Genomic DNA, 93,271 nt, shown 5'->3' on the forward strand with positions numbered 1-93,271 from the left:
ATCGATCCGATGATCGAGGCCGCCGCCAAGACCATCGCCTTCACCATCCTCGATCTCGTCGAACGGCCGGAGACCTTGCGGCAGGCCACGGCGGAGTTCGTGCAGCGCACGGGCGGCGGCGTCGGCGGTGAGGGATGGCTGGCGCCGCTTTGCGACTACCCGCCGCCGATCGACCTGCGCTGGCCGGAGTACGTGACCACGGCCCGCGGCACCGACTGGCACATTCCGGCAAGGCAGCGCTGACCTGCGGTCCCACCTACGGAGCGGCGGAGGCAAGAGCGGCGTCGGGGGACGATGAACGCGGCCCGATGTGCTACGCGCTGCGCAGCACGGTTTCCGAAAAGTGGCAGGCCGCACGGTGGTCCGGTGCCGCTTCGCGCAGCGGCGGCGCCGTCTCGCAGGCCGGTCCGGCGAAGGCGCAGCGCGGGGCGAAATGGCAGCCCGGCGGCGGCGAGAGGGGGGAGGGGATCTCGCCGCGGATCGGCTCGAAGCGGACCAGGGCGTCGTCGTCCAGGACCAGCTTGGGCACCGAGGCGAGGAGCGCCTTCGTATAGGGATGCGCCGGCGTGCGGAACAGGGTTTCGGTCGCGCCTTCTTCCACCACTCGGCCGAGATACATCACGGCCATGCGGTCGCTGACATGCCGCACCACCGAGAGATCGTGGCTGATGAAGAGGCAGGTCAGGTTCAACTCGCGGCGCAGGTCGAGGAAGAGGTTGATCACCTGCGCCTGGATCGAGACGTCCAGCGAGGCGACCGGCTCGTCGCAGATCAGCAGATCGGGCTGCATCGCCAGCGCCCGGGCGATGGCGATGCGCTGGCGCTGGCCGCCGGAAAACTGATGCGGATAGCGCCCGGCGAAAGACGGGTCGAGGCCGACCCGCGCGAACCACCGGGCGACGTAGTCGCGGGACGCGGCGCGCGTCGTCAGGCCATGGCTGATCGGCCCCTCGGCGACGGCGTCGCCCACCTTCATGCGCGGATCGAGCGAGGCGAAAGGATCCTGGAACACGGTCTGAATCCGGGTGGTCACCTTCTGCCCGTTGCGCGTGACAGGCTGACCGTCCAGCAGGACAGAGCCGGCCGTGGCCTGCAGGATACCGGCGGCGACACGGCCCAGTGTCGACTTGCCGCAGCCGGACTCGCCGACCAGGCCCAGGGTGCGGCCCCGCTCCAAGGAAAGGCTCACGTTATCCACGGCGCGCAGCACGCGCGTGTCGACACCGGCGCCGAGCGTCGCGGCGATGCGGCCGCCCAGGGTGACATGAGGACGAAAGTCGCGCGTCACCCCGTCGATCTGCAGCAAGGCCTTCATGCCGGCGCCCGCGGATCGGGGGTGTTTAGCGGATGATGGCAGCGCCAAAGGCGGTCGTCGGCGGTCTGCACGGGCGGCGGCTGTGTGCAGAGCTCATCCGCCTTGAAGCAGCGCGGGGCGAAGGGGCAGCCCGGCGGCAGGGAAAGCATCGACGGCGTGGTGCCGGGTACCTGCGCCAGCGCCTCGCCGGGCTTGCTGGTTGCCGGCAGGGACGCGATCAGCCCCTGTGTGTAAGGGTGCCGCGGCGCGCGCAGGACACGCGCGACGGGGCCTTCCTCGACAACGCGTCCGGCGTACATCACCAGCAGGCGGGTGGCGAGGCTGGATACCGTCGCCAGGTCGTGGCTGATCCAGATCATCGCCGTGCCGCTCTGCGCCGTCAGGCTGCGCATCTCGTGCAGGATCTGCGACTGGATCGAGACGTCGAGGGCGGTGGTCGGCTCGTCCGCCACGATCACGGCCGGATCGTGGAGCAGGGCGATGGCGATGGCGACGCGCTGGCGCATGCCGCCGGAGAATTCGTGGGGATAGGCGTGCAGCCGCGCGGCCGGTTCGGGGATACCGACCTTGTGCAGCACCTCGACGCAGCGCGCTTCCATGGCCTTGCCGGAGAGGCTCTGATGGGCCTGCAGCGCCATGAACATCTGCTGGCGGATGGTGAGCAGGGGATTGAGCGTCGCGATGGGGTCCTGGAACACCATCGCGATCTCGCGGCCGCGCCGGCGGCGCAGCTGCTTGTCCGGCAGCCCGACCAGTTCGGCGCCGTTCAAGCGCACGCTGCCGCCGACGATGCGGCCCGGCGGATCCACCAGCCCCAGCAGCGAAAAGCCGGTGACGGTCTTGCCGGAGCCGGATTCTCCGACCAGGCCGATGATCTCGCCCTGATTGAGGGTGAAGCTGACGCCGTCCACCGCTTTCACCACGCCCTCGCGGGTTTCGAAGTGGGTCTGCAGGTCGCGCACTTCGAGGACAGGGCGCGTCACGGGGCTCATCGCCGCAGCCTCGGATTGAACTGGTCGCGCACCTGGTCGCCGACGATGTTGATGGCGACGATCAGGATGATCAGGGCGATGCCGGGGTAGACGGAAATCCAATAGCGCCCGCTCATCATGTAGGGAAAGCCGTTGGAGATCAGCATCCCCAGGCTGGGTTCGGTGACGGGCAGGCCGAGCCCCAGGAAGCTGAGCGTCGCCTCCAGCGAGATCGCGTTGGCGATCTGCACGGTCGCCACCACGATGAGCGGCGGCAGGCAGTTCGGCAGCAGGTGGCGCAGGACGACCCGCGATCCGGACAGCGGCGTCGCCAGCGCAGCCTCGATGTATTCCTTGTGCCGCTCGCCGCGGGCGGCCCCGTAGGCCGTGCGCGCGAAGTAGGCGTATTGCGCGGCCACCAGGGCGGAGATCAGCTGGCCCTTGCCCTGGCCCAGCAGGGCGACCAGCACCAGGGCCAGCAGAATCGCCGGAAACGAGAGCTGCAGGTCGATGACCCGCATCAGCATCGCCTCCAGGCGCCCACCCGCATAGGCGGCGAAGATCCCGACTGCGGTGCCGAGCACCAGGGCGACGGAGCCGGCGGCCAGCCCGATCATGATGGAGATGCGCAGGCCGTAGAAGATCGCCGACAGCAGGTCGCGGCCCTGGGGATCGGTTCCCAGGTAGTGGATGTAGCCGCCCGAGCCGACGTAGCCGGGCGGCCGGCGGGCATCCAGCAGCGACAGGTGCGCCATGTCATAGGGGTTCTGCGGCACGATCAGCGGCGCCAGCAGCGCCAGCAAGCCCAGCGCGAGCACGATAACCAGGGCGACGATGGCGATGCGGTTGTCGCGGAAGTCGGCCCAGAAGCGGCCGAGGGGAGTCTGGCTGCCGGCCATCAGGCCCCCCGCGCGCGCATGCGCGGATCGATCACCGCATAGACCAGGTCGACGGTCAGATTGATCAGCACGAACAGCAGGGCGGTCAGGATGAGATAGGCCACCATGACCGGTCGGTCGAGCACCGTGATGCTGTCGATGATCAGCTTGCCGACGCCCGGCCAGGAGAAGATCGTCTCGGTCACCACGGCGAAGGCGAGGGTCGAGCCCAGTTCGAGGCCAAAGACGGTAATGATCGGAATGGCGATGAGCTTCAGGACGTGGCGGCGCAGGATGCGGCCCTCGGAGATGCCGGCGGCGCGCGCGAACTTGATGGTGTCGGTCAGCATGACCTCGCGCGTGCCGGCGCGCGCCAGGCGGATCATCATCGCCAGCTTGAAGAAGGCGAGGTTCAGGGCGGGTAGCAGGATGTGCGACAGGCCGTTGAGGGTCAGGAAGCTCCAGCCGACGCCGAAGACCGTGACCACCTCGCCGCGGCTGCCGGCCGGCAGCCAGCCGAGATTGACCGCGAAGGTGAGGATCAGGATGAGGCCGACCCAGAAGCTGGGAACCGAGAAGCCGAGAACCGAGAGCGCCATGATCAGCCGCGAGAGCCAGCTGTCGGGCCGGTATCCGGCATAGACGCCCAGACTGACGCCGCCCACGGTCGCGGTGAGGATGGAGATCATCACCAGTTCCAGCGTTGCCGGCAGGCGCCCGGCGATGAGGTCCAGCACAGGCATGTTATAGATGAAGGATCGTCCGAAATCTCCCTGCACCAGGTTCGACAGGAAGATGAAATACTGCTGCCACAGGGGCAGATCCAGGCCGAAGCGGCGGATGGTCTCGGCCCGGATGTCTTGCGGCGCATCGGGGGGAATGACGATCTCGATCGGGTTGCCGATCGCGTAGACGCCGACGAAGACGATGACCGACATCACGGCCATGACCACGCTCGCCTGCAGCAGACGCTGAATGATGAAACCGAGCATGCCCCTGACCTGCGCCGCGGAAGGAAGAGCCGGGACCGCGGGGGTCCCGGCTCGGCCCGATCAGCTCTTCGGTTTGATGAAGAACGCCAGGGTATCTTCGTCGAAGCGCGGCTGGAATGTCACGCTGTTAGCCTTGGAGCCCCAGACGGTCTGCAGCTGAACCACCGGGATGTAGGCGCGGTCGGCCATGGTCTCGACCATCGCTTGCTCGTAAAGCTTGCGGCGGGGCTCCGCTTCCAGGGTCTTGGCGCCGTCTTCCAGCAGCTGGTCGACCGTTTCGTTCTTGTACTCGATGCGGTTGAAGGCACCCAGCTTCACGTCGGGATCGTTCGAATGGGCGAGGGCGCCCAGCGTGTAGGAGGCTTCGCCGGTGAGGGTGCCCCAGCCATTCATGAAGACGGAGTATTCCAGGCGGGCCTGGGCCGGAAAGTAGACGGTCTTGGACACGGCGTTCACGTTGGTCTTGATGCCGACCTGCGTGAACATCTGCCCGAGGCCCTGGCAAATCGCACCATCGCCGGGCAGGCGGTCCGAAGTGCAGTAGAGGTCGATCTCGAAGCCGTCGGAGTAGCCGGCCTCCGCCAGCAGCTTGCGGGCCTGCTCCGGATCGTACTCACGGGCGGGAATCGCATCGCTGGAGCCGAAGAAACCCGGCGGCATCATCTGATTGGCCGGCTTGCCGAGGCCTTCCAGCACGATGTCGACCATGGACTGACGATCGATGGCGAGGTCGATGGCCTCTCGCACCTTGGGGTTGCGCAGCGGGTTCTTGTCCAGCTTTGAGCCGTCCTTGGCGCGCACCAGCGGCGTGTCGACCCGCTGGTCGAGCTGCAGGTTCATGATGTAGACGCTGTCGCCCACCACCGCGTCGATCGAGGGGTCGCGCTGCAGGGCCAGGTAGTCGATGGAGGAGACGTAGTTGATGAGGTCCACCTGACCGGCCTTCAGGGCCGCCAGGCGCGAGCTGTCATTGGGCATCTCCTTGCGGATGACCTTCGCCCAGGGGCCCTTGCCGCGCCAATAACCGTCGAAGCGCTCCAGCACTAGGTCGCCCTTGGGCTCCCAGCTCACCAGCTTGTAGGGGCCGGTGCCGACGGCAGCCGGGCCGCCGTTGAAGCCCGCCGCCGCGGTCTCCGGCGTTGAATAGTCCTTCGCCGCGTCGGAGCTCACGATGAAGAGGCGCACGAAGTCGTACGGCAGCGTCGCCGCCGGTCCGTCGGTCTTGATGTGGATGGTGTGGGGATCGACGATCTCCACCGTGGCGACACGGCGCACGTAGATGGTCGTTGTGGTCGGTCCGCTGACCAGCGGGATGCGCTCGATCGAGAACTTCACGTCTTCTGCGTCGAAGTCCGATCCGTCGTGAAACTTCACGCCCTCGCGCAGCTTGAATTCCCAGGTGGTATCGTCCAGCGGCTTCCACGACGTCGCCAGACCCGGTTCGATCTGCAGATCGTCGCCCGACCACACCAGCGTATCGTAGATGTGCTTTGCCGCTTCCGCGTGGCTGCCCAGCGCGGAGAAGTGCGGGTCAAGGGATTCCGGCCCGCCGCGCACACCGACCGTCAACGTCTGCGCCGAAGCCAGCGGGGCCGAAGCCAGTCCCGCCGACAGGGCGACACCCAGGGCAATGGCCGCGGATGCCAAGATTCGTCTTGTTGTCATCGTACCCCCTGTTCTTTTGTATAATCACAAACTAGTTCTAGATGGAACTTGTTTTGATAACGATGTTATGGAATATTTCTTCTGTCAAGTTCTATATGGAACTAAATTTGTCTGCGAACAACGAGCACGGGGCGGATGCCGACGCGAATTGATTTCTCTGCGCCTGAAAGCCAAGGCGGTGTATCGGGTCTGGACCGGATGACCGAAGCCAAGCTGTGGCGCAACCCCTGTCCCTTTGCCTTTCGCCTGAATTATCTGGCCTTGCGTTACAACTCGGTCTGCTACGACTGGGTGCAGCAGACCGAAGGCCTCAGCCGGATCGAGTACGTGGTGATCTATTCCCTGGCGCTTTGCGAGGGCGGACAGGCGCGCGATATCGCGCAGTCCTCGGGCTTTCCGAAGAACAGTCTCTCGCGCGCCATTTCCCGGCTGGAAAAGCTGGGCCTCGTGACGCGGCGCCGGGACCCCAACGACGGCCGCTCGCAGGCGCTGTATCTGACCAAAGAGGGCGGCGCGCTGTTCCGCCGCACACTGCCGGCCTTCGAGCTGCGCGAGAAGGAAATGCTGAACGGGCTCAGCGAGGACGAGCTGCGCAGCCTGTCCCATCTGCTGGCCAAGGTGGTGCTGAACTGCGCCCCGTTGCCGGGCGAACTGCCCAGCGAATTCTATTCGTCGAGTGACAAGCGTTCGAGAAAGGGAAAGCGCGCATGATGATCTCGGAAATGAACTGGATGGACGTCGAACGCCGGGTCGCGCTGGATACGCGCTGCGTCCTGCCGATCGGCTCGACCGAGCAGCATGCCCAGTTGTCGCTCTGCGTCGACATGATCCTCGCCGAGCGGGTTGCGCGCGAAGCGGCGGAGCCGCTGGGCGTGCCGGTCTACCCCGTCATCCCCTACGGCCTCACACCCTACTTCAGCGCTTTCCCGGGGACGGTCAGCCTGCGGGTCGAAACGTTGATGGCGCTGATGCGCGATGTGCTGACGTCGCTGCGCCGCACGGGGTTCCGCAAGATCCTCATCGTCAATGGCCACGGCGGCAACAACCCGATCGGTGCCCTGGGGCAGGAGATGATGGCCGAGTACGGCGATATTTCCGTGCGTCTGCACAACTGGTGGGCGGCACCGCGGACCATGGCGAAAGTGAAGGAGATCCATCCCGTCGGCAGCCACGCCAACTGGATGGAGAACTTTCCCTGGACCCGCCTTGTCCATGCCGCCGCGCCCGAAGGGGAAAAGCCGGCCCCCGACCTGGAGAAGATCCGCGCCCTGCCGCCGGAAGAACTGAAGACGCATCTGGGCGACGGCAATTTCGGCGGCCCCTGGCAGTTGCCCGACGACCAGGTGTTGGACCTGTGGCGGGTGGGCGTCGAGGAAACCCGCGACGCCCTCGAGGGGCCCTGGCCGGGCTGGAATCGCTGACGCCGGGCGGGAACCGCTGACGCCGGGCAGAGTGCCGGAAGAACACTAGCGAAAAGGGATGCGGGGCGTGTCGGAAGAGCCAATTCTCATTTGGGGGGCCGGAGCCATCGGCGGCATCCTCGGCGCCTACTGGGCGCGCGCCGGCCAGCCGGTGCTGATGGTCGACATCGTCGAGGATCATGCCCGCGCCTGCAGCGGCGGCGGCCTCGAGATCGAAGGGCCGGTCGAGAGCTTTCGCCAGACCGTGCCCTGTGTCACGCCGGACGCGGTCGAGGGGCGCTACCGCCGCATCGTCCTGGCGGTGAAGGCCCCGGCGACCGAGACGGCAATGGACCAGCTGCTGCCGCATCTGGCCGAAGACGGCTTCGTGCTGTCGGCGCAGAACGGCCTCAACGAACGCCGCATCGCCGCGCTGGCGGGGCCGGAGCGGACCATGGGCGCCTTTGTGAACTTCGGCGCCGACTGGCAGGGGCCGGGGCGCATCCTCTTCGGCAACCGCGGCGCCGTGGTGGTCGGCGAGATCGACGGCAGCGAGCGTCCGCGCACCCGCGAGATGCATGCGTTGCTGAGGCTGTTCGAACCCGAAGCGGTGCTGACGGAGAACATCTGGGGTTATCTGTGGGGCAAGCTCGCCTATGGCGCGATGCTGTTCGCCACCGCCCTGACGCCGGACAGCATGGCCGCTAACTTTGCCGATCCCGCGCGCATCCCGGCACTGATCGCGCTGGGGCGCGAGGTCATGGCCGTCGCGCGGGCCGAGGGCGTGACGCCGCACGGCTTCAACGGCTTCGATCCGGCAGCCTATATGCCGGGCGGCGGTGATGCGGCGGCGCGCGCCTCCATTGCCGCGCTCGCCGCGTTCAATTCCAAGACCGCGAAAACCCACTCCGGCATCTGGCGCGACTTGGCGGTGCGCAAGCGGCGCACCGAGGTCGATCCGCAGATCGGCGTCATCGTGGAGATCGCGGAAAGTCACGGCATCGCCGTGCCGGTGCTCGCCCGGCTGGTGGCGCTGATCCACGACATCGAGGACGGACGGCGTCCGCAGTCCGCGGAGACTTTCGCGGCGCTGGCCGAGACCCTGACTCCGGGAGTGGCGTGAATGACGGTCGCTCTGGTCACCGGCGTGGTCGGCGGCATCGGTGCCGCCATCGCCCGCCGTCTCGCCGCGGACGGATTCCGGGTCGCGGTCTGCGACCGCCCCGGCGCGGATTTCGACAAGGCCGCCGCCGCCCTGGGGATGCCGGCCTACGCCGCCGACCTCGGCCGGCGGGCCGAGGTGGAGCGCCTCGCCGCGGCCATCGCCAACGCTGAAGGCGCGCCCGAGGTGCTGGTGAACTGCGCCGGCGGCGTCTGCGGCCAGGTGCACCGCCCCGTCGATGAAGTGCCGGAAGAGGACTGGCGTGCCGTCTTCGCCGCCAATACCGACAGCGCCTTCTTCCTGGCGCAGGCCTTGGCGCCGGCCATGCGCGCGCGGCGGCGCGGCCGCATCGTCACCATCAGTTCGGGTGCCGGCCTGCGGCCCAGCCTCACCGGCATCCAGGCCTACACCGCCGCAAAGCACGCGCTGGTCGGCCTTACGAAGCAGCTGGCGCTGGAACTGGGGCCGCACGGCGTCACCGTGAATTCCGTCGCGCCCGGCTTCGTGCTGTCAAACGAGGCGACGCGGCGCCAGTGGGAAAGCTACGGCGAGGCGGGGCAGCGGGCCCTGGTCGAACGCATCCACCTGCGCCGCCTCGGACGCCCGGAGGACATCGCCAATGCGGTTGCCTTCCTGGTCGGCGCGGACGCCGCCTGGATCACGGGGCAGGTCTTATCAGTCGATGGAGGTCACGCTTGACGGATTCTGAAGCGGCGCAGCGCGCAGACGCCGTGGTCGGCCATTGCCGGCAGCAACGGGATGCCTTCCGCCATCGCCTCAAAAGTTATCTTGCCTGTCGCTCCGTCAGCACCGATCCGGCCTATCGCGACGGCATGGCGGCCGCGCGCGACTTTCTGAAGGGCCTGCTGGGCGACGCCGGCTTCGCCAACATCCGCGAACTGGACGGCGGCGTCGGCGGCCATCCCGCGCTGTTCTGCGAATGGCTCGGAGCGCCCGGCAAGCCGACCCTGCTGGTCTACGGCCACTACGACGTGCAGCCTCCCGATCCCTTGGAGCTGTGGGACAGCCCGCCCTTCGAGATGACGGAGCGCAATGGCAGGCTCTATGCCCGCGGCATCTCCGACGACAAGGGCCCCAGCATGATCGCGCTGGAGGCGCTGGGCGCGTTCCTCGCGGTGGAAGGGCAACTGCCGGTCAACGTGAAGATCCTGCTGGAGGGCGAAGAGGAGACCGGCTCGCCCTCGCTGCCGAATATTCTGGCGCAGAACGCGGCGCTGCTCGCGGCCGATGCGAACCTCTCGGCTGACGGCGCACGCTGGCGCGCGGACCTGCCGTCGGTCAACGTGGGCTCTCGCGGCAACGGCGGCTTCGAGATCACGCTGCGCACGGCATCGACTGACCTGCACTCCGGGCGTTACGGCGGCGCGGTGCCCAATGCGCTGCACGAGATGACGAAGCTGGTGGCCGCGCTGCACGATGCGGACGGCCGGGTGACCGCGCCGGGGTTCTACGACGGCATCGAGATGCCGGATGAGAAAACCCGTGCCGACCTGGCCGCCATTCCCTTCGACGGGCCGGCCTGGGCCGCGGCCGTAGGCGCCCGCGAGAAGGGCGAGGCCGGATACTCGACACTGGAGCGGCTGTGGGATCGCCCGACCCTGGAGGTCAACGGCCTGTGGGGCGGCTACCAGGGCACCGGCAGCAAGACGGTGATCCCGCGGGAGGCGCACGCAAAGTTCACTGCGCGCCTGGTGCCGGGGCAGGACCCGCAGCGCATCCTGAGCCTGCTGAAGGAGCATCTGCGCAGCCTCTGCCCGGCGGAAGCCGAGCTGATCTTTAGTGGCGACCGCGGCTGGACCAGGGCCTACCGCGTGCCGCCGCGCCACCCCTTGCTGGCGGCGGCCGAGGCGGCGCTGGAGGAAACCCTGGGACGCAAGCCGCTGCGCGTGCGCATCGGCGCCACTTTACCGCTGTCCGACCTGGTCCAGGAAGCGCTGGGCATCGACACGGTGATGTTCTCGTTCTCCACCGCGGACGAATGCTTTCACGCGCCCAATGAATTCCTGCGCCTGAGCGCCGTCGACGAGGGTATCGCCGCCTGGGTTGCCATCCTGCGCAAGGCCGGCCGGCAGGCGCCGGAGACCTATGCGCCCTTCCGCAGGCGGTGACGGACCTTGCAGAACGACAATAGCCGGGGGGCTCTGCTGCTGGCCCTGGCGGGCCTGGTGTTCACCGGCGAGGTCAGCATCGTGCGTCTGCTGGGCGAGGCGGCCAGCGACGGACAGATCGTCTTCGCGCGGGCCAGTGTGCAGCTCATCGCCGTGGCGGCCTGGATCCTCTTTCGGAACCCTCGGCTGCTGCGCACGGCCCGGCCGGGACTTCACCTGCTGCGCGGCGGCACCAGCCTGATCTGCTGGTTCTTCTACTATCGCAGCTTCCAGACCCTTGACCTCGCGCTTGCCACCACGCTCACCTTCACGACCTCGCTTTTCGTGGTCGCGCTGGCGGCGCCGATCCTCAAGGAGCAGGTTGGCGCGCGGCGGTGGATCCTCACGCTGGTCGGCTTCGGGGGCGTGGCGCTGGCCAGCGGCATCTCTGATGTCACGGCGTCCACGTTCAACTTCGGCATCGTCTACAGCCTGGTCGCCGCCCTGGCTGCCGCGGCCCTGGTGTTTCAGAACCGGGTCCTCGCGCGCACCGAGGCGACGCCGACGATCATGTTCTACATCGGCCTCGTCACGACGGCCGGAGCGGTGCCGGGGCTGCTCGACGGCTGGCACCCGCTGGCACCTTCGGCAGCCGGCATGCTGGTGCTGGCAGGCGGGCTCGGTACCCTGGGCATGGTCCTGACCGTCGAGGCCTACCGCGTCGGCGAGGTCTCGGCCCTGGCGCCCTTTCCCTATCTACGTCTGGTCTTTGCGATCTGCGCCGGGATCCTCGTCTTCGGGGAATATCCCTCTTTCGACGTGCTGTGCGGCGCCGCGGTGATTACGGGCTGCGCCCTGGCGGTACGCGGCAGCGAGCCGCGCCGCCGCGGCCTTTCCTCGCCGATGCGTTAGCCGGACGGTTGTGCAGGGAAGGCCTTGTGTGCCGTGCGGCAAGCAAGCCGGCTGTCTGAGCCGGCAGGCCTCAGAGGGACAGGGGAGCCGATCAGGACGTCAGAACGAGAAACGCAGGCGCGGCGGCTCGGGGCGGTCGGCCAACTGGTTGGCCGGCTGCACGCTGTCCGCCTGGATGCCGGGCTTCGGCAGGCTGCGCAGCATGGACGAGGTGCGCGCGCGCCACGCCATGTCGTTCACCACGTTGTCGAGGGTGAAGCCCCACTGGGGATTGTCGCCCTTGGGCGTGTACTTGGCCTGTTCCGCGGCCGAGTAGTGACGCTGCACACTCTGGCGCCAGTCCCGGGCATCGGCCGGCGCGGCGGCAAGCAGGGAGACGGTGACGGTGACCGCCGCGGCGATGAGGATCTTGGTGACCTTGGGTGACATGGCTGCCCCTTGTTTCCTTTTGTGCCGAAGCAGAAGGTATAAGGGGCAGTTTTCGTCATTTCTCCTGTTAAATGCTTAAGTCCGCAAAAAGACACCAATCAAAACCCATTAATGTCACAGAATTACAAATCAATGGAGTTTCTATACTTCATTAATACTTTGTTAACTTTTGGGCAAATGCGGCGCCATTGCGGCAGTCGGGCAGGGAGCCGCCCTCGGATCAAAGACTTATCTTGGCGGCCCGGTCCCCAAGATTTGCCGGAAGGCCCCAATTCCGCCGCGATCCGGTGAGCCCGGCCCCAGGCGGTGACCCGCGCCGACTCAGTCGTCGTTACGGCGGCGGGCGAAGAGATCGCGGGCCGTCTGGTGCATCAGTTGCTCGAAGCGCGGATCGTCGGAGCCGTTAGCGTCCACCACCCAGCCGTCGACGGCGGCCAGCAGGTCGTCGTCGCGGCAGAAGCCGGCGCGCAGATCTACGCGGGCGGTGTCCTGCGGCGGCCCGCCCGCGGGCTGCGCCGCGCAGAACGCCAGCAATTCGCCCTTATCCGGCGGGTTGAACACCACCACTAGGCGGAACTGCGGATCCTCGGCCTCCGCCTGCTCGGTGGTGAGGCGCAGGACCCGGGTCTGCAGGGCGCGCTCCATGGCGGCGATGAGGCGGGTTTCCAGGCCGTCGCCTTCCGCCGTGAAGGGCGTTCCGTTGATCTCCAGATAGAGCGGCCCTTCGTTGCGGGTCGCCGCCGCCAGGAAGTCGAGGGTGCCGGCCGCATGCATGTAGGGCGTCACCGTCGCCGGCCCCTCGTCGCAGGCGGCCAGCGCCGCCAGGGCGGCAAGGGGAAGAAGCGGGTGCGGCAGCCGGCGGGGGTGTGACATGAGGGGTGAAGCGCTCCGTCCTCCGCCGGACGAATCGCCGGCACGAATCGTCTTAAGGATGCGGCGCCGGCATGATAGAGACAACACCCCATGAACACGCTTCCCTTCACCCACCGTTTCATCGTCTTCGATGTCGACGGCACCCTGATCGACAGCCAGCACACGGTCGTCCACTGCATGACCCAGGCCTTCACGGCACGCGGCCTGCCGGCACCGGGCGCCGCGGCGATCCGCGCCACCATCGGCCTGAAGCTGGACATCGCACTGACCAGTCTGCTGCCTGACCCGCAGGCGGCCGATGCGCGCGCGCACGCCGAGGCCCTGGTCGAGGGCTACCGCACCGCTTTTTTCGTGCTGCAGGACAGCCCGGGTCACGACGAGCCGCTGTTTCCCGGCACCCTGGAACTCCTGGAGGCCCTGAGCCATCCCGACCTCTTCCTCGGCATCGCCACCGGCAAGAACCGACGCGGGCTCAGCCGGGTGTTGGCGCGCCACGACCTCGAGAGCCGCTTTCACAACCTGAAGACCGCCGACGACGGTCCCGGCAAGCCGCATCCCCATCTGCTGGAGGTGGCCATGGCGGAGGTTGGCGCCAGCCCGGCTGAAACCGTTATGATCGGCGATACGACCTACGACATCGAGATGGCCCGCGCGGCCGGCTGCGTGGCTGTCGGGGTCGCCTGGGGCAACCACCCGGAGGAGCGCCTGCATGCCGCTGGTGCCCACTGTGTCATCGGGCATTTTTCGGAGCTGGAGCAGGAGCTTGTCCGCCTGAGCGGAGAGCGCGTATGAAGAAGAGGCGCGGCCGGCTGCGGCGGCTGCTCACCGTTGTGACGGCCCTCGTCGTGGCGGTCCTGGTGGCCGCCTACGCGATGATCTCCTCCTTGGACGTGCAGCAGCTGGCCGGCCTGGCCAAGCGCGAGGTCAAGGCCGCCACGGGCCGGGACCTTGCCGTCGATGGTCCGGCGTCGCTGCGGGTTTCCCTGGTGCCTTCCATCGACCTGCAGGACCTGCGGCTCGCCAACGCGCCCTGGGGCAGCCGCCCCGACATGGCGACCCTCGACCGCCTGGAGGTCGAGGTCGCGTTGCTGCCGCTGTTGTGGGGCGAGGTCGTGGTGAAGCGCCTGGTGGCGGTGGAGCCGGACATCCTGCTGGAGACCGACGCGCAAGGCCGCGGCAACTGGGAGTTCGAGACGGCGGCGCCCATACCCGAAACCGCGCCGGCCGTGGACGAGCCGGACTCCGTGACCGTGCCGGACGTCCAGGCTTTCCGCATCGAGGGCGGACAGCTCACGGTGCGCGACGCCGCTTCCGGCGAGGTCCTGCAGCTTGCGGTCGGGCAGGTCGTGGGCTCGGTCCCTGCCGGTGGCGGCCAGCGCAACCTCCTCTTTGAGGCCGCCTACAACGGCAACCCCTTCAGCGTGGAAGGCAGCTATCCGGGCCTGGCGGCCCTGCTGTCGGGGGCCTCTGCGCCCCTCGACCTGACATTCATCGCCGGCGGCACGACCGTGACGGCCAAGGGGCAGGCGGGCGACCTCACGGGCGATTGGACGGCGGATCTGGCCGTCACGGCCGAAGGCGAGAGCCTGGCCGGGCTGTCTCCCTTCGTCGGCAGCGAGCTGCCGGCCTTGGGGCCCTTCGAACTCACTAGTGAGTTTAAGGGTGGTAATCAAATCATTGAATTAAATGGATTGCGACTTGTCGTTGGCGGCAGCGATCTGGCCGGAAACGCGACCCTGTCGCTGGCCGGCGAGCGTCCGGCGCTGAAGGCGGCGCTGGTCTCCAAGCTGCTCGATCTGGCCGATGTCACGGGCCGCACGGGCGATGGCGATGGCGCCTCCGGCGGCGGCAGCGCCGGCGGCCCGGCCCGGGTGTTTCCCGACACGCCACTGCCGCTGGAGGCGCTGCGCGCCGCCGACGCAGAGGTGAAGCTCAGCGTCGAGCGCCTGCGGATCGCCGGCATCATCCTGGAAGCGGTCGAGGCACCGCTGGTGCTGAAGGACGGCAACCTGACGGTCGATCCCTTGGCCGCCAGGCTGGCGGGCGGTCCCGTAGGCGGGCGCCTGGCGGTGGCGGCCGGCGAGGCAGAGCCGGGGGTCGCCCTGACCCTCAAGGGCCAGGACATCGACTTCGGCGACCTGCTGCGCCAGGCGGAGGTCAGCGACGAGGTCGGTGGCGCGCTGGCGCTCGACATCGACCTGAAGGGGCGCGGCGCCAGCCCGCACGCCATCGCTGCCGGGCTGGGCGGCCACGTTCAGGCGGTCTCCCAGGACGGCACCCTCGACAACAACCTGCTGCGCTTCTTCAGCGTGGGTCTGGGCGACATTACCGGGCCGCTGTTCGGCGGCAGCGACCGCACCCGGCTGGAGTGCTTCGTCACCCGCTTCGACATCGAGAAGGGGCAGGCCAAGAGCCGGGCCCTGGTGCTCGACAGCGGCGCCTTCGCGCTCGCCGGGCGGGGCGGCATCGACCTCGGCGCGGAGCGGGTGAGCCTCGCCTTCGACACCCAGACCAGCCAGCCGAGCCTCGCCAGCCTGGCGGTGCCGTTCCGCGTGACGGGACCGCTGGCCGCCCCTTCGGTGGTGCCCGATCCGATCGGCGCCGCGGTGGGCGTGGTCGGCACGGCGGGCGACGTGGCCAAGACCGGCGCCAACATCGTCGGCGGCGCGGTCGACGCTGTCGGTGGTCTCTTCGGCACCGGCCCGATCATCGGCCAGATCGGCAGCGACCAGACCCTCTGCGGCGAGGCGCTGGCGGTCCTCGGGCAGAATAGCGGCGCCGACAGCGGCACGGCCACCCAGCCGAAATCCTCCGGCGGTCTCGTCGATGATGTCGGCGACGCGGTGAAGGGGGCCGGCGAGGGCATCGAGAAAGGCTTGAAGAGCCTGTTCGGCAACTGATATTCAGCCGGACACCGATCCGCAGGCACCATGCAGCAGAAAATCAAACGCTTCTACAAGACGGCCAGCGCCGCGCCCGTTCCCGATTTGCCCGCGGGCGGCGGCTTCACGGTGCTGCTCGACGGCCGCCCGCTGCGCACCCCGAGCAAGGCGCCGCTGGTGCTGCCGGGCGAGGCGCTGGCGGCCGCGATCGCCGCGGAATGGCAGCGCCAGGAGGGCGAGGTCGTCCCCCAGGCCATGCCGCTGAACGCCCTGGCCTGCACGGCGATCGACGTGGTGCGTCCGCAGCGCGGTCAGATCGTTGAAGACCTGGTCGGCTTCGGCGGTCACGACCTGCTGTGCTACTGGACCGACGAAACCGGCGAACTGCTGCGCCGCCAGCAGCAGCAGTGGCAGCCGCTGCTCGACTGGACGGCGGGAGAACTCGGCGCGCCGCTGAGGAAGACCTGCGGGATCGTCTCCCAGGCACAGCCCGAAGAGAGCCTTCAGGCGTTGCGGCGCGCCATCCAGGCGCACGACGACCTCGCCTTGACGGGACTGGCCGCGGCGGCGAAGGCGGCCAGCTCGGTGATCCTCGGCCTGGCGCTGGCGCGGGGGCGTATCGATGCCGAGGAGGCCTTCCGGCTGTCGCAGCTGGACGAGCTCTATCAGGCCGAGCGCTGGGGCGAGGACGCGGAGGCGGCCGCGCGCCGCGAGGCCCTGCGCCAGGAGCTGGAAAGCGCCCGCGATTTCCTTGATCTACTCAGTTAGAAAACTGAACTAATTATCTGATTTTCAGGAGATTTCGCGAGTTGCGGGCGGCTCCTGGGCGCCCCGCATCATGACCTCGGCGATGGCGGCGTAGGTCTTGGCCCAGGCCTGCTCCATCGCCGGGGTGAAGGCCCCTTGCAGGCCTTCCTTCAGGGTCCACAGCAGGGCCTTGGCGACACTCTCGTAGTGACCGAAGCCGACGCCGTAATCGTTGTGGCGCTGGCCCATGATCTTCAGCGCCGGGACCAGCTTCTCGAAACGATCGAGGCCGGCGACCACGGTCTTCAGCACCGACATGAGCTTCTTGCCCTGGTCGGCACCAGGTTTGGTCGGGTCGCCCTTGAACAGCTTGCTGGTGATGGGGTCGATCTCGAAGAGCCGGGAGTAGAACAGGCCGGCGGCGTCGTCGGCGATGGGATCGACCAGCGCGAAGCTCTCCTGCACCAGGGCGATCTCCTTGGCTGTCAGGGGGGCCGTCAGGGCGGCCGTCGGGGCGGCCGTCACGGCGGCTGTCGGGGCCGCGCTCTTCAAGGCCCCGGCCGGCGTCTTGCCGGGTGCCGATGCGGAGATGGAGGCGGTGGCGGCAATAGCCGCCGGCTTGGGGGCGGGACCCGGCCGGACGCTACGGCCCGGCTGCGGTCTGGCTTCCGCCACCGACTCCACCTCAGCATCGGTGATCTTGGCGGATGTCGGCTGCTGGGCCGACGAACGAACGTCCTCTTCTGTGAGGGTGGCCAGGCGCTCGATGCGGCTGGCGAGGCTGGCGGCGATCTCGGCGATCTCCGCGGTGGTCTTGCCGGTCTGGGTGGCCAGCGACTTGACCTCGCCGGCGACCACGGCGAAGCCCTTGCCCGCCTCGCCGGCGCGCGCGGCCTCGATGGTGGCGTTCAGCGCCAGCATGTTGGTCTGCTTGGCGATGGCCTCGATCTGGCGGGCCATCTTGGCGACGTTGTCGACATCGGCACGCAAGTGCTCGATCTGCTCGGCGACGCCTTCTCCGGCGCCGGCCCCGGCACCCGCCCTTGACCCGGCGGCGGGTTTCGGCGCAGCAGAGCGGGCGGGGGCAGCACACATGGACAGGCTTCCTAGGAGAGGGGGCGGGGCCGGCAGGCCCGCCGGCGGGGAAACTCCCTGTGCATTTCTAAGGAAACGCCGTTAACGACTTCCTAATGCTAAACAATTTGTCAGAATGACGCGGCGTCTTGCTGCGACTGCTCACTGGCTGGCTTCGCCGACGCGCACGTGGTATCAGCTTGCCAAAACCAAAAGCGGGGAAACGGGGCGTCATGCAGGACATCCTCCAGCGACTTGAGGAAATGCGCGCACAGGCCGCCATCGGCGGCGGCCAGCGGCGGATCGAGGCGCAGCACGCCAAGGGCAAGCTGAGCGCCCGCGAGCGGCTGCAGATCCTGCTCGACGAAGGGTCCTTCGAGGAATGGGACATGTTCGTCGAGCACCGCTGCATCGACTTCGGCATGGAAGAGCAGAAAGTCTCCGGCGACGGCGTGGTGACCGGCCACGGCACCATCAACGGCCGTTTGGTCTTCGTGTTCAGCCAGGACTTCACGGTCTTCGGCGGCTCCCTCTCGGAGGCCCACGCCGAGAAGATCTGCAAGATCATGGACAAGGCGGTGCAGGTCGGCGCCCCGGTGATCGGCCTCAACGATTCAGGCGGCGCGCGCATCCAGGAAGGCGTCGCTTCCCTGGCCGGCTATGCCGAGGTGTTCCAGCGCAACGTCCTGGCCTCCGGCGTGGTGCCGCAGATCTCCATGATCATGGGCCCCTGCGCGGGCGGTGCGGTCTACTCGCCGGCGATGACCGACTTCATCTTCATGGTGAAGGACAGCTCCTACATGTTCGTCACCGGCCCCGACGTGGTGAAGACGGTGACCCACGAGACGGTGACCGCCGAGGCGCTGGGCGGCGCCATCACCCACACCACCAAGTCGGGCGTCGCCGACCTCGCCTTCGAGAACGATCTCGAGGCGCTGCTGGAGCTGCGCCGCTTCGTCGACTTCCTGCCGGCCTCCAACCGCGAGGCGGCGCCCTGGCGTCCGACCGACGATCCGGGCGACCGCGAGGAGATGTCGCTCGACACCCTGGTGCCGCCGGATGCGACCAAGCCCTACGACATGAAGGAGCTGATCGCCAAGGTCGTCGACGAGGGCGACTTCTTCGAGATCCAGCCGGCCTACGCCGGCAACATCATCACTGGCTTCGGGCGCATGGAGGGCCACACGGTGGGCTTCGTCGCCAACCAGCCGATGGTGCTGGCCGGCTGCCTCGACATCGCCTCCTCGATCAAGGCGGCGCGTTTCGTCCGGTTCTGCGATTGCTTCAACATCCCGATCGTCACCTTCGTCGACGTTCCGGGCTTCCTGCCGGGCACCTCGCAGGAGTTCAACGGCATCATCAAGCACGGCGCCAAGCTGCTGTTCGCCTATGCCGAAGCGACGGTGCCCAAGGTGACGGTGATCACCCGCAAGGCCTACGGTGGCGCCTACGACGTCATGGCCTCCAAGCACCTGCGCGGCGACGTGAACTACGCCTGGCCCACGGCGGAGATCGCCGTCATGGGCCCCAAGGGCGCGGTGGAGATCATCTTCCGCGGCGACCTCGGCGATCAGGAGAAGATCGCCGCGCGCACCGAGGAATACCGCAAGAAGTTCGCCAATCCCTTCGTCGCCGCCTCGCGCGGCTTCATCGACGACGTCATCAAGCCGCACGGCACCCGCCGGCGCATCTGCCGCTCGCTCAACATGCTGCGCGACAAGCAGCTGGAAAACCCCTGGAAGAAGCACGACAACCTGCCGCTTTAGGTCCTCCCCATGCCCCTCAGGCTCTACGACGATCCGGATTCAGGAAACGGCTATAAGGTCCAGCTTTTGCTGGCTCTTTTGCAGGTTCCTCATAATTTAGTGGAGGTCAACGCGATCCAGGGCGAGACCCGCAAGGAAGCCTTCCTGGCAAAGAACCCCAACGGGCGCATTCCGCTGCTGGAACTGGAAGACGGCAGCTTCCTGCCGGAATCCAACGCGATCCTGTTCTATCTGGCCGAAGGGACTGCCTATCTGCCGGGCGATCGCCTGGGCCGGGCGAGAGCGCTGCAGTGGATGTTCTTCGAGCAGTACAGCCACGAGCCCTACATTGCGGTGCTGCGCTTCTGGAAGCGGCACACCGGCAAGACGCCGGAGAACGAGCCGCTGTGGGCCGACAAGGAGAAGAAGGGCTACGACGCGCTGGCCGTGATGGAGAAGACGCTTGCGGGGCAGGACTGGCTGCTGGGGGCCGCGCCGTCGATCGCCGACGTCTCGCTCTACGCCTATACGCACGTCGCGGACCAGGGCGGCTTCGACCTGACCCGTTATCCGGCGCTGCGCGCCTGGATCGAGCGCTTTCCGGCGCTGCCCGGCTACAAGCCCTTTTCCGGGCGGCTGAAGGACACCGACGACCGCAAGATTTGAACTAGAAAATGCAAAGGCGCCGGGGGTGGCGGCGGCCGGCAATAAAAACGAGGCTTTAGGGACGGATGTTCAAGAAAATCCTCATCGCGAACCGGGGCGAGATCGCCTGCCGCATCATCAGGACCTGCCAGCGGATGGGCATCCGGACGGTGGCGGTCTACTCCGATGCCGATGCGACGGCGCTGCACACCCGCCTGGCCGACGAGGCGGTGGCCATCGGCCCAGCGCCCGCGGCGCAGAGCTACCTCGTCATGGAGAAGATCATCGACGCGGCCCGGCGGACCGGTGCCGAGGCGATCCACCCCGGCTTCGGCTTCCTGTCGGAGAACGCGAAGTTCGTCGAGGCGCTGGACGCCGCCGGCCTCGTCTTCATCGGCCCGCCGGTGAAGGCCATCGGCGCCATGGGCGACAAGATCACCTCCAAGAAGCTGGCCAACGCGGCCAAGGTCTCGACCGTGCCGGGCCACCCCGACGCGGTGGAGGACGAGAAACTGGCGGTGAAGATCGCTGGCGAGATCGGCTACCCGGTGATGATCAAGGCCTCGGCCGGCGGCGGCGGCAAGGGCATGCGCATCGCCCGCAGCGAAGCGGAGGTGAAGGACGGCCTGCGCTCGGCGCGCAACGAGGCGCGTTCCAGCTTCGGCGACGAGCGGGTGTTCATCGAGAAGTACATCGAAGAGCCTCGCCACATCGAGATCCAGGTGCTGGCCGACAAGCACGGCACCACCCTGCACCTGGGCGAGCGCGAGTGCTCGATCCAGCGCCGCCATCAAAAGGTGGTGGAAGAGGCGCCGTCGCCCTTCCTCGATGCCAAGACCCGCGCGGCCATGGGTGCCCAGGCGGTGGCCCTGGCGGAGGCTGTCGACTACGTCTCGGCGGGCACGGTGGAGTTCATTGTCGACAAGAACAAGAACTTCTATTTTCTTGAAATGAATACAAGAATTCAGGTCGAGCATCCGGTGACCGAGCTCATCACCGGCCTCGACCTGGTGGAGTGGATGATCCGCATCGCCGCGGGCGAAAAGCTCGCCTTCGGCCAGAAGGACGTGAAGCTGAACGGCTGGGCGGTCGAGACCCGCGTCTACGCCGAGGATCCCTTGCGCGACTTCATGCCCTCGATCGGTCGCCTGGTGCGCTACCGCACGCCGGGCAGCCCGGAGGACGAAGCGGTCACCGTGCGCATCGACTCAGGCGTCGAGGAGGGCTCGGAGATCTCCATGTTCTACGACCCGATGATCGCCAAGCTGGTGACCCACGCGCCGGACCGCACCCGCGCCATCGACGCCATGCAGGCGGCCCTGGACGCCTACGGCATTCGCGGCATCAGCCACAACATTCCTTTCCTCACGTCTGTGATGGCCAACCCGCGTTTCCGCGCCGGCACCCTCTCGACAAATTTCATCGCCGAGGAGTTCCCGGACGGCTTCCAGGGCTCAGAGGTCAGCGGGGAGAATCTCGACGTCCTGATCGCCGTGGCGGCCATCCTGCAGCAGCGCCGCGCCGGCCGGGAGGCGACCATCTCCGGCCAGATGGACGGCGCCCTGGAGTTCGACCCGGCCAAGCCCGCCGACTGGGTGGTCATGCTGGGCCAGCAGGCCAACCCCCGCACGGTGACGCCCGAGAACGGCGCCTACCGCGTTACCGGCGGCAAGGCCGACCTGCTGATCGAGGTGGTTGGACGCCTGGGCGATCTGGTGCTGCCCTGCTTCATCGACGACCGCCCGGTCACCGTGCAGGTCGACCGCCGCGGTCCGGCCCTGCGCCTCAGCTACGCCGGCGCCGACATCGAGGCGCTGGTGCTGACGCCGCTGGCGGCCAAGCTCGCCCAGCGCATGCCGGTGAAGGAGCCGCCCGATCTCTCGCGCTACCTGTTGTCGCCGATGCCGGGCCTGCTGATGACGCTGGCGGTCGAGGAAGGCCAACTGGTGAAGGCCGGCCAGGAACTGGCGGTGGTCGAGGCGATGAAGATGGAGAACGTGCTGCGCGCCGAACGCGACGGCAAGGTCGCCAAGATCCAGGCGAAGCCCGGCGAGAGCCTCGCCGTCGACCAGGCCATCCTGGAGTTCGAGTAGGGCCGGAAGCCGGGGAAGGCGGGGCAGTGCCGCAGGCTTGCAGTGCCCTTCGCCTCACTTCACTGTCATCCCAGGGCTTGACCCCGGGATCCAATGCCAGCGCCGCTTGCTGAGGCCAATGGGTCCCGGCATCAAGTGCCGGGACGACAGTTGCGGCTGTGGATTGGATTCTGTCCCTTTTTTAGGTTGGACATGGAACATCTCGACCGCCCGACCGAGGAACTCTGGGACGAGCGCCGCCTGTGGTTCGAGGAGCAGGACGCCGCGCACGCCCGGCATGGCACCCAGTCGCCCAGCGAGCAGGCCTGCGCCCTCATGATCGACCTGCAGGCGGTGTTCTGCGCCGGTGCTTGGGCGGCGGCGGTGATCCTCGCCTGCGCGGTGACCGAAGCCCAGGGCGGCTCCAAGCGCGAGAGCCTGCCGGGGGTGGCCGACGCCGACTACCGCTGGCTGCGCGCCCTGCGCAACCGGCTCAGCCACGAGAACCGCAACGATCCCGAACTGACCGTCGAGGACCAGTGGCTGCGCCGCGACCTCTGGGAGCAGCGCGCCCGCCGCGCGGTGGCCATCGCCTTCGCCGCGCTTTATCCTGCCGCCGGCAAGACCGCCCACCGTGAGGAGGATGCATGACCACGACGCTGCGCGTCGTCATTTCCGGCCGGGTCCAGGGCGTGTGGTACCGCGCCTGGACCGAGCAGCAGGCCAAGGCGCTGGGGCTCCACGGCTGGGTGCGCAACCGCCGCGACGGCAGCGTCGAGGCGGTGATCTCCGGGCCGCCGGACGTCGTCGAGACCATGCTGGCGGCGTTCTGGGAAGGCCCGGATCTCGCCCGGGTGACGGCGGTGGAACAGCACCCGCACGTTGAGGCCGTGGCGCCGGGATTCGAGGTACGGCAGACGACCTGACCTTCCGTTAACTTCTCTTTTGTTTTTTCGGCCATAGGTTGTCCCAAACGCCACGGGACACAGGGCATGATCGCGGTCGAACTCTTTGGCTCTGATTGCGGCGGCGCCGTCCACTGCGCTTACGACGACGGTCGGGAAGACTGGAAGGTTCTGCCATTTCGCGACGACCTCTGCCAGGAGGTCCGGCGTGTCGGAACCCAGCGGTTCCTGGCGCGGGGGCAGCGCAAGCTGGCGCTGTACGACGCCGAGGAACGGCGGCTCGTCGGCATCCTGCCTTTTGGCCACAGCCGGCGCGTCACGATCTCGCAATACGGCGACCGGATCGTCCTGTCGGGCCAGGTCTGCGAGGGACGCAATGGCCTGGCAGTTTACGACGCGGCCGATCTGAAGGAGGTGCTGCGTATCGAAGATCCGGCGCTCGTATATGTGGCACCGGTCTATGAACAGAGCGACGGTACCCTCGTCGCCGGGGGACGCAGGGCGCAGGACGGCTGCCAGGTGACCTATCTCATCCGTCGTGGTGAGGCCGGGCGTTCCGCGATGAAGCTGGTAGGGGACAGGGGTCCGCAGGCCCCCGGCAGCAAGTGCTGGCTCGACCCGAGCGGACGCCGCCTAGCTGCGCTGTCGGCCGCGCGCGTTGAGCGGCAGCCTGAGAGGCGGCCGAAAACCTATGGCATTGTCATCGATATTTGGAATGTCGATACGCTCGAAATCGAGGGTTCTGTGGTGGTCGACCGCCTGGCACCGCAGCTGCATCATTTCTACTGGGGGCAGGACCGCTACCGGCGTGGCGATGCCAATGCCGAAGCCTGGCGGGACTACCTGGATGGGATCGAACAGGCGACGCGGTCCGAAGCCCTGGCGACCAATCTATTCCGGCTGGAGGGGGAGGATCGCGACCGATGCGCGAAACTGCGTGCCTTCGCCGTCGACTTCCTGCGTGACACCTTGAAAGACTTGACCTGGGAACCCGATGGAGGAGCCTTCTGGGTCCTGTTCTCCTCGGGCATCCTGCGGCGTGTCACACTCGAGGGTTCACTCTCGCCGCGCTACATCATCGAGCGCTTCGCCACACCGCCCGCGCTCGGTGCCAGGCGGTGGGACGCCTTTCCGCCCTGGAAGCGCCAGCTACCGTGGGAAGTCGCCTGTCTTTCCGACAATTGCCTGGAGATTGTCGGCTTCCAACCCGACGCCCATGACAGTAGGTGCAGGGTCAGGTTCGATCCGCGTGAGCTTGGCGCGAGAGCCAACCGATTGCGCCGCTTCTTGCCCAAGGCGTTATGGCGGTCCTATGACCGCCACATCCTGCGCGAGGGTGACGATGGCTACGTTGCCCTGCCACCGGGCCGTACGGCCGAAATGACCTCCGATCTGGTGCAGCAACGGCGCGCCTTCGAGCTGGAGATGATCGAAACGGAAGTTCCACTCGCCAGCCTGTCCGGTGAAGATTGCATTGCCGCTCTCGACTGGCTGAAAGCCGCGATAGCCGAGCGCTTTCCGGAGTTGGTCTGTTACATCTGGTTTCGTCCGGTCTTCGTGCTGCCGACCCCGGCAAGCGATGGCGCCGCCACTCTGCGGCGCCTGGACGAAGTGGCCTTCTTCGCCCGGCTGGCCGAAGAAATTCCCGAGGCCGCGCCGTCCTTGGAGCGCCTGCTCGACGCTTACCTGGATGCAGCTGCGAATCTGTCACCGCCGGTCGGAAACGATTTCTATGGCCCGGACGAAGAAACGCCGGCAATGGTGCACGCGCTGAAGGCGCTCATCCTGCTCGAACCGCTGTGCACTGCGACCTTGCGCCGTTTCATCCTGAGCAGCGATATCGAGCACGCAGGCTGCCTGAACCATGAAATCGCGCGAGTCTTCAATGAAGCGAACGGCTGGCGCGATCCCGATGCTCTGAGTTTCGGCTACGCCTGGATGGTTGCGCTATGGCGCGGGGGATCGAGTGCCTACGCGACGCTGTGGCACGATCTCGGGCTCGGGGTGGAAACCCAACTACGTCTTTCACCTGCGGAGTTCTGCCGGCTTCTCATGAAGGAGCTGGCAGACCAGCTGCGCGACGGCGCGGACGGGAACGACCTCTTCACTCCGGCCTCCTTCCTCACAGCGGTTGAAAAGGAGCTTGTCGACGGGACCACAGTCTTCGATTGCGAAGTCCGAGAGGCAATACAGCAGGTTTTGTCCAGAGAAGCCGGTAAGGACCTCGGGTTGTCGATTTAGCCGTCGGGTCAGGCCGACCGCCGCTCCGCCGTCTGCGCCTCCACCCACTCGGTCGGGCCGAAGACGCCGGGGAAGCCGGCGCGCAGGGCGGCGTCGAGGTCGGGCAGGCCGACCGGCAGGCCGAGGTCGACCAGCGAGGTGACGCCGTGCGCGCTGATGCCGCAGGGCACGATGCCGCTGAAGTGCTCCAGCTCCGGCTCCACGTTGATGGCGATGCCGTGGTAGGTGACCCAGCGTCTGACCCGCACGCCGATCGCGGCGATCTTGTCCTCGCGGCTGCCATGCAAGGGATCGCGTCTTTCCACCCAGATGCCGACCCGGCCGTCGCGGCGCTCGCCGTCCACCGCGAAGGCGGCCAGAGCGCGGATGATCCACTCCTCCAGGTCGGTCACGAAGCGGCGGACGTCCGGGCCGCGGCGCTTGAGGTCCAGCATGACGTAGACCACCCGCTGGCCGGGGCCGTGGTAGGTGAACTCGCCGCCGCGCCCGGTTCGGTGGACCGGGAAGCGGTCGGGCTGCAGCAGGTCCTTGGGATCCGCCGAGGTGCCGGCGGTATAGAGCGGAGGGTGCTCGACCAGCCAGACCAGTTCCGGCGCCGTGCCGGCGCGGATCGCCGCCACCCGGTCTTCCATCGCCGCCACCGCCGCCGGGTAGCCGGTCAGCCCGGCCTCGACCCGCCATTCAACGGGAAATGGCTGTTGATTTGCCGGCTGCTTATCCATGACCTCATCCATGACGGGGGAAGATAGCTCCTATGCACAAGATTGCTATCTCTTTCATTTGCTTGGTTACTTGCCCGTTGAATACTTGCGCTGGGGCGCGCCGCCGGTCATCTTCTGACCGCTGCCGGGCCCCTCAGGTCTAACACTTGGGGAGGCGCGGCCCCCAGGGGTAGGACAAGAAAGAAAAGCAATGAGGGACGGGATGGCAAAGGACCTTCGCGAGGCAGCCCTGGCCTATCACCGCTTGCCGAAGCCCGGCAAGCTGGAGATCAGCGCCACCAAGCCGCTGGCCAACCAGCGGGATCTGGCCCTGGCTTACTCGCCGGGCGTGGCGGCGGCCTGCGATGCCATCGCGGCGGACCCGGCCGAGGCCCACAACCTGACGGCGCGCGGCAATCTGGTGGCGGTGGTCACCAACGGCACGGCTGTCCTCGGCCTCGGCGCCATCGGCCCCCTGGCCGCTAAGCCGGTGATGGAAGGCAAGGCCGTCCTGTTCAAGAAGTTCGCCGGCATCGACGTCTTCGATATCGAACTCGACGCCAAAAGCTCCGAGCACCTGATCGACGTGGTGGCCGCGCTGGAGCCGACCTTCGGCGGCATCAACCTGGAAGACATCAAGGCACCGGAGTGCTTCGAGATCGAAGCGGCTCTGCGCGAGCGCATGAACATTCCGGTGTTCCACGACGACCAGCACGGCACCGCGATCATCGTCGGCGCGGCGATCTACAACGGCCTCAGGCTGGTCGGCAAGGAGATCGGCGACGTGAAGCTGGTCACCTCCGGTGCCGGCGCGGCGGCGCTGGCCTGCCTCGACCTGCTGGTGTCGCTGGGCGTGAAGCAGGAGAACATCTGGGTCACCGATATCGCCGGCGTGGTCTACGAGGGCCGCACCGAGCTGATGGACCGCTGGAAGGCGCGCTATGCGCAGAAGACCGACAAGCGCACACTGGCCGACGTGATCGGCGATGCCGACGTCTTCCTCGGCCTCTCGGCCCCCGGCGTGCTGAAGCCGGAGATGGTGAAGGCGATGGCCGGCCAGCCGATCATCATGGCGCTGGCCAACCCGGTGCCGGAGATCATGCCGGAGGACGCCAAGGAGGCGCGCGAGGATGCCATCATCGCCTCGGGCCGGTCGGACTATCCGAACCAGGTGAACAACGTTCTCTGCTTCCCCTATATCTTCCGCGGCGCCCTCGACTGCGGGGCCACGGCGATCAACGAGGAGATGAAGCTGGCCTGTCTCAAGGCCATCGCCGACCTGGCGATGAAGGAGCAGAGCGAAGTGGTGGCCAAGGCGATGGGCGGCGAGGGCCGCAGCTTCGGCCCCGACTACCTGATTCCCAGCCCCTTCGATCCGCGCCTGGTGCTGGAGATCGCGCCGGCGGTGGCCAGGGCCGCGATGGACAGCGGCGTGGCGACGCGCCCGATCGAGGACTTCGAGGCCTATCGCCAGAACCTGCAGCGCTTCGTGTTCCGCTCCGGCCTGATCATGAAGCCGATCTTCCAGCGCGCCAAGGAAGAGCCCAAGCGCGTGATCTACGCCGAGGGCGAGGACGAGCGCGTGCTGCGCGCGGTGCAGGTGGTGGTCGACGAGGGCCTGGCCCAGCCGATCCTGGTCGGCCGTCCCGAGGTGGTGGCCGCCCGCGTCGAGCGCCTGGGCCTGCGCATCCGCCCCGGCGACGACCTGCCGCTGATCAACCCGCAGGACGATCCGCGCTTCCGCACCTACTGGCAGACCTATCACGAGCTGATGCAGCGCCACGGCGTCTCGCCGGAGGCGGCGCGCGAGATCGTGCGCACGCGCAACACCGTGATCGCGGCGCTGGCCGTGCGCCTGGGCGATGCCGACGCGATGATCTGCGGCACCACCGGCCGCTACAAGCGTCACCTCGACCACGTGACCGCCGTCATCGGCAAGGCCGAGAATGTGCACGACTGCTCGGCGATCAGCCTGGTCATCCTGCCGAGCGGTTCGTTCTTCATCGTCGACACCTACGTCTCGCCCGATCCCACGGCGGAAGAGATCGCCGAGATGACCATCCTGGCGGCCAAGCATGTGAAGCGCTTCGGCCTGACACCGAAGGTGGCGCTGCTGTCGCACTCCAACTTCGGCTCGGCGCTGACGCCCTCGGCCTGCAAGATGCGCGATGCCCTGGCCATGCTGCACGAGCGTTGCCCGGACCTGGAGGTCGAGGGCGAGATGCACGCCGACGCGGCCCTCAACGAGTCGATCCGCGAGAACATCTTCCCGAACTCCAAGCTGAAGGGCACGGCGAACCTGCTGGTCATGCCGACGCTGGACGCGGCGAACATCTCCTTCAACCTGGTGAAGGCACTGGGCGAGGGGCTCTCGGTCGGGCCGATCCTCATCGGTGTGTCGGCGCCGGCGCATATCCTAACGCCTTCGGTGACCGCTCGTGGTATCGTGAACATGAGCGCCGTTGCTGTGGTCGACGCCCAGGACCGCGCGCTCGGGAACTAAAGCAACGCCACCCTCAGGGGCAACCCACCGGGACAGACTGATCGGGACACAGCAAGGATAGGCGCCAGGCCATGTCGCAGACCCCGCCCGAGCGAGATGACTCCGATGCCTGGCTGCCAGAGGTCCAGCCCGACGGCTACGGCATTTCCGCCGACATGGTCCGCTCGGTGTCCGACGCCCTCGACGCCGGCAACACCGAAGAAGCCCGCAAGATCGCCGCGGATCTGCACGAGGCCGATCTCGCCGACCTGCTGGAAAACCTCGATCGCGACGAACGCCTCCATCTGACCCAGGCGCTGGGCACCGACTTCGACCTGGAGGTGCTGACCTACCTCGACGACTGGGTGCGCGAGGAGATCGTCGAGGCGCTGGAGCCGCGCCATCTCGCGTCTTCGCTGGCCGACCTGCACAGCGACGACGCCGTCGACATCATCGAGGATCTCGACGAGGAGGCCCAGCAGCGGGTCCTGGCCGCGCTGCCCAAGGCCGACCGCCTGGTCATCGAGGAAAGCCTCAGCTTCCCGGAAGACTCCGCCGGCCGCATCATGCAGCGCGAGCTGCTGGCGGTGCCGTCCAACTGGACGGTGGGCGAGACCATCGACTACATGCGCGCGGCCAAGGATCTGCCGGACGACTTTTACGATCTCTATATCGTCGATCCCAGGCACCAGCCGATCGGCTACGTGCCGCTCAGCCGCGTCCTGCGTACCCGCCGCCCGGTCAAGCTCACCGAGATCATGAGCGATGAGATGCGGACCGTGCCGATCGCCATGGACCAGGAGGAGGTCGCCTACCTCTTCCGCCAGTACGGTCTGGTTTCGGCTCCGGTGGTCGACGCCGCCGGCCGGCTGGTCGGCGTGGTGACGGTCGACGACGTCGTCCACATCATCGACGAAGAGGCAGAGGAGGACCTGCTGAAGCTGGCTGGCGTGCAGGAGACCGACCTTTACAGCGCCGTGCTCGACACCACCAAGGCACGCTTCACCTGGCTGCTGGTCAATCTCTTCACCGCGGTGGCGGCCTCCGTCGTGATCGGCTTTTTCGAGGGCACGCTGCAGCAGATCGTCGCCCTGGCCGTGCTGATGCCGATCGTCGCCTCGATGGGCGGCAACGCGGGCACCCAGACCCTGACGGTGGCCGTGCGCGCCATCGCCATGCGCGATCTCAGCGCCGGCAATGCCCTGCGCTTCGTCGGCAAGGAACTGCTGGTCGGTCTTGCCAACGGCGTGATGTTCGCGGTGGTGGCCGGAGTGGTCGCGTGGCTCTGGTTCGATACGCCGATGATCGGCGTCATCATCGGCATCGCCATGCTGATCAACCTGGTGGCGGCGGCGCTGTCCGGCGCGCTTGTGCCGCTGGGGCTGGAGAAGGTGGGCGTCGACCCGGCGGTGGCTTCCAGCGTGGTGCTGACCACCGTGACCGACGTGATCGGCTTTCTCGCCTTCCTCGGCCTCGCGACGCTGCTCCTGCTCTAGTTCTGTCTGGAGCGGCCGAGGTTCTTGGTGCCGATCTCTTCCTTCGAATAGGGATCGGGGTTCTTAGTATTGAGCTGGCCCTCGAGCTCCTCCAGTTCGCCCGACTTCTCCAGGGCTTCGCGCTCCAGGCGCATCTGGCGGTCGATGTCCGACTCGCAGCCGGCGACCAGGCCGGCCAGGACCAGCATCGTCGCGGCGAGGAGCGGCCTGCTTTTCTTGACGTGAAACATGCTCTCTTCCCTGGCGTAGGCACGTCCGGCGGGTGGGATACTCCCGGGCCCGCCATGCGGCGCACTATGACCTCTTCGCGGGGGGCTGTGCAAGCCATCCGGGCGCGATATGCTGCGCTCCTTGTTGCCCTTGTGCGGGAGTCCGCTTCGACATGCCGTCCTTCACCCCGAAAGACTCCGCCTTCGCCCAGCGGGTGCGCGAGAGTTTCCAGCGCCAGAGCATCATGGGACTGATCGGGGCGCGCCTCAGCCGGGTCGAGCCGGGGGAAGTGGAGATCGAGCTGCCGTTCCGGGCGGACCTCTGCCAGCAGCACGGCTTCTTCCATGCCGGGGTGACCAGCACCATCGCCGACTCCGCCGCCGGCTACGCCGGCTACAGCCTGTTCGCGGCGGACAGTTCCGTGCTGACCGTCGAGTTCAAGATCAACCTGCTGGCCCCGGCGGACGGCGAGTTGCTGCGCGCGGTCGGCCGCGTGGTGAAGCCGGGCCGCACCCTGACGATTACCGAGGCGGAGGTCTTCGTCACCAAGAACGGCGGCGAGAAGCCCTGCGCCCGCCTCAGCCAGACCCTGATGTGCCTCAACGGCCGCCCGGACATGCCGCAGGCGGGCTAGCGGTTCTCGGCGGCGCCGCACGTTGTGCCGTCGGATGTGCCGTCGGGTCTATTGACTCTAGCGGCCCTTCCGCAGGCGTCTTACAGTGCCGCAAAACGAGAGCCGGGAGATGACGCGGCCGCCCGCAATGCAGTGACAGGAAGAGAGTGCCGACGATGCGCCCCAACCAGTTTCCGAGCCTCAACTTCGACCTGGGAGAGACGGCCGACCTGCTGCGCGACACGGTGATGAGCTTCTCCGCTGAAGAGATTGCGCCGCTGGCGGAGGAAATCGACCGCAGCGACAAGTTCCCGCGTCAGCTCTGGCCGAAGATGGGAGCGTTGGGTCTGCACGGCCTCACCGTTGAAGAAGAATTCGGCGGCGCCGGCATGGGCTACCTGGAACACTGCGTGGCGATGGAGGAAGTCAGCCGCGCGTCGGCCAGCATCGGTCTCAGCTACGGCGCGCACTCCAATCTCTGCATCAATCAGATCCGCCGTAACGGAAGCGAGGAGCAGAAGCGCCGCTACCTGCCGAAGCTGATCTCCGGCGAGCATGTCGGCGCGCTGGCGATGAGCGAGCCGGGCGCCGGCTCCGACATCGTCGGCATGCGCACGCGCGCCGACCGCAAGGGCGACCGCTACGTCCTGAACGGCTCCAAGATGTGGATCACCAACTGCGACGAGGCCGACACCCTGGTGGTCTACGCCAAGACCGATCCCGACGCAGGATCGCGCGGCATCACCGCCTTCATCGTGGAGAAGGGCTTCAAGGGTTTCTCCGTCGCCCAGAAGCTCGACAAGCTCGGCATGCGCGGCTCGCCCACCGGCGAGCTGCTGTTCCAGGACTGCGAAGTGCCGGAGGAGAACCTGCTGGGCACCCTCGGCAAGGGCGTCAAGGTGCTGATGTCCGGCCTCGACTACGAGCGCCTGGTGCTGGCCGCCGGGCCGCTCGGCATCATGCAGGCCTGCATGGACCTGGTGGTGCCCTACGTTCACGAGCGCGAACAGTTCGGCCAGCCGATCGGCGAGTTCCAGCTGATCCAGGGCAAGCTGGCCGACATGTACACGACGATGAACGCCAGCAAAGCCTACGTCTACGCGGTGGCCAAGGCCTGCGACCGCGGCGAGACGACGCGCAAGGACGCCGCCGGCGCGATTCTCTACGCGGCGGAAAAGGCGACCTGGATGGCGCTGGAGGCGATTCAGACCTTGGGCGGCAACGGCTACATCAACGACTACCCCGCCGGCCGTCTGCTGCGCGACGCCAAGCTCTACGAGATCGGCGCCGGCACCAGCGAGATCCGTCGCATGCTGATCGGCCGCGAGCTGTTCAACGAGACGAAATAGGCCGGCCGGACCCGCCGCCCGACGCCGCCCGCCACCCACCATATCGATGCAATCGTTAGGAATTTCAGTCTGTTGTATGGGGCGGGCTTGGGGTGTTGTGTCGGGGGACCAAGTGATGTTCTCTAGTGCCGCAGGGGTTCGGCCCTCCGGGGGCCGTCGTCGTCGGGTCCCTCCGGGGGCCTCGGGATCCGAAGGGGGAGAGCCGGGAATGGCCTTGCAGATGAAGCCGGCCTGCGAGCGTTGCGAAGGCGGGCTCGCCATGAAGGATGAAGCCTGGATCTGCAGCTTCGAGTGCACCTTCTGCGCCGCCTGCACGGCATCGATGGGCCATCGCTGTCCGAACTGCGGCGGTGAACTGGTCCGCCGGCCGAGGCGCGACGCTGCGCCGGACGCCGCGTGAGCCGCGCATGGCTTGAGCCTTGAGAGTCCCGCCGCCGGCGCTGCCGAGCGGCGGTCCATGTTTAGGGAGAATGGTTTGCCTACAGTGCTGGTTACCGGCGCCAACCGCGGCATCGGCTTTGAGTTTGTGAAGTCCTTCGCGGCGGACGGCTGGCGCGTTCATGCCTGCGCGCGCAACGTGGAAAAGGCCAAGCAGGTGCGTGCCCTCGACGGCGACGTGGTCTGCCACAAGCTGGATGTCACCAACGGCCTCAAGGTCGCCAGCCTGGCGCGCGAGCTGGCCGGCGAAGGAATCGATATCCTCATCAACAACGCCGGCCTGCGCGGCCCCAAGACCGGCTTCGGCGAAACCGACTACGACGCCTGGGCCGACGTGCTGAAGGTGAACACCCTGGCGCCGCTGCGCATGGTCGAGCGCTTCGTCGGCCTGATCGAGCAGAGCGAGCGCAAGCTGGTGGTGAACATCTCCAGCATCATGGGATCGATCGCCGACAACAGCTCCGGCGGCGAGTACATCTACCGCAGTTCCAAGGCGGCGCTGAACATGGTGACCAAGTCGCTGGCCGACGATCTTGCCGGGCGCGGCGTTACCGTGGTCTGCTTCCACCCCGGCTGGGTTAAGACCGACATGGGCGGCGAGGGCGCGGCCATCACCCCCAGCGAGTCGGTGGGCGACATGCGCCAGGTGATCGACGGCCTGACCGCCGACCACAGCGGTAAGTTTTTCAACTACGATGGCCGGCCTCTCCAGTGGTAGTTATGGTGCCTGACTGACGATTGCATGCGGCGAGGGATGCGATGAGCGGATTTCATCTGGCGCAGATCAACGTGGCGCGGGCGCTGGCGCCGCTGGACACCCCGAAACTGGCGGGCTTCGTCGCGCGCCTCGACGAGATCAATGCGCTGGCCGACCGCAGCCCGGGCTTCGTCTGGCGCCTGCAAAGCGACAGCGGCAACGCCACCGACATCCAGGTCTCGGAAGATCCGCAGTTCATCGTGAACATGTCGGTCTGGCGGGATCTCGATGCGCTCTTTGGCTACGTCTACCGCTCCGACCACCTGCAGGTGATGGCGCAGCGCAGCCGCTGGTTCGAGAAGATGAGCAAACCCTTCATGGCGCTGTGGTGGGTGCCCGCCGGCACGCTGCCGAACGTCGAGGACGGCATGGCGCGGCTGGCGATGCTGGAGCACCGCGGCGCGACGCCGGAAGCCTTCACCTTCAAGGCGCCCTTCGATGCCCAGGGGCGTCCGCTCGATCGCGCCGCCCTGGTGCGCGGCCGGGAGCCGGAGCCCTGTGCATGACCCTTGGGCCTGAGCGGTCCCCACCATGCTGCTGACCGAAGAGCAAAGCCTGATCCGTGACACCGCGCGGCAGTTCGCGCGCGCGCAACTGGCGCCGCATGCCGCCGAGTGGGATCGCGACTCCCGCTTTCCGCGCGAAGCCATCGCCGCGATGGGCGAACTCGGCTTCCTCGGCATGCTGGTGCCGCCGGAATGGGACGGCGCCGGTGCCGATCATGTCTCCTATGCCCTGGCGCTGATGGAAGTGGCGGCCGGCGACGGTGCCTGCTCCACGATCATGTCGGTGCACAACTCGGTCGGCTGCATGCCGATCCTGAAGTTCGGCACGCCCGAGCAGCAGGAGCGGTTCCTGAAGCCGATGGCGCGCGGTGAGATGCTGGGTGCCTTCTGCCTCACCGAGCCGCAGGCGGGTTCCGACGCGGCGGCGATCAAGACGCGTGCCGAGCGCGACGGCAACCACTACGTCCTGAACGGCGTGAAGCAGTTCATCACCTCGGGAAAGAATGCCGACGTCGCCATCGTCTTCGCGGTGACCGATCCGGCGGCGGGCAAGCGCGGCATCAGCGCCTTCATCGTGCCGACGGATACGCCCGGTTATCGCGTCGCCTCGGTCGAGAAGAAGCTGGGCCAGAAGGCCTCCGACACCTGCCAGATCGTTTTCGATGACCTGCGCCTGACGCCCGACCTGCTGCTCGGCGAGGAGGGCCAGGGCTACAGGATCGCGCTGGCCAACCTGGAGGGCGGGCGCATCGGGATCGCCGCGCAGTCGGTCGGCATGGCGCGCGCGGCCTACGAGGCGGCGCTGGCCTACGCGCAGGAGCGCCGCAGCTTCGGCAAGCCGATCTTCGAGCACCAGGCCGTCGCCTTCCGACTCGCCGACATGGCGACGAAGATCCATGGCGCCGAACTGATGGTGCTGGAAGCAGCGGCGCTGCGTGACGCCGGCCGTCCCTGCCTCAAGGAGGCGGCCATGGCCAAGCTCGCCGCCTCTGAGATGGCCGAGCAGGTCTGTTCCGACGCCATCCAGATCCACGGCGGCTACGGCTATCTCAGCGACTTCCCGGTCGAGCGCATCTATCGCGATGTGCGCGTGTGCCAGATCTACGAAGGCACCTCCGACATCCAGCGCCTGGTGATCGCACGGCACTTGACCGCAGGGTGACCGCATAGTTCTGTTCCCGACGCCAATCGCCCCAGGGAATCCGTCGTCATGTCCGCGCCCATCGACTTCTACTTCGATTTCTCCAGCCCCTATGGCTATCTCGCCGCCGAGCAGATCGAGGCGCTGGGCGCCAAGCACGGGCGCGGGATCACCTGGCGGCCGATCCTGCTGGGCGTGGTGTTCCAGCAGACCGGCGGCCAGCCGCTGCTGAACATCCCGCTGAAGGGCGGCTACGCCCGCCACGACCTCGCCCGCTCGGCTCGCCTGCTGGGACTGCCGTTCCAGTTGCCGCCGGAATTCCCCTTCATGTCGGTGGCCGCCTGCCGCGCCTTCTATTGGCTATACGACCAGGACCCGGAAAAGGCGGTCGCCCTGGCCAAAATGCTTTACCGCGAGGCTTTCGGCGCCGGCCGACGCATCGATTCAGGCGAAGCGGTGGTCAAGGCCGCGGAGTCGCTGGGGTTGGACGGCGGTACCGTGGCCGAGGCGCTCAACGATGCGGCGGTCAAGCAGCACCTGCGCGACGAGGTTTCCGCGGCGATTTCCAAGGGAGTGTTCGGCTCCCCCCTATTCGTCGTTGATGGGGAGCCGTTCTGGGGGCATGACCGTCTCGAGCAGGTGGACCTATGGTTGCAGCGCGGCGGCTGGTAGCCGCAACGGCCGGTGGTCCCCTGCCTGAGACCCGGACCTAAGGTGTTGTAGGGCAGCGAAATAATGTCCACAGCCGGGGCCCGATTTGCTAGATAGTGTTGCCGTCAGCCGACTTGGGGCGGACACAGGCGTTTTCAGTGTATAGGGCTCCATGAACGACGGATCGTCGGATAGCGCAGCTAAAGCCAGCCAGACCCTCGCGGTGCTATTCGCGGACATCGATGGCAGCACGAAGCTCTACGAAACCCACGGCGACGAGACGGCTCATCGTCTGACCGCCCAATGCCTGACGATTCTCGACGCTCAGGCGGGGCTGGCCGGCGGCCGCACCGTGAAGACCTCCGGCGACGGGGTCATGTGCGTCTTCGCGACCCCCGACGAGGCCTTCCGTGCCGCTACCCTGATGCGCGACGCGCAGAAGCGCACGCCGGTCTCGATTCACGCCGGTTTCCATTTTGGCCCGGTCATCGAGTACGACGGCGACTTCTACGGCGACACGGTCAACGTCGCCGCGCGGGTGGCCGACTTGGCCAAGGCCGGCGAGATCCTGGTGACCGAGGATACCGTGGTGCGCCTGTCGCCGGGCCTGCGCGCGGCGACACGCTGGCTCGACAAGGCCTCGGTCAAAGGCAAGAAGGAGCCGGTCGGCGTCTACATGGTGATCACCGAGGAAGAGAACGTCACGGTGATCCGCGCCCCGCTGGTGGCCGCCGAGAGCGACGTGCTCAGCCTCGCCCTGAGCTACCGCGAGATGGCTTTCACCTTGGAGGAGCCGATGCCCGAGTTCGTGCTCGGCCGCCAGGATACCTGCGACCTGGTGATCGACAGCTCCTATGCGTCACGGCGGCATGCCACGATCCAGGCGGTGCGCGGCAAGGTCTTCCTGAAGGATCACAGCACCAACGGCACCTATGTGCGCAACACCGTGGGCGAGGTCGTCTTCGTGAAGCGCGAGATGGTGCAGCTGACCGGCAGCGGGTCGATCTTCCTGGGCCGTGAGCCGGAGCTGGCCGAGGACGACGGCGTCTCCTTCAGGATGCCCTGAGCGAAAGCGGCCGGCGCCGGGACAGGGCTCGGCAGGCGGCTTTACCGCTTCGCCCCCCTGTTTCATACTTTTCGAGATAGGGCTCGCGGGAAGCGAGTCGCGGGCAAACTAGCAGAGCAAAAGACGGGGGCGGTGCGGATGCTGCAGGACGGCCAAGGCGCAGGAAAAGCCGAGACCGGTATAGCGGCCACGCTGGGTGTCCACAGCGATGTCGGGCGGGTGCGCCGCCACAACGAGGACAGCTTCGCCGCGCGCGAGGACCTCGGCCTCTGGGTGGTTGCCGACGGCATGGGCGGCGCCGCCGCGGGTGAGGTCGCCAGCGCCATCGTCGTCGATACTATTGCCAAGGAGATCGAGGGCGGTGCCGAGCTGGACGCGGCGATCGCCGCGGCCAACCGCTCGGTCCTCAAGGCGGCGGCCTCGGGCCACGGCAAGCCGGGCATGGGCTCCACCGTGGTGGCCGCCCAGTTGCAGGGCAGCGCCTACAAGGTGGCCTGGGTCGGCGATGCGCGCGCCTATCTGTGGGGCGACGGACTGCGCCGGCTGTCGCACGATCACTCGCGGGTTCAGGAACTGATGGACGCCGGATTGATCAGCGACGAGGACGCCCGCCTGCATCCGCAGCGCAGCGTCATCACCCGGGTGCTGGGCGGCCCCGACGGCACCGCCGCGGCGTCGGAACAGGTGAGCGGATCGCTGGCGCCGGGCGAGGGGCTGCTGCTGTGCAGCGACGGCCTGACCTCGGAGGTCGGCGATGCGGAAATCGCCCGTGTACTGTCGAACAATCCGGCGGTGAACGGGCAGGGCCAGGCGGCGGTCGACCGGCTCATCTCCCTGGCGCTCGATCATGGCGGCAGCGACAACGTGACGGTGATCCTGATCGGCATCCCGGCGGAGACGACCAAAAAATGAACCGCGCGAAAAGAGACGGGCGGCGGGGCGCAGGGGCATGAGCGGCAGGGTGCTGGCGGCGCTGGCGATGCGCCGGACAAAGGTGCTAAAGACAGCCCGGCGGGGTGCGCCGGCGGCCGCTTCGCCGGGGTCGCGACCCAGGGCCAGGGCCGGGGCCGCGCGAGCCGCCTGGGCGATGCGAGACCATAGTGATGAGTGACGATCCCAAAAGCGCCCGCGGGTCTTCCAGCGGGTTCGGCGCTTCCTCCCGCGGCTACCAGCAGCCGCCGCTTTTCGAGGTCGGCAGCCTGATCTGCTTCACCTACCAGGTGGAGGCTTTGCTGGCGCGCGGCGGCATGGGCGAGGTCTACAAGACCCGCCATACCGAGATCGGCACCGAGCACGCCATCAAGATCGTTCGGCCGGACCTGGCCAGCAGCGAAAAGATCATGGAGCTGTTCCGCCGCGAGGCCTCGGTACTGCGCACCGTGCGCGACGACGCCATCGTCGGCTACGACGGGGTGCTGCGCGACGAGGAAGGCCGCGTCTACCTGGTCATGGAGTTCGTCGACGGGCCGTCGCTGACCCAGTTCCTGGAAAGCCGCGTGCTGACCCTGGACGAGGTGCGTCGGCTGCGCGACCGCCTGGCCCGCGGCCTCGCCGCGGCGCACGACAAGGGCGTCATCCACCGCGACATGTCGCCGGACAACATCATCCTCGGCCACGGCGACCTGGAACACGCGAAGATCATCGACTTCGGCATCGCCAAGCTGGCCGATTCCTCGGCCACCACGATCATCGGCGACGACTTTGCCGGGCGCTATGCCTACGCCTCGCCCGAGCAGATCGGTCTCTACGGCGGCCAGGTCGACGGCCGCTCGGACGTCTACAGCCTGGGCCTGGTGCTGGCGACGGCGGCGACCGGCAAGGCGCTCAACATGGGCGAGATCAACGAGTCGCTGGTCTCGGTCATCGAAGCGCGCAAGCGCATTCCCGACTTCACCTCGGTGCCGCCGGAACTGCGCCCGGAGCTCGGCTCCATGCTGGAGCCCGACCCCGCCGACCGCCCGCAGTCGATGCGCGACGTCGTCGGTCTCGACGAGCGCCTGCGCGAGGCAGAATCGGCAGCGGCGGGGCAGAGCACGCCAGCGCCGGCGGTGTCCCAGCCTTCTGGCGCCACACCGCTGGCCGCCGAACCGGCGGCGCGGCACTCGGCCCCGCCCCCTGAGGCGGGGCAGCGCCGCTGGCTCGCACCGGCCCTGGCCGCCGGCATCACGGCCATCGCGGCGGGTGGTTATTTCGTCTGGCAGGAGAGCAGCAGGGCACCGGATACCCTGGCCGCCCAGGCGCCTGTTGCCCAAACGCCCGCTGCGCCCGCGCCGACGGCTGCCGAGCCGGTGGAACCGGCACCGGCCGGTGGATCGGCGGAGGCAACGGCTGCCGCGGCCGAAGCCGCCGAGGAAGCGCGGCTTGCAGAGGTCAGGGCCGCCGAGGAAGAGGAACGCCTCGCAGCCGAGGCGGCGGCCGCGGAAGAGGCACGGCTGGCGGCGGAGGCGAAGGCCGCCGAAGAAGCCGCCCGGCTGGCCGCTGAGACGAAGGCAGCCGAAGCGGAAGAGGCGCGGCTCGCCGCCGAGGCTGTCGCCGCCGAAGAGGCGCGTGTGGCCGCCGAGGCGAAGGCAGCGGAAGAGGCACGGCTCGCCGCCGAGGTTGTCGCCGCCGAAGAGGCGCGTGTGGCTGCCGAGGCGAAGGCTGCCGAGGAGGCGCGGCTGGCCACCGAGGCACAGGCTGCAGAGGAAGCACGACTGGCTGCCGAGGCGCAGGCTGCCGAGGAGGCAAGGGCGGCGGCAGAAGCCAAAGCCGCCGAAGAGGCCAAGGCAGCCGAGGAGGCGAAGCTCGCCGCGGCAGCGGCGGCACAGCAGCAAGCCTCCGCAGCGGACCTGCAGCTGGCGATGCTGCGGGCCGCGGAAACCGACCTGACCCTGGAGCAGCGCCGCGAGATCCAGCGCGACCTGCGGGCGCTGGGCCACTATTCCGGCGGCATCGATGGCGACTTCGGGCCGGGCACGCGCGCGAGCATCGAGGCTTACCAGGCATCCGCCGGCCTCGAGGAGACGGGCTATCTGCTGCCGGAGGCTCGCGGCGCGCTGAGCGCCCAGGCCGCGCCGGTGCGCGCCGAGGCGCAGCGCCTTGCCGCCGAGCAGGCGGCGGAGAAGGCCGCCGCCGAGCAGGCGGCGGAGAAGGCTGCCGCCGAGCAGGCGGCGGAAAAGGCCGCCGCGGACCGCGCCGCGGCGGAAGCCGCCGCGACACGGGCGCGGGCCGTGGCGTCGGCGCGAGAGCCGGCGCCGCAATCAACGCTGCAATCCGCCCTCGACGCCAGCCAGCAGGCGGCGCGGCCCAACGAAAGCGAGGTGGACCGTCTGGTCCGCATGGCAGAGGGCGGCGATATGCTGGCCCAGGCGAGCCTCGGCGTGCGCTACTACCGCGGGGACGGGGTGCAACGGGACTACAGGGAAGCCGCCCGCTGGACCCTGCGGGCCGCCGAACAGGGCGAAGCGCGTGCCCAGTCGAACCTAGGGTTTTATTACATGCGCGGCGAGGGTGTCGCGAAGAACCCCGCCGAGGCCGCGCGCTGGTGGCGTGCCGCCGCCGACCAGGGCCATCCGCAGGCGCAGTTCAACCTCGGCCTGCTTTATGAACAGGGCGAAGGGGTGGCGACGAACTTCCTGGAAGCGGCCCGCTGGTATGAACTTGCCGCCGCCCAGGGTGATCGCAATGCCGCCGACCGGCTGGCCGGCCTAAAGCGGCGGAATCTGGTGCCTGCGGCAAACTGACGAAATAGCACCATAGCGGGAACTGCAACCCAAGGCACACGCGCGGGAGGTTCCGGACACCTCCCAATTGCAGTCCCGTAAACACTAGTTAATTCAAACCGTTGCGGCGGCTTTGCTTGCGCCCCATCGAGAATCTAGCTATACCGCTCTGCAATGTGTTAATCATGTAATCTGCAGGGTGTTGTGCAGGGCCTGCACGACGCCCAGCGCAGGGGAATTTTCAAAGGGGAAAGCCGATATGAAGGCGAAAGGTATTATCGTTGGCGCCGGTTTGGCGGTCGCGGTTTCTCTGGCTGCGCCGGCCAATGCGATTACGCCGTTCAACGTTCCCGGCACGCCGCTGTGGGACCATCCTTTCGGCAGTGTCTTCGATACGCGCAGCGGACTGGACCTCGAAGCGAACGGCATCGCTTTCAACCAGGCGCTCTATTCCGGCTATGCCGAGCTGTCCGAGGATCGCTCTTCCGGCTGGCTCGGGGCTGACTGGGACTTCGCCGACGGCGAGCTGTTCAATCACAAGGCTCGCACCGCGCAGAAAAACTCCATCGTGCTGCCGGACGAGCCGATGGACCGCGATCTGACCGAAGAGCAGGCGGCCACCTTCCAGGATGCCATCGAGCGCCTGCGCAGCGGCTTCGACCAGGGCGGCCGCTATCTGGCCCCGCAGGATGCCGCCACCGCCCAGGTGAAGTACGACTGCTGGATCGAGGCGACCGAAGACGGCCGCAGCGACGATGCCGAGGCTTGCCGGTCGGCTTTCGAGCAGGCCATGGCGGCCCTTGAGTCCCAGGCCAACTACGCGCTGACCGACATCGATTACAGCACGCCGGCGCCGGCGATGGCTGCTGCGACCCCGTCGCAGATGCAGTTCATCGCGCTGTTCAACTTCGACAGCTCCGAGTACGCCCCGGGCAACCAGACCGTGGTGCGCGAGGCCCTGGATGCGGCCCTGGCCAATCCGGGCACCGCGCTGAAGATCGTCGGCCACGCCGACCGTTCCGGCCCGGTGGCCTATAACCAGACCCTCTCCGAGCGCCGCGCCAACCGCGTCATCGAAGAGCTGGTGAGCGGTGGTGTCGATCCGGTCCGCATCAGCGGTGAAGCGGTCGGTGAGACCCAGCCCCTGGTGCCGACGGAAGACGGCGTGCGCGAGGAAGGCAACCGCGCGGTCGTGATCAACCTGAACTGAGCAAAGGCGGCGTCGTCGCCTCCGGAAACCGGAGACGCGAACCCGCGAAAAGACAGGCCCCCGGAGGTGCATCCTTCGGGGGCCTTTTCTTTGCCTTGCCAAAGCGGCTGATCCTCACGCGTCCTGAAACCAGCATCGCGCCGGCAGAAACGCCCTATGCCTGATCAGGAATGCGCGCGATCACCTTGATCTCGAAATCGAAGCCGGCGAGCCAGTTCACCCCGATTGCGGTCCAGTTGGGATAGGGCGGATCGCTGAAGACCTGGTTCTTGACGGCCATGATGGTCTCGAACTGCTGCTCGGGATCGGTGTGGAATGTCGTCACATCGACGATATCGTCGAAGCTGCAGCCCGCGGCTTTCAGCGTGGCCCGGAGGTTCTCGAAGGCCAGCTGAACCTGACGCCCAAAATCCGGTTCGGGAGTACCGTCGGCGCGGCTGCCGACCTGCCCGGAGACGAAGAGCAGATCGCCGCTGCGGATGGCAGCCGAATAGCCGTGAGCCTCGTAGAGGGCATGCCTGTCGGCCGGAAATACTGCGTCGCGCTGCGTCATCTTTTGAGCCTTCTCATCATTGCTGGGCGGGGCAGTCGACCCGCGCTACGCCGAGCATCGAGTGCTTCACACGCCGCCGCGTCGTCTGATATACGCCTTGTATGCGAAATATTGGGCATACGCAGCGTATGTCAACCCATATACATTACGTATATGAAAATGGGAGGGGCCACGATGGCACGGCGACGCGTCGAAACGATGGAGGAGAACCGCGCAAAGCTGATTACCGCCGCGCGCAGAGCCTTTGCCGAGAAGGGGTACGCTGCCGCGTCCATGGATGAGCTGACCGCCGAGGCCGGCCTGACACGGGGCGCGCTCTATCACAACTTTGGGGACAAGCGCGGACTTCTGGCTGCCGTCGTCAACCAGATCGACGCCGAAATGGCCGCGCGCGCGCAGGAGATCGCCGCCCGGGCGGATGACGACTGGGAGGGGCTGCTGGCGGAGGGGGCTGCCTATATCGAGATGGCGCTCGATCCCGAGGTCCAGCGCATCGTCCTGCTCGACGGCCCGGCATTCCTCGGCGATCCGTCGCAATGGCCGAGCCAGAACAGCTGCCTGCAGGCGACAACGCAGACTGTGCAGCGGCTGATCGCGCGGGGGATTCTGAAGCCGGTGGATGCGGAGGCCGCGGCGCGGCTTCTGAACGGGGCGGCGCTCAATGCGGCCCTGTGGATCGCGGCCAGTGACGCTCCGAAAGAGGTCCTGCCGAAAGCTGTCGAGGCCTTCCGGTACCTCGCCACCGGCCTGCTCGCCAGACAGAGGTGAGTCCCGGCCGGCATCCGGGTCCTTCAGAGCACTACAACCAGAGAATGAATGACGTGGTCCCGCAGCGGGGCGGCGAGGTCTCCGGTATTTGCGACCGTCACCTTCAATCGCGCAGCCGGCAGGTTGACCATCACAAGATCACCACAGCGCGGTTAACGGTCTCTCCTGGAAAAACACAATAAAATATATAATAATCAATACTATATAAGTATTTCACTGTTGCGGTAGCCTGCGGCGTTAACTATAGGGCGCAATGACCTCATACTATTATATATGGATATTCAACGAAGTCATCTTGTAAGCGCCACAAGATTCTCACAAACTCCGCCAGCTTTTTAGCCGGTGTTTTCGCGTGGGGCGCGAGCCGGCGCCACCTGCACCGCATATTGAGTGGTGCGCACCTGTCTGTGGGGCGGCGGGTTGTTATTCGGGAGATAACAGCATGACGGACGATCTCACCCGCGGTTACGAAGCGCAGGAAGCCAACGTGACCGAGTCCGCCGAGGCGTTTACTTCCGGTGCCGAGGGCACCCAGGGCATGGGTGCCGAGGGCACCCAGACGATGGGCGCTGTGGCCGTCGGCCAGGCCGGCGAGGCGATCGTCGTCAGCCGCCCGGCACCCGGCCAGACCGTCGAGATCCAGGTTGCTCCCGGACAGACCTACGTCCTGGACTTCGCGCCGGGTGACGCGCAGGTCCAGGTGCAGGGCGACAACTTCGCCCTTGCCTTCGATGACAACGGCGACGGGACGCCGGACAGCCAGATCGTGTTCCTCGATCTGGTCGACATCGTTGAGGCCGGCGATGCGCCGACCTTCCAGATCGGTGGCGCCGAAATCGGCTCCGACGTGTTGCTGGGCCAGGCGCTGGCGCTGGCGGGCCAGGGTGAGGCCCCGCTGGATGAGGTGTCTGCCGGTCCGGACGCGACGGGCGGCGGCGCGTCCTTTTACGACGATAATCTGGGCGGCATCCTCGACCTGCTGGTGGCGCAGGGCGTGATCCCGCCGACGGCGCTGCAGTTCCGTCTGATCGAGCTGGAGGACGAGATCACCTTTCTCGATCCGGCCGAGGGCGAGATCGCGCTGACCTTCCGCACCGATACGGATGGCGGCGAGGGCGCGGTGAACACTTGGGAAGGCGGCTTTGAGGACTGGCAGCCGAACCAGGACGTCTGCGACCCGGCGACCTTTCCGATGGAGATCCTCATCGGCTTCACGCCGGCCGACAACGAGGAACTGGTCACCCTGGTGATTTCCGGCATCCCGGCCGGTGCCACGCTGTTCGTCGGCGGCGTCGCGGTGGATACCTCGAGCGGCTCGTCGCCGGCACTGACCCCGGCGGACCTCGCCTCCGGGCTCCACCTGCTGCCGCTGGAGGACAGCGGCGACGACATCCCGCTGACCGTCACGGCGACCATCGTCGATCCCGACAGCGGCGCGAGCGCGGTCATCACCGGTTCGGCGACGGCGATCATCGACTCGGTGGCCGACAAGCCCGCGATCGGGCTGGACGGCGAGGCCGACGGTGGCGAAGGCGGCTACGGGCAGGGCGGCGGCCAGGGGGACTACGGCGACTATTACGGCGGCTGCGAGGATGACGGCTGCAAGATCGTCGTCTCCAAGGTCGTCTACAAGGAGGACAACGGCACCGACGGCGGCGAGGGATGCTGCCCGACCGACGGCGCGCCGATCTTCGGTGCCGGCTTCACCGCGGCCGTCACCGACATCGACGGCTCGGAGAGCCTGACCAAGATCACCGTCGCGACCCGTGAAGAATACTGCCCCGTGGATCAGAACGGCCTTCAGGTGCCGCTGTCCGCGACAGGCGATGAGACCGCCACCAGCTTCATGATCGGCGGCCAGGTGCTGGTCGATGGCGAGTTCGTCGAGGTCGCCGCCACCTTCGCCGACGGCTCCACGGGCTTCGCCACAGCGACCATCGAGATCAGCGGCGGTGTGCTGACGCTGACGTTCGCGCCCGAGCTGCGCGTGCAGGAGGTCGACCTGTCGAGCGGCTCCGACACGCCGTTCCAGGTGCGCCTGCCGCAGCACAGCGACGACGACTTCCAGCTGAACCTGGAGGTGACGGCGCAGGAGTTCGTCATCGACGGCGAGCTGACCCTCGACAACAACGAGGCGACGCAGCAGGCGGTGCTGAACGTCGAGGTCCAGGCGGTCGCCGACGGCGCCCTGCTGACGGCGACGGACGAGTCCCTCTCCTTCGCCGAGGATGACGAGTCCGACCCGACCAAGCATGGCGCGGACAGCGGCGAGACCGGCCTGGTCATTCCGCTCGGCTCGCTGGGCGCGACCCTGATCGACCGCGACGGCTCCGAGGGCATCACCCAGCTGAAGGTCAGCCTCGTGGGCGCCGACGAGTTTGCCGAGTTCGTCGATGCCGAAGGTCACCCGCTGGTCGGGCCGCTGCAGATCGAGGTCGCCGAGGGCGTTTTCGTGACTGCGGGCGTCGACATCGACGGTTCCTGCCTGACCCTCACCTTCGACGGCCACGAGACCGCCGGCTACGACATCGACATCTCCGGCCTCGTCCACGTGAAGCTGCCGGTCGATGACAGCAGCGACTTCACGGTCGAATTCGCGGCGACCACCACCGAGGTCAACACGGAAGGCGCCGTGGCCTGCGAGTCGCGGACCACGGAGACCAGCTTCGAGGTGCAGGTCGCCGGCGTGGCCGGGCCTGCCGCCATCAGCTTCGGCGACTACGAAAATCTCCCGGGCTGCGGTTGTCGCGGCCAGCAGGTCGACGGCAACACCCTGACGCTTTCGCTGTTCGAGGATGGCGTCGGGTCGGTCCACGGCCAGGCGGGCGCCGGTCCGTTGACGGTGCCCGTGTTCTTCACCGCGCAGCCGCAGGACAGCGACGGTTCGGAGAAGATCACCAAGGTGATTCTCAGCCTCGACGGCGCGCCGGAAGGCACCGCCTTCGTCGATGGTCTGGGCGAGGTCCTGGAGGCAGACGACGTCATCGCCGGCGGTGTGGTGAGCTTCGCCGAGGGCCAGCTGGTGCTGACCTTCGAGCCGGGCGTCGACGCGGTCGACCTCGCCGGCCTCGGCGTGAAGCTGCCGCTGCATGCGGACGGCGATTTCACCATCAACATCACTACCACGACCACCGAGTACGACGACGACGGCGTCGGCGCCCTGGTCGAGACGCACGAGACCGATGCCGCGATCGTCGTGAAGGTCGACGCGGTGGCCGACGCGGTGACGGTCGCGGTTGACGCGGTGAGCGCGAGCGGCGACGAAGCTTTCGCCCCGGGCGAGGCCGGCACGGTGAAGGTGAATGCCACCTTCGGCGACCTCGACGGTTCCGAGGCGCACACGGTTACGGTGAAGGTGCCCTATGGCTTCACGGTGACCGACACAGCCGGCGGTACGCTGGACGGCAATACCGTCACCTGGGTCGTGACGGGCGAGGCCAACTTCGAGGCCGTTCTCCAGATCGCGGCGAAGGATGACCTGGCTCTCGACAAGACTGTGCAGTGGGTGGCCAAGGCCAAGGCCGTCGAGCAGGCCACGGGCGATGCGGAGTGCACGACGTCGAACAACACCGCCGTTGCCACGGCGAAGGACCGGGTGACACTTGACCCGGCACTGCCGCCGAAAGTGGCGGTGATGCTCCACGGCAAGCCGCTGTGCATCAAGGAAGACGGGCAGGGCGAATTCAAGGTGAAGGTCGACGCCAAGGGCGACGACTTCATCAGCCAGATCGAGGTGGAGAATCTGCCCGGCGCCGAGCAGGGCTGGACGGTCTCCGTAGTCGGCAATGACGGTGGCAGCTTCGATCCGGTCACGGGGATCTATACGACAGCCGGCGAGCCGGGCTCGGTGACGCTGACGGTGACCCTGGCGCCGCCGGCCGACAGCGACGTCGACGTTGCCACCGTGATGGGCGATGACATCATCTTCACGGCCACGGCAGAGGACCCGGACAGCGGCGACACGGCGGCCTCCGCTCCTGCGGTCGCGGATGTGAATGTGGATGCGGTGGCCGATCCGGTCGCGGTGAATATCACGGTGAACGACGACCCGGCCGATGCCGGCAACCAGTTCGCCGCCGGCGAGACCGGCACGGTCAAGGTCCAGGCGAGCTTCGGCGATGCGGAGGACGGATCCGAGCAGCACACGGTCACCGTCTTCATTCCTAACGGCTTCACCGTCGGCGATCTGGGCGGCTTGCCGGAGGGAGTGAGTGCGGTCGTCGACGGCGGCAAGGTTATCTTCACGCTCGGCAGCGGCGTCCCGACCCTCGACTACAGCTTCGCGGTGACGGCGCCCGCCAGTGGCGTGTTCGACGGCCGTCCGTTTGTCTTCGCCGCCGAAGCAAAGGCCAAGGAGATTCCCACCGACGCCGAATGCAGTGTCCTGAACAACTATGCCCTCGACTATGACGCCGAGTTGGTGTTGGGCGAAGCGGCGCGCCAGCCCTGTGTCGGCCTTCAGGTCGAGGGCGCGGGCGCCGTCAAGGAAGACACGACGGCCAATGTCCAGGTCACGGCCAGCACGACCAGTCTCGGGGACACGCTGAGCCAGGTTGTGGTTGCGGCACCGGCGGGCTGGGTGCTGAATGCGGGGGCCGGCGGGCAGATCGCGTCTGTCGCGGGCGACGGCACCGGCACCCTGACGCTGACCCTGAATCCGGGCGTTACCAACTTCTCGGGGACGATCCAGGCGACCCCGCCGGAAGACAGCGATGTCGACGCAGTGTTCACGGTGACGGCGACCGCGGTCGACGGGCTCGATTCAGCCGAGGGGTCCGACGACTTTCCGGTCACCGTCGACGCGATCCTCGACCACGCGCTGGATCTAGGTAGCGACGGCAGCAACAGCGGCGCCGAGACGGTCGGCGCGCAGACCTTCGCCCTCAACCTCGACAGCTCGGTTGTGAACCCCTTCACGGGTTCCGGCGCCGGCGGTGCGGATACCGATGGCTCGGAGACGACGACGGTAACGCTGACGTTGGACGAGCCTCTGCCGGTGGGGGCGGTGCTGTCCTCGACGGGCGGCACGGTGACCCAGGACCCGAGCGACCTGACGGGCAAGACCTACATCGTCTCGGGGGTGAACCTCGAGGCGGCGGTGGACGGCCTGCAGGTGCAGGTGCCGGGCGGCTACGACGGCACCATCTCGGGCACGATCACGGCCGAGAGCCGTGAGGCCAACACCCCGGCCGGGACGGTCGTGGGCAGCGGTGCCGAGCCGGATGAGACTGACAACGCGTGGTCCAACTCCGTCGACTTCACCGTCACCGTGCGCGGCGGCGAGGTCGCGCCGGAAGCGGCGATCGGCCTTGCGGGCGCAGCCGCGGCGATCAAGGAGGACTCCGAGAACAACGTGGTGGCGTTCTCGGCCAACGCCGGCGATGCGACGGACGAGCTGACGACGGTGGTCATCGAGCTGCCCAACGTTGCGACGGGTGACCTCGACATCGCGCAGATCAATGCCGATCTCGGCGGCAACGGCACGGCGATGCTGAGCCAGAGCGGATCGACGGCGGTGATCACCATCACCTTCAACGACGCTGCCGACGTGCAGAGCTTTGCGAGCTCCTTCACGCTGGACGCGCCGGACGAGGACAGCGACGTCGACCTGACGGGCGTCAAGATCACGGCCAACGCCAAGGACAGCTCCGATGCCTCGGAGACGGGCTCGGGCGGCCAGACCACGAGCATCGTGGTGGACGCGGTGCTGGACCACGCGCTGGAGCTGGGTGAGGACGGCGTGGCCGGGGCCAGCGAGAGCGACACGGCGCAGACCATCGGGCTCGGCCTGGATGCGACGCAGGTCTCGGCGGGCTTTGCCCTGTCGCTGGCCGGCGGCGAGGATAGCGACGGCTCGGAGACCACCACAGTGACGCTGACGTTGGACGCGGCGTTGCCCGAAGGGGCGGTGCTGAGCTCGACGGCGTTGGGCGCAACCGTGGTGGGCGGCCCGCTGGTCTACACGATCAGCGGCCCGGACCTGGCGGCCGCGGTGGACGGCCTGCAGGTTGAGGTGCCGGGCGGCTACGAGGGGACCATCTCGGGGACGATCTCGACCGAGAGCCGTGAGGCCAACACCCCGGCCGGGACGGTCGCGGGCAGCGGCGCCGAGCCGGATGAGACTGACAACGTCGTGACAGACTCCGTCGCCTTCACGGTGACGGTGGGCGGCGGCGGTGTCGACCCGAGCGCGTCCATCGCCTTGGCGGGCGGCGGCGACTGCATCGAGGAAGACTCGCTCGGCAACGTGGTCGAATTCACCGCGTCCTCCGGGAACGCCACCGACGAGCTGACCACCGTCGTCATCGAGCTGCCGAACGTGGCGGAGGAAGACATCGACATCGCCCAGATCACCGCGGATCTGGGCACTGACGGCACGGCCACGGTGACGGCGCCGGGCGGCTTGACGACGATCACCATCACCTTCAACGACGCTGCCGACGTGCAGAACTTCTCGAGTTCCTTCACCCTGGATGCGCCGCTGGCCAACAGCGATGTCGACCTGACGGGCGTGACGATCACGGCGACGGCGCAGGACAAGACCGACCCGTCACAGACGGGCACGGGCGGAGAGACCATCGATATCCCTGTCGACGCGGTGGTCGACGGTTCCGAGGTCGAGCAGACGGCGCCGGCGGTGGGCGATGAGGACACCGAGATCGCGCTGAACCTTGCGATCGATCTTGGCGGCGACAGCACCACGGGCCCGGGCGAGTCCCAGGGCGGCACGGACAAGGACGGCTCGGAGTCGGTGACCAGGTTGGTGGTGATGCTGTCGGTCGGCACCTTGATGTGGGATCTGCCGGCCGCGATCGCGGCCCCGACCGAAGGCCCTGAGGGCACCTGGACGTTTGAGACCTCGGGCGCGGACCTCGCCGATGTGCAGGACCTGGTCGCCAGCCTGAGCGTGACGCCGCCGGAGGATTTCAACGGCGATATCGACGTGACCGTCACGACGACCACGGCGGAGGCGGCCACCGAAGCCGGACCCAATGGTGCCTCCGGCCAGGAGTGCGACGACGGCAACAACGTCGACGAGGACACCTACGAGTTCACCGTGACGGTCAATCCGACGGTAGAGCCGGCGCCGGTGCTGGTTGTCGGCGAGAACGTCGACGACATCGCGACCGAGCAAACGCCTCACCGGGTCGACGAGACCAGCGAAGATCCGGTCGCCGGCGAGATCGTCGGCAACGGCGGCGGCGACGTGCTGGTCGGCGACGTCGGCGGCGGCGCGCTGGACGGCAAAATCATGAACCTGGCGCTGATCCTCGACACCTCCAACAGCATGGAGGAGGAGATCGAGTTCAACGGCGTGACCATGACGCGCATCGAGGCCCTGGACCAGGCGGTCGAGAGCCTGCTCGACAAGCTGACCGACACGGCGGGCCTGACCGTCCGCCTGCACATGGTGAGCTTCAACAGCAACGTGACCGGCCAGGACACGTTCGACATCATCACCAACGGTGTCGTGAATGCCACGGCGTTGCAGGCGGCCAAGGACTTCATCCTGGACGCGGACGACGAACCGACGGATGTGGCGCAGGGCAACACGAACTACGAGGCCGGCTTCCAGGCGGCGCTCGGCTGGTTCAGCGATGATGCCAACACGCTGGACAACCCCGACTTCAACAAGACCATCTTCGTCTCGGACGGCCTTCCCAACCGGGTCTATGAAGGAAACAGCCCGACCAAAGTGGCCGTCGAAGGGAATACCCAAAGAGCCCTCGATCACGTGCTCGGCGCCTTTACCCACCCGGGCAATCCGAGCAAGTCCGATACCGTCAGCGAGTACGACGGCCTGCTCGGTGCGTTCAAGGGCGTGAACGGCACGGTCGATGCCATCGGCATCAATGTGGACAGCGATGGCATAGCCGTGCTGAGCCAGGTCGATGAGGGCGAGGCCGACAGCATTGCCGAGGGTCAGGAACTGGCCGATGTGCTGGATGGCCTGTCCCAGGTGACCGAGCTTGCCGGGGTCGGCGACGACGTCATCGTCGGCAACGGCGGCAGCGACCTCATCTTCGGCGATGCCATCTTCACCGACAGCCTCGCCGTGGATCAGGGCCTGACCATGGTTCCCGGCTCCGGCTGGGAGGTGATCCAGCACCTGGTCAACAACACCGATTTCTTCGACCAGGACCTCGGCAAGTCCGTGACCGAGGAGATCATGGACTTCCTGCGCGATCCGGCCAATCTGGCGACCTATGACCTGGGCCGTGAGTCGGTGAACAGCGAGGGTGTCGGACGCACGGGCGGTGACGACACCATCAGCGGCGGCGCCGGCAACGACACCATCTTCGGCCAGGAGGGCGCCGACCTCATCGACGGCGGGTCGGGTGCCGACATCATCATCGGCGGGACCGGCAACGACACCATGACCGGCGGCGAAGGGGCAGATACCTTCGTCTGGACCGACCAGTTCATCGCCGGCGAGACCGATACGGTGACCGATTTCAGCGCGGCCGACGGCGATGTTCTGGACCTGTCCGCCGTGTTGGAAGGGACGGACCCGACGGACGGCGGCGCCGAACTGCAGAGCTACCTGAACATCACCTACGACGGTACCGACACGACGATCGCCATCGACGTGAACGGCGACGGCAGCGGGACCGACGTTACCATCGTCTGCGAGGGCGTGAATCTCACGGCCGGCGGTGTCGACCAGGCGGACATCATCCAGTCGCTGATCGACAGCGGACAGCTGCAGGCCGCCACGGTCTGAGTCGAGACGGCGTGACGGCTCCGGCTGCCTGCACCGGGTCCGTCACGCGACCGAAGCATGACTGAAAGCCCGGGGAGGGCTTTCGGGGGGGGCAGGGGGATGGCCCGGGGAAAGCGCTGGGGCCCGGTGGGAGACCGCCGGGCCCCTTTGCCGTCGCGCGGCCAGTATTCGACGTCCGGTGCTGTCGCTGCGCCCGATTTGGCCAGCCAAAAATCAATTTAAACGAGATAAATGGAAGGCCTGACTTCCCGTTTGATTGTGCGGCGGAAATTATGTGATTTCCGACTGAAAATTAACCAAAAACGTTAGGAAGCCTAAATAAAAGCGTCAGATATCTTAACCATAGATATTTCAATCTAAACGCGTAGTTTTAATGTTTCTAAGCCATTTTATTAACCTAATTCCCCCTTTTTGCCCGAATATTTCAGGAAACTCATACAAAACAGCATAGGTTTTAACGGAGCTTTCCTTGCTATTACCACAGGATTTTCACAAACTGCGCGCAATTGGTTTATGGGGACCAGGGGCAATTATCGCGCGTAGCGCACATTTCAGCCCGGCCTGGTCATAACGGAGGAAGAATTATGACGGACGATCTCACCCGCGGTTACGACGCTCAGGAAGCCAACGTGACCGAGTCCGCCGAGGCTTATACTTCCGGTGCCGAGGGCACCCAGGGCATGGGTGCCGAGGGCACCCAGACGATGGGCGCTGTGGCCGTCGGCCAGGCCGGCGAGGCGATCGTCGTCAGCCGCCCGGCACCCGGCCAGACCGTCGAGATCCAGGTTGCTCCCGGACAGACCTACGTCCTGGACTTCGCGCCGGGTGACGCGCAGGTCCAGGTGCAGGGCGACAACTTCGCCCTTGCCTTCGATGACAACGGCGACGGGACGCCGGACAGCCAGATCGTGTTCCTCGATCTGGTCGACATCGTTGAGGCCGGCGATGCGCCGACCTTCCAGATCGGTGGCGCCGAAATCGGCTCCGACGTGTTGCTGGGTCAGGCGCTGGCGCTGGCGGGTCAGGGTGAGGCCCCGCTGGACGAGGTGGCTGCCGGACCGGACGCGGCGGGCGGCGGCGCGTCCTTTTACGACGACAATCTGGGCGACATTCTCGATCTGCTGGTGGCGCAGGGCGTGATCGACCCCGTGGAGTTGGAGTTCGGCGGCTTCAATGTCGAGGCCGACGAGATCATCCTGATTGATAACGAGGCGCCGCCCCTGCTGATCAACGAGATCGGCCTGAGCGTGAAGATGGGCATTCCGCCGCTGCCGGGTGAAGAAGGCGACGGCGGCATCTCCTATGGCGATCAGGTCGAGGCGGTCGAAGAACTCGAGTACAACTTCATCGAGCTGGTGAACACCTCCGATGACGACATCGATACCGACGCGCTCACTATCGAGATCCTGAATCCCGCCGGCGTGGTCGTGACCTTCGAAGTGCCCGACGGCATCACGATTCCGGCCGGTGGCTTCATCGTGTTCTACCAGCTGGCCGACGACACCGGCGCGCCGGGTGAGGACATCATCATCCGGGTGTTTGACGCCGACGGCAACGTGGTCGACGGAACCACCATCGCCGGCGCCGCCTTCTGGGACCTCGGCGACGACACCACCGAGGCCATTGCCGTCAACGTGGTGTTCGATGGCGACCAGTCCGTCGACTCCTTCGCGGCCAACGTCGACCAGAGCGACCTGGGCGGCATGACGGACCCTGACTTCGCCGGCGCGCCGGCCGGCTTCGGCTCGCCGCTGCTGAACCTCAGCTTCGAGACCTTCAACGGCCAGTTCACCGGCAACCACCACATCTTCTCCCGCGTCGATCTGGACGACACCAACAGCCAGAGCGACTGGACGACCAACAACACCCCGACCGACGGCACGCTGAACGATACCGTGATCGACGGCGGCGAAGGCTCGACCGACGACAATCCCTGGGACCCGCTGAACGACGACCTCAACCCGCAGCAGAACAACCCGGACCCGCTGGCCGGCCAGAACTTCCTGCAGGCTGAAGCGGGCGGCGACCTGGTCGAGGGCTACGGCGGTCCGGACTTCATCCTGGGCGAAACCGGCAACGACACGCTCTACGGCGGCAGCCAGGAGATGGTGCAGGACCAGGCGCAGAAGGTGCTGGATCAGTTCAATGAACTGTTCTTCGGCGGCGGCGTCTTCTCGGGCGGCGCGGCCGGACTGGACCACACCCCCAAGTTCAGCGACCACAACGACTTCCTGTTCGGCAATGCCGGTGACGACCAGATCTATGGCGGCTCTGGCGGCGACGTGGCGATCGGCGGCGAAGGCGACGATTCCATCGACGGCGGTACCGGCGACGACGCGATCTACGGCGACGGCGACGACAGCGAGGGCGGCCTGGGCGGCATGCCCGAGGGCGGTGAGGCCGGCGACGATGTGCTCGCCGGTGACGCGCTGAACAACATGCACTCCCTGCCGGTCGCAGAGGTCCCGATCGAGGAGATCCCGGACCAGCTGAACCTGCAGCTCGTGGGCGGCGGCGAGGGCGGCTATGTGCCGTTCGACGCCATTGCGATCATCGGCGGCAACGATACGATCGTGGCCGGCGGCGGTGACGACAAGATCTCCGGCGACGCCCTGGCGACCGACGATTCCGACGGCATCGCCAGTGCCTTCGCCTATTCGGACGACAGCATCCAGCGTTCCGAGGATGGCAACAATCAGGAAGACAGCGGCTTCGGCAACGACAGCCTTTCCGGGGACGAGGGCGATGACCTGATCGCCGGTGATGCCGGCGCCGTTGCCGAAGACGAAGCGGCAGCTCTGGCCGTGGCCAAGAACCTGGCCGTCTTTGGTGCGTCCCAGGCCGATGTCGGCAGCGACGAGATCGTCGGTGGCGATGGCGACGACGTGATTGGCGGCGAAGCGCTGGCCGTGTCCGAATACGGCATGGCCACGGCGCTGTCCTACAACACCGCCGACCGCGGCACGGGCTACGTCGCGGGCGACGCCGGCAACGACACCATCTACGGCGACGGCGGCGAGGGCGAGACGGGCGATGATGCCATCGGCGGCGATGCCGCCGCGGTGGGCTATATCGCGACCGCGATTGCCACCAATTCGGCCGACGATTTCGGCGGCGACGCCGGCAATGACGAAATCCACGGCGGCGACGGCGACGACGCCATCGCCGGCGATGCCCTGGCTCTCGCGACCGGCGGCTACGGTCTGTCGAAGACCGTGAACACTGCCAAGGATGCTGCCGAGGCGGGCAATGACAAGATTTTCGCTGGCGAAGGCGACAATGTCTTCTCCGGCGACTCGCTGACCATCGAGCACTTCGGTGCTGGCGATGAGGAGGAGCGCTCGGCCTACGCTTACAATACGGCGTATGACGGCGGCTCGGCCGGTGACGACCTGATCACCGCGGGCTCCGGCAACGATCTCGGCGCCGGCGATGCTGCCGAGATTTCGGTCTACGGCGACGCGCACGCCCACACCGGCAACACGGCCGGCGGCTGGAGCTCCAGCGCCGGCAACGACACCATCCTCACCGACGGCGGTGACGACACGGTGTCCGGCGGCTCGCTCGCCAAGGGCGCCGGCAGTGCGCTGGCGAAGACCGAGAACGGGGCCTATTGGGGCGGCGAAGCCGGCAACGACAAGATCTTCAGCGGCTCGGGCGACGACGTGGTTGCCGGCGACGCGCTGGCGATCGCGGACGGCAGCGGTCTTTCGGTGGCCAACAACACGGCGGTCGGCTACGGCGCGAAGGCGGGCAACGACCACCTCGACACGGGCAGCGGCAACGACGTCTTCTCCGGCGATGCCCTGACCATCGAAAACGGCACGGCGGTACCGAGCTCGGCCTATGCCAACAACGCCGCCTTCCTGGGCGGCAGCGCGGGCAACGACGCGATCTACGCCGGCAGCGGTGACGACCTGGGTGCCGGCGACGCGGTGGAGCTGTCGCAGGGGTCCGCTCATGCCGATGCCGACAACGAGGCCGTCGGTTACGGTTCGACGGCGGGCAACGACTTCATCAGCACCGACGGCGGTGACGATACCGTCTCCGGCGGTTCGCTGGCGAAGGGCGGCAGCAGCGCCTACGCCAAGACCAACAACGATGCCGACGACAAGGGCCAGGCGGGCAACGACAAGATCGTTGCGGACAGCTTCCCGTGGAGCGACGGCAACGATCAGGCTGCCGGCGACGCCATGGCGATCAGCGGCGGCTGGTACGGCCATGCCGAGGCCAAGGCCGACAATAAGGCCGACGATCACGGCTCCTCTGCCGGCAACGACACCATCTGGGCGGGCAGCGGCAACAACACCGCGGCCGGCGACGCGATGGCGGTGGCTCTGCAGCACGGTGGCGATGCCGAGGCTTACACCGACAACACGGCGACTGACGGCGGCTCGGCCGGCGACGACGAGATCCTGACCGGGGCGGGCAACGACATCGTCTCCGGTGGCTCCCAGGCGCGCGCCGACGACGAGGCCAAGGCCGACACCGACAACAAGGCGACGGGCTACGACTCCTCCGCCGGCAACGACACCATCGACGTCGGCGGCGGCTGGTGGAACAAGGTGGCGGGCGACGCCCAGGCGATCGCCGGGCGCATCGCCAAGGCGTTTGGCAAGAACGACGCCTTCGCGGGTGACAAGAACGACGCCGGCAACGACACCATCAAGGCAGGCTGGGGCAGCGACACCATCTCCGGTGACGCCCAGGCCGTCGCCGGGCATTACGCCGAGGCCAAGCAGGAGAACCATGCCGGCGGGCGTGGCCACGACGACGACCGCAATGAGGCCGGCAACGACTCCATCGAGGCGGGCGACGGCAACAACGCGGTAGCCGGCGAGGCGCAGGCGATCGCGTGGTTCGGCACGGCGAAGGCCGATGCCCACAACCATGCCGACAAGGACGAGGGCAACGACGCAGGCAACGACAAGATCACCAGCGGCTGGGGCGACGACACGGTCTCCGGCGACGCCCAGGCGATCGGCAAGTGGTACGCCGAGTCGGACGCCGTCAATAAGGCAGAGGGTCACGACGGCGACAACACCGCCGGCAACGACACCATCTATGCCGGCGACGGCGACAACCTGGTGGCGGGCGACTCGCAGGCGATTTCCTCGCACGGCGACGCCAATGCCTACGGCAGGAACGAGGCCATCGAGGACGCGGCCAACGGCGCCGGCAACGACCTGATCAAGACCGGCGACGACAAGGACACCATCTCCGGCGGTGCCATGGCGGTGGCCGACAACAAGGCCTATGCCAAGCAGGAGAACATCGGCGACAAGGGCGACGCCGGCAACGACACCATCTATTCCGACTGGGGTTCCCCGGATGACCACGACGTGGTCGCGGGCGACGCCCTGGCCCTCTCCAAGGGCTACGGCGAGGACTCCGAGGCGGAGGCCAAGGCCGACAACTACGCCGATGAGAATAGCGGCGACGCTGGCAACGATGTCATCTACGCCGAAGGCGGCGACAACAAGGTCGCCGGCGATGCCATGGCGATCAGCTACCATGACGACGCCGAGGCCTATGCCAACAACACCGCCGAAGACGGCGGCCAGGCCGGCAACGACACCGTCGTGACCTACGGCGGCGACGACACGGTCTCCGGCGACGCCCAGGCGATCGCCGAGGAGTACGCCAAGTCCGACGCCGACAACAAGGCGACCGGCTACAACTCCGACGCCGGCAACGACTGGCTCTCCGTCGACGGCGGCGACAACCTGGTGGCGGGCGACTCCCAGGCCATCTCGAAGGACGAGTCCGCCTATGCCTACGGCAAGAACGAGGCCTATGACGGCGACGGCAATGACGCCGGCAACGACACCATCACCTCCGGTTGGGGCGACGACACCATCTCCGGCGGCGCGCAGGCGGTGGGCGAGGACTACGCCTACGCCGAGCAGGAGAACAAGGCCGGCGGCAAGAAGCACGACGACGACTACAACCAGGCCGGCGACGACGAGATCTACGCCTCCAAGGGCGACAACGTGATCGCGGGCGACGCGCAGGCGATCTCCAGCGAGGGCAGCTCGAAGGCCAAATCGATCAACACGGCCGACAAGGACGACGGCAACAGCGCCGGCAACGACAAGATCGTCACCGACGAGTACGACCACTACGGCGACGACGTGATCTCGGGCGATGCCCAGGCGATCGCCAAGTGGCACGCGGAGTCCGTCTCCACCAATACCGCCAAGGGCGACCGGGACAACAAGGCCGGCAACGACTCGATCTATGCCGGCGAGGGCGACAACCTGGTGGCCGGCGACTCGCAGGCCATCGGCAAGACCGCCAACGCCTACGGCAAGAACGTGGCCGTCGACGACGCCGACAACGGTGCCGGCAACGACCACATCGTGACCGGCAACGACAAGGACACCATCTCCGGCGGTGCCATGGCGGTGGCTTCGGCCGCGGCCTATGCCAAGCAGGAGAACTACGCCGACAAGGGCGACGCGGGCAACGACACCATCTACTCGGACGCCGGCTCGCCGGATGACGACGACGAGGTGGCCGGCGACGCGATGGCCCGTTCGCAGGGCTGGTTCGGCGGCGAGGCGCATGCCGACGCCCACAACACGGCAAAGAACGCCAGCGGCGACGCGGGCAACGACAAGATCCGTGCCGGCGGCGGCGAGAACCGGGTGGCCGGTGACGCCATGGCCGTGAACACGGGTGGCACCGCCAAGGCGCACAGCTACAACACGGCCGAGGACGGCGCCCAGGCGGGCGACGACGACCTCGAGACCGGCAACGGCAACGACACCATTTCCGGCGACAGCCAGGCGCGCGCGTCGGGCTATTCCGAAGCGACCGCGACCAACCTGGCGACCGGCGGAGCCTCCGCGGGCAACGACTACATCGTCGCCGGCGGTGGCGAGAACAAGGTGGCTGGTGACGCCCAGGCCCTCTCGTGGGGCGACGACGCGGTCGCCAAGGGCTGGAATGACGCCAAGAAGGGCGACGGCAGCCGCGCCGGCAACGACACCATCCACGCCGGCAGCGCCGACGACACCGTCTCCGGCGGCTCCCAGGCGATCGGCCACAAGTCGGCCTTCGCCGAGCAGCAGAACCACGCCGGCGAGTGGGATAACGACGACGACAACAAGGCGGGCAACGACTGGATCGATGCCTACCAGGGCGACAACAAGGTCGCCGGCGACGCCCAGGCCATCGGCACGGGCAACGACTCCTGGGCGACGGCCAAGTCGCACAACCATGCTCAGGGCAAGGATGACGAGAAGGCCAACAACGCGGCCGGCAACGACACCATCCGGACCTGGTACGGCGACGACACGGTCTCCGGCGACGCACAGGCGATCGCCAAGAAGGACGCCAAGTCCTACTCCGAGAATGTGACCGAGGGCGACGGCAATGACGCCGGCAACGACGACATCTTCGTTGACGGCGGCAAGAACCTGGTGGCCGGCGACTCGCAGGCGGTGTCCAAGCACGACGACGCCGAGGCTTACGGCAAGAATGACGCCGGCTGGGGCGACGGCAACGACTCCGGTAACGACAAGATCGTCTCCGGCTGGGGCGCCGACACCATCTCCGGCGGCGCGCAGGCGGTGGCCAGTGATTGGGCCTACGCCGAACAGGACAACCACGCCGGCGGCAAGAAGCACGACGACGACTACAACGAGGCCGGCAACGACACGATCTACGCCGACAAGGGCGAGAACGTCGTGGCGGGCGACGCCCAGGCTATTTCCTCCTGGGGCAACGCCAAGGCCAAGTCGCACAACCACGCCGAAAAGGACTACGGCAACCGGGCGGGCAACGACTACATCGAGACCGGCCGCGACAGCGACAAGATCTCGGGCGACGCCCAGGCCATCGCCAAGTGGCACGCGGAATCCGACTCCGAGAACAAGGCCGAGGGCTATGACGGCGGCAATGGTGCCGGCAACGACACCATCTATGCCGGTGACGGCCACAACCTGATCGCCGGCGACTCCCAGGCCATCGGCCACACCGCCGATGCCTATGGCAAGAACCGCGCCACCCAGGACGGCGACAACGGTGCCGGCAACGACCTGATCGAGACCGGCAAGGGCGAGGACACCATCTCCGGCGGTGCCATGGCGGTGGCAACCGCTGCGGCCTTCGCCAAGCAGGAGAACTACGCCGAGAAGGGCGCCGCCGGTAACGACACGATCTACGCCGACGCCGAGGGCCCCGCCGCCAGCGACGACATCGCCGGCGATGCGATGGCCGTGTCCACGGGCACCGGCTACGCGGCCGACGCCAAGGCGGTGGCCAATAACGAAGCGCACTACAGCTCCGGCAGCGCCGGCAACGACTCCATCGAGGCCTGGTACGGCGAGAACCGCGTGGCGGGCGATGCCATGGCGGTGGCCGGCGACGACGCCGAGGCCTACACCAACAACAAGGCCTACAGCGGCGCCGAGGCCGGCAACGACACGATCTTCGGTGGTGGCGACGACGACACGATCTCCGGTGGCTCCCTGGCCATCGGCGAAGACGCCGTGACGGCCGACACCGACAACTACGCCACGGGCTCCGGTTCCAAGGCGGGCAATGACCACATCGAGGCTTTCGACGGCGACAACCTGATCGCCGGCGATGCCCTGGCGAAGTCCGCCAACGGTCTGGCCACCGCGCGGGCCACCAACACGGCCCACAGCGGTGCCGAGGCCGGCAACGACGACATCTCCACCTGGTCGGGCAAGGATACCGTGGCCGGTGACGCCCTGGCCTATGGCGCGGGTGTCTCCGCCCAGGCCAACAACGCGGCCACCGGCGGCGGCTCCGCGGGTGTCGACGCCATCAATACCTCCGGCGGCGACGACAGCGTGTCGGGTGACGCCCTGACCATCGAGACCGGCATCGGCTCGACGGCCACGGCGACCAACACGGCCGGCGGCTGGGGCAGCCAGGCCGGCGATGACTCGATCAACGCCGGCAGCGGCAACAACAAGGTCGCTGGCGATGCCGGCGAGTTCTCCGGTGGCGCGGCGGATGCGACCACCACCAACACGGCGACCGCCAACGGCTCAGCCGGCAACGACCGGATCGAGACCTATTTCGGCCACGACGTGGTGGCCGGCGACTCCCTGGCTTACGGCACGGGCGCCAGCAACGCCACGGTGGTGAACTCCGCCGAGACGGGCGGCAAGGCCGGCAACGACACCATCTACGCCGACATGTACGGCGGGGCGGGCAACGACACCATCTCCGGTGACGCCCTGGCCTTTGGTGCCGGTGCGACCAGTTCGGTCTCCAACACCTCCAAGTACGCCAGTCAGGACGGCCACCAGGCCGGCAGCGACAAGATCCGCGCGGGCGACGGCCACAACGTGGTCGCCGGTGATGCCGCCTCCATGGGCGCCAACAGCGGCAACTCGACGGTGAAGAACCTGGCCGAGTCCAACGTCAGCCCGAACACCGGGGCCGGCAACGACGATATCGAGACCGGCAACGGCTACGATACCGTCTCGGGCGGCTCGCTGGCAGAAGGCAACGGCGCAACGGCCTGGACCGAGAACAAGGCCCTGGCCAACACGGGCGACTACGTCGACACCTTCGCCGGCAACGACACCATTAAGTCCGGCGGCGGCAACGACATCGTCGCGGGCGATGCGCTGGCGACCGGTGACAACGGCACCGCGAACTCCGACAACATCGCGCAGGCCATGGGCGGCTACGAGCCCTGGGCCGAGGCCGGCAACGACGTGATCAACTCCGACGCCGGCAACGACGACGTCGGCGGCGATGCGGTCGCCACCGGCAAGTACGGCAAGGCGCAGTCCTCCAACCAGGCGTCGGCTTCGGCCGTCCGCGCCACCGCGCTGGCGGGTAACGACATCATCGATGTCGGCGGCAACCACGACGATGTGGCCGGCGATGCCCTGGCGACCAATGAGGGCGGCACCGCGGAGGCCAAGAACAAGGCCGTCGCGGACGAGGACCAGGGCAACACCAATCAGAACTACTCCGTCGCCAAGGCCGGCAACGACAAGATCACGGCCACCGGCGGCAACACCGGCGACCAGATCGCCGGCGACGCGGCCAGTGTCGACGACAAGGGCGGCGACGCGACCACGGAGAACACGGCACTGGCCGGTGAGAACTGGTACGAGGGCCATGCCGAGGCCGGCAACGACACCATCAAGGCCGGCGACGGCGGCGACGAGATCGCCGGCGGCTCCCTGGCCGCGGGTGAGGGTGCCTGGGCCAAGGTGACGAACCTTGCCAAGGCCTGGTTCGGCGGCAAGGCCGTCGCGGGCGACGACACCATCCATGCCGGCTATGGCAACGACACCATCTCCGGTGACGCCCTGGCCACGGGCAAGGACGGCAAGGCGGTCGCCAACAACACCGCGCAGGTCGTCGAGGACGAGGACCAGTGGGGCGGCAAGTGGTACGACAGCCACGCCCGTGCCGGTAACGACACCATCAATGCCTCCCAGGGCGGCGCAGCCGACATCCTGGCCGGCGACGCGGCCAGCACCAGCCACCAGGGCGGCAACGCTTATGCCAACAACACGGCGGATACCGGCTACAACTACGGCACGGCCGAGGCCGGCAGCGACCTGATCAAGGCGGCCGACGGCAACGATCTGATCTCCGGCGGCTCCCTGACCAAGGGTGCCGGTGCCACCGCGGACACCGACAACAAGGCGACCGCGTACAAGGGCACGGCCCTGGCCGGCAACGACACCATCGAGGCGGGCGACGGCTACGACACGGTGGCCGGCGACGCCCTGGCGCTCGGCGCCAACGGCACGGCCAAGTCGGACAACCAGGCGACGGCTGGGACCTACGGCACGGCCGGGGCCGGCAACGACAAGATCGATGCCGACGACGACGGCCGGTCGGATGTCCTGGCCGGTGACGCCGCGGCCGTGATCGGCAGCGGCACGGGCACCGCGACCGCCAACAACAAGGCGGACGGTGAGAATGCCACGGCCGGCAACGATACCATCCAGGCCGGTTGGGGCGCGGACATCATTGCCGGCGGTGCGCTGGTGAAGGGTCCGGCTGGCACGGCCACCACCACCAACGAGGCGCTGAACTACGGTAGCGCGGGCAACGACTCGATCGTTGCCGGCGGCGGCGCCGACACGGTATCGGGCGACTCCGGCTCGGTGGTCGTCACCGGCGGAACGGCGATCGCCAACAACGACGCCAGCTCCGGCGGCGATGCGGGTGCTGACGATATTGACGCCGGCAGTGGCGACAATGTGGTGGCTGGCGACGCCCTCGAGGTGGCCGGCAGCAACGCGAAGGCCTACGCCAACAACACGGCCAACGGCGACTCCTCCGACGCGGGCACCGACTACATCACCATGCAGGACGGTCACGACAAGGTCGGCGGCGACGCCCTGGCCATGGGGGCCGACGCCCTTGCCGAGGCCGACAACAAGACCACGGGCGGCGAGGCCGAGGCCGGCAACGACCGGATCGAATCTGGCGGCGGCAACGACTCGGTGGCCGGCGACGCGGCGGCGTTCGGAACGAACGCCGGTGCGGTGGCCAATAACACCTCCGAGTACGGCGGCACGGCCGGCGACGACAAGATCGAAGTCGGCAGCGGCGAGGACTGGGTGGCCGGCGACGCGGGCTCCTTCAGCGCCGACGGCGGCAATGCCACGGCCAACAACCTGGCCAAGGCGGATGCCAGCAACACCGACGAGTCCGGTGCCGGCAACGACTGGATCCAGGCGACCGGCGACGAGGGCAAGGACCGCATCGCGGGCGACGCACTGGCCGCGGGCGTGGCGGCCATCGCCACGGCCAACAACACGGCCGAGGCGCTGGACGGCACCTGGGATGCCTTCGCGGGCAACGACTCCATCGAGTCCGACATCGACAGCGGCGACGGCGACGACATCATCGCCGGTGACGCCCTGGCGACGGGTGCCGGCGGCGTGGCGAACGCCAACAACAGCGCCAAGGCGGGCGGCAACTCCCAGAGCGACGCCTTCGCGGGCAACGACACGATCCGCGCCGACGGCGACAACAACGTCATCGCCGGCGATGCCGCCAGCACCGACGTGGCCGGTGGCAACGCCACGGCGACCAACTTCGGCGAGGGCTCCGGCGACCAGTTCACCAACGAGGCCTCCGTCGGCAACGACTCGATCACCACGTCCGACAGCGACCAGGGCGGCACGGTGGACATCGTGGCGGGCGATGCCCTGACCATGGGTGCCAACACCACCGCCTGGGCCGACAACGACGGCGTCGGCAGCGGTCGCAGCACCGTGTCGGTCGGCAACGACTGGATCTCGGTGGGCTCCAACGAGGACTACGCCGCCGGTGAAGCGCTGGCTTTGGGCAACGGCTCGACGGCCGATGCCGACAACACGGGCACCGGCTCCAATGGCGCCTCGGTGAAGGTCGGCAACGACACCATCTACGGCGGCAGCGGCTACGGTTACCTGGCCGGTGAGGCGATGGCGGGCAATGCCTCGGGCGCGGCCACCAACGTCTCGGCCCTGGCCGACAACGACGGCATCGGCTACGACGACGCCTTCGTGAAGGTCGGCAGCGACAGCATCGTCGGTGGGTCGGGTGTCGACTTCATCGCCGGTGAGGCGCTGGCGCTGGGCGAATACGGCCAGGCGATCACCACCAACGACGGCACCGCCAACGGGACCAGCCACGTGGAGGTCGGCAACGACACCCTCGAGGGCAACGGGTCCGGCGACGCCATCTCCGGCGGCTCGCTCGCCACGGGCGACAACTCGACGGCGACGGTTACCAACACCGGCACCGCCAACAGCCCGGCCCAGGCCTTCGTCGACAACGACAAGATCAAGGGCGGCGACCACAGCGACCTGCTGGCCGGCGAGGCTCTGGCCACCGGTTACAACAGCTCGGCGACAGCCACCAACACCGGCACCGGGTACGGCACCGGCGAGGTGAAGGTCGGCAGCGACACCATCGATGGTGGCGGTCTCTTTGACGGGACCGGAAGCAAGATTGCCGGCGAGGCTTTGGCCAGCGGCGATTACGGCACGGCGACGGCCACGAACACCGGCACGGCCAACAATTCCAGCACCGTCATCGTCGGCAACGACGTGATCGACGGCGCCAGCGGTGCCGACGTGATCTCCGGCGACGCTCTGGCGACGGGCGACCACGGTACGGCCGAGGTCTTCAATACCGGCACGGCCAACAGCTCCGGCTACGTGACGGTCGGCAGCGACTCGATCACCGGCGGCTACGGCAGCGACAAGCTGGCGGGTGATGCCCTGGCCACCGGTGACGACAGCTCGGCCAAGGCGACGAACAAGGGGACCGGCTATGCCGAAGGTGTGGTCGCCGTCGGCAACGACACCATCGACGCCGGTGCGTTCCTGGATGTTCTGGACAGGGGCCAGATCGCGGGTGAGGCCCTGACCACGGGCTCCAACAGCGACGCGACGGGCACCAACACCGGGATCGGCGAGGGCAGCTCGACGGTGAAGGTCGGTAACGATCTCATCGTCGGCGGATTTGGTTTCGACGAGATCTCGGGCGGTGCTCTGGCGGCTGGCGATGACAGTGACGCCACCCAGAAGAATACCGCGACGGCTTCGGCCAGCGCCACGGTGCAGGCTGGCGACGACACCATCCATGCCAGCGCGAGCGGTGACAAGGTGGCCGGCGACGCCCTGGCGACGGGCGCCAACGGTACGGCCCTGGCCGAGAACACGGCGGCCGCCAGCGGCGGTGGCAAGGCCTCGGCCGGCGGCGACACGATCTATGGCAACTCCGGCAACGACACCATCTCCGGCGATGCCATGACCGGCCATGGCGGCAGCCATGCCACGGCGGCCAACACCGCGACGTTGGCCCTCCATGCCAGCGGCACGGCCAGCGCCGGCAGCGACGTGATCGAGGCCGGCGACGGTTCGAACAAGGTCGCCGGCGACGCCCTGACGCTGGGTGATTTCGCCAAGGCGACGGCGACCAACCGCGCCGTCTCCGAGGGGAACGGTAAGGCCCAGGCCGGTGACGACACCATCGCTGCCGGCTACGGCAATCACGAGATTGCCGGCGACGCCGCAGCCTTCGGCTACGGCGCCACGGCGGAGGCCACCAACTTCGCGGGCTTCGACACCTTCCTCCCGGGCGGTGCCGACGGAGCTTCGGCCGGCAACGACAAGATCACCGCGGGCGACAGCTCCTGGCTGTACGGCAAGTCCTACATCGCGGGCGATGCCCTGGCGGCCGGTGAGAACGGCACGGCGACCGTGCTGAACATCGTCAACGGCAACGGTGGCAAGGCAGGCAACGACACCATCGTTGCCGGCAGCCACGGCCAGGTGATCGCGGGTGATGCGCTGGCGTCGGGCCGCAACGGCAACGCGACGGTGACCAATACCCTCGGGCTCGGCGTCATCGGTGCGCTGGTTGGCAACGACCACATCACCAGTGGCAACGGTGCCGACCTGATCTCGGGCGACGCCCTGGCGAGCGACGGCGGCAACGCCACCGTCACCAACCAGGCCGTGGCCGGCGTGCCGAACAGCGGTGCGGACACCATCTTCGGCGGTGGCGGCAACGACACCATCGCGGGTGACGCCCTGTCTGTCGGCGGCACGGCGACGGCCAATATCGCTGGCCACGACTCGATCGACGGCGGTGAGGGCAACGACCTGATCTCCGGCGACGTGCTGGCGCTCGACGGCGGCACCGCGGTGCTGACCCAATTCGCTGGCAACGACACCATCTACGGCGGAGCCGGCAACGACACCATCTACGGCGACTCTTCCGACATCGACGAGAGCATCGGCGGTGATGACGTCATCCGTGGCGGCATCGGCAACGACCTCGTCTACGGCGGCGCCGGCGACGACCTCATCTATGGCGATGCCGGCAACGACAGCCTCTTCGGCGGCGTTGGCCTCGACACCATCTACGGTGGCGATGACGACGACTACATCGACGGCGGCGACGAGGACGACGATCTCTACGGCGATGCCGGCAACGACACGGTCTACGGCGGCCAGGGTCGCGACGAGATCTACGGCGACGCCGGCGACGACCGCCTGTACGGCGAGGAAGACAACGACTTCATCGACGGCGGCGAGGGCAACGACGTGGTTCACGGTGGCGGCGGTGCCGACACCCTGATCGGCGGCGAGGGCTCTTCGGACACCCTTTACGGCGGCAGCGACGACGACCTGATCTACGGCGACAACTCCGCTGACACAGGGTTCGACGACGACGTGCTGTACGGCGACAGCGGCAACGACACCCTGTACGGCGGTGGCGGCAACGACACCCTCTACGGTGGCGACGGGTCCGACTTCATGTACGGCGGCGACGGCGACGACGTCTTCTACGTCGATGACTTCGGCGACTTCGTCGACGGCGGCGCCGGCTTCGACACGGTGGTCTCGACCGTCAGTGTCAATCTCAACGACTTCGATAATGTTGAGAACGCCACTCTTCTGGGCGACGGGCCGGGCAACGTCATCGGCAACGATGACGCCAACCACCTGCAGGGCAACTCGGGTGCCAACTCCATCGAGGGACGCGGCGGCAACGACAGCATCGAGGGCTTTGGCGGCAACGACACCCTCGACGGTGGCGAGGGCGCCGACACCCTTGATGGCGGTGATGGCAACGACTCGCTGCTGGGCGGTGCCGACAACGACAGCCTGATCGGCGGTGCCGGCAACGATACCTTGGACGGCGGCACCGGTACGGACACCATGGCCGGCGGCGACGGCGACGACGTCTACTACATCGACTCTCTTGACGATGTGGTGACCGAGCTGGCCGGCGAAGGCAATAACGACACGGTCTACATTTCCGTGGCGGGCTACAACGGTGATCTCTCCAACGTCGAGAACGTCATCCTGGTGGGTGACGCACTGACCTACCCGGCCAATCCGGAGACGGATGGCCAGGGGATCGTCGGCACCGGGGGCGACGACACCATCGACGCCGGCCTGGGCAGCGACTTCGTCTTCGCTGGTGACGGTGCCGACGTGGTCTACGGCGGCGAGGGCGGTGCTGGCCATCGTGACACGATCCACGGCGGCAACGGTGCGGACCTCATCTACGGTGACGATCCGACCGACGCCGATCCGTCAACGGGTGACGACGACCTCCTGTTCGGCAACGAAGGCAGCGACACTATCTACGCTGGTGGCGGCAACGACTCCGTCGACGGCGGCACGGACAACGACCTGCTGTATGGCGGTGCTGGTGCCGACACCCTGTCGGGTGGCGCGAACTCCGACACCCTCTACGGCGGTGCCGACGGCGACCTGCTGCTCGGTGGCGGCGACAGTGACCGTCTCGAAGGTGGAGATGGCGATGACACCCTGGACGGCGGCGACGGCATCGACCTGCTGATCGGTGGCGATGGCGACGACCTCTACATTGCCGACCCGCTGGACAGCATTATCGACTCTGACGGCAACGACACCATCGTCGGGTCGTTCAGCATCAACCTGAACAACTACGCCGGCATCGAAAATGCGGAGCTGCTGGAGTTCGCCGGTAACGCCTCCCTGACCGGCAACGCTGGTGACAACCTCCTGATTGGCAACGAGTTCGGGAACACCATCAACGGCCAGAACGGTGCCGACACCATCTATGGCGGCGACGAGCTCATCGGTGGCGACAGCATCCTCGGTGGCAACGGCAATGACCTGATCTACGGCGAGGGCGGCGACGACACCATCGACGCCGGTGACAACAGCGGTGCGGACACGGTCTACGGCGGCCTCGGCAACGACCGGATCGAAGCCGGCGGCAGCAGCGACCTGCTGCATGGTGACGAGGGCAACGACACGATCGACGGCGAGGGCGGTGCCGACACCATCTTCGACGGCACCGGCGAAGACCTCATCATCGGCGGTGACGATGCCGACCTCATCAACCTCGCGGCCGATGGCGAGACCGACACGGTCATGATCCTCAACTCGGGTGAGATCGGGGATACCGTGAACGGTTTCGACGCCGGCGACCTCCTCTCGGGCGGCGATATCCTGGATATCTCCAGCCTGCTGGACGAGGGCGACTTCACCGGCAGCGACCTGGCCGGAGCGATTGCCGACGGCTACGTGACGCTGGTCCAGAACGGTGCCAACGTGGACGTCATGGTGGATCTCGACGGTACGGCGGGGGCGGGCACCTCGTCCCTGGCGGTGACGCTGAACGACGTGCTGGCGAGCGACCTCACCACCAACAACAACATCGTGGTCGACTAAGACGCCACGGCGTTCATAACCCCTACCCGGGCCCGGCGGGAAACCGCCGGGCCCTTTTTCTTTTGCGCGGGAAGGCGTGCCGCTGCTAATGGGCCGCTCTGCGGCCGTCCAGGATCGCGAGGCAGGTCTCGACGATCGTCTCGACGCTTTTGAGTGGACCGCGCGCGGCGATCGCCTGCGACAGGGTGACGGCACGGGCGGCCATTTCCGCATCACCGGCCACCGCGTCCAGCACGGGCGGCAGGCCGGTCTCGCTGGTCTCCTTGGCGCCCAGCAGGTGGCCGACACCCTGGGCGACGAGGGTGTCGGCGGAAAGACGCGCCTCCATGTGGGTCGGCAGCAGGATCTGCGGGCGCCCGGCGCTCAAGGCCGCGCAGCAGGTGCCGTTGCCGCCGTGGTGCAGGATGACCGTCGAGCGTTCCAGCAGCTCGGCCATCGGCTGCGGTTCGCGGTGGACCGTGAGGCCGGGCCGCGCGATTTCCTTGGCGATGTCGTCGGTCATGCCGCGCGAGAAGACCTCGCCGCTGAGGCCGCTCGCCTTCAGGCCCTGCAGGAAGGCGCGCGTCTTCTTGTGCTCCAGGCTGACGTAGGCGAAGAAATGTGGTGCCTTGGGCAGCGGCATCGGCTGCTGCAGGCCCTCGACCGGGCCGACCACCGGGTCCTGGCGCAACGCGCCATAGGGGTCGAGCTCGGGCAGGGTGCAGACCATGCGCCCGGCGGTGCGGAAGGGCTCGGTCACCGTCTTGGGGACCGGCAGGCCGTGCGCCTTCTGGACGTCCTGCATGACGCGCAGCACATGGCCGGGCTGGACCAGCGGCTTGGTGCGCGTCTTGCGGAAGATCGGGAAGCGCGCGCCCTGCGCCGGCGGCATGGTGAAGCCGTCGGCGACCTGCACCACCGGAATGCGCCCGAAGCAGGCGAGCAGCAGGATCGGGCTGTGGTCGGCGACCACCAAGTCGGCCTTGGCCTGGGTCAGCAGGGTGCGCCAGGCCAGCAAGCCGGCATGCAGCGTCTGGCGGCGGAAAAAGCCGGAGGCGCACATGATGTCGGCGTAGTCGGCCAGCGGCGCCGGGTTGGGCGCGCCGGGGATGCGCGCGACGAGGTCGGGCACCGGCAGGATGGCGCGGTGCTCGCGCGCCAGCAGCACCGCGTTCTCCTGGATGTTGCGCAGGAAGAAGGTGACCCGATGGCCGCGCGCCTCCAGGGCGCGCACGATGGGCATGAGGCGGTGGACGTGGCCGTGGCCGCCGCCCAGTTCGTAGCCGACGAGAATATGGGCCATGCGCTGTGCTTTCCGCTGACTAGGACGCTGCCCTTAGCCCCGTCCTTCGAGACGGACCTTCGGTCCTTCTCGGGATGAGGCAAGGGTTGATCGTGACCCTCATGGTGAAGAGCCCGCGCAAGGCTTGCCGCTTCCCGCTACGGGCCTAGCCGCGCGCCCGGGCAGGCTTCTTGCCGCCACGCCCCTTCACCGTCTTCTTCTTCGCCGCGGCCTTGCCGGTCTTTTTCGCGGTCTTATTGGCCGGCGCCGCCTTCGCGACGGTCGCGCCCTTGAGCGACCGGTAGTTCGGCCGGCCGGGCGTGCCGCCGGGCACCGGGCGCTTGCCCCCCACCAGCTGGCCAATCAGCTTCAGTTGCGCGGTGAGGCAGTCTTCCAGCGCATAGTTCTGCACGATGGTCTGGCGAGCCTTCTTGCGGATCGCCGCCATGCGGTCCTTGTGGTCCAGGACCTCGTCGACCCGCCCGGCGACGGCTTCGTGATCGAAGAAGTCGACCAGCAGGCCGTTGACGCCGTCCTTGATGACCTCGGTCACCGGCTGCGTGGCGGAGGCGACGAGGAGACACTCCGACGACATCGCCTCCAGCATCGACCAGGACAGCACGAAGGGGTAGGTCAGGTAGACGTGCACGCCTGAGACCTGGATGACCTTCAGGTAGGTCGCGTAGGGCACGCGTCCGATGAAGAAGACGCGGCTCATGTCGAGGTCGACCTGTTCCAGCATCTGCTTGCGGTAGGTCTGTCCGTCGGGCAGGGCGCGGCCATAGCTCACCTCGTCGCCGCCGACGATGATGATCTTGGCCTTGGGCCGCCGCTTGAGGATCAGCTCGGCGGCGCGCATGAACTGCGGGAAGCCGCGGTAGGGCTCCAGGTTGCGCACCACGAAGGTGACGATTTCCTCGCCCTGGCTCAGCTTCGTGGTGGCGCCGTCGGTGTTGCGGATCTCGAGGAAGGCACCGCCGTCGGGCGTGCAGACCGAGGTGTCGATACCGTCATGGATGACGGAGATCTTGTACTGAAATTCCGCCGGGTACTGCTGGAACTGCCAGTAGGTCGGCGCCATGCCGGCGTCGGCCGACTCAAGGCCCATGAACTGGATGATGTTCTTGGTGCGGATGCGGCAGTGGGTGTCCAGCGTCACCGGGCTCTCCGGGTCGAAGCCGACGTCGGAGCCGACGGAGTGGTAGTAAAACTCGAAGAATCCCAGCAGCGGCGTGTCGGGATAGACGTCCTTCAGGTACAGCGTCTCGCCCCAGCCGGGGTGGCCGACAATGACGTCGGGCACGAACCCCTCGGCCTTCAGCGCCAGAGCCTTCCGCGCCACCTCCTGCGCGTGGAGGATGCCGCGTTCAGCGTCGCGGATGTAGCGGTGGGTCGATTCCGACGGCTCGCGATGCGGCTTGTAGAGCACCTTCTTGATGTTGGGCAGCTCCAACCCTTCGCGCTTGGTGATGAAGACGACGGTGTTGTCCGTGTCCGCGGCCAGGCGCTGGCAGATGTGCTTGTACTGCCCCGGCATGTTCTGGTGCACGAAAAGGTATTTCATGAGTGGAGACCCGCGGAGTGCTGCTGGGCAGGGAGGGAGCGGGGAGTCCTTCTCCGACCGTCATCGCCGGGCTTGACCCGGCAATCCATATCCGCGGCGGTCCCCGAACGCTCCAGCAAGGCTCGGTGCCGCGGCGAAAGGAGCCTTCGGGTCAAGCCCGAGGGTGACGATCGCGTGGTGGTGAAGGAGAAGCTCTCCGGCATGAGAGGCGTGAATGCTGTCGTCACAGGTTGGAGAGCGCTTCGTCCAACTCGTCGCCCTTTTTGCCCTCGCTCTCCAGGCGGTCCTTCTCCGACTGGCGCTCCTGCAGTTGCTCCAGGGCCTTGGCGAGCTGCAGGGTGAGGTTCTTCAGCGAGCCGACCGGCATCAGCAGGGTGCCGGTGCTCTGCGAGCTCAACTCCGCCTTGCCGTCCTTGCGGCGCAGCTGGACCAGTTCGATGCGCACGACGCCGTTGGACACGATGATGGAGCCGGTCCCGTCCGCGAAAATCTCCGTCATGAAACGCTTTCCTTCTGTCGATCTCTTGCAAGGGTGTTGGCGCAAAAAGGTGCCGAGGCGCGCCGCAATCAAATAGGCCCTGCCGCCGGGCAGTGGGTCGCAAAATTCAGCGCTCTGGATATCAGGAATGGCGTCGATAATCCAGGTTGCCTGCGGGTTTGCACGAAGGCCCCGAAGCGCAGGGTGTCACGGCGTCGAGGCATGCAGCAGGTGCCCCATGACCGCGATGGAGGGCTTGCCGCTCCTGGCCAGTCCGTTCTCGTCCTGGAAGCGGCTGAGCGCCGCGCTGCGGGCGTCCCCCGAGGGGCCGCCGGCGGTCAGCTGCAGGTAGCCGAGTTTGGCCAGCAGGTTGTCGATGGTGGTGAGTGGCACCCGCGCCGCCGCGCTGCCGGCTCCAGGCAGCTGGCCGGCTGCCCACCGCACCGACGTGGCGGCCAGCGCCCGCACGGCGTCCGCGCGCCCGCCGTTGGGATGGAACAGGCTGAGCGACAGCACGCCGCCCAGGTGCTGCTTTTCCTTCAGCACCAAGTCGATGGTGTGCAATCCGATGGCGAAGAACTCCCCGTCGGCGTAGAGCAGCAGGGGCGATCCCGAGTCGCCTTGGATCACGTCGCAGTCGTGCAGCAGCAGCCGGCCGCCCTGGATGACCCCGGCAAGGGCGCAGGCCCAGCCTGCGGTCATCACATGCGCGCGGTCGCGGCGATAGCCGGCCTGCAGCAGGAGGGCATCACCGGCCTTGACGCGCGATTGCATCAGGCTGTCCAGCGCCTTGATCCCAAGCCAGCCCGCCTGGCGGCCCAGCGGCTCGGCCAGCGTCAGGATCGCCCAGTCGTTCGACGCCGCCTTCGGATCCGGTTTCGGGTTGTAGACGTAGGTCTCGGGCCGGCTGTAGCTGGCGATCTTGGAATGCAGGATGTAGCGGTCGCGCTGATAGCCGGCGATGAAATGCAGCTCGATGGCGCCGCGCCAGCGCCCGACCACTGGGTCGTAGAGGCAATGCGCCGCCGTCAAGACATGACGCTCGCCGATCAGAAACCCCGTGCAGTGGCCCCGGCCGCCGGCGTTCACCCGTCCGATGGCACTCCAGGGGTACTCCATCGCGTTCACTTCGACGCGGCGCTCGGGCTGCAGCAGTTGTGCGGCGGATGGCGGCGGGAAGAGGACGGTGGCGGCGAGGACGGCGAGCACCAACGACAGCCGCGCGGCCCCGCGCGCCAGGCGGCAGGCGAGGATTCCGCGTCCGGCCTGCGGCGCGGCCTCAGGCCGTCGCAATACTGGCGATAATTTTTTCACCCGGGACCGTCGCCACCACCTGTTTCAGCGCCTCGATCACTCTTGGATCGTAGCGCGTCATGTTTTCCGCGAGAATATCGAGGACCGCGTCAGGCGCAAGCCCGGCGCGGTAGGAGCGCGGCTCCAGGCGCGCGCAGAACACGTCGCAGGCACCGAGAATCCGTCCGGTCAAGCGGATCTGGTCGCCCTTCAGGCCGTGGGGATAGCCTTCACCATCCAGCCGCTCATGCATCTGGGCGATGGTCTCGACGACCGGCAGCTCGAAGTCGATGCCCTGCAGCAGGTCGACCGCGTGGTCCACGTGGCTTTCCATCTCCTTGATCTCTTCGGTCGTCAGGCGCGCCGGCTTGGTCAGGAGCTCCTTGCGGATGGCCAGCTTGCCGATCTGCGAGAGGTTGGCCGCCAGCTCTAGCGTCGCCAGCTCCTCGTCGCTGCAGTCCATTTGCCTGCCGACGGCGACGGCGAACTCCGCCACCCGCCGCGAATGCCCGCCCAGGTAAGGATCGCGCAGCTCGATGGCGCGCACCAGGGCGATCACCATCTGCTGGATGGCGCGCTCCTTTTTGTGGCGCTGCTCGACCAGCTCGGTGATATCGCGGGTGACGGAGACGATGCCGCCCGGTGCGCCGGCGGCATCCAGGAATGGCACCTTGGAAATCTGGAGGTAGCGCCGCACCCCGTCGAGATAGACCTCTTCGTCGGCGGTCACCGCCTCGCGGCTGCTCAGGACGCGGCGGTCGGTGAGCGCCATCCGCTTGGCCGTGCCCTGGCCGAAGATCGCCGCGTCGTCGAGGCCGACCATCGATTCGGGACTGCGCGAGACCGCCTCGGCGAAAGCCGGGTTGACGTAGCGGTAGGTGCCGTCCGGCGTCTTCAGGCCGATGTATTCCTGGATCGTGCCGTTGATGCTGTCCAACAGCTGCTTCTGGCCTTGGATGCGATTGGCCAGCGTGCGGTATTGCTCGGCCAGAGCGCGGTCGTGCAGGCTGGCGAGACGCCACCAGAAGGCACCGAAGGCGACGGCCATGGCAATGACGACCAGCACGGCGACGATGACCGCCGCGGTGGTGTAGGTCGCCAGCGGCCGCTCGGCGACCGCCGCCTCGATCTCTTCCAGCACCCACCAGGTCGGGCCGGAGACCATGGCGCCGGCCGAGTACACGGTACCGGCTCCGGCCAGGGAGGCGCGGCGGCCAAAAGGAATCTCGCCGGCGGCGAGGTCGAAGCCGTCGATGCGCACCGGTGCGACGCTGTTGGCGGCGCCTGGCTCGATGCGCTGCAATTGGTCGTTGGAAAGCTGCAGCAGGATGCGGTGCGTGCCCGGGCTGGCGAGCGGATCGCCGGCGAGGAATTCCGAAAGCGCGCCGGTCAGCGGCACCACCAGCACCAGGGTGGCGACCGGCTTGCCGCGGCCCGGTTCCACCTGCGCCGCGTAGATCGGCGCCGCCAGGTCCATCACCAGGCCGGCGGGGACGCTGCGCGCCGCGCCGTAGGCGGTCTGGCCGCGCTCGATGCTGTCGAGCGCCAGATGCCGCTGCTGGACGGAGAAGGGCATGGCGCCGCTGGAGGTGACGAAGGCGTCGCCGTTGCGGCCGACCAGATAGGCGGCCAGGAAGTCGGCATTGCCGGCGAAGTCGCTGATGATGCGTTCGATGAAGGGGACCTGCTCGACCAGCGGCACGCCGAGGCCGGCCTGGTCCTCGCTCGGCGGGGCCACCATCTTCGACATGTCGCCGCCGGCCAGGTCCATCTCCGATGAGAACAGGCGCAGCAGTTCGCTCTCGACCACCGGCTCGGCGAGCCGGCGGGTGCCTTGCAGCCAGGTCGAGATCACGCCGGCCTGTCCGGTGGCGGTGATCTGCAGACGCTCGGCGATCTGCTCGCCGAGCTGGCTCTTCTTGGCGCCGATGGTCAGCGTCGGGACCAGCACCGCGGCAATAGCGATGACGGCCAGGACCGCGGCGCCCCAGGCGAGCAGGCGCCCGCGCTGGCCCGGCTCGGGCCGGCTGCGCGGCGTGGAAAAATCCAGCAGCGCGCCGTGCTGATCGCTTTGCGTCGTCATCTCGCTGTTATCCCATAGTACGCATTAACGATAGTTTACAATGATGCGGTGCGGTTCTTGTCGTAGAAGTGCGCCCAACGGGTCGTCTCGTTCATCGAATACTGCGGCACGTAGTGCTTATATTTCTTATGGGAGAACACCAGGTCCGTCAGGCTGTCGAGGATCAGGATGTCGCCTAGCCCGTAGACGGCCAGCACAGCATGGCCGATGCGCCGGATACGGTCCATGAGGATGACGATGCGCAGCTGCTCGTTGTCGTAGCCGAGGTCGCGCAGGGCGAAGAACTTGGCGATCGAGTAGTCTTCGCAGTCGCCAGAGCGCTTCATGAATTCCTGCGGGGTCGCCCAGAACTCGCTGACGCCGTAGAGCTCGCGGTCGATCTTGTAGGGCCAGCGGTTAAAGTAGCCGTTGACGGTTTTCAGCTGCTCCAGCTGCGGCTTGCCGCGGGCGGCGGTGGAGACCTCGCGCCAGGACTTGAGGCCGGCGGTCGAGCAGGCGGCCGGGTTGTCGAGGCAGGCGCGGAACAGCTTGCGCTCGGTCTTCATCTTGGACAGCACGCGTGCCCACTGCGGCAGCGCGGTCAGGTTGGCCGAGGAGATCTCGGTCGAGCCGAACAGGCCGCCGCCCGGGTTGTCGTTGGACTTCATGAAGTCCTGCAGGGTCTGCGCGACCGCCTCTCCGGTCCAGGCAGCCGGCAGCAGCAGGCCGCTGGCAGCGGCCCCCGCGATGGCGGCTCCGTGGCGCAGAAAGGCTCGGCGATCCAAGAAAAGGCTCCTGGTTGCGGGGCGGGAATACGGCTTTTGAACCGCATCCCGCGCGTCCTAGGAGGATCGCCGTTTTGGCTTAATGGAGCTTTGCCAAAGGTGGTTTACGCGGTCCGCAAAGGGACCGCTGGAATCGGCGGAAAACCGCAGATTCCGGGGCGGCAGGTGGTTAACGGGAGGGCGGCGCCTCAGCGCTCGCGCAGGGCCGAGTCCTTGGCCTTGAGGATCGGCTTCAGGATGTAGTCCAGCACCGACTTTTCGCCGGTCAGGATTTCCGCCGTCACCGTCATGCCGGGGATGATCGGCAGCGTCTCGCCGCGGTGGTGCAGCGCGTTCTCCTCAGTGCGCAGGTAGACGTGATAGAAGCTCTCGCCTTCCTCGTCCCGGATGGTGTCGGCCGAGATGCGCACCAGCTTGGCGGTGAGGCCGCCGTAGATCGAAAAGTCGTAGGCGGAGACCTTGATCACCGCCTTCTGGTCGGGACGCAGGTAGGCGATGTCGGCCGGACGGACCCGGGCCTCGACGATCAGGGAGTCGTCCAGCGGCACGATCTCCATGATGTCCTCACCGGGCTGGATGACGCCGCCGACGGTGTTGATCTTCATGTCCTTCACGGTGCCGCGCACCGGCGAGGTCACCGCCGTGCGGGTGACGCGGTCCTGGCCGGCAAAGAGCGACTGTTCGATCGACTTGCGCTCGGCACGGGTCTTGTTCAGCTCGTCCGAGGCGTCGGTCTGCGCGGTCAGCTTCATCTCCTCGATGCGCTCGTTGGCTTCCTGCTGGGCCGACTGCAGGCGGGGCAGCGCCGCGCCGATGGTGCGGATCTCGCCTTCCAGGTCGGCGACCTGGCGTTCAATGCGGATCAGATCGATGCGCGGCATGACGCCCTTCTGGACCAGCGGCGCCATGATCGCCAGTTCGTCGCGCGCAAGACCCAGGCTCTGCTGCAGCTGCTGGCGGCGGCTGTTCATCTCGGCCACTTCCTGCTTGCGCTGGACGGCCTGGGATTGAAGCACGTTGATCTGCGCTTCCAGCTGGCGCCGGCGCGCGTTGAACAGGCGCTGCTGGTCGGCGGCCACGGTGGGGGCCTCTTCCAGAACGCCCGCCGGGAAGGTCACCGCATCTTCACCCTCCAGTTCGGCCATGAGGCGCGCCTCGGTGGCCTGCAGGCTGAGGTACTGCGAGCGGGCGTCCTCCAGGTTCGCCTGGGCGACCGTGTTTTCGATGCGCACCAGGACGTCGCCGGCCTGGACGATGTCGCCTTCGTGGACCAGAATCTCCGCCAGGATGCCGCCTTCCAGGTTCTGGATCACCTGGGTGCGGGAGGAGGGGACGATGGTGCCCTCGCCGCGGGTGACCTCGTCGAGCACCGCATAGTGGGCCCAGACGCCCATGACGGCGAAAAAGGCAACCGACAGCACAGTCAGGATATAGGCGAAGCGCCGCCCGCGGTGGCGGGTGGCGGCATGCACATCGGGCATGAAGTCCAGATCGTCGCGATCGTAAACGCCGTGTGCACTCATCTTTGTCTTGTCCTCGTTATGCCTGGCTCAAGCCTGGTTCGACGCCGGGCGTCCGCTCAGCCCGCGCTGGCGCGGATCTGTCCCTGGCGCAGTGCCTTCAGCACCTCGTCCTTGGGGCCGTCCGCGACGATCTTGCCGTTGTCGATGATCAGCAGCCGGTCGACCAGCGACAGCAGGGAGCTGCGGTGGGTGACCAGGAACAGCGTCTTGCCTTGCAGGGTGTCGCCGATGCGTTTCTTGAAAGCCGCTTCGGAGGAGTTGTCCATGTGGCTGGTCGGCTCGTCGAGCAGGACGATCGGCGGATCGAGCAGCATCGAGCGGGCGATCGCCACGGACTGTCGCTGGCCGCCCGACAGGCTCATGCCGCGTTCGCCGACCTGCAGGTCGAAACCGCGCGGATGGGTGCGCAGGAAGTCGCTGACGCCCGCCACGTTGGCGGCGCGCAGGATGCTCTCGTCGTCGATGTGCGGCGCGCCGAAGCAGATGTTGTCGCGCACCGATCCGAAAAACAGGTAGTTGTCCTGCGAGACATAGCCGATATTGCGGCGCAGGTCGGCCGGATCGACCTGGCGGATGTCGGTGCCGTCGAACAGGATGGCGCCCTCCATGGGCTCGTAGAGGCCCATCATCATGCGCGCGACCGTGCTCTTGCCCGAGCCGATGCGGCCCAGCATGCCGACCTTCTCGCCCGGCTTGATCTTGAACGACAAGCTGTCCAGCGCCTTGGTTTCCTGGCCGGGGTAGCTGAAGGTGACCTGCTTGAACTCGATCTGGCCGCTGAGGCGCGGGCGGTGCAGGAACTGCTTGTTCTGCGCGCGTTCGACCGGCGCCTTCATCAGGGTGTCGAGCGACTTCAGCGCGACGCGCGACTGCTGCAGCCGGGTCAGCATGGCGGCGACCGCGCCCAGCGGGGCGAGCGCCCGGCCGGTCAGGATCGTCGCGGCGATCAGCGCGCCCATGGTGATATTGCCGGCGGCGATCTCGTAGACGCCGTAGACGATGACGATCACCGTCGACATCTGGATGGCGATCTGCGCGAAGGTCGTCGCCAGGCCGGAGATGAAGCGGGCCTTGCCGGAGGAGGCGGCGGACAAGCCGACGAAGCGCTCCCACGACTTCTGGACGCGGCCCTCGGCGGCGGTCGCCTTGATGGTTTCCAGGCCGTCGATGGCTTCCACCAGCAGGGCGTGCTTCTGGCTCGCCTCGCGTTGGCTCTTCTCGACCAGGGAGCGCAGCGGATACTGCAGGAAGAAGCCGACCATGATGACCAGCGGCACCATGGCCAGCGGCACGAAAGCGACCGGGCCGGAGACGATGAAGATGACGCCGATGAAGAGGAAGATGAAGGGCAGGTCGACCAGGGCGACCAGGGTGCCGGAGGTGAAGAACTCGCGCAGCGATTCGAATTCGCGCAGGTTGTTCGCCATGGCGCCTGTCGAAGCCGGCTTTGAATCGAGCCGGGTCGACATCAGCTGTTCCAGCAGGCGGCTGGCGATGATCACGTCGGCGTTCTTGCCGGCCACGTCGACGAAATAGGTGCGCAGGTTGCGCATGACGAATTCGAAGCCGAACACGGTGATGACGCCGGCGGCCAGCACCCACAGCGTCTCGACCGCCTGGTTGGGCACCACGCGGTCGTAGACGTTCATGATGAACAGCGGGCTGGCGATGGCGAAGCAGTTGATCAGGATCGAGGCCAGCAGCACGTGGCTGTAGATCGGCCAGAACTGCCACAGGGTGCCCCAGAACCAGGCGCGCGGTTCGGTCAGCTTGGTGTCGGGCGCGCGCTCGTCGAAGCGGGCTTCGGTGCGCGCGAAGATGGCATAGCCGGTGAACTGCGGCTGCAGCTCGTCGACCGGCACGGTCTTGGCGGTGCCGCCGGCTTCCGGCAGCAGGACGTCGGCGTGGCCGCGGCTGACGTTCTGCAGCACGCAGCAGGTGCCGCCTTTCAGCAGCAGGATGCAGGGCAGGGTGACCGGCAGGATCTTGCCGATCTGCGGCCGGCGCACCACGCGGGCCGACAGGCCGGCGCGCAGGGCGGCGCGCACCGCCAGCTCCGGCGTGAAGGCTTCGTTCGCGTGCGGCAGGCCGGCCTTCAGGGCCTCTGAGGAAATCGGACGCTGCAGCAGGCCGGCCAGGATCGACAGGCAGCGCACCAGCGGGTCTTCGAAGTCGATCACCGAGGGGGCCAGGTTCCAGCCCTTTTCCTCCTTCGCCGCCTCGATGAGATCGCGTGGGCGCAGCACGGTTCCCGCCTTCTGCGCCTTGGCGTCCTCGTCGGACTCGTCGTCATCGGCCAGGTTGGCGGACATCGCGGCGTCGGCGGCGGCGTCTTGCGCGGCGGAGGGGCTCTTCAGCCCGGGGTCGTTCCAGCGCCCGCCGGCCATGCCACCTGCCGAGGATTTCTTCGGGTCCATTGAAAGCTCCGCTTTCCTGTCGGCAGCGTCACCGTTGCCGAGATCGTCTTTGACGGCGGTCGTATCGTCGCGGGCAGCCATACTATCCCTATGCCTTCACAATGTATCGGACCCTGCGGGCCACCCCGGCTGCGCCGTCGGGCCGGCTTGGGCAGCCTGCGCACCGGAGCGAGGGATCAGCACGAGCCCCCTGTCTCATTCTGTACGAATTCTCCGGGCCTAAAGCTTCATCAGAATTGTTACGAATTCGCAAAAAGGACGGGGTGAAAAAACCACGGTCCCCTGCCGCATCCCTCTGGAAAATCTAGCAATGCTTCATTCGGAAAGGGTTAATATCACAGATTGCCTTTCCGGCCAGGGCTTTCAGGCGCCGTGGTTTCCCCGCTTTCCTGTGCCGCCCTGTGCAGTGCCCTCTACAGTCTGCCACCGCAGCTGCGGCGCCGGGGCCACGCTAGGCAGTTCCGGGGTTTCCGACTGTGTGCTTTATCACATGCGTGGGGGCTGGCGCTGCCGCTGAATCAGAACGCGGCGGGGCGTCCGCCGGCCGTTGGAAGGGCGGCGGCGGCGCCTGCCCGACCTTGCCGGGCAGGCCGTTGGGGCCGTTCAACGCCCGGTCGGGTCTGAGGTGGCGGGTCGAAGGTTGCGGGTCTGGTTGACAGAATCGGGTGATGAGCCTAGGCAGGGGCCCGTCTACTCCCGTCGGAAGGCTGACGTATGGCTCGGGCTTGCGGCCCCGCCACGCTCTCCCAACGCCGGACGTAAACGAATTATCAACCCGAGGTAGCTAGTGTCGCAAGCATCTGTGACCCTTTTGCCACAGTGTGGCAACCCCGTTCGGCTGATCCAAATTAACCATGTATTGCCTGGGGGGTCGCGTTGACAGCCAAACTAAAAACGGGTTACAAGTCGCGAATATTTCTGGATTTGTTTGCCTTATCGTCCGGTTTCGGTGACGCCGCAAGAGCCGACTCGGGGGAAGGGTATTGGAAGCAAGGTTTTATGTCGGGGGAAACTAGCATGCGCTGGTCAAGCAGCACGCGTTCGACTCATTTCAAAGCGGTCCTTCTGGGTTCGGCTTTGGCTTTTCCATTGGCGGTGTCGGCGAATGCCATGACGCTGCAAGAGGCGGTCCAGCAGGCGATCGCCACCAACCCGGACATCGGCATTGTGGCCAGCAACCGCGAGGCTGTTGACCAGGAACTGCGTCAGGCGCGGGGCCTCTATCTGCCGCAGATCGACGCGGCGGCCGGTATCGGCGTTGAGGCGTTCAACGACTCGACGTCGCGCTCCGACGGGGAGAGTGGCGACACCGAAAACACGGTCCGTCGCGAATCCTCTATCACGCTGCAGCAGCGGCTGTTCGACGGCTTCGAGGCCGGAGCAACCGTTGAGCGCGAAATGGCCCGTGTCGAATCGGCTGCCAGCCGAGTGCTGGAAAACTCCGAGGTCCTGGCGCTCGATGCCATCGGTGCTTACCTCGAGGTACTGCGTCAGCGCGACCTGGTACGCCTCGCGGAAGACAACGTCGCCTACCACAGCCAGGTTCTCGGCGCGCAACGCGAGCGTCTTGAGGGCGGTGGCGGCAGCGAGGCCGACGTCGACCAGACCGAGGGCCGCTTTTCGCGTGCGCGCAACACCTTGATTGAGACTTTGCAGGACCTGCGGGTCGCCGAGGCGATCTACACCCGCATCGTCGGCTCCTTCCCGGGCAACGATCTCAGCTATCCGGAATTTCCGGCCGGCGCGCTGCCGGGCGATCTGGACGAGGCGGTGCAGCTTGCCGTGCGCAACAATCCGACCACGAAGATCTTCGAGGCGGATGTCCGCACGGCGGAAGCCGAGGTCGAGCTCTCCGAAGTGCCGATGTATCCGGCGATCACCCTGGAGGCCCAGACCGAGTACAACGACGGCACCTCCGCCCTCGACACCTACGAATTCAACAACCAGCTGATGGTTCGGGTGCGCTGGAACCTCTTCCGCGGCGGCATCGATCGTGCCGCGCGCCAGGAAGCGCTGTTCCGCCTGAACGAGAGCAAAAACCGCCGCTACGCCTCCGTGCTGGAATCCCAGCAGGAAATGCGCCGCTCCTGGTTTGAGCTTGAGGCCGCCCGCGACAGCATCGAAGCGCTGGAAGACGCCCGCGACTTCAACCGGTCGACCCTGGGGGCTTACGAGCAGCAGTTCGAAGTGGCTCAGCGGACGCTGCTGGACGTCCTCGATGCGGAGAACGAACTCTTCGTCGCCGAAGGGCAGCTGATCACGGCGCAGACCAACGAGCAGCTGGCTTCCTACCGCATCCTCGGCGTGGGCGGCGTCCTGCTTGAGACGCTCGGCGTCAGCGCGCCGGAGCAGGCGATCGTCGAGCACAAGTCCTGGATTGACGGATTGGTCGACTGACCTGATGGATCTCCGTTGCCGGTAACGGCGGCGGGCAGTCACTGAAAACGGCGCCCCTTGGGGCGCCGTTTTCTATTTGCCGCAGACCGGGCCGAGAGGATCGGCAATCCCCGATTGTGCAGAGACGCAACCAAAACGGGGATGCGGCGCGGGGCTATTGCAGCGCACCGGGAAAAAGTATTCGTTTCTAGGACAGGGGTCCTTTTTTCTTGCGGCGCCACGATGAGAAATATTGTTCTTTTCGGGGCGACGTTCTATGTTGATTCACCTGCTTAAATATTCGTGGCCCGACTCCGGGTTCAGTGACAGAGATGGTAAAGAATAAGACATCTGTGGACTTGCCCCAGGCGCCCGTAAGCGCGGACGCGCCGGAAGGGCACGGCTTGTGGCTCGATTCCGGGCCGGAGAAGCTGCCACTGGTCATCGTCGACCCGGGGGCGCCGTCCCCCGTGGACGAAGCCGACTCTGTCGTCCTGGAATTGGGGGACCTTTTGCCGGATTCCTCCGGCGAGGTCGTGCTCTTCATGGGCGAGGATGTTTCCGTCAATCTGCTGACGCGCGAAACCATCACGGGCTTCGGCATTGCCGATCCCCACGTTACCGCCACCGGCCTCGACGTCACCGGCCTGCATTTCTACAGTTTCGAAAGCGGGCTGACGATTTACAGCGCCAGCGACATTCTCATCATCAACGATCCCAACGTCGGCTGATCGGCCGCCAGCTTCAGTCGACCAGCGGAGGCGGCGGCAGGGTGCCGGCGCCCGTGCGTCTGGACTGAAGCGACAGCCACATCACCGCGTAGAACTCCTGATAGGTCTGCGAACTCAGCGCCAGGATGGTCGCCTGGGCGGCGTTGACCCGTCCCGGGGCGACGTACAGCAGCTTGGCGTCGGCTTTCGGCTCGCGCCCGCTGATCAGGTCCTGCCAGACGTCGTTGAGCGAGCGCCGCGTGCGCACCTGCACCAGGGTCGTCAATTCGGCGCCGATGACGGCGACGTCGGCCGGCCCCAGCCATTCGCCGAAGGCCCGGTTGTAGGCGATCACCGTGCGGTAGCGCGACAGGATGAGGCCCGGATTGGGGCAGTGGGTGACGACGTCGAGCAGGCCGTGGTGGGTCGGCCCCAGGATCTCGCGAGCCAGGGCCTGCTCGCCTTCCAGCATGCAGAAGACCCTGAGGTAGGACGAGAAGTTGGGCCCTTCGTAGTTCTCCGCCAGTTCGGCCACGAAACGGCCCAGGCGCACACGCCGGCGGTCCGCCAGAACCTCCAGGGTCTGCCAGTAGATGGGCTCCAGCCGGACCGAGTAGCGCTTGTTGCGGTACTGGACGATGCGGGGCTTGGGCGCCTGGTTCAGGAATGCCGCAGGGGCGGTAATTTGCATGCTCGCAGGTCTGCCGGCGCTGTCACGCGGAAGACCTACTCATACATAGTTATTGGTTTTTTTGCAAGCGGCCCGGGGTGGCCGGCGATCAGGCCGCCGGGCTCACGGCAGCATGATGTCTTCCTGGTCGGAGATGATGCCGCCCAGATCGGAGAGGGCGCTGCGCAAGTTGTAGCGTCGGGCGAGCTTCTCCTGGGCGGCCGCGGGCAGGTCGGTCAGCATGAAGACCCGCTTGTCGATCAGGACGGTGATCACGTCCTCGATGACGCGGATGAACTCCAGGTCCGAGGCTTCCAGCTCGGCGCGGAGAATCTCCGGGTGGCTGCCGTCGCTGGCGCCGTTGCTCAGGTAGGACATCAGGTCCGGATCGTCGAGGGCGACCTGCTCGTAGGCGGTTTCCGTCTCGCGTTCCTGGACATCGATGATCTGTCCCTGGTCGTCTCTGGCCACATAGGGCATACCTATACTCCTTGCTAGGGATCGGCCCTAGGAAGGCCAAGCTAGGCAGCCAGTGGTTAAATTTGGGTAAGCAGTGGCATAGCGCCAGGGCGCCGCTCGATGCAGCGGGGCACCAGGCTCGCAAGGCGGTGAAGCGAAGGATTTTGCTTGCTGCGCCTCTTGGCCTGACCAAACTAGGGGCACCCGGAACTGCTGCCGATTCGCCGTCTCCATGCCGCTGATTCCCAGCAAGATCAACGCCCGCGACCCGCAATTCGCCGAGAATAGCCGGGCCAATCAGGCGCTGGCCGACGAGTTGCGGGCGCAGGTCGAGCGGATCAAGCTCGGCGGCGGCGCGACGGCGCGCGAGCGTCATCTCGGCCGCGGCAAGTTGCTGCCGCGCGAGCGTGTGCGCCGTCTGCTCGACAGCGGCTCACCCTTCCTGGAGCTGTCCCAGCTCGCCGCCACCGGCCTCTACGGTGACGAGGTGCCGGCCGCCGGGCTGATCACCGGCATCGGCCGCGTATCGGGCCGCGAGTGCGTCATCGTCGCCAACGATGCCACGGTGAAGGGCGGCACCTATTATCCGCTGACCGTGAAGAAGCATCTGCGTGCCCAGGAAATCGCCGAGCAGAACCACCTGCCGTGCATCTACCTGGTCGATTCCGGCGGCGCCAACCTGCCGAACCAGGACGAGGTGTTTCCCGACCGCGACCACTTCGGCCGCATCTTCTTCAACCAGGCAAATCTCTCGGCCAAGGGCATTCCGCAGATCGCGGTGGTCATGGGCTCCTGCACCGCGGGCGGCGCCTACGTGCCGGCGATGGCGGACGAGAGCATCATCGTGAAGGAGCAGGGCACCATCTTCCTCGGCGGCCCGCCGCTGGTGAAGGCGGCCACCGGCGAGGTGGTCAGCGCCGAGGACCTGGGCGGCGCCGAGGTGCACACGCGCACTTCGGGCGTCGTCGACCACTACGCCGAGAACGACACTCATGCGCTGGCCATCGCGCGCCAGATCGTCGCGACGCTGAATCGTACCAAGCCGGCGGCGCTGCAGGTGGCCGAACCGCGCGAGCCGCACTACGATCCGGCGGAACTCTACGGCCTCATACCGCGCGATCTGCGCCAGCCCTACGACGTGCGCGAGGTCATCGCCCGCCTGGTCGACGGCAGCGAGCTGGACGAGTTCAAGGCACTCTACGGGCAGACTCTGGTCTGCGGCTTCGCGCACATCTGGGGCTATCCCGTCGGCATTCTCGCCAACAACGGGATCCTGTTTTCCGAGTCCGCGCTGAAGGGCGCCCACTTCATCCAGCTCTGCGCCCAGCGCGGCATCCCCCTGGTGTTCTTGCAGAACATCACCGGCTTCATGGTCGGCCGCAAGTACGAGGCCGGCGGCATCGCCAAGGACGGCGCCAAGCTGGTTACCGCCGTCGCCTGCGCCAAGGTGCCGAAGTTCACCGTGATCCTGGGGGGCAGCTTCGGCGCCGGCAACTACGGCATGTGCGGGCGCGCCTACAGTCCCCGCTTCCTGTGGATGTGGCCCAACGCGCGCATTTCCGTCATGGGCGGCGAGCAGGCGGCGGCCGTGATGGCGACCCTCCGGCGTGACGGCCTTGCGGCAAAGGGCGAGGCCTGGCCGGCGGAAGAGGAGGAGCGCTTCAAGGCGCCGATCCGCGCGCAGTACGAGGCACAGGGGCACCCGTACTATGCTTCGGCACGCCTGTGGGATGACGGCATCATCGATCCTCTCGACACCCGCATGACTCTTGGCCTTGGGATCTCCGCCGCCTTGAATGCGCCCCCAGAGCCAACCCGTTTCGGCATCTTCCGGATGTAGCATCATGGCTTTCCCACTGTTCGTTCAGGAAATCGACAAGTACGGCGCCGCCCGGATCACCCTGACCCGCGCCGAGGTGCACAACGCCTTCAACGAGGCGCTGATCGCCGAACTGACCGCGGCACTGGCCGGCCTGGCCGAGGACCCGCGCGTGCGCGTCGTCGTGCTGGCCGCGCAGGGGCCAAGTTTTTCCGCCGGCGCCGACCTGAACTGGATGAAGGCGATGGCCAGTTACTCGCGCGCCGAGAATCTGGAGGACGCCCGCCGGCTCGCGCGCCTGATGCGCAGCCTGAACGAGCTGCCCAAGCCGACGGTCGCCCTGGTGCAGGGCCCCGCCTATGGGGGCGGTGTCGGCCTCATCGCCTGCTGCGACGTGGTGGTGGCGGTGGAAGAGGCGAAGTTCTGCCTCTCCGAGGTGAAGCTCGGTCTCATCCCGGCGGTGATCAGCCCCTACGTGGTGGCGACAATCGGCGAGGCGGCGGCACGCCGCTATTTCCTTACCGCCGAGACCTTCTCGTCCTGGGAGGCCCAGCGCCTCGGCCTGGTGCACGAGGTGGTCGACCGCGGCGCCCTGGAGACGCGCGGGCGGCAGGTCATCGATGCCCTGCTGCAGGGTGGTCCGGCGGCGCAGAGCGCGGCCAAGGACCTGGTCTTCGCGGTGGCCGGGCGCAGCGTCGACGATGCGCTGGTCGAGGAAACCGCCGGCCGCATCGCCACGCTGCGTGCTTCCGACGAGGGGCGTGAGGGCATCGCCGCGTTCCTGGAGAAGCGCAGGCCGACCTGGCGGACGGACTGATCGGCGATGGCCAGGCCGGACCGCTATTGGCTGAATGGCCTCGTCCTGACCCTGGGGCTCTATGTTCTGGTATCGGTGGCCATCGCCGATACCTTCGGCCTGTTCTTCTTTCTGATGCTTGGCGCGCTGGCCCTCAGTGTGACGCTGTTCTACTGGCTGTTTCCCGGCAGCCACTTCACCACCATCGCGCTCGCCAATTTTCTTTCGATCTACGCCTGTCTGTTCACCTTCTTCGTCGACTCGAACTTCGCGGCTGCCGAGGATTGGGCGGTGCGCATTGCCTTCCTGCTGCCGATCGCCGCCTTCGTTGCCGGTGTCGCGCTGCGCCGTGAGGCGATCCGCCTGCTGGTGCGCCACGAGGCCGAAAGCCGGGTCCACTATTCGCCCCGACTCTTCATCTGGCTGGTTCCGGTCTTTGCCGTCGGCCTCGCGACTTTCGTGTTGCCGCATCAGGCCTACAGCGCCCAGACCATCGGCATCCTCCTCGTCGTCAGCATGGCGCTGATCGGCGTTCTCGTGTTCGCCGTCAGTCGCGACGTCACCGCTTTCCTGCTGGAAACCGGCCTTCTGTTCGAGGAGTTCTTCGACCAGGCGACGGCGCTGCTCGCCCCGACCTTGGCCTTCTTCACCTACTACACCTTCGTCATCATTGTCTTCGGCTGCATTTACCGCATCGTCGACCGCCTGATTCCCGGGACGCATTTCGTCGTCTTCGGCATCGAGCGCGACATCTCTTTCCTCGAAAGCCTCTATTTTTCGATCATCACGCTCAGCACGGTCGGCTACGGCGACCTCCTGCCGCTCAGCCCGCTGGTGCGCGCGATCGCGGCGCTGCAGATCGTCATCGGCGTGTGGCTGATCATCTTCGGTTTCTCCGAAGTGCTGCGCTACGCGCGCGAGCGCGACTGGCGCGATCAGCGCCGGCACGGCCGGCACTGAGGGGGACGCGATGCATGGCCCGGCCCATCTTGAAGAGGTTCTCGTCTTCCTCATCGCGGCGGTCTGCATCGTGCCGCTGTTCCGCTGGTTCAAGTCCAGCGCGGTGCTCGGCTACCTGGCCGCCGGCCTGCTGCTCGGTCCGCATGCGCTACGCCTGATCGAGGATCCCGACAGCGTCCTGCTGCTGGCCGATCTCGGCGTCATCTTTCTGCTGTTCACCATCGGTCTCGAGCTGTCGATCGAGCGCCTGAAGCTGATGCGCCACTACGTCTTCGGGCTTGGCGCGGTCCAGGTCTTCCTCACCGCCCTGCTGATCGGCGCTGTCGTTTTCGCGACCGGGCAGTCCGTCGAGGCGGCTCTCGTCGTCGGCAGCGGGCTTGCCCTCTCGTCGACGGCCTTCGTCATCCAGATGCTGGTCGAGCGCGGCGAGATGATCACCCGCTACGGCCGCGTCTCCTTCTCCGTGCTGTTGTTTCAGGATCTCGCCATCGTGCCGCTACTGGCGCTGCTGCCGCTGCTGGGCGGGCCGGAATCATCGCTCCTCGGAGCGGTGGCGATCGCCGCGGTGAAGGCCGTCGCCGTGGTCGCCGCCTCGGTCCTCATCGGGCGGCGCGTGCTGCGCCCGCTCTACCGGGTCATTGCCGCCGCGCGGCTGCAGGAGCTCTTCGTCGCCGTTACTCTGCTGGTGGTGCTCGGGGCGGGCTGGCTGATGGCGCAGGCCGGTATCTCCATGGCGCTCGGCGCTTTCCTCGCCGGGCTGCTGCTGGCGGAAACCGAATACCGTCATCAGGTCGAGGCTGACATCAGGCCCTTCAAGGGGCTGCTGCTGGGCCTCTTCTTCATGGCGATCGGCATGCAGATCGACCTGCCGCTGGTCGCCCGTGAAGGCTGGCTGCTGGCGCTCGTCCTGGTGGGCCTGCTGACGCTTAAGAGTACGCTGATCGCCGGCCTCTGTCTGCTGTTCCGCCTGCCGGCGGATGTAGCCTTGCGGGCCGGTCCCCTGTTGTCGCAGGGTGGCGAGTTCGGCTTCGTGCTGGTCGGCGGCGCCATGGTGACCGGCCTGGTCGATCGCGACCTTGGCCAGATCGTCCTGGCGCTCATCGCGCTTTCCATGGCGGCGACCCCGGCGATGGACTGGCTCGGCGGGCAGCTGTCGCGCTTGGTGACGCCGAAGCCCAGCCTGAACGTGGCGGTCCTGCGTGAGGAGAGCGACGCCCTGGGCGACCACGTCATCATTGCCGGCTTCGGCCGTGTCGGACAGACCGTGGCGCGGGTGCTGGCAGCCTGCGGCGTGCCCTATGTCGCCGTCGATCTCGATCATGCGCGGGTCGCGCGGGGGCGCGTTGCCGGCTTGCCGCTCTACTACGGCGATGCCGGGCGCGTCGACGTGCTGGAGGCGGCGGGGATCGAGCGGGCTCGCGCCGCCGTCATCACCATCGATCGTGCGCGCGAGGCGAGCCAGGCGGTGGCGGCGCTGCATCAGCGGATGCCCGGTCTGCCGATCTTCGTGCGCTCGCACGACATGAGCCACGCGCACCAGCTGGAGGCGCAAGGGGCTGCCGCGGTGGTGCCGGAAACCGTGGAGGCCAGCCTGCAGCTGGGCGGAATTCTCTTGTCCGCCGTCGGGGTGGGTACCGATGATATCACCCGCGTGATGAATGAGTTTCGCGACAACAACTACGCGCGCCTGGAGGATCTGGTGGAACCAGCTTCGGAAGGCGGCCCTCCGGCCCCGGCACGCGGCAAGAAGAAATAGGAGAGGGGGAACGGCTTGTTCGAGACCGTCCTGATCGCCAACCGGGGAGAGATCGCCCGCCGTGTCATCCGCAGCGCGCGGCGTCTCGGCCTGCGCTGCGTCGCGGTCTATTCGGAAGCCGACGGCGGTGCGGCCCATGTCGCCGAGGCGGATGCGGCCTACTGCATCGGTGCGGCCCCGGCCGCCGAGAGCTACCTGCGCGGCGAGGCGATCCTCGAGGCCGCCAAGGCCGCCGGCGCCGAGGCGATCCACCCGGGCTACGGCTTTTTGTCGGAGAACGCGGCTTTCGCCGAGGCCTGCGCCGCCGCCGGCATTGTCTTCATCGGCCCGCCGGCCGCGGCGATCCGCGCCATGGGTTCCAAGAGCGAGGCCAAGGCGCTGATGGAGCAGGCCGGCGTGCCCCTGGTGCCGGGGTACCACGGCTACGAGCAGGCCGCCGAGGCGCTGGTGGCGGAGGCGCACAAGGTCGGCTACCCGCTGATGATCAAGGCCTCGGCCGGCGGCGGCGGCAAGGGCATGCGCGTGGTCCAGCACCAGGATGATTTTCTCGAGGCGCTGCAGGCCGCGCGCCGCGAAGCCAAGGGTGCCTTCGGCGACGAGCACATGCTGTTGGAGCGCTACTTGCCGGCGCCGCGCCACATCGAAATGCAGATCTTTCGCGACAACCACGGCAACGCGGTGCACCTTTTCGAGCGCGACTGTTCTTCGCAGCGCCGTCACCAGAAAGTCGTCGAAGAGGCGCCAGCACCGGGTCTCAGCGAGGCCCTGCGCGAGGCGATGGGCGATGCCGCGCTGCGCGCCGCCGAAGTGATCGACTATCGCGGCGCCGGCACGGTCGAGTTCCTGGTCGACGGTGACGGCTTCTACTTCATGGAGATGAACACCCGCCTGCAGGTCGAGCACCCGGTGACCGAACTGATCACCGGCTTCGACCTGGTGGAATGGCAGCTCAGGGTCGCCGCCGGCGAGCCGCTGCCTGCAGCGCAGCAGGAGATCGTCGCCACGGGGCACGCCATCGAAGCGCGGCTCTACGCCGAAGATCCGGCGGCGGGCTTTCTGCCGTCGACCGGGCGGCTGCTGCATCTCGCCTTTCCGGAAGCGGCCGAGGGCGTGCGCGTCGACAGCGGCGTGCGGCCCGGCGATACGGTCTCCATCCACTACGACCCGATGATCGCCAAGGTCATCGCCTGGGGCGCCGACCGCGCCACGGCGCTCAGCCGTCTGCAACGGGCGCTGGCGCGCACCGAGGTCGCCGGCGTGGTCACCAACCTCGGCTTTCTGCAGGCGGTGCTGTCGCACACGCGCTTTGCCGCCGGCGTCGTCGATACCGCCTTCATCGATCAGCAGCGCGCAGCCCTGGTGGCCGCTGACGAGGATGTGCCGGCCTTCGTGCTGGCTGCGGCGGCGCTGGCCGAGATCGGCTGGCGCGGCGCCGATGCCGACGCCGCGGCGGCGGCCTCCAGCGATCCCCATTCGCCCTGGCGGCTCACCAACGGCTGGCGCCTGAATGCTGAGACCCACAGCGATCTCACCTTCCTGAACGGCGAGGAAAAGCTGGAGGTGACGGTGTTCTATGGGCGCGAGGGCCTGCGCCTGGCGCTGCCGGGCGGCGAGGTCTCGGCCGCGGCGCTGCCGCGGTCCGACGGGCGGCTGGAGCTGCGCCTCGGCGACGTCGCCTTCGACGCCCGCGTGCTGCGCCAGGGCCTCGAGCGCTGGGTCATCGTCGAGGGCGCGAGCTACCTGCTGATGCTGGAGGACGTGCTGCGCAATGTGGCCGGCGAGGCCGGCGCCAGCGGGCGCATCGTCGCGCCGATGCCCGGCAAGGTGACCGCGGTGCTGGTGCGCGAGGGCGACGCGGTGGAGACCGGGATGCCGCTGCTGCGGCTGGAAGCGATGAAGATGGAGCACACCCTGACGGCGCCGCACGACGGCACCGTCGAGCGGCTCGACTGCGCCGCCGGCGATCTGGTGGAGGAGGGCGCCGAACTGGCGATGGTGGCGCAGGACGACCCGGCGCTCTAGCCTGGGACCACAACGTTCGCATTGCGAGGAAAGGGCGGGCGACATCATGGCGCTGCCGAAGTTTGTCGAGATCGTCGAGGTAGGGCCGCGCGACGGCCTGCAGAACGAGCCGAAGAGCCTGCCGGCGGCGGTGAAGGTGGCGCTGATCGAGCGCCTCGCCGAGGCCGGCTGCAAGGTCATCGAGGCCGGTGCCTTCGTCTCGCCCAAGTGGGTGCCGCAGATGGCGGATACCGCCGAGGTGCTGGCGGCGCTGCCGCGCCGGCCCGGCGTGCGCTACCCCGTGCTGGTGCCGAACCTCAAAGGCCTGGAGGCGGCGCTGGCCGCCGGCGTGGAGGAGATCGCCGTCTTCGGCGCCGCCTCGGAAACCTTCACCCAGCGCAACATCAACTGCTCCATCGCCGAGAGCCTGGAGCGCTTTCGGCCGGTCTGCGCCGAGGCCAGGGCGGCGGGCCTCAGGGTGCGCGGCTACGTCTCCTGTGTGCTCGGCTGCCCCTACGAGGGCGCGGTGCCGGTCGCCAGGGTGGCCGAGGTGGCGGCGGCGCTGGACGCCATGGGCTGTGCCGAAGTCTCGCTGGGCGACACCATCGGGGTCGGCACGCCTTTGAAGGCCCGGGCCATGCTGGAAGCGGTGGCCGCGCGGGTGCCGCTGGAGCGCCTGGCGGTGCATTTCCACGACACCTACGGCCAGGCGCTGGCCAACGTTCTGGCCTGTCTGGAACTGGGGGTGGCGACGGTCGATTCGGCGGTCGCGGGTCTGGGCGGCTGCCCCTACGCCAAGGGCGCCTCGGGCAACGTCGCCAGCGAGGATCTCGTTTACATGCTAAACGGTCTCGGCATCGAGACCGGCATCGATCTCGAGCGTCTGGCCGCCGCCGGCGCCTACATCTGCGCCGAGCTGGGCCGGCCGCCGTCGTCCAAGGTGGCCCTTGCGCTGGCCGGCCGTGCGGCCTAGGTCTCTCGGCGTTGAGAGGTAGCAGGAAGAAGGCCGGAGAATGACGCTGCATCTGCGCAAGCTCTGCGTCGGCGTCGAGAGCGTCGAGCAGCTCCAGGACTACCAGGCGCGCCGCCTGAAGCGCGGCGAGACGCTGCGCCACGACACCCGCATGATGCCCAAGCGACGCGACGAGATCCTGGAGGGCGGCTCGCTTTACTGGGTGATCAAGGGGCTCATCCAGGTGCGCCAGCCGATCCTCGACATCACCCAGGAGAGCGACGCAGAGGGCCGCGGCTTCGCCCGTCTGCACCTGGCGCCGGACCTGGTGCGGGTGGCCCCGCGTGGCCACCGCCCGTTTCAGGGTTGGCGCTACCTGGCGGCCGCCGACGCGCCGGCCGACCTGGCCGCGGCAGGGGCAGGGGCGGACGATTTGCCGCCGGTTCTGGAGGCGGAATTGCGGGCTCTGGGGATCCTTTGAGAGATATACAGAAAAAAGTGCCGGCGGGTCGAATTTCGGTGTTTACAGCCCGGCGGGGACCTCCTATATACCCCCTCGCTGTCGCCGGGAACGGGGGTTCCACTCCTCGGGTTGGCGACGGTGTCTGAAGGGCCGGTTTTCCACTGCCTAAGGCGTTGAAAGTTCGGTCCCAACTCAGTATATTGTTTGCCCCTATTTCTGCTTCTTCGTGAGTGGTGAGGCGGGCAAATCGCTCGGCGGCATTCGCTTGCGCGGATCCAGCACGGGCCGGCTGTTTGACATTGTAGATTTGGAAGGGATACGCGGGCGGCGGGTCTGTGTCTTGTTGGCATT

The 93,271-nt window shown here is 67.3% G+C and carries 62 protein-coding genes (1 of these 62 cut by a window edge); 41 read left to right on the top strand and 21 right to left on the bottom strand.

Going from position 1 to position 93,271, the window contains the following annotated elements; genetic code table 11:
- A protein-coding gene (locus WDC82_RS23855; RefSeq protein ID WP_340119931.1) for an amidohydrolase crosses the window boundary here: on the top strand, positions 1 to 243 show its end. 1,353 nt of this gene lie to the left of the window's left edge; 243 of the gene's 1,596 nt are visible here — the last part of the coding sequence; its start codon lies beyond the left edge, outside the window; it ends in the stop codon at positions 241 to 243.
- A 70-nt stretch (positions 244 to 313) separates the two neighbouring features.
- On the opposite strand, the gene WDC82_RS23860 is transcribed toward WDC82_RS23855, so the two are convergent.
- The 5 genes from WDC82_RS23860 to WDC82_RS23880 are packed head-to-tail and all read right to left on the bottom strand — an operon-like array spanning position 314 to position 5,821.
- On the bottom strand, positions 314 to 1,315 hold the full coding sequence (locus WDC82_RS23860; RefSeq protein WP_340119932.1) for an ABC transporter ATP-binding protein: 1,002 nt from the start codon (positions 1,313 to 1,315) through the stop codon (positions 314 to 316).
- The gene (locus WDC82_RS23865; RefSeq protein ID WP_340119933.1) at positions 1,312 to 2,307 is read right to left on the bottom strand and encodes an ABC transporter ATP-binding protein; all 996 of its coding nucleotides are present in this window, start codon (positions 2,305 to 2,307) and stop codon (positions 1,312 to 1,314) included. The genes WDC82_RS23860 and WDC82_RS23865 overlap by 4 nt, the downstream gene beginning before the upstream one ends.
- A complete protein-coding gene (locus WDC82_RS23870) occupies positions 2,304 to 3,185 on the bottom strand; it encodes an ABC transporter permease (protein ID WP_340119934.1) in 882 nt (293 codons plus the stop codon). The genes WDC82_RS23865 and WDC82_RS23870 overlap by 4 nt, the downstream gene beginning before the upstream one ends.
- On the bottom strand, positions 3,185 to 4,156 hold the full coding sequence (locus WDC82_RS23875) for an ABC transporter permease (RefSeq protein ID WP_340119935.1): 972 nt from the start codon (positions 4,154 to 4,156) through the stop codon (positions 3,185 to 3,187). Before WDC82_RS23875 ends, WDC82_RS23870 begins: the two co-directional genes overlap by 1 nt.
- Positions 4,157 to 4,216: 60 nt before the next feature.
- A complete protein-coding gene (locus WDC82_RS23880; protein WP_340119936.1) occupies positions 4,217 to 5,821 on the bottom strand; it encodes an ABC transporter substrate-binding protein in 1,605 nt (534 codons plus the stop codon).
- A 198-nt stretch (positions 5,822 to 6,019) separates the two neighbouring features.
- On the opposite strand from WDC82_RS23880, the gene WDC82_RS23885 reads away from it, so the two are divergent.
- The 6 genes from WDC82_RS23885 (at position 6,020) to WDC82_RS23910 (ending at position 11,403) form a co-directional block, all read left to right on the top strand.
- Positions 6,020 to 6,532: a MarR family transcriptional regulator gene (locus tag WDC82_RS23885; protein ID WP_340119937.1), complete on the top strand. Its 513-nt coding sequence runs from the start codon at positions 6,020 to 6,022 to the stop codon at positions 6,530 to 6,532.
- Positions 6,529 to 7,242 (top strand): creatininase family protein, encoded by a 714-nt coding sequence (locus WDC82_RS23890; protein ID WP_340119938.1) that lies wholly within the window; start codon positions 6,529 to 6,531, stop codon positions 7,240 to 7,242. The genes WDC82_RS23885 and WDC82_RS23890 overlap by 4 nt, the downstream gene beginning before the upstream one ends.
- A 67-nt stretch (positions 7,243 to 7,309) precedes the next feature.
- The gene (locus WDC82_RS23895) at positions 7,310 to 8,344 is read left to right on the top strand and encodes a ketopantoate reductase family protein (protein WP_370661576.1); all 1,035 of its coding nucleotides are present in this window, start codon (positions 7,310 to 7,312) and stop codon (positions 8,342 to 8,344) included.
- Positions 8,345 to 9,082, top strand: coding sequence for an SDR family NAD(P)-dependent oxidoreductase (locus WDC82_RS23900; RefSeq protein WP_340119940.1), 738 nt, complete (start codon positions 8,345 to 8,347; stop codon positions 9,080 to 9,082).
- Complete coding sequence (locus WDC82_RS23905) at positions 9,079 to 10,512, top strand: dipeptidase (protein WP_340119941.1); 1,434 nt, start codon at positions 9,079 to 9,081, stop codon at positions 10,510 to 10,512. The genes WDC82_RS23900 and WDC82_RS23905 overlap by 4 nt, the downstream gene beginning before the upstream one ends.
- Before the next feature lie 6 nt (positions 10,513 to 10,518).
- Positions 10,519 to 11,403: a DMT family transporter gene (locus tag WDC82_RS23910; protein ID WP_340119942.1), complete on the top strand. Its 885-nt coding sequence runs from the start codon at positions 10,519 to 10,521 to the stop codon at positions 11,401 to 11,403.
- Positions 11,404 to 11,502: 99 nt separating this feature from the next.
- Here WDC82_RS23910 and WDC82_RS23915 read toward each other — a convergent pair whose 3' ends face one another.
- Both WDC82_RS23915 and WDC82_RS23920 read right to left on the bottom strand, forming a co-directional pair.
- Entirely contained in the window at positions 11,503 to 11,832 is a 330-nt protein-coding gene (locus WDC82_RS23915) for a hypothetical protein (RefSeq protein ID WP_340119943.1), read from the bottom strand.
- Between the two features lie 321 nt (positions 11,833 to 12,153).
- Positions 12,154 to 12,705: a hypothetical protein gene (locus tag WDC82_RS23920; RefSeq protein WP_340119944.1), complete on the bottom strand. Its 552-nt coding sequence runs from the start codon at positions 12,703 to 12,705 to the stop codon at positions 12,154 to 12,156.
- A gap of 90 nt (positions 12,706 to 12,795) precedes the next feature.
- On the opposite strand from WDC82_RS23920, the gene WDC82_RS23925 reads away from it, so the two are divergent.
- Genes WDC82_RS23925 through WDC82_RS23935 form a run of 3 tightly spaced genes read left to right on the top strand, consistent with a single transcriptional unit; the run spans position 12,796 to position 16,355 of the window.
- Entirely contained in the window at positions 12,796 to 13,497 is a 702-nt protein-coding gene (locus WDC82_RS23925; protein ID WP_340119945.1) for an HAD-IA family hydrolase, read from the top strand.
- Positions 13,494 to 15,605, top strand: coding sequence for an AsmA family protein (locus WDC82_RS23930; RefSeq protein ID WP_340119946.1), 2,112 nt, complete (start codon positions 13,494 to 13,496; stop codon positions 15,603 to 15,605). Before WDC82_RS23925 ends, WDC82_RS23930 begins: the two co-directional genes overlap by 4 nt.
- 30 nt (positions 15,606 to 15,635) lie before the next feature.
- Positions 15,636 to 16,355 carry an ATP12 family protein gene (locus WDC82_RS23935; RefSeq protein ID WP_340119947.1) on the top strand — a complete coding sequence of 240 codons (720 nt, stop codon included), beginning with the start codon at positions 15,636 to 15,638 and terminating at the stop codon, positions 16,353 to 16,355.
- Positions 16,356 to 16,379: 24 nt separating this feature from the next.
- Here the strand turns inward: WDC82_RS23935 and WDC82_RS25235 are convergent, their stop codons facing one another.
- Positions 16,380 to 17,429 carry a methyl-accepting chemotaxis protein gene (locus WDC82_RS25235; RefSeq protein WP_370661577.1) on the bottom strand — a complete coding sequence of 350 codons (1,050 nt, stop codon included), beginning with the start codon at positions 17,427 to 17,429 and terminating at the stop codon, positions 16,380 to 16,382.
- Between the two features lie 212 nt (positions 17,430 to 17,641).
- On the opposite strand from WDC82_RS25235, the gene WDC82_RS23950 reads away from it, so the two are divergent.
- From WDC82_RS23950 to WDC82_RS23975, 6 genes are all read left to right on the top strand, one after another.
- Positions 17,642 to 19,174 (top strand): acyl-CoA carboxylase subunit beta, encoded by a 1,533-nt coding sequence (locus WDC82_RS23950; protein ID WP_340119948.1) that lies wholly within the window; start codon positions 17,642 to 17,644, stop codon positions 19,172 to 19,174.
- Positions 19,175 to 19,183: 9 nt separating this feature from the next.
- Complete coding sequence (locus WDC82_RS23955; RefSeq protein ID WP_340119950.1) at positions 19,184 to 19,819, top strand: glutathione S-transferase family protein; 636 nt, start codon at positions 19,184 to 19,186, stop codon at positions 19,817 to 19,819.
- 65 nt (positions 19,820 to 19,884) lie between these two features.
- Positions 19,885 to 21,891 (top strand): acetyl/propionyl/methylcrotonyl-CoA carboxylase subunit alpha, encoded by a 2,007-nt coding sequence (locus tag WDC82_RS23960; protein WP_340119951.1) that lies wholly within the window; start codon positions 19,885 to 19,887, stop codon positions 21,889 to 21,891.
- A gap of 192 nt (positions 21,892 to 22,083) precedes the next feature.
- Positions 22,084 to 22,521, top strand: coding sequence for a hypothetical protein (locus WDC82_RS23965; RefSeq protein WP_340119952.1), 438 nt, complete (start codon positions 22,084 to 22,086; stop codon positions 22,519 to 22,521).
- Positions 22,518 to 22,796, top strand: coding sequence for an acylphosphatase (locus WDC82_RS23970; RefSeq protein WP_340119953.1), 279 nt, complete (start codon positions 22,518 to 22,520; stop codon positions 22,794 to 22,796). The genes WDC82_RS23965 and WDC82_RS23970 overlap by 4 nt, the downstream gene beginning before the upstream one ends.
- A 66-nt stretch (positions 22,797 to 22,862) precedes the next feature.
- Entirely contained in the window at positions 22,863 to 25,016 is a 2,154-nt protein-coding gene (locus WDC82_RS23975; RefSeq protein ID WP_340119954.1) for a hypothetical protein, read from the top strand.
- A gap of 8 nt (positions 25,017 to 25,024) precedes the next feature.
- On the opposite strand, the gene lipB is transcribed toward WDC82_RS23975, so the two are convergent.
- Positions 25,025 to 25,750, bottom strand: a complete 726-nt coding sequence (lipB, locus tag WDC82_RS23980; protein WP_340119955.1) for a lipoyl(octanoyl) transferase LipB — start codon at positions 25,748 to 25,750, stop codon at positions 25,025 to 25,027.
- A 190-nt stretch (positions 25,751 to 25,940) separates the two neighbouring features.
- On the opposite strand from lipB, the gene WDC82_RS23985 reads away from it, so the two are divergent.
- Together WDC82_RS23985 and mgtE are read left to right on the top strand one after the other, a co-directional pair.
- Positions 25,941 to 28,220, top strand: a complete 2,280-nt coding sequence (locus WDC82_RS23985; protein ID WP_340119956.1) for an NADP-dependent malic enzyme — start codon at positions 25,941 to 25,943, stop codon at positions 28,218 to 28,220.
- Between the two features lie 71 nt (positions 28,221 to 28,291).
- Positions 28,292 to 29,695, top strand: a complete 1,404-nt coding sequence (gene mgtE, locus WDC82_RS23990; RefSeq protein ID WP_340119957.1) for a magnesium transporter — start codon at positions 28,292 to 28,294, stop codon at positions 29,693 to 29,695.
- On the opposite strand, the gene WDC82_RS23995 is transcribed toward mgtE, so the two are convergent.
- A complete protein-coding gene (locus WDC82_RS23995) occupies positions 29,692 to 29,925 on the bottom strand; it encodes a hypothetical protein (protein ID WP_340119958.1) in 234 nt (77 codons plus the stop codon). The two genes, mgtE and WDC82_RS23995, sit on opposite strands and share 4 nt — an antisense overlap.
- 152 nt (positions 29,926 to 30,077) lie before the next feature.
- Here WDC82_RS23995 and WDC82_RS24000 point away from each other — a divergent pair, with 152 nt between their 5' ends.
- The 11 genes from WDC82_RS24000 (at position 30,078) to WDC82_RS24050 (ending at position 41,337) form a co-directional block, all read left to right on the top strand.
- The gene (locus tag WDC82_RS24000; RefSeq protein ID WP_340119959.1) at positions 30,078 to 30,539 is read left to right on the top strand and encodes a PaaI family thioesterase; all 462 of its coding nucleotides are present in this window, start codon (positions 30,078 to 30,080) and stop codon (positions 30,537 to 30,539) included.
- 155 nt (positions 30,540 to 30,694) lie between these two features.
- Positions 30,695 to 31,867 (top strand): isovaleryl-CoA dehydrogenase, encoded by a 1,173-nt coding sequence (locus WDC82_RS24005; RefSeq protein WP_340119961.1) that lies wholly within the window; start codon positions 30,695 to 30,697, stop codon positions 31,865 to 31,867.
- A 208-nt stretch (positions 31,868 to 32,075) separates the two neighbouring features.
- Positions 32,076 to 32,267 (top strand): DUF1272 domain-containing protein, encoded by a 192-nt coding sequence (locus WDC82_RS24010; RefSeq protein ID WP_340119962.1) that lies wholly within the window; start codon positions 32,076 to 32,078, stop codon positions 32,265 to 32,267.
- An 84-nt stretch (positions 32,268 to 32,351) separates the two neighbouring features.
- Positions 32,352 to 33,023: an SDR family oxidoreductase gene (locus WDC82_RS24015; RefSeq protein ID WP_340120002.1), complete on the top strand. Its 672-nt coding sequence runs from the start codon at positions 32,352 to 32,354 to the stop codon at positions 33,021 to 33,023.
- Positions 33,024 to 33,064: 41 nt separating this feature from the next.
- Complete coding sequence (locus WDC82_RS24020; protein WP_340119963.1) at positions 33,065 to 33,568, top strand: DUF3291 domain-containing protein; 504 nt, start codon at positions 33,065 to 33,067, stop codon at positions 33,566 to 33,568.
- Positions 33,569 to 33,593: 25 nt separating this feature from the next.
- Positions 33,594 to 34,730, top strand: coding sequence for an acyl-CoA dehydrogenase family protein (locus WDC82_RS24025; RefSeq protein ID WP_340119964.1), 1,137 nt, complete (start codon positions 33,594 to 33,596; stop codon positions 34,728 to 34,730).
- A gap of 48 nt (positions 34,731 to 34,778) precedes the next feature.
- Positions 34,779 to 35,381, top strand: coding sequence for a 2-hydroxychromene-2-carboxylate isomerase (locus WDC82_RS24030; RefSeq protein ID WP_340119965.1), 603 nt, complete (start codon positions 34,779 to 34,781; stop codon positions 35,379 to 35,381).
- A 151-nt stretch (positions 35,382 to 35,532) separates the two neighbouring features.
- Positions 35,533 to 36,426, top strand: coding sequence for an adenylate/guanylate cyclase domain-containing protein (locus tag WDC82_RS24035; RefSeq protein WP_340119967.1), 894 nt, complete (start codon positions 35,533 to 35,535; stop codon positions 36,424 to 36,426).
- A 138-nt stretch (positions 36,427 to 36,564) separates the two neighbouring features.
- Positions 36,565 to 37,338 (top strand): protein phosphatase 2C domain-containing protein, encoded by a 774-nt coding sequence (locus WDC82_RS24040; protein WP_340119969.1) that lies wholly within the window; start codon positions 36,565 to 36,567, stop codon positions 37,336 to 37,338.
- Positions 37,339 to 37,529: 191 nt separating this feature from the next.
- Entirely contained in the window at positions 37,530 to 40,148 is a 2,619-nt protein-coding gene (locus WDC82_RS24045) for a protein kinase (protein WP_340119970.1), read from the top strand.
- A 238-nt stretch (positions 40,149 to 40,386) separates the two neighbouring features.
- Positions 40,387 to 41,337, top strand: a complete 951-nt coding sequence (locus tag WDC82_RS24050; RefSeq protein ID WP_340119971.1) for an OmpA family protein — start codon at positions 40,387 to 40,389, stop codon at positions 41,335 to 41,337.
- A gap of 154 nt (positions 41,338 to 41,491) precedes the next feature.
- On the opposite strand, the gene WDC82_RS24055 is transcribed toward WDC82_RS24050, so the two are convergent.
- Positions 41,492 to 41,890 (bottom strand): RidA family protein, encoded by a 399-nt coding sequence (locus tag WDC82_RS24055; RefSeq protein WP_340119972.1) that lies wholly within the window; start codon positions 41,888 to 41,890, stop codon positions 41,492 to 41,494.
- Positions 41,891 to 42,064: 174 nt separating this feature from the next.
- On the opposite strand from WDC82_RS24055, the gene WDC82_RS24060 reads away from it, so the two are divergent.
- From WDC82_RS24060 to WDC82_RS24070, 3 genes are all read left to right on the top strand, one after another.
- Positions 42,065 to 42,658 (top strand): TetR/AcrR family transcriptional regulator, encoded by a 594-nt coding sequence (locus WDC82_RS24060; RefSeq protein WP_340119973.1) that lies wholly within the window; start codon positions 42,065 to 42,067, stop codon positions 42,656 to 42,658.
- Between the two features lie 442 nt (positions 42,659 to 43,100).
- Entirely contained in the window at positions 43,101 to 51,383 is an 8,283-nt protein-coding gene (locus WDC82_RS24065) for a type I secretion C-terminal target domain-containing protein (protein ID WP_340119974.1), read from the top strand.
- Positions 51,384 to 51,967: 584 nt separating this feature from the next.
- Positions 51,968 to 68,575: a hypothetical protein gene (locus WDC82_RS24070; RefSeq protein WP_340119976.1), complete on the top strand. Its 16,608-nt coding sequence runs from the start codon at positions 51,968 to 51,970 to the stop codon at positions 68,573 to 68,575.
- An 85-nt stretch (positions 68,576 to 68,660) separates the two neighbouring features.
- On the opposite strand, the gene WDC82_RS24075 is transcribed toward WDC82_RS24070, so the two are convergent.
- From WDC82_RS24075 to WDC82_RS24110, 8 genes are all read right to left on the bottom strand, one after another.
- The gene (locus tag WDC82_RS24075; protein ID WP_340119977.1) at positions 68,661 to 69,857 is read right to left on the bottom strand and encodes a nucleotide disphospho-sugar-binding domain-containing protein; all 1,197 of its coding nucleotides are present in this window, start codon (positions 69,855 to 69,857) and stop codon (positions 68,661 to 68,663) included.
- A 145-nt stretch (positions 69,858 to 70,002) separates the two neighbouring features.
- On the bottom strand, positions 70,003 to 71,400 hold the full coding sequence (locus WDC82_RS24080) for a glycosyltransferase family 4 protein (RefSeq protein ID WP_340119978.1): 1,398 nt from the start codon (positions 71,398 to 71,400) through the stop codon (positions 70,003 to 70,005).
- A 223-nt stretch (positions 71,401 to 71,623) separates the two neighbouring features.
- Positions 71,624 to 71,899, bottom strand: coding sequence for a hypothetical protein (locus WDC82_RS24085; RefSeq protein WP_340119979.1), 276 nt, complete (start codon positions 71,897 to 71,899; stop codon positions 71,624 to 71,626).
- Between the two features lie 186 nt (positions 71,900 to 72,085).
- Positions 72,086 to 73,171, bottom strand: coding sequence for a trypsin-like serine protease (locus WDC82_RS24090; RefSeq protein WP_340119981.1), 1,086 nt, complete (start codon positions 73,169 to 73,171; stop codon positions 72,086 to 72,088).
- Complete coding sequence (locus tag WDC82_RS24095) at positions 73,158 to 75,254, bottom strand: HD domain-containing phosphohydrolase (RefSeq protein ID WP_340119982.1); 2,097 nt, start codon at positions 75,252 to 75,254, stop codon at positions 73,158 to 73,160. The genes WDC82_RS24090 and WDC82_RS24095 overlap by 14 nt, the downstream gene beginning before the upstream one ends.
- A 35-nt stretch (positions 75,255 to 75,289) precedes the next feature.
- Positions 75,290 to 76,018: a transglutaminase-like cysteine peptidase gene (locus WDC82_RS24100; RefSeq protein WP_340119983.1), complete on the bottom strand. Its 729-nt coding sequence runs from the start codon at positions 76,016 to 76,018 to the stop codon at positions 75,290 to 75,292.
- Between the two features lie 188 nt (positions 76,019 to 76,206).
- The gene (locus WDC82_RS24105) at positions 76,207 to 77,541 is read right to left on the bottom strand and encodes an HlyD family type I secretion periplasmic adaptor subunit (protein WP_340119984.1); all 1,335 of its coding nucleotides are present in this window, start codon (positions 77,539 to 77,541) and stop codon (positions 76,207 to 76,209) included.
- A 56-nt stretch (positions 77,542 to 77,597) separates the two neighbouring features.
- Positions 77,598 to 80,039, bottom strand: coding sequence for a type I secretion system permease/ATPase (locus WDC82_RS24110; RefSeq protein WP_340119986.1), 2,442 nt, complete (start codon positions 80,037 to 80,039; stop codon positions 77,598 to 77,600).
- Positions 80,040 to 81,068: 1,029 nt separating this feature from the next.
- On the opposite strand from WDC82_RS24110, the gene WDC82_RS24115 reads away from it, so the two are divergent.
- On the top strand, positions 81,069 to 82,355 hold the full coding sequence (locus WDC82_RS24115) for a TolC family outer membrane protein (protein ID WP_340119987.1): 1,287 nt from the start codon (positions 81,069 to 81,071) through the stop codon (positions 82,353 to 82,355).
- A 383-nt stretch (positions 82,356 to 82,738) separates the two neighbouring features.
- Positions 82,739 to 83,065, top strand: a complete 327-nt coding sequence (locus tag WDC82_RS24120; protein ID WP_340119988.1) for a hypothetical protein — start codon at positions 82,739 to 82,741, stop codon at positions 83,063 to 83,065.
- 13 nt (positions 83,066 to 83,078) lie between these two features.
- Here WDC82_RS24120 and WDC82_RS24125 read toward each other — a convergent pair whose 3' ends face one another.
- Positions 83,079 to 83,735, bottom strand: a complete 657-nt coding sequence (locus tag WDC82_RS24125; RefSeq protein WP_340119989.1) for a ribbon-helix-helix domain-containing protein — start codon at positions 83,733 to 83,735, stop codon at positions 83,079 to 83,081.
- A gap of 102 nt (positions 83,736 to 83,837) precedes the next feature.
- Positions 83,838 to 84,194, bottom strand: a complete 357-nt coding sequence (locus WDC82_RS24130) for a hypothetical protein (protein WP_340119990.1) — start codon at positions 84,192 to 84,194, stop codon at positions 83,838 to 83,840.
- Positions 84,195 to 84,405: 211 nt separating this feature from the next.
- Here WDC82_RS24130 and WDC82_RS24135 point away from each other — a divergent pair, with 211 nt between their 5' ends.
- The 7 genes from WDC82_RS24135 to WDC82_RS24165 are packed head-to-tail and all read left to right on the top strand — an operon-like array spanning position 84,406 to position 92,938.
- On the top strand, positions 84,406 to 86,013 hold the full coding sequence (locus WDC82_RS24135; RefSeq protein WP_340119991.1) for a carboxyl transferase domain-containing protein: 1,608 nt from the start codon (positions 84,406 to 84,408) through the stop codon (positions 86,011 to 86,013).
- Between the two features lie 4 nt (positions 86,014 to 86,017).
- Complete coding sequence (locus tag WDC82_RS24140; RefSeq protein WP_340119992.1) at positions 86,018 to 86,809, top strand: enoyl-CoA hydratase/isomerase family protein; 792 nt, start codon at positions 86,018 to 86,020, stop codon at positions 86,807 to 86,809.
- A 6-nt stretch (positions 86,810 to 86,815) separates the two neighbouring features.
- Positions 86,816 to 87,748: an ion channel gene (locus WDC82_RS24145; protein WP_340119993.1), complete on the top strand. Its 933-nt coding sequence runs from the start codon at positions 86,816 to 86,818 to the stop codon at positions 87,746 to 87,748.
- 10 nt (positions 87,749 to 87,758) lie between these two features.
- Complete coding sequence (locus WDC82_RS24150; protein ID WP_340119994.1) at positions 87,759 to 89,504, top strand: monovalent cation:proton antiporter-2 (CPA2) family protein; 1,746 nt, start codon at positions 87,759 to 87,761, stop codon at positions 89,502 to 89,504.
- Positions 89,505 to 89,519: 15 nt separating this feature from the next.
- On the top strand, positions 89,520 to 91,526 hold the full coding sequence (locus WDC82_RS24155) for an acetyl-CoA carboxylase biotin carboxylase subunit (protein WP_340119995.1): 2,007 nt from the start codon (positions 89,520 to 89,522) through the stop codon (positions 91,524 to 91,526).
- Positions 91,527 to 91,572: 46 nt separating this feature from the next.
- Positions 91,573 to 92,478, top strand: coding sequence for a hydroxymethylglutaryl-CoA lyase (locus WDC82_RS24160; protein WP_340119996.1), 906 nt, complete (start codon positions 91,573 to 91,575; stop codon positions 92,476 to 92,478).
- 40 nt (positions 92,479 to 92,518) lie between these two features.
- Entirely contained in the window at positions 92,519 to 92,938 is a 420-nt protein-coding gene (locus tag WDC82_RS24165; RefSeq protein ID WP_340119997.1) for a DUF1489 domain-containing protein, read from the top strand.
- The last annotated feature ends 333 nt before the right edge of the window (positions 92,939 to 93,271 follow it).

Origin of the sequence: Pelagibius sp. 7325 (genome assembly GCF_037652055.1) — a bacterium.
Classification (GTDB): domain Bacteria; phylum Pseudomonadota; class Alphaproteobacteria; order Kiloniellales; family Kiloniellaceae; genus Pelagibius.

What these genes read in the sequence shown, in the direction of transcription:
- WDC82_RS23970 (WP_340119953.1), top strand. Translation starts at nt 22,518, where the DNA reads ATGACCACGACGCTGCGCGTCGTCATTTCCGGCCGGGTCCAGGGCGTG.
- WDC82_RS23875 (WP_340119935.1), bottom strand. Translation starts at nt 4,156, where the DNA reads ATGCTCGGTTTCATCATTCAGCGTCTGCTGCAGGCGAGCGTGGTCATG.
- WDC82_RS24065 (WP_340119974.1), top strand. Translation starts at nt 43,101, where the DNA reads ATGACGGACGATCTCACCCGCGGTTACGAAGCGCAGGAAGCCAACGTG.
- WDC82_RS23880 (WP_340119936.1), bottom strand. Translation starts at nt 5,821, where the DNA reads ATGACAACAAGACGAATCTTGGCATCCGCGGCCATTGCCCTGGGTGTC.
- WDC82_RS24025 (WP_340119964.1), top strand. Translation starts at nt 33,594, where the DNA reads ATGCTGCTGACCGAAGAGCAAAGCCTGATCCGTGACACCGCGCGGCAG.
- WDC82_RS24080 (WP_340119978.1), bottom strand. Translation starts at nt 71,400, where the DNA reads ATGAAATACCTTTTCGTGCACCAGAACATGCCGGGGCAGTACAAGCAC.
- WDC82_RS23865 (WP_340119933.1), bottom strand. Translation starts at nt 2,307, where the DNA reads ATGAGCCCCGTGACGCGCCCTGTCCTCGAAGTGCGCGACCTGCAGACC.
- WDC82_RS24005 (WP_340119961.1), top strand. Translation starts at nt 30,695, where the DNA reads ATGCGCCCCAACCAGTTTCCGAGCCTCAACTTCGACCTGGGAGAGACG.
- WDC82_RS23930 (WP_340119946.1), top strand. Translation starts at nt 13,494, where the DNA reads ATGAAGAAGAGGCGCGGCCGGCTGCGGCGGCTGCTCACCGTTGTGACG.
- WDC82_RS23870 (WP_340119934.1), bottom strand. Translation starts at nt 3,185, where the DNA reads ATGGCCGGCAGCCAGACTCCCCTCGGCCGCTTCTGGGCCGACTTCCGC.
- WDC82_RS25235 (WP_370661577.1), bottom strand. Translation starts at nt 17,429, where the DNA reads ATGTGTGCTGCCCCCGCCCGCTCTGCTGCGCCGAAACCCGCCGCCGGG.
- WDC82_RS24105 (WP_340119984.1), bottom strand. Translation starts at nt 77,541, where the DNA reads ATGAGTGCACACGGCGTTTACGATCGCGACGATCTGGACTTCATGCCC.
- WDC82_RS23920 (WP_340119944.1), bottom strand. Translation starts at nt 12,705, where the DNA reads ATGTCACACCCCCGCCGGCTGCCGCACCCGCTTCTTCCCCTTGCCGCC.
- WDC82_RS24000 (WP_340119959.1), top strand. Translation starts at nt 30,078, where the DNA reads ATGCCGTCCTTCACCCCGAAAGACTCCGCCTTCGCCCAGCGGGTGCGC.
- WDC82_RS24050 (WP_340119971.1), top strand. Translation starts at nt 40,387, where the DNA reads ATGAAGGCGAAAGGTATTATCGTTGGCGCCGGTTTGGCGGTCGCGGTT.
- WDC82_RS23915 (WP_340119943.1), bottom strand. Translation starts at nt 11,832, where the DNA reads ATGTCACCCAAGGTCACCAAGATCCTCATCGCCGCGGCGGTCACCGTC.
- WDC82_RS23975 (WP_340119954.1), top strand. Translation starts at nt 22,863, where the DNA reads ATGATCGCGGTCGAACTCTTTGGCTCTGATTGCGGCGGCGCCGTCCAC.
- WDC82_RS23950 (WP_340119948.1), top strand. Translation starts at nt 17,642, where the DNA reads ATGCAGGACATCCTCCAGCGACTTGAGGAAATGCGCGCACAGGCCGCC.
- WDC82_RS24040 (WP_340119969.1), top strand. Translation starts at nt 36,565, where the DNA reads ATGCTGCAGGACGGCCAAGGCGCAGGAAAAGCCGAGACCGGTATAGCG.
- WDC82_RS24140 (WP_340119992.1), top strand. Translation starts at nt 86,018, where the DNA reads ATGGCTTTCCCACTGTTCGTTCAGGAAATCGACAAGTACGGCGCCGCC.
- WDC82_RS23925 (WP_340119945.1), top strand. Translation starts at nt 12,796, where the DNA reads ATGAACACGCTTCCCTTCACCCACCGTTTCATCGTCTTCGATGTCGAC.
- WDC82_RS23965 (WP_340119952.1), top strand. Translation starts at nt 22,084, where the DNA reads ATGGAACATCTCGACCGCCCGACCGAGGAACTCTGGGACGAGCGCCGC.
- WDC82_RS24115 (WP_340119987.1), top strand. Translation starts at nt 81,069, where the DNA reads ATGACGCTGCAAGAGGCGGTCCAGCAGGCGATCGCCACCAACCCGGAC.
- WDC82_RS24095 (WP_340119982.1), bottom strand. Translation starts at nt 75,254, where the DNA reads ATGACGACGCAAAGCGATCAGCACGGCGCGCTGCTGGATTTTTCCACG.
- WDC82_RS24075 (WP_340119977.1), bottom strand. Translation starts at nt 69,857, where the DNA reads ATGGCCCATATTCTCGTCGGCTACGAACTGGGCGGCGGCCACGGCCAC.
- WDC82_RS24125 (WP_340119989.1), bottom strand. Translation starts at nt 83,735, where the DNA reads ATGCAAATTACCGCCCCTGCGGCATTCCTGAACCAGGCGCCCAAGCCC.
- WDC82_RS24035 (WP_340119967.1), top strand. Translation starts at nt 35,533, where the DNA reads ATGAACGACGGATCGTCGGATAGCGCAGCTAAAGCCAGCCAGACCCTC.
- WDC82_RS24110 (WP_340119986.1), bottom strand. Translation starts at nt 80,039, where the DNA reads ATGGCTGCCCGCGACGATACGACCGCCGTCAAAGACGATCTCGGCAAC.
- WDC82_RS23960 (WP_340119951.1), top strand. Translation starts at nt 19,885, where the DNA reads ATGTTCAAGAAAATCCTCATCGCGAACCGGGGCGAGATCGCCTGCCGC.
- WDC82_RS23890 (WP_340119938.1), top strand. Translation starts at nt 6,529, where the DNA reads ATGATGATCTCGGAAATGAACTGGATGGACGTCGAACGCCGGGTCGCG.
- WDC82_RS24165 (WP_340119997.1), top strand. Translation starts at nt 92,519, where the DNA reads ATGACGCTGCATCTGCGCAAGCTCTGCGTCGGCGTCGAGAGCGTCGAG.
- lipB (WP_340119955.1), bottom strand. Translation starts at nt 25,750, where the DNA reads ATGGATGAGGTCATGGATAAGCAGCCGGCAAATCAACAGCCATTTCCC.
- WDC82_RS24020 (WP_340119963.1), top strand. Translation starts at nt 33,065, where the DNA reads ATGAGCGGATTTCATCTGGCGCAGATCAACGTGGCGCGGGCGCTGGCG.
- WDC82_RS24030 (WP_340119965.1), top strand. Translation starts at nt 34,779, where the DNA reads ATGTCCGCGCCCATCGACTTCTACTTCGATTTCTCCAGCCCCTATGGC.
- mgtE (WP_340119957.1), top strand. Translation starts at nt 28,292, where the DNA reads ATGTCGCAGACCCCGCCCGAGCGAGATGACTCCGATGCCTGGCTGCCA.
- WDC82_RS24160 (WP_340119996.1), top strand. Translation starts at nt 91,573, where the DNA reads ATGGCGCTGCCGAAGTTTGTCGAGATCGTCGAGGTAGGGCCGCGCGAC.
- WDC82_RS24130 (WP_340119990.1), bottom strand. Translation starts at nt 84,194, where the DNA reads ATGCCCTATGTGGCCAGAGACGACCAGGGACAGATCATCGATGTCCAG.
- WDC82_RS24045 (WP_340119970.1), top strand. Translation starts at nt 37,530, where the DNA reads ATGAGTGACGATCCCAAAAGCGCCCGCGGGTCTTCCAGCGGGTTCGGC.
- WDC82_RS24145 (WP_340119993.1), top strand. Translation starts at nt 86,816, where the DNA reads ATGGCCAGGCCGGACCGCTATTGGCTGAATGGCCTCGTCCTGACCCTG.
- WDC82_RS23985 (WP_340119956.1), top strand. Translation starts at nt 25,941, where the DNA reads ATGGCAAAGGACCTTCGCGAGGCAGCCCTGGCCTATCACCGCTTGCCG.
- WDC82_RS24085 (WP_340119979.1), bottom strand. Translation starts at nt 71,899, where the DNA reads ATGACGGAGATTTTCGCGGACGGGACCGGCTCCATCATCGTGTCCAAC.
- WDC82_RS23955 (WP_340119950.1), top strand. Translation starts at nt 19,184, where the DNA reads ATGCCCCTCAGGCTCTACGACGATCCGGATTCAGGAAACGGCTATAAG.
- WDC82_RS24060 (WP_340119973.1), top strand. Translation starts at nt 42,065, where the DNA reads ATGGCACGGCGACGCGTCGAAACGATGGAGGAGAACCGCGCAAAGCTG.
- WDC82_RS24150 (WP_340119994.1), top strand. Translation starts at nt 87,759, where the DNA reads ATGCATGGCCCGGCCCATCTTGAAGAGGTTCTCGTCTTCCTCATCGCG.
- WDC82_RS23995 (WP_340119958.1), bottom strand. Translation starts at nt 29,925, where the DNA reads ATGTTTCACGTCAAGAAAAGCAGGCCGCTCCTCGCCGCGACGATGCTG.
- WDC82_RS23885 (WP_340119937.1), top strand. Translation starts at nt 6,020, where the DNA reads ATGACCGAAGCCAAGCTGTGGCGCAACCCCTGTCCCTTTGCCTTTCGC.
- WDC82_RS23860 (WP_340119932.1), bottom strand. Translation starts at nt 1,315, where the DNA reads ATGAAGGCCTTGCTGCAGATCGACGGGGTGACGCGCGACTTTCGTCCT.
- WDC82_RS24010 (WP_340119962.1), top strand. Translation starts at nt 32,076, where the DNA reads ATGGCCTTGCAGATGAAGCCGGCCTGCGAGCGTTGCGAAGGCGGGCTC.
- WDC82_RS23900 (WP_340119940.1), top strand. Translation starts at nt 8,345, where the DNA reads ATGACGGTCGCTCTGGTCACCGGCGTGGTCGGCGGCATCGGTGCCGCC.
- WDC82_RS24055 (WP_340119972.1), bottom strand. Translation starts at nt 41,890, where the DNA reads ATGACGCAGCGCGACGCAGTATTTCCGGCCGACAGGCATGCCCTCTAC.
- WDC82_RS24070 (WP_340119976.1), top strand. Translation starts at nt 51,968, where the DNA reads ATGACGGACGATCTCACCCGCGGTTACGACGCTCAGGAAGCCAACGTG.
- WDC82_RS23935 (WP_340119947.1), top strand. Translation starts at nt 15,636, where the DNA reads ATGCAGCAGAAAATCAAACGCTTCTACAAGACGGCCAGCGCCGCGCCC.
- WDC82_RS24135 (WP_340119991.1), top strand. Translation starts at nt 84,406, where the DNA reads ATGCCGCTGATTCCCAGCAAGATCAACGCCCGCGACCCGCAATTCGCC.